The 104,047-nt window shown below is 54.8% G+C and carries 92 protein-coding genes and 1 tRNA gene (1 of these 93 running past the window's edge); 36 read left to right on the top strand and 57 right to left on the bottom strand.

What is annotated here, in order from left to right; all coding sequences use genetic code 11:
- The first annotated feature begins 112 nt into the window (after positions 1 to 112).
- Positions 113 to 1,183, top strand: a complete 1,071-nt coding sequence (locus LJE94_17960; GenBank protein ID MCG6911989.1) for a glycosyltransferase family 9 protein — start codon at positions 113 to 115, stop codon at positions 1,181 to 1,183.
- Here LJE94_17960 and LJE94_17955 read toward each other — a convergent pair.
- The 5 genes from LJE94_17955 to lptF all read right to left on the bottom strand — a co-directional run bounded on the left by LJE94_17955 (position 1,105) and on the right by lptF (position 7,393).
- Entirely contained in the window at positions 1,105 to 2,175 is a 1,071-nt protein-coding gene (locus LJE94_17955; GenBank protein MCG6911988.1) for a glycosyltransferase family 9 protein, read from the bottom strand. The genes LJE94_17960 and LJE94_17955 overlap by 79 nt on opposite strands.
- An 80-nt stretch (positions 2,176 to 2,255) precedes the next feature.
- Positions 2,256 to 3,500: an O-antigen ligase family protein gene (locus LJE94_17950; protein MCG6911987.1), complete on the bottom strand. Its 1,245-nt coding sequence runs from the start codon at positions 3,498 to 3,500 to the stop codon at positions 2,256 to 2,258.
- A 413-nt stretch (positions 3,501 to 3,913) separates the two neighbouring features.
- A complete protein-coding gene (gene lpxK, locus LJE94_17945) occupies positions 3,914 to 5,038 on the bottom strand; it encodes a tetraacyldisaccharide 4'-kinase (GenBank protein ID MCG6911986.1) in 1,125 nt (374 codons plus the stop codon).
- A 76-nt stretch (positions 5,039 to 5,114) separates the two neighbouring features.
- Positions 5,115 to 6,206 (bottom strand): LPS export ABC transporter permease LptG, encoded by a 1,092-nt coding sequence (lptG, locus tag LJE94_17940; GenBank protein ID MCG6911985.1) that lies wholly within the window; start codon positions 6,204 to 6,206, stop codon positions 5,115 to 5,117.
- Positions 6,203 to 7,393: an LPS export ABC transporter permease LptF gene (lptF, locus tag LJE94_17935; GenBank protein ID MCG6911984.1), complete on the bottom strand. Its 1,191-nt coding sequence runs from the start codon at positions 7,391 to 7,393 to the stop codon at positions 6,203 to 6,205. Before lptF ends, lptG begins: the two co-directional genes overlap by 4 nt.
- A gap of 227 nt (positions 7,394 to 7,620) precedes the next feature.
- On the opposite strand from lptF, the gene LJE94_17930 reads away from it, so the two are divergent.
- The 3 genes from LJE94_17930 (at position 7,621) to LJE94_17920 (ending at position 11,516) form a co-directional block, all read left to right on the top strand.
- Positions 7,621 to 8,862: a DUF2029 domain-containing protein gene (locus tag LJE94_17930; GenBank protein MCG6911983.1), complete on the top strand. Its 1,242-nt coding sequence runs from the start codon at positions 7,621 to 7,623 to the stop codon at positions 8,860 to 8,862.
- Positions 8,862 to 10,574: a glycosyltransferase family 39 protein gene (locus LJE94_17925; protein ID MCG6911982.1), complete on the top strand. Its 1,713-nt coding sequence runs from the start codon at positions 8,862 to 8,864 to the stop codon at positions 10,572 to 10,574. Before LJE94_17930 ends, LJE94_17925 begins: the two co-directional genes overlap by 1 nt.
- A gap of 228 nt (positions 10,575 to 10,802) precedes the next feature.
- Positions 10,803 to 11,516, top strand: a complete 714-nt coding sequence (locus LJE94_17920) for a polyprenol monophosphomannose synthase (protein MCG6911981.1) — start codon at positions 10,803 to 10,805, stop codon at positions 11,514 to 11,516.
- Between the two features lie 82 nt (positions 11,517 to 11,598).
- Here LJE94_17920 and LJE94_17915 read toward each other — a convergent pair whose 3' ends face one another.
- The 14 genes from LJE94_17915 to LJE94_17850 form a co-directional block, all read right to left on the bottom strand.
- Positions 11,599 to 13,380 carry an ABC transporter ATP-binding protein/permease gene (locus LJE94_17915; protein ID MCG6911980.1) on the bottom strand — a complete coding sequence of 594 codons (1,782 nt, stop codon included), beginning with the start codon at positions 13,378 to 13,380 and terminating at the stop codon, positions 11,599 to 11,601.
- Positions 13,381 to 13,392: 12 nt separating this feature from the next.
- Positions 13,393 to 14,547 carry a lipid-A-disaccharide synthase gene (lpxB, locus tag LJE94_17910; protein ID MCG6911979.1) on the bottom strand — a complete coding sequence of 385 codons (1,155 nt, stop codon included), beginning with the start codon at positions 14,545 to 14,547 and terminating at the stop codon, positions 13,393 to 13,395.
- A 4-nt stretch (positions 14,548 to 14,551) separates the two neighbouring features.
- A complete protein-coding gene (locus tag LJE94_17905) occupies positions 14,552 to 15,523 on the bottom strand; it encodes a Gfo/Idh/MocA family oxidoreductase (GenBank protein ID MCG6911978.1) in 972 nt (323 codons plus the stop codon).
- Positions 15,524 to 15,545: 22 nt separating this feature from the next.
- A complete protein-coding gene (lpxI, locus tag LJE94_17900) occupies positions 15,546 to 16,352 on the bottom strand; it encodes a UDP-2,3-diacylglucosamine diphosphatase LpxI (GenBank protein ID MCG6911977.1) in 807 nt (268 codons plus the stop codon).
- 5 nt (positions 16,353 to 16,357) lie between these two features.
- Positions 16,358 to 17,128, bottom strand: a complete 771-nt coding sequence (gene lpxA, locus LJE94_17895) for an acyl-ACP--UDP-N-acetylglucosamine O-acyltransferase (protein ID MCG6911976.1) — start codon at positions 17,126 to 17,128, stop codon at positions 16,358 to 16,360.
- Positions 17,125 to 17,571 carry a 3-hydroxyacyl-ACP dehydratase FabZ gene (gene fabZ / locus LJE94_17890; GenBank protein MCG6911975.1) on the bottom strand — a complete coding sequence of 149 codons (447 nt, stop codon included), beginning with the start codon at positions 17,569 to 17,571 and terminating at the stop codon, positions 17,125 to 17,127. The genes lpxA and fabZ overlap by 4 nt, the downstream gene beginning before the upstream one ends.
- Before the next feature lie 30 nt (positions 17,572 to 17,601).
- Positions 17,602 to 18,642: a UDP-3-O-(3-hydroxymyristoyl)glucosamine N-acyltransferase gene (lpxD, locus tag LJE94_17885; protein MCG6911974.1), complete on the bottom strand. Its 1,041-nt coding sequence runs from the start codon at positions 18,640 to 18,642 to the stop codon at positions 17,602 to 17,604.
- Positions 18,643 to 18,664: 22 nt separating this feature from the next.
- Positions 18,665 to 19,222 (bottom strand): OmpH family outer membrane protein, encoded by a 558-nt coding sequence (locus LJE94_17880; protein ID MCG6911973.1) that lies wholly within the window; start codon positions 19,220 to 19,222, stop codon positions 18,665 to 18,667.
- Between the two features lie 114 nt (positions 19,223 to 19,336).
- Positions 19,337 to 21,970 (bottom strand): outer membrane protein assembly factor BamA, encoded by a 2,634-nt coding sequence (bamA, locus tag LJE94_17875; protein MCG6911972.1) that lies wholly within the window; start codon positions 21,968 to 21,970, stop codon positions 19,337 to 19,339.
- A gap of 8 nt (positions 21,971 to 21,978) precedes the next feature.
- On the bottom strand, positions 21,979 to 22,704 hold the full coding sequence (locus tag LJE94_17870) for an ABC transporter ATP-binding protein (protein ID MCG6911971.1): 726 nt from the start codon (positions 22,702 to 22,704) through the stop codon (positions 21,979 to 21,981).
- 13 nt (positions 22,705 to 22,717) lie between these two features.
- A complete protein-coding gene (locus LJE94_17865; GenBank protein ID MCG6911970.1) occupies positions 22,718 to 23,950 on the bottom strand; it encodes a lipoprotein-releasing ABC transporter permease subunit in 1,233 nt (410 codons plus the stop codon).
- 57 nt (positions 23,951 to 24,007) lie between these two features.
- On the bottom strand, positions 24,008 to 25,513 hold the full coding sequence (lysS, locus tag LJE94_17860; protein ID MCG6911969.1) for a lysine--tRNA ligase: 1,506 nt from the start codon (positions 25,511 to 25,513) through the stop codon (positions 24,008 to 24,010).
- A gap of 458 nt (positions 25,514 to 25,971) precedes the next feature.
- A complete protein-coding gene (locus tag LJE94_17855; protein ID MCG6911968.1) occupies positions 25,972 to 27,258 on the bottom strand; it encodes a two-component sensor histidine kinase in 1,287 nt (428 codons plus the stop codon).
- 182 nt (positions 27,259 to 27,440) lie between these two features.
- Positions 27,441 to 28,646 carry a type II secretion system F family protein gene (locus tag LJE94_17850; protein ID MCG6911967.1) on the bottom strand — a complete coding sequence of 402 codons (1,206 nt, stop codon included), beginning with the start codon at positions 28,644 to 28,646 and terminating at the stop codon, positions 27,441 to 27,443.
- Between the two features lie 259 nt (positions 28,647 to 28,905).
- Between LJE94_17850 and LJE94_17845 the strand changes: the two genes are divergently transcribed.
- The 6 genes from LJE94_17845 (at position 28,906) to LJE94_17820 (ending at position 34,648) form a co-directional block, all read left to right on the top strand.
- Positions 28,906 to 31,566: a CBS domain-containing protein gene (locus LJE94_17845; protein MCG6911966.1), complete on the top strand. Its 2,661-nt coding sequence runs from the start codon at positions 28,906 to 28,908 to the stop codon at positions 31,564 to 31,566.
- Between the two features lie 42 nt (positions 31,567 to 31,608).
- Complete coding sequence (gene trpS / locus LJE94_17840) at positions 31,609 to 32,595, top strand: tryptophan--tRNA ligase (GenBank protein MCG6911965.1); 987 nt, start codon at positions 31,609 to 31,611, stop codon at positions 32,593 to 32,595.
- 3 nt (positions 32,596 to 32,598) lie between these two features.
- Positions 32,599 to 33,312 carry a segregation/condensation protein A gene (locus LJE94_17835; GenBank protein MCG6911964.1) on the top strand — a complete coding sequence of 238 codons (714 nt, stop codon included), beginning with the start codon at positions 32,599 to 32,601 and terminating at the stop codon, positions 33,310 to 33,312.
- On the top strand, positions 33,312 to 34,070 hold the full coding sequence (gene scpB, locus LJE94_17830) for an SMC-Scp complex subunit ScpB (protein ID MCG6911963.1): 759 nt from the start codon (positions 33,312 to 33,314) through the stop codon (positions 34,068 to 34,070). The genes LJE94_17835 and scpB overlap by 1 nt, the downstream gene beginning before the upstream one ends.
- 129 nt (positions 34,071 to 34,199) lie before the next feature.
- On the top strand, positions 34,200 to 34,475 hold the full coding sequence (locus tag LJE94_17825; protein ID MCG6911962.1) for an integration host factor subunit beta: 276 nt from the start codon (positions 34,200 to 34,202) through the stop codon (positions 34,473 to 34,475).
- Positions 34,476 to 34,573: 98 nt separating this feature from the next.
- Positions 34,574 to 34,648 (top strand) — tRNA-Val (locus tag LJE94_17820).
- An 86-nt stretch (positions 34,649 to 34,734) separates the two neighbouring features.
- Here the strand turns inward: LJE94_17820 and LJE94_17815 are convergent.
- A complete protein-coding gene (locus tag LJE94_17815) occupies positions 34,735 to 35,817 on the bottom strand; it encodes a sulfotransferase (GenBank protein MCG6911961.1) in 1,083 nt (360 codons plus the stop codon).
- A gap of 81 nt (positions 35,818 to 35,898) precedes the next feature.
- Here LJE94_17815 and LJE94_17810 point away from each other — a divergent pair, with 81 nt between their 5' ends.
- The gene (locus tag LJE94_17810) at positions 35,899 to 36,954 is read left to right on the top strand and encodes a hypothetical protein (protein ID MCG6911960.1); all 1,056 of its coding nucleotides are present in this window, start codon (positions 35,899 to 35,901) and stop codon (positions 36,952 to 36,954) included.
- Between the two features lie 164 nt (positions 36,955 to 37,118).
- Positions 37,119 to 38,024, top strand: a complete 906-nt coding sequence (locus LJE94_17805) for a hypothetical protein (protein MCG6911959.1) — start codon at positions 37,119 to 37,121, stop codon at positions 38,022 to 38,024.
- Positions 38,025 to 38,075: 51 nt separating this feature from the next.
- Here the strand turns inward: LJE94_17805 and LJE94_17800 are convergent, their stop codons facing one another.
- Positions 38,076 to 38,690, bottom strand: a complete 615-nt coding sequence (locus LJE94_17800) for a class I SAM-dependent methyltransferase (protein MCG6911958.1) — start codon at positions 38,688 to 38,690, stop codon at positions 38,076 to 38,078.
- Positions 38,687 to 39,874, bottom strand: a complete 1,188-nt coding sequence (locus LJE94_17795) for an MFS transporter (protein ID MCG6911957.1) — start codon at positions 39,872 to 39,874, stop codon at positions 38,687 to 38,689. Before LJE94_17795 ends, LJE94_17800 begins: the two co-directional genes overlap by 4 nt.
- A gap of 259 nt (positions 39,875 to 40,133) precedes the next feature.
- Here LJE94_17795 and LJE94_17790 point away from each other — a divergent pair, with 259 nt between their 5' ends.
- Positions 40,134 to 40,322 (top strand): hypothetical protein, encoded by a 189-nt coding sequence (locus LJE94_17790; GenBank protein ID MCG6911956.1) that lies wholly within the window; start codon positions 40,134 to 40,136, stop codon positions 40,320 to 40,322.
- Positions 40,323 to 40,821: 499 nt separating this feature from the next.
- A complete protein-coding gene (locus LJE94_17785) occupies positions 40,822 to 41,118 on the top strand; it encodes a hypothetical protein (protein ID MCG6911955.1) in 297 nt (98 codons plus the stop codon).
- Positions 41,119 to 41,259: 141 nt separating this feature from the next.
- Here the strand turns inward: LJE94_17785 and LJE94_17780 are convergent, their stop codons facing one another.
- The 5 genes from LJE94_17780 to LJE94_17760 all read right to left on the bottom strand — a co-directional run bounded on the left by LJE94_17780 (position 41,260) and on the right by LJE94_17760 (position 47,586).
- Positions 41,260 to 41,718 (bottom strand): universal stress protein, encoded by a 459-nt coding sequence (locus tag LJE94_17780; GenBank protein MCG6911954.1) that lies wholly within the window; start codon positions 41,716 to 41,718, stop codon positions 41,260 to 41,262.
- 240 nt (positions 41,719 to 41,958) lie between these two features.
- Positions 41,959 to 43,035: a dipeptide epimerase gene (locus LJE94_17775; protein MCG6911953.1), complete on the bottom strand. Its 1,077-nt coding sequence runs from the start codon at positions 43,033 to 43,035 to the stop codon at positions 41,959 to 41,961.
- 3 nt (positions 43,036 to 43,038) lie between these two features.
- Positions 43,039 to 45,402, bottom strand: a complete 2,364-nt coding sequence (locus LJE94_17770) for a creatininase family protein (protein ID MCG6911952.1) — start codon at positions 45,400 to 45,402, stop codon at positions 43,039 to 43,041.
- On the bottom strand, positions 45,395 to 46,495 hold the full coding sequence (locus tag LJE94_17765) for a DUF1611 domain-containing protein (GenBank protein MCG6911951.1): 1,101 nt from the start codon (positions 46,493 to 46,495) through the stop codon (positions 45,395 to 45,397). The genes LJE94_17770 and LJE94_17765 overlap by 8 nt, the downstream gene beginning before the upstream one ends.
- Positions 46,492 to 47,586: a pyridoxal-phosphate dependent enzyme gene (locus LJE94_17760; GenBank protein MCG6911950.1), complete on the bottom strand. Its 1,095-nt coding sequence runs from the start codon at positions 47,584 to 47,586 to the stop codon at positions 46,492 to 46,494. The genes LJE94_17765 and LJE94_17760 overlap by 4 nt, the downstream gene beginning before the upstream one ends.
- A gap of 326 nt (positions 47,587 to 47,912) precedes the next feature.
- Between LJE94_17760 and LJE94_17755 the strand changes: the two genes are divergently transcribed.
- The 4 genes from LJE94_17755 (at position 47,913) to LJE94_17740 (ending at position 51,463) form a co-directional block, all read left to right on the top strand.
- Positions 47,913 to 48,212, top strand: coding sequence for a hypothetical protein (locus tag LJE94_17755; GenBank protein ID MCG6911949.1), 300 nt, complete (start codon positions 47,913 to 47,915; stop codon positions 48,210 to 48,212).
- Positions 48,213 to 48,407: 195 nt separating this feature from the next.
- Positions 48,408 to 49,079 carry a DUF1847 domain-containing protein gene (locus tag LJE94_17750; GenBank protein ID MCG6911948.1) on the top strand — a complete coding sequence of 224 codons (672 nt, stop codon included), beginning with the start codon at positions 48,408 to 48,410 and terminating at the stop codon, positions 49,077 to 49,079.
- A gap of 303 nt (positions 49,080 to 49,382) precedes the next feature.
- A complete protein-coding gene (locus LJE94_17745) occupies positions 49,383 to 50,801 on the top strand; it encodes a TrkH family potassium uptake protein (protein MCG6911947.1) in 1,419 nt (472 codons plus the stop codon).
- 5 nt (positions 50,802 to 50,806) lie between these two features.
- The gene (locus tag LJE94_17740; GenBank protein MCG6911946.1) at positions 50,807 to 51,463 is read left to right on the top strand and encodes a TrkA family potassium uptake protein; all 657 of its coding nucleotides are present in this window, start codon (positions 50,807 to 50,809) and stop codon (positions 51,461 to 51,463) included.
- Between the two features lie 28 nt (positions 51,464 to 51,491).
- On the opposite strand, the gene LJE94_17735 is transcribed toward LJE94_17740, so the two are convergent.
- The 8 genes from LJE94_17735 to LJE94_17700 all read right to left on the bottom strand — a co-directional run bounded on the left by LJE94_17735 (position 51,492) and on the right by LJE94_17700 (position 60,683).
- Positions 51,492 to 53,210, bottom strand: coding sequence for an APC family permease (locus tag LJE94_17735; GenBank protein MCG6911945.1), 1,719 nt, complete (start codon positions 53,208 to 53,210; stop codon positions 51,492 to 51,494).
- A 236-nt stretch (positions 53,211 to 53,446) separates the two neighbouring features.
- Positions 53,447 to 54,811, bottom strand: coding sequence for a sigma-54 dependent transcriptional regulator (locus LJE94_17730; GenBank protein ID MCG6911944.1), 1,365 nt, complete (start codon positions 54,809 to 54,811; stop codon positions 53,447 to 53,449).
- The gene (locus LJE94_17725) at positions 54,795 to 56,297 is read right to left on the bottom strand and encodes a HAMP domain-containing protein (GenBank protein MCG6911943.1); all 1,503 of its coding nucleotides are present in this window, start codon (positions 56,295 to 56,297) and stop codon (positions 54,795 to 54,797) included. Before LJE94_17725 ends, LJE94_17730 begins: the two co-directional genes overlap by 17 nt.
- Positions 56,298 to 56,328: 31 nt before the next feature.
- The gene (locus tag LJE94_17720; GenBank protein ID MCG6911942.1) at positions 56,329 to 57,186 is read right to left on the bottom strand and encodes a cytidylate kinase-like family protein; all 858 of its coding nucleotides are present in this window, start codon (positions 57,184 to 57,186) and stop codon (positions 56,329 to 56,331) included.
- A 62-nt stretch (positions 57,187 to 57,248) separates the two neighbouring features.
- Positions 57,249 to 59,063, bottom strand: a complete 1,815-nt coding sequence (locus LJE94_17715) for an anion permease (protein ID MCG6911941.1) — start codon at positions 59,061 to 59,063, stop codon at positions 57,249 to 57,251.
- 313 nt (positions 59,064 to 59,376) lie between these two features.
- Positions 59,377 to 59,931: a hypothetical protein gene (locus tag LJE94_17710; protein ID MCG6911940.1), complete on the bottom strand. Its 555-nt coding sequence runs from the start codon at positions 59,929 to 59,931 to the stop codon at positions 59,377 to 59,379.
- On the bottom strand, positions 59,912 to 60,469 hold the full coding sequence (locus tag LJE94_17705) for a hypothetical protein (protein MCG6911939.1): 558 nt from the start codon (positions 60,467 to 60,469) through the stop codon (positions 59,912 to 59,914). Before LJE94_17705 ends, LJE94_17710 begins: the two co-directional genes overlap by 20 nt.
- A gap of 31 nt (positions 60,470 to 60,500) precedes the next feature.
- Positions 60,501 to 60,683, bottom strand: a complete 183-nt coding sequence (locus LJE94_17700; GenBank protein ID MCG6911938.1) for a hypothetical protein — start codon at positions 60,681 to 60,683, stop codon at positions 60,501 to 60,503.
- A gap of 480 nt (positions 60,684 to 61,163) precedes the next feature.
- Between LJE94_17700 and lon the strand changes: the two genes are divergently transcribed.
- The 10 genes from lon to argF all read left to right on the top strand — a co-directional run bounded on the left by lon (position 61,164) and on the right by argF (position 71,238).
- Positions 61,164 to 63,203 carry an endopeptidase La gene (gene lon / locus LJE94_17695; GenBank protein MCG6911937.1) on the top strand — a complete coding sequence of 680 codons (2,040 nt, stop codon included), beginning with the start codon at positions 61,164 to 61,166 and terminating at the stop codon, positions 63,201 to 63,203.
- A gap of 530 nt (positions 63,204 to 63,733) precedes the next feature.
- On the top strand, positions 63,734 to 64,012 hold the full coding sequence (locus LJE94_17690) for a hypothetical protein (protein ID MCG6911936.1): 279 nt from the start codon (positions 63,734 to 63,736) through the stop codon (positions 64,010 to 64,012).
- Positions 64,013 to 64,071: 59 nt separating this feature from the next.
- Positions 64,072 to 64,236 (top strand): hypothetical protein, encoded by a 165-nt coding sequence (locus tag LJE94_17685; protein MCG6911935.1) that lies wholly within the window; start codon positions 64,072 to 64,074, stop codon positions 64,234 to 64,236.
- A gap of 228 nt (positions 64,237 to 64,464) precedes the next feature.
- Positions 64,465 to 64,941, top strand: coding sequence for an NUDIX hydrolase (locus LJE94_17680; GenBank protein MCG6911934.1), 477 nt, complete (start codon positions 64,465 to 64,467; stop codon positions 64,939 to 64,941).
- A gap of 258 nt (positions 64,942 to 65,199) precedes the next feature.
- Positions 65,200 to 66,636, top strand: coding sequence for a sigma 54-interacting transcriptional regulator (locus LJE94_17675; protein ID MCG6911933.1), 1,437 nt, complete (start codon positions 65,200 to 65,202; stop codon positions 66,634 to 66,636).
- Between the two features lie 345 nt (positions 66,637 to 66,981).
- Complete coding sequence (locus tag LJE94_17670; GenBank protein ID MCG6911932.1) at positions 66,982 to 67,722, top strand: sulfotransferase family protein; 741 nt, start codon at positions 66,982 to 66,984, stop codon at positions 67,720 to 67,722.
- A 77-nt stretch (positions 67,723 to 67,799) separates the two neighbouring features.
- Positions 67,800 to 68,918: a phosphotransferase gene (locus LJE94_17665; protein ID MCG6911931.1), complete on the top strand. Its 1,119-nt coding sequence runs from the start codon at positions 67,800 to 67,802 to the stop codon at positions 68,916 to 68,918.
- A 306-nt stretch (positions 68,919 to 69,224) separates the two neighbouring features.
- Positions 69,225 to 69,644, top strand: coding sequence for a DUF3783 domain-containing protein (locus LJE94_17660; GenBank protein ID MCG6911930.1), 420 nt, complete (start codon positions 69,225 to 69,227; stop codon positions 69,642 to 69,644).
- A gap of 76 nt (positions 69,645 to 69,720) precedes the next feature.
- A complete protein-coding gene (locus tag LJE94_17655; protein MCG6911929.1) occupies positions 69,721 to 70,209 on the top strand; it encodes a hypothetical protein in 489 nt (162 codons plus the stop codon).
- Positions 70,210 to 70,320: 111 nt separating this feature from the next.
- Positions 70,321 to 71,238, top strand: a complete 918-nt coding sequence (gene argF, locus LJE94_17650) for an ornithine carbamoyltransferase (GenBank protein ID MCG6911928.1) — start codon at positions 70,321 to 70,323, stop codon at positions 71,236 to 71,238.
- Positions 71,239 to 71,300: 62 nt separating this feature from the next.
- Here argF and LJE94_17645 read toward each other — a convergent pair whose 3' ends face one another.
- The 12 genes from LJE94_17645 to LJE94_17590 all read right to left on the bottom strand — a co-directional run bounded on the left by LJE94_17645 (position 71,301) and on the right by LJE94_17590 (position 82,290).
- Positions 71,301 to 72,101: a DnaJ domain-containing protein gene (locus LJE94_17645; GenBank protein MCG6911927.1), complete on the bottom strand. Its 801-nt coding sequence runs from the start codon at positions 72,099 to 72,101 to the stop codon at positions 71,301 to 71,303.
- Positions 72,102 to 72,216: 115 nt separating this feature from the next.
- A complete protein-coding gene (locus LJE94_17640; GenBank protein MCG6911926.1) occupies positions 72,217 to 73,341 on the bottom strand; it encodes a 3-hydroxyacyl-CoA dehydrogenase family protein in 1,125 nt (374 codons plus the stop codon).
- Between the two features lie 81 nt (positions 73,342 to 73,422).
- Positions 73,423 to 73,845: an HIT family protein gene (locus tag LJE94_17635; protein MCG6911925.1), complete on the bottom strand. Its 423-nt coding sequence runs from the start codon at positions 73,843 to 73,845 to the stop codon at positions 73,423 to 73,425.
- 16 nt (positions 73,846 to 73,861) lie between these two features.
- Positions 73,862 to 74,332: a YcgN family cysteine cluster protein gene (locus tag LJE94_17630; protein MCG6911924.1), complete on the bottom strand. Its 471-nt coding sequence runs from the start codon at positions 74,330 to 74,332 to the stop codon at positions 73,862 to 73,864.
- Positions 74,333 to 74,470: 138 nt separating this feature from the next.
- Complete coding sequence (locus LJE94_17625; GenBank protein ID MCG6911923.1) at positions 74,471 to 75,463, bottom strand: ABC transporter substrate-binding protein; 993 nt, start codon at positions 75,461 to 75,463, stop codon at positions 74,471 to 74,473.
- A 148-nt stretch (positions 75,464 to 75,611) separates the two neighbouring features.
- Complete coding sequence (locus LJE94_17620) at positions 75,612 to 76,364, bottom strand: ABC transporter permease subunit (GenBank protein MCG6911922.1); 753 nt, start codon at positions 76,362 to 76,364, stop codon at positions 75,612 to 75,614.
- Entirely contained in the window at positions 76,354 to 77,046 is a 693-nt protein-coding gene (locus LJE94_17615) for an ATP-binding cassette domain-containing protein (protein MCG6911921.1), read from the bottom strand. The genes LJE94_17620 and LJE94_17615 overlap by 11 nt, the downstream gene beginning before the upstream one ends.
- Before the next feature lies 1 nt (position 77,047).
- Entirely contained in the window at positions 77,048 to 77,704 is a 657-nt protein-coding gene (locus LJE94_17610; GenBank protein ID MCG6911920.1) for a hypothetical protein, read from the bottom strand.
- A 2-nt stretch (positions 77,705 to 77,706) separates the two neighbouring features.
- Positions 77,707 to 78,657, bottom strand: a complete 951-nt coding sequence (locus LJE94_17605) for a thiamine pyrophosphate-dependent enzyme (protein MCG6911919.1) — start codon at positions 78,655 to 78,657, stop codon at positions 77,707 to 77,709.
- Positions 78,658 to 78,734: 77 nt separating this feature from the next.
- A complete protein-coding gene (gene porA / locus LJE94_17600; GenBank protein ID MCG6911918.1) occupies positions 78,735 to 79,886 on the bottom strand; it encodes a pyruvate ferredoxin oxidoreductase in 1,152 nt (383 codons plus the stop codon).
- The gene (locus LJE94_17595) at positions 79,883 to 81,622 is read right to left on the bottom strand and encodes an FAD-dependent oxidoreductase (protein MCG6911917.1); all 1,740 of its coding nucleotides are present in this window, start codon (positions 81,620 to 81,622) and stop codon (positions 79,883 to 79,885) included. Before LJE94_17595 ends, porA begins: the two co-directional genes overlap by 4 nt.
- Before the next feature lie 113 nt (positions 81,623 to 81,735).
- Entirely contained in the window at positions 81,736 to 82,290 is a 555-nt protein-coding gene (locus LJE94_17590) for a 2-oxoacid:acceptor oxidoreductase family protein (protein MCG6911916.1), read from the bottom strand.
- A gap of 430 nt (positions 82,291 to 82,720) precedes the next feature.
- Here LJE94_17590 and LJE94_17585 point away from each other — a divergent pair, with 430 nt between their 5' ends.
- Together LJE94_17585 and LJE94_17580 are read left to right on the top strand one after the other, a co-directional pair.
- A complete protein-coding gene (locus LJE94_17585; GenBank protein ID MCG6911915.1) occupies positions 82,721 to 83,971 on the top strand; it encodes a glycosyltransferase family 4 protein in 1,251 nt (416 codons plus the stop codon).
- Positions 83,952 to 84,668, top strand: a complete 717-nt coding sequence (locus tag LJE94_17580; GenBank protein MCG6911914.1) for a class I SAM-dependent methyltransferase — start codon at positions 83,952 to 83,954, stop codon at positions 84,666 to 84,668. The genes LJE94_17585 and LJE94_17580 overlap by 20 nt, the downstream gene beginning before the upstream one ends.
- A gap of 54 nt (positions 84,669 to 84,722) precedes the next feature.
- On the opposite strand, the gene LJE94_17575 is transcribed toward LJE94_17580, so the two are convergent.
- From LJE94_17575 to LJE94_17555, 5 genes are all read right to left on the bottom strand, one after another.
- Entirely contained in the window at positions 84,723 to 85,349 is a 627-nt protein-coding gene (locus LJE94_17575) for a class I SAM-dependent methyltransferase (protein MCG6911913.1), read from the bottom strand.
- Positions 85,350 to 85,522: 173 nt separating this feature from the next.
- Positions 85,523 to 87,667, bottom strand: coding sequence for a DNA translocase FtsK (locus LJE94_17570; GenBank protein ID MCG6911912.1), 2,145 nt, complete (start codon positions 87,665 to 87,667; stop codon positions 85,523 to 85,525).
- A gap of 93 nt (positions 87,668 to 87,760) precedes the next feature.
- Positions 87,761 to 89,413 carry a ribonuclease J gene (locus tag LJE94_17565; GenBank protein MCG6911911.1) on the bottom strand — a complete coding sequence of 551 codons (1,653 nt, stop codon included), beginning with the start codon at positions 89,411 to 89,413 and terminating at the stop codon, positions 87,761 to 87,763.
- Entirely contained in the window at positions 89,410 to 90,147 is a 738-nt protein-coding gene (locus tag LJE94_17560) for a 1-acyl-sn-glycerol-3-phosphate acyltransferase (GenBank protein MCG6911910.1), read from the bottom strand. The genes LJE94_17565 and LJE94_17560 overlap by 4 nt, the downstream gene beginning before the upstream one ends.
- Positions 90,147 to 90,497 carry a hypothetical protein gene (locus tag LJE94_17555; GenBank protein MCG6911909.1) on the bottom strand — a complete coding sequence of 117 codons (351 nt, stop codon included), beginning with the start codon at positions 90,495 to 90,497 and terminating at the stop codon, positions 90,147 to 90,149. Before LJE94_17555 ends, LJE94_17560 begins: the two co-directional genes overlap by 1 nt.
- Positions 90,498 to 90,619: 122 nt before the next feature.
- Between LJE94_17555 and LJE94_17550 the strand changes: the two genes are divergently transcribed.
- Both LJE94_17550 and LJE94_17545 read left to right on the top strand, forming a co-directional pair.
- The gene (locus LJE94_17550; protein MCG6911908.1) at positions 90,620 to 93,286 is read left to right on the top strand and encodes a response regulator; all 2,667 of its coding nucleotides are present in this window, start codon (positions 90,620 to 90,622) and stop codon (positions 93,284 to 93,286) included.
- A complete protein-coding gene (locus LJE94_17545; GenBank protein ID MCG6911907.1) occupies positions 93,283 to 94,314 on the top strand; it encodes a response regulator in 1,032 nt (343 codons plus the stop codon). Before LJE94_17550 ends, LJE94_17545 begins: the two co-directional genes overlap by 4 nt.
- Before the next feature lie 64 nt (positions 94,315 to 94,378).
- On the opposite strand, the gene LJE94_17540 is transcribed toward LJE94_17545, so the two are convergent.
- The 5 genes from LJE94_17540 to surE all read right to left on the bottom strand — a co-directional run bounded on the left by LJE94_17540 (position 94,379) and on the right by surE (position 99,568).
- Positions 94,379 to 94,666 carry a ferredoxin family protein gene (locus LJE94_17540; GenBank protein ID MCG6911906.1) on the bottom strand — a complete coding sequence of 96 codons (288 nt, stop codon included), beginning with the start codon at positions 94,664 to 94,666 and terminating at the stop codon, positions 94,379 to 94,381.
- A gap of 16 nt (positions 94,667 to 94,682) precedes the next feature.
- Positions 94,683 to 95,714: a hypothetical protein gene (locus LJE94_17535; GenBank protein MCG6911905.1), complete on the bottom strand. Its 1,032-nt coding sequence runs from the start codon at positions 95,712 to 95,714 to the stop codon at positions 94,683 to 94,685.
- Positions 95,715 to 95,723: 9 nt separating this feature from the next.
- Positions 95,724 to 98,009, bottom strand: coding sequence for a cysteine--tRNA ligase (gene cysS / locus LJE94_17530; protein ID MCG6911904.1), 2,286 nt, complete (start codon positions 98,007 to 98,009; stop codon positions 95,724 to 95,726).
- An 88-nt stretch (positions 98,010 to 98,097) separates the two neighbouring features.
- A complete protein-coding gene (tmk, locus tag LJE94_17525; GenBank protein ID MCG6911903.1) occupies positions 98,098 to 98,733 on the bottom strand; it encodes a dTMP kinase in 636 nt (211 codons plus the stop codon).
- Positions 98,734 to 98,809: 76 nt separating this feature from the next.
- Positions 98,810 to 99,568 carry a 5'/3'-nucleotidase SurE gene (gene surE / locus LJE94_17520; protein MCG6911902.1) on the bottom strand — a complete coding sequence of 253 codons (759 nt, stop codon included), beginning with the start codon at positions 99,566 to 99,568 and terminating at the stop codon, positions 98,810 to 98,812.
- A gap of 90 nt (positions 99,569 to 99,658) precedes the next feature.
- On the opposite strand from surE, the gene lptD reads away from it, so the two are divergent.
- The 4 genes from lptD to holB form a co-directional block, all read left to right on the top strand.
- Entirely contained in the window at positions 99,659 to 102,052 is a 2,394-nt protein-coding gene (lptD, locus tag LJE94_17515) for an LPS assembly protein LptD (GenBank protein ID MCG6911901.1), read from the top strand.
- Between the two features lie 37 nt (positions 102,053 to 102,089).
- A complete protein-coding gene (locus tag LJE94_17510) occupies positions 102,090 to 102,617 on the top strand; it encodes a UpxY family transcription antiterminator (GenBank protein MCG6911900.1) in 528 nt (175 codons plus the stop codon).
- A 285-nt stretch (positions 102,618 to 102,902) separates the two neighbouring features.
- Positions 102,903 to 103,178 (top strand): integration host factor subunit beta, encoded by a 276-nt coding sequence (locus LJE94_17505; GenBank protein ID MCG6911899.1) that lies wholly within the window; start codon positions 102,903 to 102,905, stop codon positions 103,176 to 103,178.
- Positions 103,168 to 104,047, top strand: the 5' portion of a protein-coding gene (gene holB / locus LJE94_17500; GenBank protein MCG6911898.1) for a DNA polymerase III subunit delta'. The gene runs 164 nt beyond the window's last position; only the first 880 of its 1,044 coding nucleotides appear in the window; it begins with the start codon at positions 103,168 to 103,170; its stop codon lies beyond the right edge, outside the window. The genes LJE94_17505 and holB overlap by 11 nt, the downstream gene beginning before the upstream one ends.

The raw sequence follows: 104,047 nt of genomic DNA, 5'->3' as shown, positions 1-104,047 counted from the left end.
GTCTGAAATCGAACGGTTCGAACGCAAGCGGCTCACGCGCCGCCTGGCCGATATCTTCGACAGTTTGGTCGCGTAGCAGCGCGGTTCTAGCCGCGACAAGGCAGGGTAACCCATGTTCCGTACATTCGACAGACTGGAAGAAAGCCAGTTAAGAGAGATCAAAAAAATTCTCATCATCCAGCAAAAGCCCTTTGGGGATATTCTGCTGAACACGGGATACCTGCCCGAACTCAGGCGGCATTTTCCCGATGCACGCATCGATTATCTGATCCAGCGGCCCTATCTGACGGTTATGGAGGACAACCCCCACCTGGACAATCTGGTGATCATGGAAGCGCCGCGCGGCCGGGGGCTCGGGTACATCCTGCCACAGATAGCGGCAGCCGCAAGGGTCAGAAAAAACCGGTACGATCTCATTATCGATCAGTTGAGAGGCACCAGCTCGGCCCGGATCATCATTTTCAGCGGTGCCAGATACCGGCTGGGATATATTAAAAAAGGATGGAATTTTCTGTACAACGTCCAGATACCGCAAGCACGGGTGTGCTACCGTTCGATCTACAAATTCTATCTGCTGGCACCGCTTGGCATCGACCTCAGGGAACACAATTTAGAGTACAAGATCAGGCCCGCCTCTTTCGACTACATTCAGAAATGGCTCCAGGATGTCGGTCTCAACGGTGCGGATATCATCGCCATCAGTGCCGGATCGCCCGTCAAGGCCAAACGATGGAATCCGGGCAGCTTTGCCGCCCTGGGTGACATGATCCAGCGGCAGACGGACTTCAAAATCGTCCTGCCCTGGGCGCCGGGTGAAAAATCGTATGCCGAGGAGGTCGCCGGCCGCATGCAGACAAAAGCCCTCCTCTCGCCCCCCACATCCTTCAACGAAGCGGGCGCCCTGCTGAATTTCACCAAACTTTTGATATGCAACGACGGTGGACTGAATCACCTGGCCTTTTCTCAGAAAACCCCATCCGTATCCATTTTCGGGCCCAAATCGAACCCCCTGAAATGGTGCCCCTGGCACCGGCGGGAATATGTGTATTTGAAGGACATGGACAACAGGGACCTGGAGGACGACACCTTCAACATCACGCCGGATCAGGTTTTCGAGAAAGTGCAGGCGCTGTTGAAGGTGTTGGACGGCGGCAATTCATCCAGAATCGACAGCACCCGTTGACAGGCTTCTTCGGGCGTGATGCCGAAATGGTTTCCCGATCGCGCCCCTCTGTCCGCGTGGTGCAGGTGGTAATGGTATGGGAACCAGCCCTGCGGGGACCATTTCTCGGGCGGCGTGTTCCCGAAAATAGCCAGGGAGGGCACTCCCAAGGCAACCGACAGATGGTTGAGGCCGCCGTCGTTGCAGATCAGCAGACGGCAATGTTTTAAAAAGGCGGCCGCATGGTTGAAATCGACGGAGAGTGCCAGGTGGCGGGTGTGGCGGGATAGCGCCAGGACGGCCCTGGCATCGCCGTACTCTTTAGGCCCGCACAACAAGACCACCTGCATTTTCGTTGCCGTCACGAGCTTATCGGCGAGCGTGGAAAAGTTTTCAGCGAGCCATTTCTTCTTTTCTCTGGGACTGCCGGGCGAAATGACAATGAACCGATCCAAGCTTATCCCACGATGCTCCAGCCATGCTTTTGCATGCGCCATGGATTCCGGTTCGACGTGGTAGTAGAGCCGGTGGGGGCTTTCGCCGATGCCCAGCGGCTGAAGCATGTCGAAGTTCTGCGCCGAGCGGTATCTCACCGGACCCTGTTTTGCCTTCAGATTGTACAACCAGCGCCATTTGCTGTCCGCCCAGCCGAGCCGATAGGCGGCTTTGCTGAACAGCACCACCTGTCCGGATCCGGTGCCGTTCTGCTGGTCGACGATCAGGTCGTAGCACTGTTTTCGAATGTCACGAAACAGCCCGAGCCTGTCGATCAGATAACGCATTCCCGATGAGGGCTCGATCGCAATGACCTTGGAAATAAAAGGATTCCGGTGCAAGATCTCGTGAAAGGGCTTTTTGACCAAAAATTCGATGGCCGCCCCGGGAAACCTTTTTTTAAGCGCCTCCAGATACCCCGTGGCCAGTAACACGTCCCCAAATGGTCTGAATTGGATGACCAGTATTTTTTTTATCTTTCGATCATCGATAATGTCCGCCATTCCAGGCATATTCATGGCAACCCGTCTCGAAAGCTTCGTTTGTCTGCGTCCTTTCGGTTAGAGGGTGTCGGATGGGCTTTTGACAACAATTGACCTCATGCTTCCGGACCCTCTTTCCGGTTGTCCGCACCCACCGGCCGGGCAACCGTCCCGCTTTGGCGGTAGCGCTCGAAAGACAGATACAACCCCACTATCAAAAAAGCCAGGTCCGTGCGGGCAGTCGAGTGCACAAAATTGCCGAACTGCATGGTGACGTAGATAAAACCTATCGTCACCCCCAGAATAAAAAGCGATTTGTCACGATGCCGATATCGATAAAACCGCCAGGCATTGAAAAAAACGGCATTGAGCGCCAAAAACCCCAGAAAACCGGTTTCCGCCAGGGCATTCAGGCTCAGGTTGTGCGCGATGCTGTAATATTGAAATTTCTTGAATCTCAATTTGTCCCCGTTCTCCTCGTTATAGCGTCTGCAGGCCTCCTTGAAGGACGGGTATCCATGTCCGAACACAGGTTTTTCCCTGAAGAGCCCGATGGCGGTCTCCCAGGCATTGAACCTCCCCAGCATGCCGACGTTGAGGGCCATTTGCCTGGGGTGGTATCTTTCCGGGATGGGTATCACCGACAAAACGAGTGCCAGGGCAAGGGCCCCTACGATAACCACTTTGTATCGTCTGTACACCAGCAATAGAATCGTAACGATTGCCATGACCGTCAGGATCGTCTTTCTCTCCTTGATCAGAAAGAGCGAAGCAAAAATCGTCATCCAGCAGAAAACGGCCAGGAGGTACTTGACGTCGAAGGAGATTTTCCGCCGGACAAAAAAATAGGTACCCAGCACCAGAGAAATCCCCAGGTAGAACCCGGCCCGGTTCGTTCCACTGATGGTGAACCGGTACCGCCCCGCATCGAAAAGCGGCCGGCCGAAGATGGTGTCCCACCCCATCAGGTACCCCGCTATTCCAATGACGGAAAAAGCCGTCGCACAGATCAGGAGACAGGACAAAATGTTCTCCAGCTCGATCTCCGGGCATCTCATGATAACGTACTTCCCGAGGTAGAAGGGGAACAGCCAGTTGGCGATTTTTACGATCTCGTCCAGCGGAATACCGTTGATGGTATTGCTGACGGCTGCTGTCAGAACAAATGAAAAAATAGCGACGGAGACCGGGTCGATCAAAAATTTCGGCGACAGCTTTTTTTTGAACATCTGCCAGATGATGAGAAGAAAAAAAGGGATCCGCACAAGATCGATGTTTTTGTGCCTGAAAAAAAGGATGAAAAAAAACATGAAAAAATAGGCCTGAACGCCGTATACCCGCAGCCTGCCCACTATCTCCATGCGACACTCCCCTGTCTATGATTATCGTGTTTGTCAGAATACCGTTCCGCATGCCCTAAGCGGGTGGCGGGTTATTTTTTCAAATCACCCTATCAATCCAAGGCATAGCCTGTGTCCGCCGGATTGTTGATGAAAAAGTGCAGATTTTTAACAACATCGGACAGTGGAAACACCATCAATCCGGCAGGGCACTGCGACAGCCGTGCAGAATATTGACGATACGGTGCTTTGAAAAATAAACTTGCCACCTTCCAATCCAATGTTGAAACGGAACATATATATGGCAAATGCTCTAGAATTAACCCTGCCCTGCCAAGCGTCGACAGCTACATATTTTCTTTAACGGAAAAATACAAGTCAGAACTCGTGCCTGCCCGGCCGGGAATCCAAGGTTCCGATCCGGACCGACGATGTCAACCCAGAGGCTCCAGTCGCTGCCGGATGTACCGGTCAAAAGTGTCGTCCGGAAAATGGATTTCGACACCCACGGCCACCAGGTCCACGGGCCATTCCACACCGGGTGGAATTCTTGAAAGATCCTTTTCAGTCGTCACGATCAGCCCGGCACGGCTTTCGATGGCCGACTCGATAATCGTCTCGAGCTCCCTGGGAGCGTAGCGATGATGATCCTCAAAAAAAGAGGCTCCGCAAACCCGGTTGCCGGCCGCTTCCACCGTCCTGTAAAAGCGCGTGTTGTCGGCGATACCGGAAAAGAGATACCCGGATCGGCCCCTGAGAATCTGCAGGCTGCCGGATTCCTCTGCGGGCCGGATAGCCGACCCGGCATCCCTTTTTCCCGGAATGACATGGGCAATGAACGGTTGGTGACGACTCTGGAACACGGGCTTTCCCGGTGCGATACGCCCAACGGCATCGGCTTGCCGCGCCGTGTCCCCATCGGCCCTTGTCAACACGACCGCACTGCTGCGGTTCAACGCGGCCGTCTCTTCCCTGAGCGTGCCTCGCGGAAAAAGCCTTCCGTTTCCAAACGGTTTTTCAGCGTCCAGCAAAACAAGATCCAGATCCCGGTAGAGCCGGACATGCTGAAAAGCATCATCCAGCAGAATGACCTGAGGATTGAATAGCTCGATCGCCTTTTTGCCGACAGCGTGGCGGTCGCGACCCACCAGCACGGGGACGTTTTTCAAGCTCCCGGCCATCATAAAGGCTTCGTCGCCACATGCGGAAGCCTGCATCGACACGACCTTCCCGTCGCTCACCACCCCGCCCCGTTCCTGGGCCGTGCCCTTGTACCCCCTGTTGATGACGACGACCCGGTGTCCGTACGACCGCAATAGCCGGGCCAGATAGATGGTCATCGGTGTCTTGCCCGTCCCCCCCAGGGTGAGGTTACCGACGGAGATGACCATGCAGTCGAGGCGGCGTGTTTTGAGCCATGACTTTGCATAGGCCGACTTGCGCAGCTTAACCCCCGCCGCGTAAAGAAAAGCTACTGCCGACAGGGCGGATGGTATCCACGCAGGCCCCGCATCGGTTTCGCCCCGCATGATCGCTTCGATGTGTCTTTTTACGTTCATTCTCTTTTGCGGTTTCTTTCTAAAACTGCTTGTTTTACGCGTCCTGCCTGCGGCACCCTCCTACCCGGCACGAATCCTATTCGGCATACACTAAGATGAGAAAGCCGAGGATCATAAAAATGAAGTTGGCCACCCACGCCGCCACGAGGGGGGGCAGCATTTCGCCGTATCCCAGGGAGAGGCAGAAACTGTGCGCTACCCAGTAAAAAAATGCCAGGGCGATACCATACGTGACGTTGAAGAAAATGCCCTTTCCCGCCCCCTGGCGCACGGACAGCCCCATGCCGATCAGACACATGATGACACACACGAACGCGTACGACACTTTTGCATGCAGGTTCACCCGGTGCACGGTGGCATCGTAGCCCTCATCTTCCACCTTGCTTATATAGGCCGACAGCTCCTTATAACTCATTTCCTCCGGCTTCCTGACCACTTTGGCAAGGTCCTCGGGGGTAAAATCGAGCTGTCTGTTCATTTTTTCAACATAGGATATCTGGAACGTATCGGAGGGTTCACTCCCTGCCGGCCCGACCCGGATCTGTTCGATAAGCTTGTGAAGATGCCAACTGCCGTTTTCAAAGACGCCCTTTTCCGCATCGATCTTGCGTATCAGCCGGAAGCGGTCGTCAAAATAGTTCACGGACAGGCCGTAAGCACGCCTTTTAGCGGGATCGTAATAGGCGATATGGGTAATCCGGCGGCGGCCTTTGATCCAGATGTTTTTCTCCCTGGAGGAGATGAGGTTTTTTTTCTTCACTTCCTTGGTCCAGATGGTGTTGGCTTTGACCGTCGTGACCGGAACCACCTGGTCCGAGAAAAAAAACAATCCCGCGGTTGCGACCAGGCCTAAAACCAGCATGGGCTTCAATAAGCTGTAGAGACTCACGCCGCCGCTCCTCAAGGCCATCAACTCATTGTTTCTGTTCATCATGCTGAAAACAATGATAACGGAAAGCAACAAGCCCACGGGGACGATTTGCGCAGCGACAAAAGGTATGTTGAGGGCAAAAAAGGTGAGCGTCCGCAGGGCGGGCAGCCCGGCTTTCACGAAATTGTCCGATTTTTCGAAAAAATCGACAATCACGTAAATGCCGATGACCGCAACCAGCACGATGACAAACTGCTTGAGGACTTCACGGGTAAGATATCGTTGAATGATGGTCATGAACGCCGGCGCCTGCTTCTGAACAGTCTCTGGTAAATTTGGTGAATCCTTTCGGGCAATGCTTCGAACAACAGCGGACGGTCCCTGCCAGCCCTGTAGGTAAAAATCACGGCCAAAAATCCCATGATCACGTTGGGCGCCCACATCCCGATAAGGGGGGGGTATTTTCCCGATTCACCGAAGCCCCACCCGGCCGTCAGCAAAACGTAATAGATCAGAAAAAAGAACAAACCGACGATCAGCCCTGAAGAACGCTTGCGCACGGTGGCATGAAACCCCAGGGGAACCGCCAGAAGTCCCAGCACGACGCTGGCCAGGGGAACGGAAAATTTCTTGTGATAATCCATGAGGGTTTTATAATAGCCGCTGTCCCTCTTCGTTGACTGCTCGATGTAATTCTGCATTTCGGCAAGGCTCATCTCCGTCCTGCTCTTGCGCCTCTTTTTATTGCTCTCGAAGATCTCCTTGGCGTCCAGGCGGACATCATACGTGTCGAACCGAATGGTATTGACCTGCCTGCTCTCGATGTTCACCTGGTTGATGGTGCCGTCCCAGAGCCGCATCCTGAAAAACATATTTTCCGGGTCGCTGAACAATTTCCCGCGCGGCGCCACGATCGTGCTGACAACGTTCTCACTGCGTTTGTCCTCGATGAAAATATCGATGAGTTCCTTGCTGCCGGTATCGATTTTATTGACATACAGCATCACGTCGTTGAAGGTGTCGTTGAACGTTCTTTCCTTCAGGCCGATTTCGAAGCTCGAGGCGGCCACCCTGGCCGTCAGCGCCTTCAGGGAGCTGCTGCCCCATGGGATGCCGAAAATCGTCAAATACATGGTTACAAGCGCGCCGGTTGTGCAAAACAAGACGACCGGCGGAAAAAACTGGTAAATGCTCACACCGCTGGCCTTCAGGGCGACGATCTCGTTGTCGCCCGACATGCGCATAAGCGTTAAAAGCACGGCGATCATCACGGACATGGGAATGACGAACTGCAGAAAAAACGGCATGGAGAAAAACAGCATGCTCAGCACCGCGAGCATGCTAATCTCGTAGTTGACGATGTAATTGGTGATCTCGAGGATCCTGGTCATTAGAAAGATGAACAAGAGAAAACCGACGTTGATCAAAAAAGGCGGCAGCATCTCCTTGAGCAGGTAGCGGTTGATGATGGTGTTGATCCGCATAACGATTTGATATATATTTTTTTGAATTGAGGACTTTTTTGTCGAACCCACATTGATGGCGACATCCTATTGACCTTTCGGCATCAAGTCAATAGAACAGGTCGCATCGACGCTTCCAGAATCTTGGCTCCCGTGATACGAAACGGCCTGTCACTTGACCCGGCCGATATCGGGCTTCGATCTCTCTGTCGGTAGGATCGACATGTTGTGCCCGGAGGAGAAGAGATATGCCCGCTGCCCATGACAGCCTTAAAACCAGATTGCTGCTGACTTTTAACGCGAACAGATTTGCCTGGATCATGGCGATCGTTTTTATCTGCTTCGGAGTGATGGAAATCATCAACGGGCGCTTCTGGTTAAGCGACCTCGAGGTCGATTATAGGGCCGCAGCCAATCTGCTAAACGGACAAGCCGTGTACGGGCGGACCGGTGGGGCCGGTTCCGGACTTTTCAAATACTCTCCATTTACACTTTTATGCATTGCGCCTTACGCGCTCATGCCCTTTGGGGCAGTCAAAATTATCCATTTTTGTTTTGTCGGCGCGATGATCATCTGTTCCATGATCTACATGGAAAGGTTCATCTCTGAAACTTTCTTCGGCAACCAGAAATCCGCCGGCACCAAAATACTGTTTCTTTCGGTGTTGGTTGCCGGCATCCATTTGAACCGGGAACTCCACATTGGAAACTGGAATGTACACTTGCTGTTTCTCGCCGTTTTTGCACTGCATCTGATCACCGGGAAAAAAGAGTGGGCGGGCGGGGCCGTCCTGGCATGGGTCGTCCTGATGAAACCCCATTTTGTCATCCTGATACCGCTCCTCTTGATGAGAAAAAAAGGCAAGGCCCTGGCGGGGTTTTTTGTCGGTATTTTCGCCGGCCTCATCTTGCCATCCCTTTTTCTGGGAATCAGGCGAAACATCGAATTTCACGCGGCATGGGTCAACACGATGCTTACCCACAACACCTCTTTTTTTCGAGATGAAGGCTGCATTTATTCTCTCGGTTACAAATTCGGCTTAAAATATCTGTTTCCAGAGGCCGGCATCCTCTATGCGTCCGCCATGGTTGCTTGCGTGGCTTTCCTCGTTTTTATTCTGGTGACGAATGATCTGCGACGTGAACATTCCCGACAAGGGACGCAGGATGAGACCAAAAGCAATTTTGTATTTGAATACTTTTTGCTGCTGGCCATTCTGCCAAGCATCACCGTCACGGACACGGAACATTATCTGTGGTCGCTGCCGATCATTATTTTTATCATGACCTATTGGGTGTATGGAGCCAAAAAGCGAAACTGGCTCTTCTTTGCTACGATCGTGTCGTTTCTTTTATATGGTGGAAATATCTACGATCTGTTGGGTCGTGATTTGTCGAGGTATCTGGAGGAAGCCGGCATTTACGGCATGGGAAACATTCTGATCATACTGAGCTCCCTGGTTATTTTTAACAGGAGGCGAATATCTTGATGACAATGGCTGCAGCGTCGGAGCATCGCTATGTAAAAATGGCCTGGACGGTCGTCCTCGCCGGCCTTTTCCTGAGAGTGCTCTATTCCGGCACCTTTCTTCTGGTGCCGGACGAGGCCTATTATTGGCAGTGGAGCAGATACCTGGCCCTCGGCTACTATGATCACCCGCCCATGATCGCCTGGACCATCAAGCTGGCGACCATTTTTCTGGGGCAGACCGAAACGGCCGTCAGGCTCCCGACCAATCTCGCTTTAGCCGTCACATCGGCATACCTGGTGCTGACCGCCCGAAGGTGGTGCGGGGCCAAAGCCGCATGGTACACCGCGCTTATCTCCCAGTCATTACTCGGTTTCAATGCTGCCGGACTGCTGGCCACGCCTGACGGCCTGCAGATTTGCGGGTGGGCCGGCGCCTGCTACCATGTGGCGGCGGCTTATGAGACCGACAGGCCGCCACAGTGGCTGCTGGGAGGCGCCTGGTTCGGCTTTGGAATGCTCAGCAAATACACCATGGCCATGTTCCCCCCCCTGGCCTTTCTCTTTGGCATGCTGAACCCGTCGTTCCGCAAGCGCTTGACCGGGCCCTGGCCCTATGCCGGCATCGTGCTGGGACTCGTCCTTTTTCTCCCCGTTGTCTATTGGAATATCGAACATGGATGGAGCACCTTTCGACATGTCGCCCACAAGGGAGGCGCCGACAGCCAAGTCCTTTTCCAGTTGCGCTATCTGGGCGACTACATCGGATCGCAGGTGGGCCTCCTGACTCCCCTGGTCTTTTTGCTGTTGTTGACGACCTGGTTTACACCCCTGAAAAAAAGCACTGCCGGCGGGCACTGGCTGTTGACCTATCTGTTCTTCACATCTTTTCCCGTAGTGGCCGGCTTCGCTTTTTTAAGTCTGCACACCCGCGTGGAGGGCAACTGGCCCGCCTCAGGCTATTTAGGCGCCGCTGTCATCATGGCCCATGCGGTTACCGCCGGACGATCCAACGCGGCGCATTTCAGCAGGAAATTGTGGCCATGGGCCGTCACCAGCTCCTACGTGCTGACCTTCCTGGTGCTGCTGCACCTCCTGTGGCCCGTTTTGCCCATACCAATGCGTGTCGATCGGTTGTCTCAGGAAACCAGGGGGTGGGACATCCTTGGTGAAAAAGTATTCGACCTGCGGCAATCCATGCCGGACCCGGAGGAAACCTTCATCTTCGGCCTGAACTATCAGGATGCCAGCACGCTGGCTTTCTACACGCCCGGCAAACCGCGAACCGTCTCCATCAACCGGTGGAAACGTCCCAATGCCTATGATTTCTGGTGGAGCGACCGGGAGCTTATCGGCCGGGACGCAGTGGGTATCAGTGGCACTTCTCCCAAATATCTGAGACGACTCAAGCAGGTCTTCAACGTCGTGGCACCGCCCCAGAGGGTCTTGATCTATCGATCCGGGCATCCCCCCTCCATGGGAAGCGATGAACAGCCCCTGGCCGAATTCCTGGTTTACCGCGCCTTCGGCTTCAAAGGCGGCCAGCGCTGGGTGCCGCAAAACAGGGGAGATGTGCGCGCAGCGAAAAGCACCGTCCCCCTGACGGCCGGCGCCTCAAAAGATACATGCTATCCGGGAAGCGGCAGAATGAACCAACCACCTTCGGCTAAAGCCGAAGGCCTGGAGGGCCAGGGGCCAAGGGAAAAAACGCGCACAGCTGATAGCGTGATATGAGCTATGACCTGTCAGCTATGAACGCATTACGGTTGCTGTATGGATATCCCACCGGATCGGTAGAACCTTTTGAAGATTCCCCGCAGCAAGCTTAAGGGGAATCTTCACCGTAAGGAATTCTATTAATTATGATTCGCTCGCTTACCCTGCAGCAAGCTGCAGGGAATGCGCTCGCTATCTCGGTTCAATTCTTACCGGCTGAGCCGGTGGAAAATAAAGGACGTTATGATGAAAGCGTTGATTGTCATCCCCACTTACAACGAATTTCCAAACGTTGAAAAGGTCATCCGTAAAACGTTTTCCGAAACCACCGGCTTCAACCGGGTGCACATCCTCGTGGTGGACGACAATTCCCCGGATGGTACGGCCGGCAAGGTGCAGGATATGCAGACAACCGACTACGGTGCTGCCCTGTTTCTTCTCCGACGTACGGCCAAGTCGGGGCTGGGAACCGCCTACATCGACGGCTTCAACTGGGGGTTGGCAAGAGGATACGATATTTTTGTGGAGATGGACGCCGACCTGTCCCACCACCCGCGTTATCTTGCGGCGATGATAGAAAAGACAAAAAATGCCGATTTCATTGTCGGCTCGCGTTATGTGAAGGGCGGCGGTGTCACGGGATGGGGACCCAAGCGAAAACTCATCTCCTCCTTCGGATCCCTTTACGCCCGCACCATCCTCAACCTGCCCATCCGTGATCTCACCGGGGGGTTCAACGTTTGGAAGCGGGAGGTTCTCGAAAGCATCGGCCTAAAAAACATCCGCTCGGAAGGTTACGCCTTCCAGATAGAGCTCAAATATCGTGCCTTTGCCCATGGGTTCAGCTTGCTCGAGTATCCTATCATTTTTGAAGACCGGCGACAGGGGAAGTCCAAGATGTCCCGTAAAATCGTGCTGGAAGCCATTTTCAGGGTGTGGCAGCTGCGCTTCATGCGTTAACCGGCTAAAGCCGTTGGCTATTTTTTCCTCTCGCCCGCTTCGCTCGAGCTCACAGAGATCACTGAAATTTTATCAATACTTCTTAATTCCCTAACTTCTCAAGTCCAGCATCAGCGCCGTTGCCGCTGTACTGCATCTGGTAAAGCTTGTAAAAGGCCCCTTTCTGCGCCATAAGCTCGTCGTGGGTGCCCTGCTCCACGATCTCACCGCCCACCAGGACGATGATCCTGTTGGCAAAGGCAACGGTCGAAAGGCGGTGGGCGATCACGAAGGTGGTGCGCCCTTTCATCAGATTCTCGAGCGCTTTCTGCACTAGCGTTTCCGATTCCGCATCCAGCGCGGAGGTGGCCTCATCCAAAATCAGAATCGGCGCATCTTTTAAAAGCGCCCTGGCAATGCAGATCCTCTGTTTCTCTCCGCCTGATAACCGGCTGCCCAGTTCCCCGATCATGGTTTCAAATTTTTGGGGAAAACCCTGGATAAAATCATAGGCATAGGCGGCCCTGGCGACATTTTCGATCGCTTCCGCCGAGGCATCTCTACGGCCATAAGCGATATTGTTCCGCACCGTATCGTTGAAAAGGATGGGCTCCTGGGTCACGATGGCGATCCTTTGTCGCAGGTGCGCAAGGCTTAGGTCCCGGATATCCGTACCATCGATGCGTACGGCTCCCCGGGTAACGTCGTAGAAACGAGGTATCAGGTTGACCAGGGATGTTTTTCCCCCGCCGCTCATGCCGACCAAAGCCAGGATTTCGCCGGCGGCCACATTCAAATCGATGCCCTTGAGTACCGGATCCTCCTCATATTTGAACTGCACGTTTTCAAAGGTCACACGATGGGTGGCCGCCTTCAGTTCCTTGGGATGCACCGGTTCCTCGATGTCCGGCTCGAGCTCGATAATGTCGAACACCCGGTCGGCCGCCGCCATCCCTTCCTGAATAGTGGTGTTCACCTTGGCCAGTTTCTTTACAGGCCCGTACAGCAGGAGCACCGCCGTAAGAAATGAGAAGAACGTGCCGGGCGTGGAAGATCCGCTGATGACCTTGTATCCGCCGTACCAGATGACGCCCGCCCCTCCCAGGCCGCCGAAAAACTCCATGACCGGAGACGTCAGGGAGCGGTACTTAACGGACTTCATCTCTAATTTGAACAACTCCTTTGACTTATCGTGCAGGCGTTTCTTTTCGTAGGATTCCGCACCAAAAGCCTTTATGATCTTATTGCCGGCAAAGGTTTCGTGCAGGAACGACGTCATCTGCGCCATGGCCTCCTGCCGGCCGGTACTGACCCGCCGGATGCGACGCCCGAACTCCACGACGGGATAAAAGGCGACGGGCAGCACCACCATGGCCAGCAGGGCCAGCTTCCAATCCCGGTAAAAAATAACGCCGGTCAAACCAATCAGGGTAAATACGTCCCGCAGGGAACCGGTCACGGCAGTGGAAACCATGGTTTTAATGATGTTGACGTCGTTGGTGATCCTGGACATGAGCGTACCGGTTCTCTCCCGGTAGAAAAAAGCCAGGGACAGGTCCTGGATACGGTCGTACAGCTGGTTCCGCAGTTTGCGGATGATGTCATGCCCCACATAATTCATCAGGTACTCCTGTCCGTACATGACCATCGCCCTGATGATATAGAGCAGTATGACGACAAACGGAATCAGCTTCAGCATGCTTAAATCTTTTTTAATGAAGATATCGTCTATGACCGGCTTCATCAAAAAGGGAATCGCCGCTTCGGTTCCCGCCATGACAAGCATGCAGAGAACGGCCAGGGCCATTTTGATCCACCTGGCCTTCACCAGCGCTATCAGACGGTAGTGACGTTCCCGTAACCTTGGACGTTTTAGCGTAAACATAAATAATTTTCTCTAATACGACCCTTTATTTAGCATCCCCATGGCAATATCCGCCACCCTGGCGGAAGCCCCGGTCCCGCCGAGGCGTTCCCTGACCTCTTTCAAGCCGTCATGAATGGCGGTCATGGCTTCCGCATCCCCCAAAAGCCCCGTAACCACCCGGGCGATGTTTTCAGGGGATGCATCCCGCTGGATGAGCTCGGGAAGAACTTCCCGCCCCGCAATCAGGTTCGCCAGGCCGATGTACTTGACCTTGATGAGCGCCCGCCCCAGCCAATAACTGACCGGAGAGACCCGGTAGACAATGACGGCCGGTGTCCCCCAAATGGCCGCTTCCAGGGTGACCGTTCCCGACACGGCAATCACGAGGCGGCACGCCTTGAAGACTTCCCGCACGTGGTCTGAGCTTATGCGATAATCGACACCTTTGCCGTGCTCAGCAACGATGCCGTCCATGAGCGCTTTTTCCACCGAAGGCGCCCGGGAGATAACAAAACGCACCCCGCCGGTTGTGCGCTGGATATCCTTTGCCGCAGCCAGCATGGCCGGCAGGTTGCGCACGATTTCCTTGTCCCTGGAACCCGGCAAAATGCCGACGGCTTGATCCTTTACCGGTAGCGATTCAGGGGGTATTGCCGAAAATGGCGTGCCGTCGTCCAGAAGGGGATGCCCCACATAGGTAGCCGGCACGTCGTGCATTCGATAAAAATCCACCTCAAATGGCAGGATAACGGCCATGTGGTCGACCAAGCGCTTGATTTTCCTCACCCGGCCCTCCCGCCAGGCCCACAGCTGAGGACTGATGTAGTACAAAACGGGAACACCCAGTTTTTTGGCCCTGGCGGCAATATGCAGGTTGAAGTCCGGAAAGTCGATGAGGATCAATAGATCGGGCTCGAGAGAGTTGAGCAGTTGCTTGGCCCGGGAAATCCCTCGCAGCAGCGAACGGCCTTTGGAGAACACCTCGGTGATACCCACTACCGACAGCCGGGAGGCATCCACGATGATCCGGGCGCCGGCAGCCCTCATCGCCCGCCCGCCGATCCCGCAGAAAAAGGTGCCCGGCGCCTGGTTCTTCAACGCCTTGATCAGGTTGGCACCGTGAAGATCCCCCGATGCTTCTCCGGCAATGATCATGACGCATTTTCTATCTTGTTTCGATTCCATGGGATCAGAGGAAGGCAAGTTTGGAGCGCGTTTGTCGTATTTGAGACATGACATCCAGGGCTGTCTTAAGTGCATCCCGCCCCATTTGCCCCGTCACATACGGCTCCGTGCGGCTTCTCACCGAATTCACAAAAGATTTCAGTTCGTCGTCCAGCGCGTCACCCTTGGGGAAGGACCGGGTTTCGATTTCCATGCCGGGAATAAGCCCGTCGGTCTTGCCTGCATTTTTATGAACGATGGTGGCCTCATGATTTGCAAAATCGATGGAAATATAGGCATCCCGCTGGAAAATACGGAGCTTGCGCTCATCTTTCATGGAAACTCGGCTGGCCGTCACGTTGGCCACACAGCCGCTTTTGAACTCCAGCCGTGCGTTGGCAATATCCACATTCTCGGTTATTACCGGCATGCCGGCGGCACGGATGCCCTCCATCTCCGCTTTTACGAAATTCAGTATAATATCGATATCGTGAATCATAAGATCCAGCACCACGCTCACGTCCGTGGCCCGGGGTTTGAATATCCCCAAGCGGTGGGATTCGATGAACAGGGGGTTTTTAATGATGTCCTGGAGAGCCACCACCGCAGGGTTGTAGCGTTCGAGATGGCCGACCTGCACCAAAAGCCCCCGGGACTCCGAAATACGAATCAGTTCATCCGCCTCTTGGAGGGTCGTTGTAAAAGGCTTTTCCACCAACAGGTCGACATTGTGCAGCAAAAAGTCTTTGCTGACTTCAAAATGCGCCGATGTCGGCACGACCACGCTGACGGCGTCCACTCTGCCGAAAAGATCGGTGTAGTCCGCATAGGCCCTGGTATCGAGAGATGCGGCCACCCTTTCCGCCGCCGCCATATCGGTGTCCGCCACCCCGATGAGGTCCACATTTTCCATGTTGGCGTATTTCTGGGCATGAAATTTACCCAGATAGCCTGCGCCAACGACGGCCGCACGAATTTTCCTTTGTATCGGGTTCATAATTTTCCACATTCCGGATCGGTCACGGCTCCGTCATGGCCAAAATAGCGATCCCCTGTTCGTCGGCCAAGGCTATCATGGCCTCACGGTCGAATACAACGGCTTTGCCCGCCTCGATCGCCAAAACCCTGGCCCGGGCCTCCACCATCGTTCGAATGGTCTCCACGCCGGTGGCAGGGATGTCGAACCGCTCATCCTGAATAGGTTTGCAGACTTTCACCACCACCGCGTTGCCCTCGCCGAGCCCGCCCCCCCTTCTGATGGTGGCATCGGTACCGTCCACAGCTTCCACGGCCAGGATGCTTCCCCCGCCCACGACCACGCACTGACCGACGTCCAGGCGCCCGATCTCCTTGGCAATCTTCCACCCCAGTTTTATCTCGGCAGCCTCTTCCCGCGTCGGTTTGCGCCGCGTCCAGCAGCCTTCGGGCGCCAAAAGATCGGGCAGAAGAAAGGTTGACGGCCTGACGGTTATCCCGTTTTTCTCCAGCAGGCCGGCAAACGCCCTCAGGATGCCGTCGTCATGAGTGTGTCGTAATCCGGCAAGCAGGGAAACCGCCTTGATGTCGGGCTTTAAATTTTTGAAAAGCTTGGTTTTCTTGATGCCGCCCATCATGACGGCTTGCGTGACCTGGTGCTTTTTGAAATATTTGATCAGCCGGTTGACCTGTCCCAGGTAAAACCACTCGATCTCGTTCACATGGTCGGCCAGCGCCGGATCCGCTTCATGATGGTAAGCGGCGGCGTAAATGTCGAATCCCGCTTTTCTGGCCTTTCTGCAGAAAATGATGGGAAACTGCCCGCTACCGGCAATGAGTCCGATGCGCATGGGTTTTATCTGGTAATCCCGCGTTGGGAGGATTTGATGAATTCGATGAGGTGGACAACTTCAGGGACCTGCTCCACTTCCGCCGCCACCCTTTCTATGGCCTCGTTCAGCGTAAGCCCGATGCGGAAAACCAGGCGATAGGCTTTTTTCAGCATGCTCAGGGTATTTCTCGAAAACCCATGGCGCTTCAAACCGACGACATTCAGGCCGTGGAGCCTCGCCCGGTCCCCGGCCGCTATCATGTAGGGGGGGATGTCCTTGACCACGGCAGATTTGCCTCCGATGAACGCATAGTTGCCCACCCGTACGAACTGATGAATGGCCACCAGGCCGCCCACGGTGGCGTAGTCTCCGATGGTGATGTGCCCGCCCAGTGTGGCGTTGTTGGACAGGACGATGTTCCTGCCCAGTTTGCAGTCATGGGCAATGTGCGAATAGGCCATGATAAAATTTTCCTCGCCGATTTCGGTCACGCCGCCGCCATCCGAAGTCCCCCTGTGGATGGTGACGAATTCTCGAACGATATTGCCCCGTCCGATTTTGACCCAGGTCTTCTCGCCGGCATATTTCAGCGACTGCGGCGGTGCCCCGATGGCCGCATATTGAAAGATTTTGCAGTCGCTGCCGATATCCACAAAAGGTTCTATCACCACATGCGGCCCGACCCACGTATCGGAACCGATGGTCACGTTCTCACGTATAACGGAAAACGCTCCGATTTCCACATTCGCGCCCAGTTCAGCCTTCGGATGGACGATTGCCGTCTCGTGTATCATCTGTTTTCTCCGTATGCAGCCATCAGCTCCGCCTCCGCCACTTTTACCCCGTCCACGGTGGCGATTCCGGCCATGCGCACAACCTTGGCCCTTTTTTTCAATAGTGTCAATTCAAACACAAGCTGATCACCGGGCACCACCGGCTTGCGAAATCGCGCCTTGTCGATGCCCGTGAAAAACACAATGCGGCCTTTTTTGTTCTCTCCGAGGGATTCGTAGGCCAGCACCCCGCCCGCCTGTCCCATTGCCTCTAAAATAATCACCCCCGGCATCACCGGAATGCCCGGGAAGTGCCCCTGAAAAAAGGGCTCGTTAATGGTGACGTTTTTCAGTGCCCTGACCCTCTCTCCCGGAACGACTTCCTCAACCCGGTCGATGAGCAGAAACGGGTAGCGATGGGGCAGAAACTTCATTATTTCGTGAATATCGTAGACACGCATGATCGACTCCAGGCGTTTAGCGGACAAGGGACGCTATTGTTCATCCCCATCCTTGGATAATTTAAGTGCACGCATTTTTTTGTCCAACTCGGCCAGTTTCTTTTTCATGTCCGGCAAACGGTTCAACAGGCTGCTCTGCCGCAAGAACATCTTTATCGGTACGGCCGGGGCGCCCATAACCGTCTCGCCGGGGGCCACCGGTTTGGCAATCCCGGCTTTCGGGCCGATCACGGCATAGTCGCCAATGGTCAGGTGGCCGCTGATACCGGCCTGACCCGCCAAGACAGCGTGCCTGCCGATGGTGACGCTGCCGGATATGCCCGTGAGAGCGGCGATGACCGTGTTTTCCCCGACTTCGACATTGTGGGCAATCTGTATGAGGTTGTCCGTCTTGACGCCCTTGCGGATCCAGGTCCTGCCGAAGGTTGCCCTGTCAATGGCATTGTTGGCGCCGATTTCCACATCATCTTCGATCACAACGGTGCCGACATGGGGCACTTTATGATACGTCTCACCATCGGGCGCGAAGCCGAATCCGTCGCTGCCGACAACCGTTCCCGCTTGGATGAGGACCCGACTGCCGATGGTGCAACGTTCCATGACAGTTACGTTGGGTTTGATTTCGACATCATCCCCGATAGTGACATCATCGCCAATGAAAACGTGCGGATGAATTCTGACCCGGCTGCCCATTCTGACCCGGTCGCCGATACTGACAAAGGGCGCCACGTCGACGGCATCGCCAAAAACGACCGCTTTCCCCACCACGGATTGTTCGCTGACACGCGCCGACGGTTCAGGCCGGGGGTGAAACAGCGCGATGGCTTTGGCAAAGGCCACCCGCGGGTTCCGCGTCAGAATCAAGTCGCTTGCGTCGCTCCGGCAGTCGTCCGGAACGATGATGCAGCCGGCATCCGTTTCGCCGAGACGCTTGATGAATTTGGCCTCGGCCGCCAGGGTAATGTCTGTTCCGGCAGCCTCTTCAAACGGCGCCACGCCTGAAACCGGTTTGTTCGCATCACCGCGAACCTTGCCGCTTATCCTCTCCGCCACCTCTCCTACAGTAAAACGCATGATGGGTCCGACCTCTAACCGGCTACGGGTTCAATTGAAAGTCGAAGGAACCGCCCTTTTCCTTATAAACAGCGTCGTATTTCTGGATCAGTTCATCCGTGATGTCGATGGAATTCGGCGAGTAGACCACGACCGGATTGGTAATGATGAGCAGATATCCCTGCTCCTTGCCCATCGCCTGGGCGATCGACTCGAACTCCTTTTGGATCCTTTTTATGACCTGGCCTTCCATGACCTTGAGGTCCTTCTCAAATTTTTCTTTGAGCGCCTTGATGTCGTTGACCTTGATGCGGATTTCGCGCTGTCTTTCATCGCGCTTTTCCTTGCTCATGACCAGCGATTCACGTTCGAGGTCGGCCTGCAGCTTTTCAATCTCGCCTTTTTTATCATTCAGCAAGCCTTCCATTTCGCGCGCCTTCTTGTTGATTTCCGCTTTGGCACTCTTTCCGGCAGCCGATGTGTGCAGCACCTTCTGAATGTCCACAACGCCGATTTTGGCGACATCCGCCGCCATGCAGGGCGCGGCAACAAGGCACAGTGCCACGGTTATTGTCACAAGTAGCGATACAGCTGTTTTCATGTTTTTCACCTCTTTATTGCCCGCTTTTCGTTAACCCTTTCACCTGTTAAATGTTCTCTATCCTCTTACGGTCCCGGCGGCCATCCCTTTTCAGCTGCGCATGCCGCATCCATATCAGAAAACCGTTCCCATGGAAAACTCCCAGCGGCCCCGGGTTTCGCCTGGCTTCGGATCGAGGATGTAGCCGTATTCGAAACGGATGGGGCCCACGGGTGAATACCATCTGAAACCGCCGCCGCAACTCTCGCGCGTCGGTCCCAGATTGTCGATCTGGTCTTCACGGTACACCTGGCCCACATCCACGAAAAGGACCCCCACCACACCGGCTTCCGGCACCAGCGGTATCTGGTATTCCGCGTTGAACTGTACCATGTAATTGCCGCCGATTTCGTCCCCATTGTCGTCCACGGCGTAAATGTCGCGCCACTTGAAGCCGCGCACCGTATTCATGCCGCCCAGGTAGAACTTTTCGTAGTCGGGCAGAAATCCACCGGGGTTCTCGTGCACGTAGCCCAGTTCTCCGTGCAGCATAGCCACCGTCCCCTTGAACATCGGGAAGTACCATCCGGATTCGCCCAAGTACTTGGTGTAGGCGACGTCGCCCCCGATACCGGCGTACTCCATGGAAACGCTGTTCAGAGCGCCTTCGGTGGTATTGAAAATTTTATCCCTGGAGTCGTACTTCATGGTCACCTTGGTGCTGCTGGTGATGTTGGTGCCCCGCATCTCCTGTATGGAATTGGCCGCGTCCTCATCGATATTATATACCGTACTGACATCATAGGCGTATTGCCAGTAAAAGCGGGTGTAGTCCCAAGTGGGAAAGCTAAAACGTATCTTGCCGCCGGTGCTGTCCTTGTCATATGAGCTGTAATCCCGGGTCTGGTTGTACAGGTCGAAACCGGTCGACAGGTGCGTGTCCAGAAAATAGGGCTCGGTGAAACTGAGCACGTAGGTCTGGGAAACACCGCTGACCTGCCCCCTCAACTGCAAATCCTGTCCCCGGCCGAACAGGTTGCGCTGCTGCACCGATGCGGTCGCGTAGGCATATTCAACACTGCTGTAGCCGCCCCCCACACTGAAACTCCCGGTGGATTTTTCGGCGACATCGATTTTCAGCACCATCTTGTCGTCGCTGCTGCCCTCAGCCATGTCGACCTTGACATCCTCGAAAAAATCCAGGCGGTAAAGGTTCCGCATGCTTCTTTTCAGGCGGCTTCCGCTGAACAGCTCCTGTTCGTAAATTTGCAGTTCCCGGCGAATGACCTTGTCCCGGGTTTTATTGTTCCCGCCGATGACGATGGCCTCGAAATAGACCTGCTTGCCCTTTTTGATAACGAACTCGATATCTACTTTTAAGTTATCTAAATCCTTGTCGACCCGCGGGAAAATATCGGCATGGGCATACCCCTCGTCGGAATAGATGTCGGTGATGGCCACAACGTCGTTGCGAATCGTTTCCCGGCTGTAAAAGGTTTTCTGAGTGATCTGCAGCCGTTCCCGCAACTGGTCCTCGGGCAGAATCAGGTCTCCGGTAATACCGACATAGCCCACCTTGAAACGGGGACCCTCCGTAATCTTGAACTTTATATATATCATATCGTCCCTGAATTCAACCAGGGGCGCCCCCACCTTTGCCTCTATGTATCCGTTGTTGTGGTAAAAATTCGCCAGCAGCGTAACGTCCTGGCGCAAATCGTCCCGATTCAGTTCGCCCGATCTCGTGAGGAAGGACCAAAAACCCTTTTCATCTGTCTTGATAATCTTTTTCAGCTGTTTGTCCGTATAGACCGTATTGCCTTCGAAGCTGATCTCTTTGATCTTGACTTTTTTGCCTTCTTCGATGGTGAACAGCAGGTCTCCCTGATTGTTCTCCAGCTCTTCAACCGAGTAGGTTACCTTGACATTGTGGTAATTCTTTTCCTTGTAAAGGTTTTCGATCCGGATGATATTGTTTTGGATTTTGAATATATTGAGTATCGATCCCGACTTGATGTTCATGCTGTCCAGAATCTCTTCATCGTCATAGGCTCTATTGCCTTTGAACTTGATGCGTCTGATGGTCGGCTTTTCCTTTACCTTGAAAATGATGATTTTCCCATCCTTCCCATCCTCGTATTCGATACGGATATCCTCGAAGTATCCCATGGAATAGACGGATTTGAGATCATCTGAAAGGTCTTTGGGGACATATATATCACCGGGTTTCGTCCGGATGTAGCGCATGATCGCATCCTTTTCGATGCGCCGGTTTCCCTCGATGCGTATGGCCTCTATTTTTTCACTGCCGAAGAGGCTTACGGATATATCGCCGGCCAGTTTGCTGATGGCGGCAAGCAGATGATCGATGCCCTTTCCTTCGGCATAAAAGCTTTTCAATGCGGTCCCGCCGTCGAGCGTCAGCAGTTTGGCGTCGAGGCTGAACTGCTGGCCGACCCGGGTCAGGCTCCCCCAGATGACATTTTCAGCACCTGCCTTTTTCCCGATGCGCGCGGCCACGTCGGGATTTTCCCCTGCTTTCCTCCAGTTGGAGAGATCTCCGGCGTCGGGATCGAGGATGCGTGCGTTCTCCTCGCGCAGCTGCTTCTTGATAAGTTCGGGAATTTCATCTTCGAGATATGCCAGGTCTTCCTGGGCGTTGATGGCAAAAGGGAGCACGACCGCTTTCCTCGCTTCCCGTGCTTGAACGGAAAGCGGCAGGGCGAAAGCCGCCACCATGCAAAGGATCGGGAAAATGCGTTTTATCATCAGGCGGCTCACCCCTTGTCCACGAGTTGCCCGTCCACGATGGTGACGCAGCGGGACATATAGGCGGCAAGCTGCATATTGTGAGTGACCACAACCATCGTCATGGCGAGTTCCCGATTCAGCTGAAAGAGAAGATCGTGAACCTGCTCACTGTTCTTCTGATCCAGATTCCCGGTGGGCTCATCGGCCAGCAGCACACTCGGCTTTAGAACCAGCGCCCTGGCCAGGGCCACACGCTGTTGTTCCCCTCCGGACAGTTTCCCCACCCGGTGGGCAAGCCTTTCCTTGAGGCCGACCCTCACCAGGATGGATTCGGCAGCTACCGCTGCCGCTTTTTTGCTGATCCCCTTGATCAGGAGCGGCATCATGGCATTTTCCAATGCGCTGAATTCGGGTAACAGGTGGTGGAATTGAAACATGAACCCGATGGTTTCGTTTCTGAATGCGGCCAGTTTTGCGCTGCTGTAGCTGAAAACGTCCTCACCCTTGAACAGCACCTTGCCGCTGTCGGGGCGGTCCAGGGTCCCGAGAATATGCAACAGTGTCGACTTGCCGATCCCCGATGCGCCCACGATCGCCAGCGTTTCTCCGGCCGGGATGTCGAAATCGACGCCCTTGAGGATATCGATGGACACGTCATTGCTGGAAAAGCTCTTGAACAAGCCCCGCATCTGGATGAGCAGCCGTGCATCCGCCGATACGCGGGTTGTCGACGCTTTACTCTTATCGGACATTGAATGCAATCCCCTACCCATAGCGTATCGCCTCGACCGGATCGAGTCTGGAAGCCTGGCGTGCCGGGTAAAGCGTCGCAAGAAAGCAGATGGCCAGAGCGGCCAGAGCGATGACGACAACATCCGACACGTCGAGTTTCACCGGCAGCGTGGTCAGGTAATACACATCGCCGGGAAGTTCGATAAATTTGTACTTTTCCAGCAGGGCGCACAGGACAAACCCGATCCCCCCCCCCAGAAACGTTCCGATGGCGCCGATAAGCATACCCTCAAAAACGAATATCTTGCGAATGGCACCGTCGGTGGCCCCCATGGCCTTGAGGATGGCGATATCCTTGGTTTTTTCCATTACCATCATAATAAGGCTGCTGGCAATGTTGAATGCCGCCACCAGGATGATCAATGCCAGTATGATGAACATGACGGTCTTTTCCAGTTTCAAGGCCGAAAAGAGGTTCCGGTTCATTTGCATCCAGTCCCGGACCCAGTAGGGATAGCCGAGCACTTCCACGAGGCGTTCGGCAACCTCCCGGGCCTTGTAAATATCGGTCACCCTGGCCTCGATGCCGCTGATCGCCCCCTTCATTCTCAGGAGCTTCTGGGCAGCCTTCAACGTCACGTAAGCCATGGCGCCGTCATATTCGTACATCCCGGTTTCGAAATAGCCCTTGACAACGAATCGCCGCATCGTGGGAACATGGCCGATGGGGGATATCATCCCCTTGGTGGTGATCACCTGCACCATGTCTCCTTTCAGCACATGCAGGCTTCTGGCAAGCTCCTTGCCCAAAACGATGCCGGGAACGTGCATCTCCTGAGCTTCCTGCGTCGAGCCGGCTGGCTGATCCGACAGCGCTCCGATATCCACGCCTTTGAGAACGGTTGGGGCGCTCTTGGGGTCGATGCCCCTGAGTACGGATCCAGATACGCCATGGGAGGAACGCAGCATGACCTGGGAGTAGATAAAAGGCGTTACCGCTTCGATGCCCGCCACCTTCTCCATCCTCTCGATAACCGGCTGATAGTCTGAAAAGGTGCCGTGGCGCATCAGCACGAGGTGTGACTCCACACCCAGAATGCGGGACTTCATGTCGTCTTCAAAGCCGGACATGACGGCGATGACGACAATAAGGGCCATGACCCCCACCGTCACCCCGGCCACGGACAGAACGGTGATCATGGATATAAAGGACTGCTTCTGTTTGGCTTTCAGATAGCGCGTGCCGATAAAGTATTCAAAAGACATAAATTTTCATACTCTCCTGATGTAAATTTACCCTCAACGTTGCAATCGTTCGGGGTATCAGGGATTGGGCTTCATATGCGGAAACAGGATAACTTCCCGAATGGAAGCGGCATCGGTCAACAGCATGGTCAGGCGATCGATGCCGATGCCTTCTCCGGCAGTGGGCGGCATGCCGTAGGACAACGCCTCGATGTAGTCGTTATCCATATAGTGGGCTTCATCGTCACCGGCCGCCCGGTCCTCGACCTGTTGAAGAAAACGCTCTTTCTGGTCATCGGGGTCGTTCAGTTCCGAGAATCCGTTGGCAATTTCCCTGCCGGCGATGAACAGTTCGAAACGCTCCGTCAGGGTCGGGTCGGTTTCGCTGCGGCGCGACAGGGGCGACACCTCCACCGGATATCCGGTAATAAAGGTCGGCTGAACCAGTTCGGGTTCGACCAGCACATCAAAAAGCTTGGTAATGATCTTTCCCGTCCGCCCCTTCTTAGATATCTTGATCCCCTTTTCCGCAGCGAAATTCAGCAGGCCCTGGCGATCTCCCAACAGGCCAGGATCCATCCCCCCCACCTTTTCGAGCGCATGGGCCATCGTCATGCGTTTCCATTTGCCGCTCAAATCGATGGTATTTCCCTGGTAGCTGAAACGCTCTTCACCGATCACCTCTCGTGCCACGCAAGAAAGCATTTCTTCGGTCAGCTCCATCAAGTCTTCATAATCCGCGTAAGCCTGGTAAAACTCCAGCATGGTAAATTCCGGATTATGACGGGCCGACACGCCTTCGTTTCTGAAATTTCTGTTGATTTCAAAGACCCTTTCGAACCCGCCCACAACCAGGCGTTTGAGGTAAAGCTCGGGCGCTATGCGCAGAAAAAGGTCCATCCCCAGGGCGTTGTGGTGTGTTTTGAACGGTGAGGCTTCCGCTCCGCCCGGTATGGGGTGCATCATGGGCGTTTCCACCTCGAAAAAATCCTTTTCCAGCAAAAATGAACGGATGGCCTGGATGATGCCGCTGCGGCGGATGAACACCTCGCGAACCTCGGGATTCATGATCAGGTCCAGGTGGCGCTGCCGGTAGCGCTTCTCAGGATCCTTCAGGCCGTGAAACTTTTCCGGCAGTGGTTTCATGGCCTTGCAGACCAGGGTCAGTTCATTCGCCAGCAGGGTCCACTCACCGGTTCTGGTTTGGAACATGCTCCCTTTCAACCCCACATGATCACCGATATCAAACTGCTTAAAAAGGCTGTAGGCCTCGTCACCGATTCTGTCCTTGCGCACATAGGCCTGCATCTGCCCCGTCCGGTCCCGAAAGCGAATAAAGCTGGCCTTGCCGAAGCGGTTGATGGCCATCATGCGGCCGGCGACAACAAAGGTCTCGATCTCGAACCGCTCCTTGGCGGAGGCTGCTTCCGAAGCGCCGACATCGGCGAGCGCCAGGCCGTCTATCTTTTCCCGTATTTCCCGAACGGTGTTCTCCACCTTGAACTGATTGGGGAATAGATTTATTTTCTCTTTTAATTCAGATACTTTCTGCTGACGTTTCTCAAGAACTTCACTTTTCTCCATTTTTCCATCATTCCAATTCATTAAAGACGGCCGGCCACCGATAACGATACCGACGCATGTTTCTAATGTATATCCCAACGTGAGCGATTTTCGGTTTGGCCGCAGATGCGGTGAAGCCGGAAATCCCGGAGGGTTTCAAACTTTAAAACTCGAAACCCTCGACGCCGGTGTATGGTTGATCACAACAATACCGGACGGAATGTTTTATCGCCCGAACCCCGAAAATAAATGAGCTGTGTTTGGTAACGTATTTACCCTGGAGTGTCAACCCCACAGTTGCATAATCAACATGGCAGATAATATATAATAAACTGTTATTATAGAAAATATAATAACACCAGCACTATCTCTGCGATTTCTCCAATCGTGAATTCCAAGGATGGTGTCTATTTTGCCGCGTTGCTTCCCCTTCGGGCTTCGCTGCCAGCGACGCCCGACAAGCCGGGGCAGCTGAGCAATTACGTTTTAAGCCCGAACCTGAAGGTGGTGCCGTTTCCAGGCTCGCTCTCGACCTCGAGCCGGCTGGCATAGGATTCGAGGATGCGGTGTACGATTGAAAGGCCCAAGCCGGTTCCCCGTGTTTTTGTGGTGTAAAAGGGATCGAATATATGCGCCAGGCATGCCTCGGGGATCCCGATGCCGTCGTCGGTTACCACGACCTTGACACTGCGGGACCTGAGACGCTCCATAGATACCGATATCCTGCCGCGCTCCTCGATGGCTTCGGACGCATTCAGCAGGAGATTCCATAAAATCTGCCGCAGGTGAACCGGGTCCATTTCGACCCAGATGTCGGGCACCAACCGGCGCTCGATGACAATCCTTCCGCTGCAGGCGCCGTCCTTTTCGAACAGCACCAGAATTTCCTCCAGCGCTTTGTCCAGCTTTATTTTTTCCAGATTTCCCCTGGGCGGCCTGGCAAACATCAGGAAATCACTCACCAGCGAGTTCAAGCGGTCCGTCTCCCTCAAAACGATTTGCATCAACTTGTAATTTTCTGAATTGTAGGCCATCTCCTCCTGCAGCATCTGGATGGAACCCGCCAGAGACGCCAGCGGATTTTTTATCTCGTGGGCCAGACCGGCCGCCATCTCGCCCATGGAGGCCAGCTTCTCCACCCGTTTGACATGTTCCTCCATGTCTTTGAGCTCTCCCCTGGTGCGCCTCGTCTGCTCGGCCAAAAATCCACTCAAAAAGGCCACGGCAAAACAGGCCAGCACCGTGAAAATAATCTTGTACAGAATCCGGCTCCATTCATATTCCATCGCCAGCGGGTTGTTTTCCAGGCCGTAAGGGTTCAACACGCCGTAATATTCCAGCAAAATCATGGCGCAGTACTGCAAACCGCAAAAAAAAGCCATGAACATGCTGCCGCGCCGGTGAATCAGGACACTCGAATAGATGATCACCAGAAGGTACAGAAAACTGAAAAAACTCGAATAGCCGCCGGTGACGAAAACGATCATCGTCACCACAACCGTATCCACGGCGATCTGAACGATTGCAAACAGCAGCACGCGCTTGATTCTGGGCAATATGATCGCATAGATTAATGACAGAATGAGTGTGCAGGCGATCAGGACGTACAGGACCAGGAGTGACTGGGAAAAGGGGGAGGCATCCTCGCTGAGCTGCAGGATGACGGTTGATCCCAGAAGAATGGAGGTGAATAAAATTCGGAAAAGGATCAGCGGCTGCAGCTTCGGGCGAAGGTCCCCTTCCGGCTTAGTCTTCTTAAAATTCATACCCAACCCGGACAGTCCGGAATCGAATATCCAATGATTTCCTAATCTGCGCTTGTCGAGGTTTAGGAATTAATATCCAATTTCCAATGATCACGATTACCAAACACGGCAGGACATTGATTGTTGGATATTGGATATTCCGGCTTACCCCCAGCGACGGGGTTTCTTTTGTCAGCCGGTGATTAGACAGCGCCGGCCATCTTGAAAATCGGCAGATACATGGCCACCACCAGGGCACCGATGACGGTTCCCAAAAACACCATCATGAACGGTTCGATCATGGATGTCAGGTTCTCCACGGCCTGATCGACTTCGTCGTCATAAAAATCGGCGATCTTACCCAACATCGCATCGAGGGCTCCCGTAGCTTCTCCAACGGCAATCATCTGGCACACCATCGGCGGAAACACACCGGTAGCCTGCAGGGGATCAGCCATGGTCTGCCCTTCCGCAATGGCGGAACGAACATTGTAAATGGACCTTTCGATGGTCTTGTTCCCCGACGTTTTTGCCACAATGTCCAACGCTTCCAGAATGGCTACACCGCTGGAAAGCATGGTTCCCATGGTCCTGGTGAATTTTGCCACAGCCACTTTTCTCAGCAATATGCCGAAAATAGGCAGCTTGAGGAGCATGGCATCGACGGTGATGCGGCCCCGGTTCGTGCGGTAATACCTTCGGAAGGCAAAAATAAACAACACCAGTGCAATGATGAGATAAAGGATCTTGTCTTTTACAAATTCACTTATTGACACGACGATTTTTGTCGGCGTCGGGAGATCGCCGCCCAACCCCTCGAACATCTCCTCGAAGACCGGAATGACAAACACCAGAATGACGCCCACCACCAGTACGGCCACGATGATCGTAATGATCGGGTAGGTCATGGCGCCCTTCACCTGCCCCTTGAGCTTGGCCGCCTTCTCCATATAGGCGGACAGGCGGCGCAGAATCGTGTCCAGGATGCCGCCGGCTTCACCCGCAGCGACCATATTGACGAACAACTCATCGAAATGTTTGGGATATTTCCTCAAGGCTTCCGCCAGGGTCTGCCCTCCCTCCACCGATTCCTTTATCTTTTTGAGCATTATCTTGAATGTTTTGTTTTCCTGCTGAGCCTGGAGAATCTCCAGGCACTGGATAATGGGCAGGCCAGCGTCTATCATCGTGGAAAACTGCCGGCAGAAAACGATGATGTCCTTTTCCTTGACCGGAGGCTGCAAGAAGGCCACATTTTCGAAAAGGTCTTTCGGTTTTTTCTTTATTTTGGTGGGTGTAATCCGCAGTTTGTTCAAGTGGCTTCTGACAGCATCTTCATTGGGAAGATCGATTTCACCTTTCTGTACATCGTTGTTTCTGTTTTTCCCTACCCAAAGATAGACCGGCATAACATTCCCCCTGGTATAGATGTCTTAATAGGTGAGTCGGAAATTATTACCATAATATAACCCGAACGACAATAGTTTTCGGAATTTATTCTTTGCGTTGCTGCGCTTTTACGTATATGGGTATCCTTGTTTAATCTCTTGATCGGGCAATTAAAATATGATCTGCTTCGCTTTTCGCCGGCGTTGCAGACGCCTGCGGTACGGCAATATGAAAAGCATGCTGCCATCTCGATGGTAATGGAAAAGGGATCCCACCACCATGGGTAGAGACAAGGGGCTGACGGTCATCACCACCCACATCAATGCGGATTTTGATGCACTGGCCTCCATGCTGGCCGCGCAAAAGCTCTACCCCGACTCCCTGGTCGTCTTTCCCGGTTCCCAGGAAAAAAATCTGCGCAATTTTTTCATTCAATCCATGGTGTACCTGCTGAATATCGCCAATGTAAAAGATATTGATTTCAAAAAGATAGAAAGGCTGGTCCTGGTGGACACGCGGCAGCCCAACCGCATCGGAAAATTTTCCGGCATTCTCGACAGGGCCGGACTGGACATTCATATCTACGATCACCACCCGCATATGGAAAACGATATAGAAGGAACCCACATGGTTCTGGAACGGCTCGGAGCCACCGTGACCATTCTCGTGGAAATTCTCAAGAAAAAAGAGATCGACATATCTCCCGACGAAGCCACCATCATGTGCCTGGGCATCTATGAGGATACCGGATCGTTCACCTTCCCTTCCACCACCCAAAACGATTTTATCGCCGCCTCCTTTCTGTTGTCCAGGGGCGCCAACCTGAACATGATCGCCAACCTGATCGCCCGCGAAATCAGCCCTGAACAGATCGGCATTCTCAACGACATGATCCAGGCCTCCACCAGCCGCAACATCAATGGTGTCGACGTGGTGTTGACCACCGTATCCACCGACCGCTATGTTCCCGATTTCGCTTTCCTGGTCCACAAAATGGTCAAAATGGAAGACCTGGATGCCATTTTCGCCATCGCCCTCATGGAAAACAAGGTTTACGTCGTGGCCCGCAGCCGCATACCAGAAGTCGATGTGGGTGTCATCGTCACCGCCCTGGGAGGGGGGGGACATGCCTACGCCGCAGCAGCGACCATCAAGGATATGACCCTGGCACAGACCGAACAGCGACTTTTGGACATCCTCTACAGCAAGATTCAATCCAGGCGACTCGCCAAACACCTCATGTCCTCGCCGCCCATCACGGTTCGGGCGGATGTGTCCTGCCGGGAAGCCGGCGAGCTCATGACCCGCTACAATATCAACGCCCTGCTGGTCACGGAGAAAGAGGGAGGGCAACTGGTCGGGTTCATCTCCAGGCAGGTTATCGAAAAAGCCCTTTACCACAAGCTGAAGCAGGTTCCGGTACGCGAGTATATGACCACGGAGATGGTGTCCGTCGCACCCGAAGCGGACATGCTCGAAGTTCAGGAAAAAATCATCGAACACAAGCAGCGTATCCTTCCGGTCATAGAGGGCGATGCAATTATCGGTGTGGTGACCCGCACCGACCTGCTCAATATCCTCGTAAGGCGTAAAAACCGGCGTGCCATCGGCCCGAACGAGCTGCCCGAAAAGCTGGAACACGCCCGCACACGCAACATCTCCAACTTCATGCAAGAGCGTATCGGTCCGTTTCTTCTGGATTTGTTGCGGGAAATAGGGGAAACCGCCGACGAAATCGGATGCAACGCCTACGTCGTCGGCGGATTTGTACGCGACCTGTTTCTCTATCGCTCCAACGAAGACATCGATATCGTCATCGAAGGTGACGGCATCGCCTTTGCAAAAAAGTTTGCCGGGCAAAAGAACGCCCGGGTCCACGCCTATGCCAAATTCGGCACCGCAGTCATCACCTTCCCTGACGGCTTCAAAATCGATGTGGCATCCGCACGCCTCGAGTATTACAAATTTCCGGCCGCTCTGCCTGTGGTCGAGACAAGCTCCATCAAACTGGATCTTTTCCGCAGGGATTTTACCATGAACACGCTGGCCATACGGTTAAACGCCGGCAAATTCAGCACATTGATCGACTTTTTCTCCGCTCACAAGGACATCAAGGAAAAGGTTATCCGCGTCCTGCACAACCTCAGTTTCGTGGAGGACCCCACCCGGGTGTTTCGCGCGCTGCGCTTCGAACAGCGCTTTGGTTTCACCATCGGTAAACTGACCACCGGCCTCATCGAAAATGCGGTGAAAATGGATTTCTTCAAACGGCTGAGCGGCCGCCGGGTATTTACGGAGTTGCGACTGATCCTGGAGGAGGACAACCCCACGCCGACCATTGAGCGGCTGCAGGACTACAACCTGCTCAAGGTGATCCACCCCTCGATAAAAGCGGACAATGAATTGTTTTCACTGCTCAATTCAACCAGGAAGGTCATTGCATGGCACGATTTGCTTTTTCTGAAGGAATCCTATATAAAATGGGCCGTTTATTTTATGGCCCTGATCCGGAACTGTGACAGAAAAACCTCGCAAGATATCTGCCAGCGCCTCGAACTGGCACCGCGGTACCGAAAAATCTTCACCAGGGAACGGTTCCAGGCCGAAAGAATACTCTACTCGCTGGAAAAAAATACCAGGCTCGACAACAGCACCCTCTACGACAGCCTATCGGTCTTGAAAATAGAACTGATTCTCTACCTCATGGCCTGTACGCGGTTCCAGAGGGTCAAGCGGGCAATATCGAACTATGTGACCAATTTGAGGGATGTACGCATTACCGTCACGGGCAAGGACCTGATGAAATTGGGACTGAAACCGGGACCCGTTTACAGGGAGATCATGTCGGCCGTCATGACGGCCCGCTTGAACGGCAAGCTCGAAACCCGCCAGGACGAACTGCGGTTTGCAAAGGAGTTTCTGGCCGCCAAAAAATCTTGAAATCGTAAGAGATTGACAATAAATTTAAATTTGGAGAATGGAATGGCAACGAAAAAAAGAGTACTCAGCGGCATGCGTTCAACCGGGCCGCTGCATCTGGGAAACCTTCACGGGGCATTGCTGAACTGGGTCAACATGCAGGACGAATACGAATGTTTTTTCTTCATCGCCGACTGGCATGCCCTGACCAGCGACTACGAAGACCCGAAACATCTTCCCGGCTATGTCAAGGCCATCATGGTGGACTGGTTGAGTGCCGGTCTTTCACCTGAAAAAAGCACCCTCTTTGTGCAGTCCCGGGTCAAGGAGCATGCCGAATTGTTTCTGATTCTCTCCATGATCACCCCGGTGCCCTGGCTGGAGCGCAACCCGACCTACAAGGACCAGATCGTACAGATCAACAACAAAGACCTGTCTACTTTCGGCTTTCTGGGATATCCCGTACTGCAGGCCGCAGATATCATCATGTACAAGGCCAACGGCGTTCCTGTGGGGGTCGACCAGGTTCCCCACGTTGAAATCACGCGGGAAATCGCCAGGCGCTTCAACTATTTCTATGGCAACGTTTTTCCCGAACCCGACGCCATTCTGACCCGGACCCCAAAAATTCTGGGCCTGGACCGGCGCAAAATGAGCAAGAGCTACGACAACGCCATCTATCTTTCCGATACGCCCGACGAAATCAGGGCCAAGGTATTGCAGATGATCACGGACCCCCAGCGCGCCAGAAAAAGCGATCCCGGGGATCCGGATGTCTGCAATGTATACGAATTCCACAAGCTTTACTCGGATGAAGAAACCGTCAAAACCACCGAAAAAGCATGCAGAAAGGCGGAAATAGGTTGTGTGGAATGTAAGAAGGTGATGGCGGAATTTCTGATAAAAGGAATGGCCCCCATTCATGAAAAAAGGGCCTACTACCTTGAGCGCCCGGATCTGGTGGACGAAATTTTCACGAACGGCAGTGAGAAAGCGTCCAAGGTCGCCAGGGCAACCATGGAAGAAACCAGGGCCGCGATTTCCTTTTAAACAATGGGAACTCCTTATCAGATAAAGCTCGAAGATGTCTTCGAAGGCCCCATGGACCTGTTGTTGCACCTCATCAGGAAAAACGAGGTGGACATCTACGACATTCCCATCGCCCTCATCACCCGCCAGTACATCGAGTATCTCGACTGGATGAAGATGATGAATATTGACTTTGCCGGCGATTTTTTGGTAATGGCCGCAACATTGGCCCAGATTAAATCGCGCACGCTCCTGCCCACCCACGGGAACGAGGAAGAGGAAGAGGACCCGCGCATGGAGCTCACCGGGCCCCTGATCGAATACCTCCAGATGAAGTCGGTTGCCGATCAGCTGGCCGAAAGGAATCTCCTGGGGGAAAAAACCTTTGCCAGGGCCTATGCCGAAGGGGAGTTCAGGGAGTTCGAAGAAAGCGAGCAGGTGATCCAGGTCGGACTGTTTGAACTGATAGACGCGTTCCAGAAGATCCTGAAGAACATCCCCGACAACCACAGAATCGACATGGAGGCCGACCGGGTGTCCGTCAAGGAGCGCATTACGGAAATCGTGGACCTCCTGGAGGAAAAAGGCACCATGACCTTCACCGAGCTTTTCGCCGGAGAAGCCACCAGAAGCGAAATCATCGTGACCTTTCTGGCGCTGCTTGAAATGGTCAAACTGAACCTGATCAAAATCGCCCAGCACCTGTCTTCGGGTATCATCAGGGTATTTTACGTGTAATGGAAGATTTGAAGAACATCATCGAAAGCCTGATTTTCGTTTCGGAGGAACCCCTGGCCCTGGACAGGATCAAGGAGGTCGTCGAACTTGCCGACCGCAAGGAGATCAGGGAGGCCGTTCAGGAACTGCAGGCCGAATACGAGTCCCGCACCGGCGCCTTCGTGCTGCGCGAGGTCGCCGGCGGATACCAGTTCCGCTCCCGGCCGGAGTACATCCAGTGGATAAAAAAGTTCATCCAGCCCAGGCCCGCGCGCCTCAGCAAACCCGCCCTGGAAACCCTGGCCATCATCGCCTACAAACAACCGGTAATCCGCAGCGACATCGAACATTTGAGAGGGGTGGACTGCGGCGGCGTTTTGCGGATGCTCATGGAGCGCAAACTGATTCGTGTCCTGGGACGCAAGGAGATACCGGGCAGGCCGATCATCTACGCGACCACCAAGCAGTTTCTGGAATTGTTCGAACTGAAAAACCTGAAGGACCTTCCCACGCCCAAGGAGATCGAGGAACTGAACAAGGCGCCCCTGGACGGGGACTTGGACGAAGAGTCAGCCGAGGAACCAGGGGAAGAACCGGCAAAGGAACCGGGGGAAGAACCGCCACCTGAATCTTCCAGGGAAGCGTTGGCGGAACAGTTGTCGGAAACAGAAATAACGCTAGAAAAAAAGGATGAACCGGACACCCCGATCTCAACAACCGCCCCCCGGGGGGATGATGCCGGGGAGCCGGATACGGAAAAGGACACGCCTCCCGCATGACCTAACCCCCCCTCGTTGCATAAACAACTGTAATAAGGGGGTAAATTCAGCCCAGCGTTGAAATTTATTCTTGACTTGAAACTCATCAACCCATTATAATTGTTGCATTATGGACAGCGAGGGGCTTCAATGAACAAATCGGGCCTGATCAATGTGCTAAGAGAGAGGGCGGGTTTAAACGCAAGGGAGGCTGAAAAGGTCGTACGCACTTTCTTCAACGAGATCTCCGCCTCGATCACCCGGGGAGACCGGGTGGAAATACGCGGGTTCGGCAGTTTCACGGCAAAAAACTATAAGTCCTACACGGGCCGCAACCCGAAAACAGGCGCGCCCATTGCCGTCCCCTCGAAAACGCTCCCCTTTTTCAAGGTCGGTAAAGAACTGAAGAAAAAAGTGGACAGTTGATGTCCCGGCTGAAAAATATGTAAGAAAACGTATAGTAAATCCTTGATCTACCGTAAAACGGGGTATATAAGAAAAGCCACGATTCGACAAAGTTACACGGGCGGTTAACTCAGCGGGAGAGTGCTACCTTCACACGGTAGAAGTCACTGGTTCAAATCCAGTACCGCCTACCAGTAAAATCAAGGGGTTACAGATTATAAATTCTGGAACCCCTTTTTTATGAAGGTTAGAGGGAAGATATTGGGATCGCATTTCACCTTCAGCTCAACCCGAGAGCGTCCATCAGCGAACCGTAGGTTCTGTCAAAGTACTCAATATCCGGCTTATCAATCTCCTTCTTCCAGCGCTCCAGCGATTCCGTCTGAGGTAAGAGTGTCTTGTCCGGATTTTTTCTCAAAGCGTCGAAGTTTGGTGCCGGCAGATCGAAGAAAGAGTGGATGCTGGAGAGGTTCTCCTCGAAATTTTGCACCAGCTGGCTGTAGCCAAGAACCAGAACCTGGCCCGGCGGCGTCCGATCAAGGGCTTCCACTGTCATTCTGGTGAACTCGCCCCAGCGATCCATGCAGGCACGCACCGAGCCCATCCAGCGGCGTTTGTACATCGACAGGGCGGTTGCCCGTCCATCCCGCGCGAGTATGACGAGCCTGGCATGGGGCACCATCCGCAGGAGCTCATCGGCATGTCGCCCGTAGGGCGGTTCCTTGTTCACCCAGCTCGAGGCCGATCCGTGAATGATCGCCGCATGACAGTTCAGAAGGTGCAGATAGAAATCACCAAAACGCTTCGTGATTCCCGGCAGATCGCTTAGCAAGGGGAGGTCCGCCTTGAGGGCCTTACCAGCTTCAACGATGGAACGACGTGGGACGTAGTCTATCAGCCCGCGCATGCCTGATCCGTACATATTGCGTCGCTTGAAGGCATACCGGTGAACCTGCTTCAGGAAGTAGTCGAGGTAGTAGGCCCGTTTTTCCACCGAGTCGTCGGTTCCCAGTTGGTAGTACTCATAGGGTGCTTCACGAATCAACGACAGCACAAAGATCCCCACCTCGTCCACGACAACGGGTTGACTGTGATACTGCGCCTTCAGGAGGCGCACCAGCCATCTTGTCCCCGATCGACCCGTCGTGCCCCCGATAAAACGCGGCAGCACGACCGGTCTCACAAACTCGTCGGCCGCCAGGGGTCTCTCGCGATTGTAGGCGATTAACATTCGTGCACGACGACCGGTATTCTCGAGGCCGACGCCTCCGGTCATACGCTGGGCGTTGCGTTTTGCTCGACGGAGAGACACATCAAAGAGGGAGTGATTGATGTGTTCGATACGTCGAAGCAACGGCTTCATTTGCGTTCCTCACTGGAATAGCGGCAGAACAAAGATAACGCCGCAAAGAGGGGTAAAAACTTGCATTCCGGAGGCCATCATATGGCAAAAGAGAACTTGTTTGTCAAGGGAATACATGCCACAATATGTGGTATGGGCCGAAAAGGGAATTTCACAGCTGTCATAGGAAAGATACAATCTATTGTCATTCTATTTTCGTATTTCATTGCCGTTCATTCCGTTTTCTTAATAGGGGATGAACAAACCTTTGCCATGGCTCTTTCAACCGAAGATAATATCCATCTAAAGCTAAAAGCGGAAGAGTGGGAAGACGTTGACAGGGTCAATCAAGATGAATTTTCCATTGATCATTCATATCAGACCCAGGAAATCACTCCTGACAGCTTATCGAGCCAAGCCGTCAATTTTTTAATGTCCCCATGGCAGGATTTTACTGTCAGGATGGTGCCGCGGGACTTGGATACCGACTTTTTTTCAAAAATTGCGTTTGGTGAAAAGCACGAGATTGAAGGGACGGCACTGCCACAATTCATAGTTACGGTAAATTCTATTGCGGATGGCCTTGTCGGCACTACTTTGATTTTAACAATCGGGATCATTTTTATCGATTTAAAGACATTTCGAATTACCTTAAAAAACTGCATGAGAGCTGATAAAAGCATTAGCTACAAAAGAACTAAAAATGAAGCAAAAAGACTGCTTAAACACATGATAAAGATTTTCATTTTAGTCATTTTCTTCATATCGATTCATTTGATTTTAATTTACCCTATAGACAAATACATCCTACCGATCGACACGGCAGCAAAGGTAATTTCTGTTTTCGATATAGATCCTGGAACATGGAAAAACAATATCAAATTTATAATTTACGGCAGCATGAACGAAGATCGTGAAGCGTGGCACATGGCTCGGGGCTATAGCCACGCCAGCGAAGAATTTTTACAGTTTATATTTTGGAACTTTTGGTACATCGCTGCTGCTCTCATGCTTTACCTCAGTCTCACATTTTATTTTTTCGTAATCAAACCATCGCGTAGGTTGCACAGAAATTTCAAGCTTCGGGTGCATCGAAGAAGTATTTTTTATCATAAAGTAGATTCGGTTAGACGCCGAAAACGTTATCAAAGGCATTGAAATATTGTCGAATAAGGGCATGGAGGTATGTTGCTTAGCCCTGAGTTGAGCGTTTCAAATTTTAAAAAATGGCCAAAATAAAAACATCTTCAAGGGTAAGTGATTACAATTACATAGCCGCCATCCTTAAAACGATTCAGTTAATGTGAAAGGAGAAATTAATAATGCGATTTAGTATTTGTATTTTCTCCGTGTTACTGTTGCTAGTGCCGGCGCATGCCGCAGAAAAGGGGAATATTTACCGCCATCCGGCCGGCCTTTCATTCTGGTATCCCCAGCAATGGACACTCAGGGAACTGGATGAAGCTCTACAGCTTATCCCTGATGATGTCGTGACGACGCAAGAAGGCTCGTCAGAGTTCTACTTTGTAACTGGCGAGAGTGTCAGTGGGACGGGTATTTCTCGAGCCGATGACCCACAAGTAATCAGCTACGCTGACCAACAGGTACGTTCAATCCTGCCCGCCCTGCAATTACAAAAAAGCCGCACACGTGTTGATCTTTTGGGAACACAAGGACTGGTGTTGATTTGGAAAGGAAATAATAACGCAGGCAAACCCATCGAAGGGAGAGCTTACATTGTCATCACCAAAGGGTTTGCTTTGACTCTCTCCGGCATTTCCCTCAAAGGGCTTATAGACAAACGTGAAGGGTATTTAGACAAAATATTTACCTCGTTCGTGATCGGCCAGGGGCAACTCGATCCTGCTTTGATAGGAACATGGCACAAGTACGCCACTGCGGCACTTGCCAACCCTGACAGAATCTATGAAACAGCCTGGAGTGCAGCCCAATCGGTTTCAGAGGATAAAAGTAAGCTGACGTTTTACCCGAACGGAGAGTGGCATAGAATAAACACCTCTCAAACCATCGTTGGTGCAGGAGGCGTATGGCTCGAAGACAACAGTAAGAATGAGCATCGGGGTCGATGGAACGCAGATGGGAAAAAGCTTTTTATGCTTTACGAAGATAATACATGGGAAGAATTTTCTTATATAATTGTGAGAACCGCTGATGGCCGTGAGCTGAGGACATCGGTGGAGAAACGAGCTGTGATTTGGCGGCAATAGGTTTTTCGGTTTAAGCGATTTTTCCTTTTTGCGTTTTTGTAGGGAATCGGCTCACTCACCATCCTTTATCGCATTGAGGGAAAAGAATTTTACCATTTTGAATGGATTTGATTTTTTGTAATTTTTGACAGTAAAACCGATCTCCTTTAAGAATCCTGTAAATTGTTCCGCCGTGTACATCGATTGATAGGGATGATCGGACAAAATTCGCCATAATTTTCCAATGCCTCCTGTAAACGCTTCGATGGACATATCTTCGAGAATCAATTCACCCTTTGGCTTTAAAACGCGTTTTATTTCTTTAAGGGCGCCTCTATAATCAGGTATGTGGTGAATAATTCCAAAATCAAAAACCGCGTCGAAATATGTATCCGGAAAATCAAGATTCGAGGCATCCATGACTTTGAAGGAAATCGACGCATCCGGATTCCGTTTCGAGGCGAGCTTTATCATCCTGTCATCAAGATCGATTCCAACAATATGCTCCGGCGAGAAATATTTTTTAATCAATTTAATTCCGTTGCCGTTGCCACAACCAATTTCCAACACCCTCCGAGCGTCTTTGATCGAAGTCATGGATCGTAGAATTTTGAGCTCATACTTTTCCTGAACAAGGGCCCTCATGGGATTGTTCATTGCCAGAAACTCTATTTTATTCAATTTCATTTTGTTTCACCGGATCTTTTTCGACTGCTTCTGGCCATTACAACCGAAAGTGACACCAACCAAGCCGCACCTATCCCGGCACCGGTTACAAAAACACCGTCGAATCCCAGCTGCATGAAAACGGGTGCAAATACAATGGGCGACAGGAATTGGCCGATAAACCCGAATGTCCCCAGGTATGAGCTGAACCGTCCCCGGAAGGATGGGGGTACCACAGCCCCGATCCACACCATGACGGTGGGCATCATCAGCCCCTGACTGACACCGAACAGGGCCACGCTGGCGGCAATGACCCAGCTTGCGGATGCCTGGGACAGGAAGGAAAATGCCACTGTCCACAGAGCGGCAACCATGACGATGATGCGCTCATAGCTGAAACGTGACCGTATCTTTCCATAGACAAAAGCGGTCACGCCTCCCGCAGCTGTCATAGCGGTGATGAACAGCCCGATACGGATGGTGCTGGAGATGCCAAAGCCCTCTAGCAATTGGGGTAGAAAAACGACGATGGAATATAGAAGCAGACTGCCAAAAAAGGTTACACCGTATATGATGAAAAGGACCGGCTTTTCTCGAAAGATGGTCAATACCGATGCATTGCCCTGGGGACTCGGTCCACTCTGGCGGCGGACCCTCGGTTCAGGAACACCCGCCATGGCCAGCAGGCCGATGGGAATGGCCACCAGGTAGACGGCAAAAGGAAAACGCCATGAAACGGCGCCCAGGGCGCCGCCGAGCAACGGCCAGATGACCCCGCCGAAACTCTGGGCACTGCCCCGCCATCCCATGACCCGATCGCGCTCGATCCCATCGTACATATTCAGGATTAGCACGTTGATACCGGCGAAAACACCGGCCAAGCCGATTCCCAGACAGGCCCTGCTGATCAGGAAAGCCCAGAAGGAATCGATCAGCAAGCCGGCCCCGCCGGCAAGCCCGTAGAGAAATAACGCAGCGATATACGGCCCTTTGACCCCCCGACGGTCGATGATGCTTCCCATCAATGGGCTGAACAGCGCCATGAACAACCCGTGGGTGGTGATGATCAACCCCACATAGGAAGGCGCAACCCCGAGACCGTCTCGCATGAGATTTAAAACCGGCGCTATGATGCTCCCGGCCATAATGGTCAGAGTTGCAGAGGCGAAAATGATACCCAGGGATAATTTTTTCGTAACAGCCATGGTTGACTACCGACCTATTTTAAAAGCGCACCGCCCGTTCCACACAATCGCGTCGAACTTGCGGCATCGATTATAAAAAATCGAGCCTATAACCCAAAATAAGGAACAACGATTGCATAGGAATAATGACGCCCCGGCCGGCAGGCTTTTACCTTGTTATTGGTTATAGGTCCGTAAAAAATTTATACCGGTGTGACCGTATCTGTCAATCCTGTGTGGTAATCATCTCCTATAAACGCTAAAAAAGGAGAATATACGAATGAAAACACAGGAATTGCACACCGACTATTACGACCATTTTGAATATTTCGGGAATACAGAGATCGAACGCACCCGCATGCAGGATGAAAAGGTCATCAAGCACGACTGGATCCTCTTCGATTCCGTCGAGGAGGCGATGGAATTTTTCAACGATCGTTGCGAGGGATTCGTGGGCGGCAATGCCTGAAGTCTGGCCGGTCTTTCGACTGTTTCAAATCGGCGCCGACGGCAGCGCAGGCCCCAGACCTTAAGGCGCTGCCGGAGGTCCCTGATTTTTTTTTTCGGAACGGTCCGTCTTCTCGACAACAACGATCACTCTACTGCCAACAGAGAATTACCGAAACAAACACAGGCCTCGTTTGAAAACCCCGCGATTGCATGAACGACGAACGGATTTCCCCGTCCGTTTCGGGAAAAAGCACAGTACAAGCGGATTGAAGAGGCAGATGTCGGAACTTCCAGTTCCTAAAACAGTCGCGCCGGAACTCCGGCGTCTTGTTTGTTGCCATCCCCTTTCCCTCTTCGAGCATAGGGATGACGTTAAAACACCCCGATGGCTCAAGTAGATAGAATCCATTGAAAACAATACCGTTGGCATGGTTCTTGTTAAGCGATAATGGAAGCTGAAAATTTGAAACGCTTGATTTAGGCGACTTCCTAATTTTCCTGATAATAAGCGAGGAGCTATGAAATCATTACTTGCCAAAAAGCGTCTTATCACCCTCACCATCTTTATCGGTTTTATTTTTGCGGCACTGAGTTTATCCCATGCGGCATCGGAGACGGTCACCCTGGTTGGTGAAATAAACGACACAGGCCAACTCGTGGCCGAAGGTGATATTTTTGATATCGAACCGAACGAGATAGGTGAAGATCTAATCGAGAATTACATCAGTGTGAAAGTGAAAGTGGAAGGCTCGATTCGGGAAGGGGAAGAGATGAAAATTATTACGGTCAAATCGTTTCAGGTTGTGGATGAGTAGGCATCGCGCTTCGCGACAGGCATCGCCTGCCTGTATCCGAAGATAAATATATACATACCGAAAAAGTTGTCCTTGTCCTGTCTACAGGGTCTCAGCATTCCTAATCATCACGCCATGGGCGAACGAGAGCGTTTATTGCAATCACCGGTTACGAATGCTCAGCAGCGGTATGGGGCTGTGCCGGAACATCTTCTGGGCGCAAGAGCCAAGGATCATGTCAATTACATTGGATCTTCCCTTGGCGCCCATCACCAGCAGATCGGGCTTTCCCTCGTCTATCTCCCGCAAAAGGGCTTCATAAGGCACACCGATGCGCAAGTGAGTTTCCACGCTGAGTCCTCCGTCGTGGCTTAGTTCTTCGGAAAGCTCGCGAAGGCGTTCTTTTTTCTCATCGGTGCACTCACCCACGTACTTTTTTACCGAAAAGTCCGGCACCTGCATGGCGACCATGTTCAGCATGTCCACGTCCCGCTGGTTGTAAACATGGGTCAACAGGAGGGTTGCCTTCACATCTCTTGCCAGTTTGGCGGCATACCTGGCCGCGGCCACGGAAAAATCTGAAAAGTCAACAGCAACCATTATTTTATTGATAACGGTCATGTCAAACCTCCTATGTTACCTTCAGATCAATTTTTTGGAGTCACGCTAAAACGTAAGTATCCGGATAGAGCTCTTCGTTGTCGACACGGATCAAGACACTGAAAAAGGCTTCCCTTTAACATGGTGAGGATCCCAACGCCTGCCAGAACAATAAAAATCGTTTTCATTTGAGTAGTTACCTGATGCCTGAAGCCTACATGCACCGAACCCGGACAAACCGGAAATTCCCATATGGATTGACTACCCTGAAGATAGCGGCAGATCGAATCCCAGCCCGGGCCCGGAACGCGGATAAAGATAGCCCTTCTTCAATGTGACCGCGCCCGTGCTGGGGTCTCCAACCAGGTCTAAGTGCCCATCCAGATCGGCATACGCGACGTTGGGCCGGGCCAGCGCAAAGTGCAGCCCGGCTGCAATGGCCAGAGCGGCCTCATCCATACAGCCCACCATGGTCTCCAGCTTAGCCGCCTTGGCGACGGAATCGATGCGCATGGCCTCGGTCACCCCCCCCACCTTCATCAGTTTGATATTGACCATGTCGACCAGATCGCGTTTGGCCAGCCGGAAGACATCCCGCAGACTCATCATGCTCTCGTCGGCCATGACCGGCAACGGCGCTTCATCGGTAATACGGCCCAACAGTTTCAAGTCACTTCTGTCGGTCGGCTGTTCGATGAGCGCCAAGCCGGCTTGGCGGGTCTTTTGGATAAAATGCAGCGCTTCGGCTTCGCCATAGCCCTGATTGGCATCAAAGCGGAGTTCGACAAGCGTCCCGACGGCTTTTCTGACCGCAAGCACGCGTTCGATATCGGTCTCTACATCGACACCCCCTTTTAATTTCAAGGACCGGAACCCATTGCCGGCATGCTCCCTGGCCCTGGCCACCGTATCCGCCACCGGCATGATTCCGATGGTGACACTGGTCATGATTCGCGTTCGGTATCCCCCCAGCAGCACATATACCGGAAGCCCGGCCGCCTTCCCCAGAATGTCATACAGGGCCATGTCCGTCATTGCCATGGCCGATGGATTCCCGGGCAGAATCGATTTCAGGTTTTCGGTCAACCTCGCCAGCCGCAAAGGATTCTCGCCGTAAATTGCCGGTTCGACGACACCATTGCCGACCTCGATCACCGATTCCGGTGTTTCACCGGTGACGGAGGCATCCGGTGCGGCGCAGCCATAGCCAGTCAGGCCATTGTCCGTGTCTACTCGTAAGAAGACATTGGTCGCCGAAGCGACCGCTTCATAGGCGATACTGTAAGGCTCCGCCAACGGCATGGTGACCGGCCACATTTCCAAATGGGTAATTTTCATTATTTACAACTTCCGGTGATGAATCTCTTCCAGCGTCATGGATTTCAAATCTTCAACCAGCGCAACCAGGTGGGCAATCATGATTTCCCAGATTTTTTTCCCCTTTTCCGCACTGGCCTTTGTCGGATCCCCCATCACACCGCTGTTGGATATTTTTTGCGTGTAAGCATACCAGGAAACGCCGCGGATGGAGGTAAAATCGAGATAGCGGCTGGAAAATTCCGGAATTTCGGTACGGGCCCGGCTCATATTGACCAGATGCGGTCTTACCGCCAGGCTTGTGCTGGTCTCCATCTCACCGGCGTGAACGTCATTGGGCGTGTCGATCAAGGCATAGATATCCACGTCGCTGGTTTCACCGGTATCCACACAAACAAACACATGGGCATCGCGGTTGATCATCTGGGCGGCATAATTCAGTGCCGGGCTGTTGCCACCGTGGGCGTTGATGATAACAAGCTTGTTTATCCCGTTATGGGAAGCACTCATGCCGATATCATAAACCAGCTTGGCAAGGACATCGTTGCTGATGCTCACCGTTCCTTTGAACCCGTGATGATGATAGGCAACACCGTAGGGAATATATGGCAGCACCAGGGGTTTGGGATCGCTGCACGCTTCGGCCACGCGCAAAGCCAGGTAATTGGCATCATAGGCATCGGTGTCCAGGGGCAGGTGGGGACCGTGCTGTTCAATGGAACCCACCGGCAACAAGGCGGTATCGACTTTCTCGAGTCGGTCCCGGGCCTCAGGCCAGGAGAGTTCCCCCCACAGAAACTGCCTTTTGGACTTAGCCGTCTCTCCCTCCTCGGCCTCAGGGCTTTGGGCATCGATATTCAGCTCAAACACAAACGGCTGAGACAAATCGGCGCTGTTGAAAGGATTGAAGGACGTCCATTTTTTACCGACACGCTGCATGACACCATCGGCATGCTGCACGTAAATCTGCAGCAGGGAAATTCTCAAGTTCACGGGTATGGCATTCAGCGGCGACACGCTGGGATCGAACCTGAGATGCAGCACCTCCGGCCTGGGTCTGAAAAAATCCCGTCGATCCGGGGGCACCTCTATCAGTTTTTTTTGCATCAGCATCGCTCCCAGTTGACGAACACCGGGGAGCTCCTGGGCCACGCCCTTGGCAACGAACGCCTTCAAGGCATCCGCCACCTGACGCTCCCGGTACCCGCAGGCGGTGACGTCAACATCCAAGGCAGACAGCATGCTGACAATCCGGCGGCACTTTTCACATTTGCCGCAGGGTATGATGCGGTCGCCCTCCTTGTGGGCTGCATGGCACGAGGTCTGATGGCGTTGGAGCTCGGGATAACGCCGCGCTAAAATTTTCTGGATGAGCAGTTCCGACAGGGGCCGTAAAATGGAAAACTGGCTGATCGCCCATCCCTTGCGCATAAAATAGCGCGAAAGGGTCTGGTCGAAAAAAATGCTCTGATCGTACAGCCCATTATAGTGGGTTATCCCCTGATGTACCTTGCGGACGGACGTGTCGAATTCGTCTCCGATCAGTAACCTGCCGATGCCCCGTTTGCGCATGAGCGGCAACGCGCCGAAAAGGAACACCGCCACGGTCCAGAGACGGACAGGATATTCATCGGAGCGGACCCGGGTAAAATCCTTGCGAATAAACGGCATCCGCTGAAGCATCCAGGAAAAAAGCCTGTCCGAGTTCACCCACACCCTGGCGGTGTTCGGGATATTCTCTTGAAAGTGGCGGAATGCGTTCAGGGCCGTAAACCAGTGGCGGCCCGATTCGTTTACAAAAACGGGGTGGCATTCCAGCCCTATTTCGTTGATCAACCCGTAGCTGAGCAGACTGTCCTTGCCGCCGCTGGAAAGAATGCAGTGACGGTTTTGGTCCGTGGACCATTGCTGCCAGCGCGTGTCCGCATCCCTTTTAATAGACCCCTTGAACTCCAAGCGGGCGGCCGCGTACTTGTCCTTTTTTGTCGCCGTCATCCCGGTCACGGATCCCTGAAGAAACGGATTGGGTTCCAGAAATTTTTTGACATATATTTCCCTGGCCGTATTCTCGGCCATATCGCGCAAAAAAGACCGGTCGATTTGATCGTAACATCCGTGAAAGACAATCCTTTCGCAGAAAAGGCCGTAATTGAGGGCCACCTGGGCCGCCATCATGTCCGCCAGGTTTTTCGATTCTGTCTCTCCTACTCTGAACACCGGCTCCTCGAAGCTGTAGATCAGGTCGAAAACATCTTCTTTATCGTTAACAAACAACCGGTAAGGAGCCGTAAGACGGTTGCGCTCCAATTTTACCGGGCCGACTTCGAGGCGGTCGAACACTTTTAGCGCTGCAAATTGCGCCTGAGATTGTGAGGATAGGTTACCCATCCGCCGACTCCGGTACCGCTCTGTTCAGATAGCGTTTCAATTGCTTGACGAGTTTTTCAGGGCCGTCCCTGAGCACATCGAACGCCGGCCTGCCGACAGCCATGGCAACCGCGTCACATACAAAAGGTATCTGTGGATCGGAAAGCCCTTCGTGGTTTATGCACACGGCCGCGACCGGCTTGCCGCAGAGCAATTCTATCACTTGTATTTGTTGTGCCAGCGGCTGGATTGGATATCCGGGGAAGCCGTCATATTCCAATCTGGCCGGCGCATGCTGCAGCACGATCACATCCGGCCGCCCGGCGGCAAGAATCTCGAATCCTCCGGGATAAGCCGGGTTCATCAAGCTTCCCTGCCCTTCGATGACGATGACGTCCGGCTTTTCATCTTCCCAGGCCGACCAGACGGCATGTTCTATTTCACCGGATACGAAATCGTTTACCAACGAATCCATGATGACACTGTATCGGGCACCCTGCATCCAGGCAGTCTGACCGGTGCCGACAAGTACGGCATTGAGCCCGATCTTCTGAAATCCATGGACAATCTTCCAGGCAGTCGTACGCTTACCCACTGCCGAATCGGTTCCCAGAACGGCAATCTTCAGGGATGTTACCGCTTCTATTTTGCCCGAAAAAAAATGCAGTTGCGACCGCGGCGGCGGCTTGCGAATGTCCCGGATAACCGCATCTTTTTCTCTGGCGATCGCGGCCATTTCCGGGTCATCGGACAGAAAGTCGTGTAATCCGCAATCCACGTTCAAGCCCATTTTCAGAGCCGTTTGAATATCCTGGCGCTCTCCTGCCCCCAAACGCCCGCCGTCCGGTGCCAGCCCCACCACGAGATGAGTGGCCGGGGCCGAAGCGCGGGAGGCATGCGCGTGTGCTTCCCCGATCGATGCAAACACCGGGATGTCCCGCCGTTTCCCATCCAGTACGTCACCGGCATCTCGACCTTCATAGCGGGCGTCCACCACGGAAACAACCCGATACCGCTCGGTGAAACGCACCAGTCCATGGGCCGTCTTTCCGTTAAGCGTGTTGAACATCCCTTGGCAATACACAATGGCGTGGGCATCATTATTTTTCGTCATAATTTTCTTCCCGTCAAAACAACAACATATCGATCATTTGGTAAGGCTTCACTGTGGTGTTGATCCAACAGGGCGATCATTCCGGCCGAGGAGGCCGGGAGAGCCTGAATGCCCTCCTTTTCGCTAATCAGCCGGCTGCAGTTTCGCATGGCCCGGTCCGAAGCATCGGCGGCCCACCCATTGGTTTCACGGATGGCACCCAAGGCGTGATTGCCATCGATGGAATGCCAGTTAATCAGCGGTTCATTCACGCTGGTTTCATGTATCTTGACCGGATTCAGATCTTCACAGGATCGCTTCTTGTTTCTAAAGGCCTGTACAATGGGGTTCTTTCGGAACGATGACCCAGCGACAATGCGCGGCATGCGCGATGTTTTCCCTCTTCGGTACAGGCTTAAGAATCCTTTATATATCCCCGCCAGCGTCGTGCCGTTGGAGACGGGCACCGCTACAGCTGCAGGGGCGTCGCGCAGTTCGTCATAAATCTCATAGGCAATTTGTCCATACGCCTGCATCTGGCTGAGCATGTTTTCTCCGCCGGGGTTGGCGTCGTAGTATTCATGCTGCCGGGCTTGCTCTGAAGACACGTCCACCGCGCATTCGTAATCACCCTCGACGCGAACGATTTCGGCGTCGAGGTCCTGCATTTCCCGGATCCTGCGGGTGTGGTATTTTTCAGGGATGTATATGCGGCTGTGCAGCCCGGAAAACTTGGCCGCCAGCGCCATGGCAACGCCGTAGTTACCGCAGGTGGCCACGGTAATGGTGTCGTATCCGCGCCTCAAGGCGTCCATGGCCTGGGCAAAAGCGATACGGTCCTTTTGCGTTCCTGTCGGGTTGCCGCCCTCAAACTTCAAATATATCTGGCGCAATCCGACCTCGCGCTCGACGTTTCGCGCCCTCACCAGTGAGGTGTCGCCCACTTCAGACTCGAAAATATCTTCAAAGGCCTCCAGCCGTTTGTCCAGCGGCAACGTAGAATCCGCGGCAATCCTCAGTTTACTGTCCGTCTCCGCAACGACTTCCGCAACTTCACCTGAAGCACCGTCCAACAGATTGTACGGCCCATTGTGATCCTCAGCTACCGTCACCTGCGTCCCCCACATTTTTTCTCATATTCGTTGGTTGGTTCGAGCGCATATTTCCGTATCGTGACAACCTGCTTTTTCAGAGTGATCTCGCGCCGGCAATTGCTTCGTGGAAATGTAGAAACATGTGATTTCACACTGTCTGCAGGCCACCATAGCATTACTCGTGCCAAATTTTCAACATATTAATTTTATTTATATTTAAATGAATTAAGCGGACTCATTGCGAACATTTTCCGCCTAAACCCGAACTGATAATTCGGGTTCCGAAGACCAGGATTTCAATAATTTGAGTCCCATGCCGGGCATGTCCGATTGGTAATGACCCGATGGTTCGGGAGTCTGACGGTCATCACCGGCCGCAGCATGCTTCAACCCAGGTGCGGCCGGATGCACCCATCGAACTGCCGGAGCACTTTGCGCTCCACACCGGCGACACATCGGGGCCGAACTGGTGGTGGGAAGCCTTTGGCAGCGATGAACCCAACCGCCTGGTTGAGGAGGCGCTCGCCGGCAACTTCGATCTGCGCATGGCCTGGGCGTGTCTAGAGCAGGTCGATGCCGTCGCCCGCCAGGCCGGTGCCAACCGCATGCCTACCCTGACCTACAGAGGCGGTAGGGAATTTTAAGGGATATGCTGCCTGCCTGGCCCCGTTGCTGCGGAAACGCCGGGGGGATATCTGTTTGACAATGAGCCGATGCCGGGGTAATTCTATCCTAAATTCAATTTAGGTCTATGATGCCGAAACGTATCGGCCATAATTCCATCGAGTCCGTTAGGCCTTATCTCCATAATGCATATACAATCTCAGAAGGAGCATTCCATGAACGAATTGACGCCCGGTTGCGCCCAATGCCCCTATCAATGGCCGGAGAGGCTGTGCAACATCGAAAACGGTAAAGGTTTGGGATCCTGCCCCACGGTGAATGAAAAGAAGCTTCTCGACGAAAGCATGGCACTGTACGAAGATCCGCAGGCATCGAGGTTTGCCCGCAATGCATCTATCCAGGAAGCCGAATGCTACGAACACGTGGCGGGCGGCGGCGTCAAACCGCTGAAACCACGCATCCTGGAAATCGCCGAGTTCGCCGAAAAAATGGACTATCGGCGCTTGGGCCTGCTGTTTTGCGTGGGGTTGGCCGGGGAAGCCAGGATGGTGGACAAGTTCTACAGGGGCCGGGGGTTTGAGATGGTCTCCGTGGCCTGCAAGGCCGGCAGGACGCCCAAGGAGGCACTCGGATTAAAAGAGGAGCAGAAAATACACCCCAACACGTTCGAGTCCATGTGCAACCCGATCTACCAGGCTAAAATTGTCAACGACCAACGCGTGGATTTCAACATCCTGCTGGGACTGTGTGTCGGCCACGATTCCCTGGCTATCAAGCACCTGGACGCACCGGTGACGGTATTGGCGGTAAAAGACCGGCTGATGGGTCACAATCCGCTGGCGGCGGTCTACAACATGGGCAGCTACTACGCCTTTCTGAAAAAGTAGCATTGTGTCCCCGAGGCATCCCTCGAGAGCCGGGAGCAGCAGGACAAGAAGTGGGAAACCGTTTTGACATCTGATCGCCTTGACGGCAAAACTATTGTTACATTGATCGCCCCCCTGCAAAATAGGTGGCCAAGCAATCCGAAGCTCCGCCAATCCCGGGCCAGCCCTTCCTTCTACAGGCCTGCCTTGATTTATGGCAAATGTTTATATTATAGTCCTGTCCGAACCTCGGCGCTGCAAAAGCCTGGATCGAGATAAAACAGATACCGTCGATAGAGATTCCTTAGAGTACATCAGATGCAGATGCTGCAACAACAACCGGATCCGTCTTGGACGGCCGAAACGTTCAAAAGGTTCGCCGCTTATCTGTCGCGATCGGTGTTGAAATCCCCGGCCCGTATCGCCATTTTCGGTTTTGGCGCCGTTATCCTGACGGGGGCGTTGCTGCTGATGCTTCCGGCGGCATCCACGGCGACACCCATCGGGTTTGTCAATGCCCTTTTTACGGCCACCTCGGCGACCTGCGTCACCGGGCTTGTCGTGCTCGACACGGGCCGCGAACTGACCCGCTTCGGTCAGGTGGTGATTCTTGCCATGATCCAGGTGGGCGGGCTCGGGATCATGACCATTTCCACCCTGCTTTTGATGGTCGCGGGGAAGCGCCCCAGCATGATCGGCCGCGTCGTCATTTCCGATACCCTGACCCACAGCGGTGATCGCAGTGTCGGCAGTCTCTTGAAGGACGTCGCCCTTTTCACCCTGGTCATCGAAAGCCTCGGCGCCCTGGTGATGTTTATCCAGTTCCTCCCGGGAAGAACCAAGGGGGAAGCCGTTTATCTCTCCATTTTTCATTCCATCAGTGCCTTCTGCAACGCGGGTTTTTCGACCTTCTCCGACAGTTTCACGTCTTTCCAGGAAAACGTACCGATAAACCTGGCCGTCTGTTTTCTTATCATCAGCGGGGGAATCGGGTTCCTGGTCCTTTCGGAAATCCGCCACCGGCTCTCCGTCAAACACCGCCCCCTGTCCCGCCTGAGCCTGCATTCGAAACTGGTCCTGTCCTCCACGGCGATTCTGCTTTTCGTCAGCACCGTGCTTATCGTGCTCATGGAGTGGGACAATACCCTGACCCCCTTTCATCCGCTACAACGGTGTCTGGTCGGTTTTTTCCACGCGGTGAGCGCCAGAACCGCCGGATTCAACTCCATCTCCATTTCCGATATGTCCAACGAGGCCCTCTTTCTGATCATCCTCCTGATGATCATCGGCGCCTCGCCCGGTTCATGCGGGGGCGGCATAAAAACCACGACCTTCTCGTGTTTGATCATCCTGGGAATATCCCGGCTTTTCGGTCACGAAAAACCACAGCTCTTTCATCGGACCATTTCCCAGGAAAGCATCGGCAAGGCCGTCAGCATTGTAATGATAAGCATTTTCGTTATATTCTCGGCAACGATGTTAATGCTCATGACCGAGTTGGGGGAAGTCTCCCACCCCATGAGCAGGGGGAAATTCCTCGAGCTGCTTTTCGAGGTGGTCAGCGCCTTCGGCACGGTAGGGCTGTCCACGGGGGTGACCTCGGGCCTTTCCACCGCCGGGAAATTGATTATCGCAGGCGTCATGTTCGTCGGACGCCTGGGGCCGTTGATGATCGCCCTGGCAGTCAGCCGCCAGGGTATGCAACGCCACTATTTCGCTGAAGAAAACATTATGATCGGGTGAAGAAAATGAAGCAATATGCCGTTTTGGGATTGGGTAATTTCGGCTTCTATCTGGCCAGCCGCCTTTATGAGAAAGGCCATGAAGTGCTGGCCGTCGACAAGGACCAAACCCGCGTTCAGGATATTCGCGACAAGGTCAGCCAGGCCGTGGTGGCCGATACAACCGACCGCCGGGTAATGGAGAACCTGGGCGTCAGGGACCTCGATGCCGCCGTGGTGTGCATCGGTTCGGTGCTCAGCGATTCCATTCTGACCGTGCTCAATCTCAAGGAGATCGGGGTGAAGCAGGTGATCGCCAAAGCCATCAGCGAGCCCCACGGCAGAATTTTACGAAAAATCGGGGCGTCTGAAATCCTGTTTCCCGAAAAGGACATGGCAATTTCCCTGGCCGAACGCCTGCACAACCCAAACCTGATCGAGTACCTGCCGGTTTTGGAGGGCTTCAGCATCATCCAGCTCGCCCCTCCCAACGAATTTATCGGGAAAAGCCTGCGAGAGTTGAACCTGATCAACCGCTACGGGGTCCAGGTGGTTGCCATCAAAGAACTCGTCCCGGAGCGTCTGAACATGATTCCCACCGCCAAGTTCATCTTGAAGGACAGCGATATCATGATCCTGCTGGGGCCGAACAAAGCCCTGGAAAAGCTGCGCAGCCACGGTTGATCCTTCTGTTCGCGCGATTGACACGATATCAGATAATCAGGCGGACTCCCCCCAGTTCGGCAAGGCCGTACAGGAAATGGGTGCCCGGGGAACCGATGAACATCAGGTTCGTCGGAATGTTCCATTGTTTTGAAAGCGTCTCGATCATTTCCGGCCCGAATTTGCCTACCTGAACGACCAGTTCGATATCGATGCCGGGGTACGTTTCGTCGAGCATGTCGAGATCCCTTCTCAGGTTAGGCGCGATCTCACCCTTCTCCGGAATCACCGTAACCACCTTGAGGCGGTTGGTATGTTCATTTTGCTGGACGTACAAAATAGCCTTGTTGAGATTGGCCAGATTGTCTCCCCGGGTGAAGAAGACCACCTGCTGTGAATTGATCTCATCGATCTTGTCGCGCAGCATTCTGGAAATGAAGGTCATGCGGCCGATGAAATATTTGAGAATGCCTCTTACGATAAACAGACAGGCCTGAAGAATGATGATGCGGCCCAGCATAACGGATACGACCAGAAGGGCAAAGGCGAAGTACTCCAGAAATACCGCCAAATAGGGTGGATTCATCACGGCATTGCCGACCAGACCGGCGATGACGGCTGCCACGGCGACCAGGACGGACATCAGGGGCGCCACCGTGGGCCGGGGAAGGCCTGCACGTTTCGTTTTCAGAAATATGTTGCCGAGGCCGAACAGGGCCATGACCGCCAGAAAGGAGATGGTATAGACGCCGGCCAGCGCTTTCAACTGACCTTCGGTGATCAGAAAAATCGATACGCAAAGCATAAAAAAGGCAATGATGATCCGGTGGGTGGTCCCCCGGCGACCGGTCTTCAGTAAAAATTGCGGCAGGCACCTGTCAAGCGCCATGCGCCGCACGAGCCCGTTGACACCGATGAAACTCGTCAGCACTGCGCCGCTCAGCACAAGGGCGGCATCGACGGAAATAAGATCGGCCAGCCACATGCCGCTGGAAATCTGGGCCATGTGGGCCAGCAGGGCCTCCTGGTGCCCCCCGACATGGCCGATGGGTACCAGGGCCAGGGCCAACAAGGCCATCATGGGGTTGAAAAGGGTGACCGCCCCCCACATGTTTCTCAAGGTTTTGGGGAAGACCCCCTCGGCTTGTTCCTCCACGAAGTTGGCCGAGCTTTCGAAGCCCGAAATACCCAGCAGGGAAGCTGCAAAGCCGAAATAAAGGGCGGTGAACAATCCATCCGGAGCTCTTGTGCCCAGATTGCTCAGCAACGTCTCGACACCGGCACCGCTGATGTAAACGATGCTGGCACCAATCAGCAGCGTCAACGTCGTCAGGTGGAATATAAAAATAAAGATGGCCACGCGGGACGATTCGGTGATGCCGATGATCGTCAGTACCATAAAAAACGCCAGAACGCTGATCGTCGCCGCGGTAACCGGAAAGCCGTTCCACATGACGTGCACATAGTGCATGGCCTCACTGGCCGATATGACGGCTGTGGCCATGTAGGAAAGAAGCGTGAGGCAGGCGGCGATGGATGCCCGGTACTTGCTGGTGGTGTTCAACAGCGCATTATAAGCGCCGCCATTGAGCGGCAGCGCCCCTACCACCTCCGCATAGATGGATCGAAACAAGAAAAGTACGCCGGCCACCATCAGCAGCACCAGCGGTGCCCACCGGCCGGCATAGATGATGGCCAGGGCGGACACATACAGGCAGGATGAGGTTATGTCGTTACCGCAGATCGCCGTGGCGGCTAACTGCCCCATGCCCCCTTTTTTGTGTGCCGTAATTCCTTCGGGCACAGCCGGCACCGAGGACGCGGGTCCCGTTTCCTCATTCAGGACCAGGGCCGGCCCCTCTTCCGCCGCTTTTTCAGGTTTCCCGCTGGTGTTGCTCTTCATGTTTCTTGAACTCTCCACCCGATTCCACTCACACCCGTCGGAACGGTCCCATCGCTGGATGCCCTGAAAAACGGATTTCGTCCGCTGAATTTTTTGCTGGCCTAATCCTCGATACCATAACGCTTGATCTTGCGCCACAGGGATACCCGATCTATTCCCATGGCAGCGGATGCCTTGGTCTTATTCCCTTTGTGCTTCTCCAGCACCCACAGGATATAGCGCTTTTCCATTTCTTCCAGAGTGGGGATTTCACCAGACGCATGGCGATAGGTCTCTATGGTCAGCTGGTTGATATGGGGCGGCAGATCGGCCACCCGCACCACATCACCTTCGGCCATGGCCACGGCACGCTCGATGGTGTTTTCCAGTTCGCGCACATTGCCCGGCCAGCTGTAGCGGCTCAATAGCTCCATGGCATCCGGCTCGATGGATTTGATCTCCTTTTGCATGGCGACGCGCTTTCGGGCCAGGAAGAAATTGGCCAGCAGGGGGACGTCGCCTTCGCGTTCGGCCAGCGGAGGCAGTCGGATGGCGATGACATTCAGCCGGAAAAAAAGGTCCTGGCGGAAATGGCCGCCTTCCACGTCCTGCTGCAGGTCACGATGCGTCGCGGCGATGAAGCGGACATCCACCGGCACCGGAGCCGTTCCGCCCACCCTCAGCATCTCCCGCTCCTGTATGACGCGCAGGAGTTGAATCTGCATGGTGGGGGGCATGTCGCCGATCTCGTCGAGAAAAACCGTTCCCCCGGAAGCCGTTTCCAGCAGTCCTGCCTTGGATTGATTGGCCCCGGTGAAGGCCCCCTTTTCATGCCCGAACAACTCGTTGGCCATCAACGCCTCGCTGAAAGAACCGCAGTTGAAGGCCACGAAGCGCTTCGAGGCCCGGTCGCTCAAGTCGTGAATCGTCTGTGCAATGATCTCCTTGCCAGTTCCGCTTTCGCCGAGAAGGAGGACGTTGGCGCCCGATGGGGCGATGCGCTGGACGGTTTTCAGCACGGTTTGCATGGGGGGGCTTTGGCCGACGACCATCGGTTTGGCCCGGCCCGTTTTCAAACTCTCCTTGAGCTGCAGGTTTTCGAGCTGGAGGCGGCGTTTGATGAGGGCTTCGCTGACGATTTTGCGAATGGCCTCTATCTTGTACGGTTTGGCGACATAGTGGTATGCACCGGCTTTCAGGGCATTGACGGCCGAGTCCACCGTGGCATAGCCGGTGAGGATGATCACTTCTGTCAGCGGGTGCCGGCGGCGGCTTTCGGCCAGCACCTCCATGCCGTCCACTTTTTCCATTTTCAGGTCTGTGAGGACCAGGTCGAAGGTTTCGGCCGCCAAAAGGGACAGGGCTTTCGACCCGCTCTCTGCCGGCGTCACCGTATAGCCCTGCTTATTTAAAATGTGAACCAGGTTTTTGCGGGCGATGGCTTCGTCTTCCACCACCAGAATGGACCCTTCATTTTGAGTCGTCATGATTCGTTCCCATCGGCAGACAAACCGTAAAGGTGGTTCCCTTCCCGACCTCGCTCTCTACCGAAATCCGTCCGCCGTGTTTCTGAACGATGCCGTGGCAGATGGCCAGGCCCAGGCCCGTGCCCTGCTGGTCCAGGATGCCGTCATAGGGGCGCATGTCGCTGTCGGATTTTCGCAGGCCCTCCTTGGTGGAAAAAAAGGGGTCGAAAATTTTCGAAAAATTTTCGCCTGGAATGCCGCAACCCGTGTCGCTGATTTCGATGCAAAAATCATGGCCGCTGCGCTCAAAAGCGCTGATCGTGAGCGTCCCCCCCTGGTCCATGGCCTGGATGCCGTTGAGCATCAGGTTGATCAGCACCTGCTGCATGCGGCGAAAATCCAGGGCGGCCTGGATGTCGTTTTCGATGTTGAGATCGACCGACACATTCGCCGGCAGTTCTCCCTTGATCAACTTGAGGGTGTCGTCCACCAGAGATTTTATCGCCACCGGCTTGATGGAAAAAGCGCTCTGGCGGGAGAATTCAAGCAGGGCCCTGACGATGTCCCGCGCACGCACTACCTCCTTTTCCGCCCCTTCCAGCAACTCGCGCTTGAAGTCGAGATCCTCGTCCTCCAGCTCTTCGAGCACAATCTGAAGAGAGGTGGAGATGTTGTTGAGCGGATTGTTGAGTTCGTGGGCCACGCCGGAAGTGAGCGTTCCCAAGGAGGCCATTTTCTTGGCCTGGATCAACTCCTGGTTGCGGCGGTTCAGCCGGTTGATCATGTGGTTCAGGCTGTCGACCAGGGATTCGAATTCCTGGCCGGCCCCAATGGCCGGGATGTTCTCGTAGTGCCCCGAGGCAATGTCCCCGATAGCGCTTTCCAGGGCTTTGAGAGGACGGTTGACATTGAGGCGGAAAAAAACAAACACGAAAATGGACAGGATCAGCAGACCGCCCAGGGCCATGAAGTGGTAGAATCTGGCGTCCCGAATCAACCGGCTGATCTGCTGGCGCTCGACCTGCACCATGGTTTCGATCTCTTCGGTTATTTCGCGGCCCAGGACCCGGATGGCTTCCTGCTCGGGCACGGGCCCTGAAACGAAACCCTGTATTCCTGCCTGCGAGCTGGCCAGAGCGCCCATGGAGGCGCCGTAATCCTTGAGGTGGACCAGACGTTGATCCAGATCCGGGGTGGCGGCATACTCGCCGTGGTGGGCGATGATATCCTGCAATTTATCTTCGGCCTTGAAGATAAAGACCACCGCTTCTCCCAGATGGGAGGCATTGCCGGTCAAAAAATAGTTTTTCTCATAGCGCCGGGCTTCCAGGATGGTGTTGAGCAGGTCTTCCTTTTTTTCGATGATGCGTAATTTTTCGTTGAGGGTCAGGCCGTTGTGGAAATTAAGCAGCCACAGAATTCCCGCGACCAGAATATAGGCCACGATGGTCAGCTCGACCTTTTTGCGGATGCTGGTCTGCATGAGCGCTTTTTTAACGGCGGTCACAACCCCCTTATGTTTGTCATATGTCTCTGCATCACGCATAATACGGCAATTCGATTTCGCAGATCAGATCCTTGACACCGGGTATTTTGGAGACCCGGGCCATGATGTCCTGCTGCAGGTCTTCCCGTATGCGGGTCTGCACGCGCTGCTGCATCCCCGGCCTTGTAAAATCGGTTCCCCGCAGTTTCTTCCCCTTGACCTTGACCGTGACGATACCGCCGGAAACGGCCACATCGGCCTCGCAAAGGTCGGCCAGCGCGGTTCTGACATGACCGACCATGGCCAGGTCGTCGACGTATCCCTTCGACTGGGCGGTGGTCTGGAAGCTCTCCCTGGCCGATGCGGCGCAAATCAATTCGCTGGCATCCTCTATGGTCAAACGGCCGATGCTCAGAACCATATCATAAAGACGGGGATCGCTCATGTCTTTTTTGTAAACCGAACGATACCATTCCTCACGTTGCTGGTCTTCCGAATCTATCAAGGCAACCGCTTCGTCGCGGGAGATATCGCGTGTTTTGCAAACCAGGGCCACGCGATCCTCCATTTCGGCGATCACGCGAACCTTGAGGACGTGTCGGATGCCTGAGAGGAAAAGGTGGCCGGCCATGCCGTGGTAGACCACATTGTCATTCCTGACGTGGTCCAGCAGGGCCGCCCGGATGCAGTCCAGATAATGCTGCCGTTCATGCGAGCGGGTGACCCTTTCCAGAATTCCGGGAGCGTCGTGAATCGATGACGACAGCCGTTTTTCCGGAATGTCGCAGGCCTCGGATGCTTCCAGCAGTATTTCCTTGCTGATGACTTCATAGCCCAGGGCGGCCCCTACGCGCTCGGCGATTTCCTTGCCGTGGCTGTAGCATCCCCTGGATATCGTGATAATTGACATGAGAATATTCCCTTCGATCGATATTGAGTGCCGGTTATCGTCTGCTTTTGCAACCGGCAGGTTTATTGGATTCCATAGAAAAAGTACAGTATCGTGAGCTCCACCGCCAGAAAGAGCAGGGTCATGACCGAACCGGCCTTGGCATAGTCGGTGGTGCGGTAACCGCCGGGACGCATGATCAGGGCGTTAACCTGGTGCGTGGGCAGCACGAAGGTGTTCGACGCCGAAAGCCCCACAACCAGGGCAGCCATGCGCGGGTCGCCCCCGGCCATCACCGCCATGTTCATGCACAGCGGCACCAGCAGCACCGTGGCACCCACATTGGAGATAACCAGGGTGAAAAAGGAGGTCAAAACGCCTACGGCCCCCAGGAGCACGATGGGTGACGGCGAGCCGAGAATACCCAGGAGATTTTTGGCGATGAACGCGGCGGTGCCGGTCTTCTCGAAAGCCATGCCCAGCGGTATCAGCCCCGCCAGGAGAAACACCGTCATCCAGTCCACAGAGCGGTAGGCTTCGTCGATGGTCAGGACACGCGTGATGATCATGCCCAGTGCGCCGGACATCAGGGCCACGGCCAGGGGCACCTTGAGGAAAATGATCTGCGCCAGGGCCAACGCCAGCCACATGACCGCCAGCTTGGCCTTTTCCGGCCGCAGGATTTCTCCCTCCAGGGGCGTGGCAAAGGTGAGGCTGCGGGGCTGGGGCTGATTTTTCAGAATATGAAAGCGGTCCCAGGGGCCGAACAGCAGCAAGGTGTCGCCCATGCTCAAGGGAATCTTGGTCAGTCCACTGTAGAAAACACGCCTCCCCCTGATCAGCCCCAGGGGATTCAGGTTGTAGAGGTCCTTGAAGTTCACCTCGCTCATGGTTTTGCCTATCAGCTCCGACCGGGGCGAAACCACCGTTTCCGCCATGCCGGCACTGGTGCGGGCCAGGATTTCTGCGAATGCTTCCAGTCCCGGCCTGATTTCCCATCCCATGTCGGTAGCCAGGCGGCGAACGTTGTCCTCCCGGCCCACCACAGCGATGTCGTCTCCGCCCATGATGTTGTCGAAACTGTGCGGCACCAGGTTTTTGTCCCGCTTGCGGGCGTGGTTGATCGCCACCACCGTCACCAGATATTTGCCGCGAATGTCCAGTTCGGCCAGGGTTTTCGGTCCGTCGAAATTATTCGGCAGGTGGATCTCGAAGGCGCTTTCCAGGGCGTTGTACACCCCCATCAGGGAAGCGGTGACCCCGCGATCGGCTTCTCCCTTGGCCGCGGGCAGTACCAGCCGGCCGAAAACCAAAAAGTAAATAATGGCCGTGGCCAAAAGACAAAGCCCTATGGGTGTCTGGGTGAAGAGGCCGAACGGCTCCAGTTTTTTGCCGCCCAGTACCATCAGGTCATTGAGCAGAATGGTCGGGCTGGCCCCCACCAGACTGACCGTGCCGCCGATGATGGCACAAAAGCCCATGGGCATGAGAATGCGCGAAACGGGTATATCCATGCGCTTGGCGATCCGTTGAGCCGCCGGCATGAACAAGGCTGCCGCGCCGATATTCTGCATCATGCTGGAGATGACACCCACCGTGCCCGATATCAGGCTGATGACACGGTTTTCGCTGTTACCGGCGAATTTGACAATCGGCCCGGCCACCTGGTTCATGACACCGGTCTTGTCCAGACCTGCGCCGATGATGATGACCGCGATAATGGACACGACCGCGTTGCTGCTCAAGCCGACAAATGCTTCCTTGGCCGAAATCAGACCGGTCAGGGGCAGCAAAACCATCATGATAATGCCGACCACGTCGACTCGGACCCATTCGAAAATAAACAGAATCACCGCAAATGCCAGAATCACGAGAGTGAGTACCATTTCAGGCGTCATTAACAAAAGTCCTTTCCCAAAAGCCGGTGCCGGGGCATCGCCCGCACCGGAAACAACGTCAGGAAGCGGTTTGACATTTCCAAACCGCTTCCGATAAGTCCGGTTTATTTACTTTCTTTGCGAAAATAGAAGCAAAGGCCCATCAGCAGCAGAACGAGTCCGATGCCTAAATAGAATTGAAAATGCATTTTTCCCTCCTTTTGGCACATCCGTGCACACGTCCGCTTTTTGTGAAACGGACGCTCCCCTCCGTCAAACGCTGCGGTCCGACGTTCCCTGACCTGAGCATTTCGAGGGGGGTGCCGATTGCGTGTCAAATCATGGAATAGACGTAAACCTGCTGGCTCGGGCGCTGTGCGTCGGAGACGCGTTCTTCGGAAGCTGCCGGTTGTTCGTCGCTGATGACGAAATCGATATGGTCGTATTCCCGCTGGATCATTTCGAGGGCTTTTTCCGGCTCGCTGAATTTGACCACATGGCAGAAAGGAATGCCCACCCGTTCGGCGTCCTGTTTGAAACTTTTTACGTTTTCCGCCGACAGCTGCTGGAATTCATCGCACAATTTTTTCTGGGAGGCGGCAAAAGGCTTGAATGCGTTGCAGGATAATGGCGCTGCATTGAGGGCGACGATTTCGTAGGACATGCGCCGGGCCATATCCAGGGCGTAATCGATCACCTTCTGTGAAAACATCGTCTCGTGGCCGACAACCAGCAGTTTCCCGGAAACGGCGGGCTCGGCCGCTTTGAATTGCTTTTCTTCCACCAGGGGGTGGCCTGCCTGGGCAAAGGTGATGTCCTCCTGGGTTTTCTCCACTTTGCCCACGATTGTTTTGGTGCGTGATTTAATTCTATCTAGAAAGGTTCCCACGTTGGCCTCCTTCTTCTTTTGGTCTCGGTACCAAGTCTTTGACATACACAAGGGGTATGGCCAGTCTGCTCAACAAGCCGGAAACGAGCTCCGCCGCCGGTGCGGGCGCCGATGCGGTTTTACGTCCGAATCTCAGCGAATCGTAGATGGCCAGGATGATGTTGTGGTGTTCTTCAACATAGCGTTCGAGTACGGCATCGGGGTCTTCACCGGTGACGACGCAATTATAGCCCACGGTTGTGTCTATGTTGTCCGGAATCAGCTCTTTTACCCGTCGTTCAGCCGTGGCACGCAGGGCATCGGCAAGTTCAGGCGTTCCGGCCTGGGCATAGGTGGCCGTGACCATAGCGTCCTCCACCAGATCGCGGGCGCGGTAAATGCCCCTTTTTATTTTGCTCAGGCCTGCGGAATACCGCCGCGGACGAACGATCTGGAGGATGTCCAGTCCGGCTCGCACGGGTTCGCACAGGTCCAGGGCGTAATCCAGAGCGTTTTTATGGGCCGCCATCCCCTCGACAGCCAACAAGATTGTTTTCATCGACCACTCCTTCGGTAAAAAATGCGTCTGTTCACATGCGCAGGGTAGGACGCTGATTGGTCGAGACGGAGGCCTGGACCCGGGAGTGATGCCGGGCATAACGCTTTTCCTCGTCCATAAACCAGCGGGCCGTGTCCCAACAGCCGGCCTCCGCAAAAGTGGCCGCCACCATCCAACGTTCCAGACGTGCCATGAATTTCATCAAAGTCTGCATTTCATTCACCTCCATTGGTTTTGAAGCGGGCATGAATGGCCGCTCCGTGCACTATACCTAATCAATTTCTGTGCCAAGCCGCGAAATATATTTTAACCGCTTGAAATTAATTGATAAAAATACAATATGCCCCGAATGGCGATTTTCGGCGGCCGTTGCTTTTTGCAACGGGCATACCCATATCTTATATAAATCAAACTATTTCAATTAGTTGTAACTGTTACACAATGTTCGGATGACCGTTGCAATGTGCAACGATAACGATTGGCCATTTAATACCCTAGCGCATCACTTGAAAATCCTGAATGGGGTTGGTGAGCGCATACTTGTGTGATATGCTTCCACTCCAATTGACGGCAAAGGCTCTAGCCCGGTCAAACCGGAAATTCCAATCTCGAATATCTAAATGCTAAACATGATGGGATTTGAACAAATTAGGTACGAAAACAACGCCCGCCGCCGGAAGACGAAGAGAAAAACATGAGGCTGTTCAAAAAGGACGAAAACGACGTTACTCCTGGTTTTACGGAAATCGATGAAATGCACCAGGCGATTCAGACCGCCGGCATGCCGCCGGATGTCCTCAAATCCGTTTCCAAGGAGATCGACCGCATCGCGAAAATGGGCCCCGGTAGCGCGGAATACACCATCGGTATCAATTACGTCGATTTTTTGACCAGCCTGCCCTGGGACCGGTCAAGCGAAGACCGCCTGGACCTGGAGGCAGCCAAATCCATTCTGGATTCCGAGCATTACGGGCTGGAGGACCTGAAGCTCCGCATCCTGGAACATCTGGCCGTGCGGATCCTGCACGCCACGCGGCGCCCCAGGATGCTGGTGGTCGACGATGAGAAAATGACGCGCATGAACCTGGAGCACGTGCTGGAAAAGGAGGGCTACGAGGTCCTTACGGCCCGAAACGGGGCCGAAGCGCTCGATTTACTCGTCCAAAACAGGTTCGACGTGATCCTCACCGACCTGAAGATGGACAAGGTGGACGGCATGACGTTGCTGGCGCAGGCCAAACAGGACCACCCGGATACCGAAGTCATCATCATCACCGGCTACGCCACCGTACCCACCGCCGTGGAAGCCATGAAAAAAGGTTCCTATCAATTCCTGGCCAAGCCGCTCAAGCTGGACGACATACGCCGCACGGTAAAAAAGGCGCTGGCACCCAACCGGGACAAGTTGAAAGCGGCCGGGCCGGTCCTGTGTTTCGTGGGCCCGCCGGGAACCGGCAAGACCTCCCTGGGCATGTCTATCGCCCGCAGCCTGCAGCGCAAATTTGTGCGCATCTCATTGGCCGGCATGAAGGACGAGGCCCAGTTGCGCGGTCACCGGCGCAGTTACGTGGGCGCCCTGCCGGGCAGGATTATCCAGGAACTGCGCCGCTGCGAAACCAACAACCCGGTTTTCATGCTGGACGAACTGGACAAGATCGGCCAGGATTTCAAGGGGGACCCGGCGGACGCCCTGCTGGAAATCCTGGACCCCCAGCAGAACCCCCACTTCATGGACCACTATCTGGATGTGCCCTTCGACCTGTCCATGATCATGTTCATCGCCACCGCCAACCACCTCGACAATATTCCGCCCCCCTTGCTGGACCGGTTGGAGATATTGTGGCTGTCCAGTTACACCGAGGACGAAAAGGTCCGCATCGCCTTCAATCATCTGATCCCCAGGGAACTCAAGGCCGCCGGACTGCGCGACGATCCGGTCCGTTTTGACGAGGGCGCCGTGCGTAAGATCATCCGCGACTATACGCGCGAACCCGGCCTGCGCAACCTGCAGCGCAAACTGGCCGCCATGTGCCGTAGAATCGCCCTGAACCGGCTCGACGGCAACCTGCACCAGTCGACCGACGTGATCGCGGAGGGAGACGTGGAAAATTACCTGGGACCGGCGCAGTTTTTCTTCGAGGTTGCCCAGGCAAAGGATCGCGTGGGCGTAGCCACGGCCCTGGCCTGGACCGATGCGGGCGGAGAAATCGTCTTCATCGAAGCCACCAAGATGCGGGGCAGCGGCAACCTGATCCTGACCGGCTCCCTGGGTTCGGTCATGAAAGAATCGGCCCAGGCCGCCCTGAGCTACATCCGCAGCAACAGCCGGCGTTACGGCATCGCCGACGATTTTTTCGAGCAGCACGACCTCCACATCCACGTGCCGGCCGGCGCCACCCCCAAGGACGGGACCTCGGCCGGGCTGCCCATCGCCATGGCGCTGATATCGTTGATCACCAACCGCTGCTGCCGCCGCGAAACCGCCACGACCGGTGAGCTGACCCTGACCGGCCGCATCCTGCCCGTGGGTGGGATCAAGGAAAAGCTGCTGGCCGCCCACCGCGCCGGCGTGCGCACCGTGGTGCTGCCCTCTAAAAACAGCGTCAGCCTCAGCGACGTCCCGCAGGAGGTCCGCCAGGCCCTCGACGTCCTGACCATCGACGAACTCGACGCCGCCATCGATTCCGTCCTGCACAAAGAAAGGCAGGCGGCAGAAAAATCGGGCAAGAACTAACGTCGCCTCCAAACGCCCTCCCCCCCGCGGCGAGTCGCTTGGTATCGTCCGATCGAAGAGCCTCATTCAATCCGAAATCGCTATCGAAACGACCCAATCCCGATTTCGATAGCGATTGAACACTCCCCGCAGCAAACCGGCAATGCGCCCGCCGTCGCAATTCAGCGCATTGATGAAACATCCCCCGGTCGATCCGCCAACAGAAACAACACAATATATAGTAGAAAGCGTGACAAATTGATTTTAAAAAAAGAAAATGTCGTCCACTTTTATGTAATATTTTTTACATATGAAACAAACCTCAGCAAAATTGAGTAATTTATATCCCAATCATCTGTTCTTGTTATAGCTCGACAATCTCAACTGCCTGTCATTTTTAACTTTATTATTTATAGCATTCGGCACGCCTGTTGCATTACAAGCATATAATCCATATTTTTTCATGTTTTCACACCCATGAGAAACCTATTTCCGCGCGGATGACCGCCGCTCCCGGCGGTTGGAATCAGGAACCCGAATGGAGGTGTGCCATGGCAAACAATTTCAAAATATTCAAGCACCGCACCGGCGAAAGCCTGCACCTGAAACTGTCAGGCGACTTCGATGGCAGTTCCGCATCCGAGCTACTCAATCTTTTGAAAAAAGACGGTGACCAATGCTTCAACGTCTTCATCAACACCTCGGACCTGAACCACGTCCATTTTTTCGGTAAAAACGTCATCAGGAGCCATGCCGGCATTTTCAGCAAAGCGGATATCAGGATCCATTTCATCGGCAAAAGCATCGGTCTTGGCGCCGCTCTGAACTAGGCCCTGGGGTCGTGAATTTTATTGACAGCCTTTTAAGACCCCGCTAATATCCCCGCACCATGAACAAAAGAACGTCAACGAACGATAAACAACGACGGTCGGGTTCCGAAAGGCGCCTGAAGTTCATCACCCCCTATGTGGAACAGATCTACCAGGGTGAGGAACAGCGCAAAAACAGCGACCGCCGCAGCGGTGAGGAGCGGCGTAAAAAGCCGCGCAACTAGACCGCAGTCGATACTTTTGCCTAAGCGCTGCAAAAGCCTGAGGGCTTCAGAGCCAGACGCCTGAAGGTGAAGTCCTACTATTTTACCCCGTCCCGGCGAAGCCCGCAGAGCGAAGTCGGATTCGAATCCTCAGCAACCACGCCGAGGCGTGGCAGCGCTGGATATAACGTCCTCAGGCTTGTCGGGCGTAGCTGAAAGCGAAGCCTGAAGGTCAACCACCTGTTCGAAATGAAAAAAATCCCCGATACGCTGTTTCACAGGGCATATAAGCTCGCCCATGCGGGCCTGACCGTGTTTGCGTTCCTATTCAGGCCCGCCGTCAGGGGGGTGAATGTCGTTATCCGGGGAGAGGGCGGGCTGCTGTTGGTCAAAAACAGCTATCGCCGGGGATACACCTTCCCGGGCGGATACGTCAGAGGCGGGGAAAAACCGCGAGCGGCCGCGGTTCGGGAACTGAAAGAAGAGGTGGGGATCACCGCATACCCCAACCAGCTGAGGCACGCCCGGCAGTACCGTTTTACGGTCTGCTACAGGCGGGAGACCGTCGACATTTTCGAAATGACCCTGGAAAAGGACACACCCATTTCCATCGACAACCGGGAGGTGGTGTGGGCCGGTTTCGTGCCGTCGGAAAGCATCCTGCTGCAGGGGCTCTGTTTACCGGCAGAGGCCTACCTTCGGGATGTGGCCCGCACGAACAGATGATAGCGGGCGGGGAATGCACATCCGACAGCGTTTATTTTCGTCTTAATGACCTCCTTCATTATTGAACCCTGCCCGGTGCTTTATGAAGGGATCTAAAAGCATAACTATCAATTATAATTCATAAAATCAAATGGATGCCATTTTTTCAAAAGCTTGACACAAAAAACAGCATCGTTTAAGTATGGATGACCAATCGTTGGGCAGCTGCCGTCAGGCCAACGGCTTTAACCGTCTCCTCCAACTCGTTCAGAAGGCAAGATGAAAAGGGTCGCAGACCTTCAGCGCAATACGTTGTTCAAAATACTCGAGAGCTCCTACGACGAAATATTCGTCACCGACGCCGGGGGCGTCGTCATCTATGTAAACCCGATCTGCGAACGCCATTACGGGTTGAAATCCGCCGATGTCCTGGGCCGCAGGGCCGAATCCCTGGTCGACGAGGGGTACTACTCCCCCCCCATCATTCACCGTGTCATGCGGGAAAGGCGGCAGGTCAACATCGTCCAGAAAACCAACATCGGCAAAACCCTGCTGGTGACGGCGACACCGGTATTTAGTGAAAACGGCAAGCTTGAAATGGTGGTTCAGAACGCGCGGGACATCACCCAGCTGGAAATCATCAAGCAGGAGTTGGAAAAGGCCAACCGGCTGGTGTCGGAATTTCGGGATGAAATCAACCCAAAACTGAATTCCGACGTGGGCACCTTCGGCCTGATCGGGCAGAGCCCCCGGTTCAAGGAGCTGATTGCCTACGCCTCTCAGATCGCACCGATCGACGCCAGTGTCATCCTCCTGGGCGAATCCGGCACCGGAAAAGGGGTCCTCGCCAGATACATTCATGAAGTCAGCCATCGATCGCAGCATCCCTTTGTAAGCATCAACTGTGCCGCTATTCCCAACGAACTGATCGAAACCGAACTGTTCGGTTATGCCGGCGGCGCCTTCACCGGCGCCCACCCCAAAGGCCGCATCGGCAGGATCGAGCTGGCCGGCGGAGGGACGCTGCTGCTCGATGAAATCGCCGAACTTCCCCTGCACCTGCAGGCAAAACTGCTCGAAGTCGTTCAGGAGAGACAGCTCACGCCCGTTGGGGGAAACCGGACCAAATCGCTGGACATCCGCATCATCTGCGCCACCAATCGGGACCTGCATGCCATGGTGGCCAACCAGACCTTCAGGAGTGATCTCTACCACCGCCTCAAGGTGATCGAAATCGAAATCCCCCCTTTGAAAGAGCGCTCCCAGGATATCCTGCCGCTGGCCAACTACTACCTCGGTCAATTCGACAAGCAGTTCGGAAAAATTCACACCCTGTCTTCCGAGACAGCCGATGCCCTGCTGGCATACCATTGGCCCGGCAATATCAGGGAACTCATGCACACCACTGAACTGGTCGCCGCCACGGTCGACAACGGTGAAGTCAAGCCGGGAAATCTGCCACCGGCGTTCTCCAGGCAAACCGTCACTACATTTCAATTGGACGGCGCCCCCCAGGGCCTCGACGCGGCTCTGGAAAGCCTTACCCGCAAATTGGTCGTCGAAGCCTACCACATGCTGAAAAGCTCCTATAAGGTGGCCGCTTATTTAAACATCAGCCAGAGCAAGGCCCACCGCCTGATCCGGAAATATGTCGGTGCTTCGCGCAAAGAATCACGGATCAACCGCAAAGGATCGACCCTATATCGACTTGATTAATTCATTTTTAAATTAAGAAAAATATTTTTATTACTATACCCTATAATAACGAATGGTTAAAATTAGGGCTATTTTCTATATAATAATTCAATTATGATTCATACGGCATCATAAAAAAAACATCGAGCCGCTCAGAGCACCACCGGGCACGCCCCGGAAGCACTTACTGACTGATTTTAATAGATTTTTTATGCCGGGTGTTCGACACCGCCACCTGTGCCGTGTGGCACAGAAATTGCTGAGCTGAGAAGGATTGAATGTGACGGGTCGGCGCGATGATGTCACGACCGGCTCGCAAAAACACCCTGCTGTATTTACCTGATCACCAGTGAAAAGGAGGTACCGATGAACCAGATTATCGCTTTCTGGGTACACCCCAGATCCATCTCAACCGGGTTCGAGCGCATTTTCATCGAGAGAAACGATTTCAAGGTCCTGCACGAACCTTTCAGTGCCCTTTACTATGTGTATGAAAAACGGGTCGACTGCCCCGGCCAGCACATCGACCCCAGCGCCCCCATGAGCTATCCGGACATCAAAAGCTGGATCCTGCGCGAAGCCGAGCAGACGCCGGTTTTTTTCAAGGACATGTGCTACCACCCCTACGATCATGTCGTCCAAGACCCGGACTTTCTCAAACAGATGACCAACACCTTTTTGATCAGAGATCCCGAGAAAACCGTTTTGTCCAACTATGTCATGAACCCGGATGTCACCAGCGAGGAAATCGGCATTGAACTGGAGTACAACCTGTTCATGAAAGTCAGGGAAATAACCGGTAAAACGCCCGTTATCATCGACGCGGATGCGCTCGAAGACGACCCGGACGGCGTTACCCGGGCCTATTGCGAGGCCGTCGGCATTCCTTTCATACCCGAAGCCATGCAATGGGAAGCCGGGCGCCATATCCAGGCGTGGGACTCGTGGAAAGAGTGGCACGTGGACGCCACGGAAAGTTCAGGCATCCAGAAAAACATGGAAACCTTCGATTTCGGATTGGACGACAGGCCACGCTTGCGCGAGTACTATGAACATCATCTGCCGTTCTATGAAAAAATGCGTTCACACTGTCTGTCGGCCTCCTGACAGGGGTCGTTTTTCTCTCGTCGAGCTAACCGAGTCCCAGAGATTTCGTTCTCTTTTCTTGAGAGGATCGATACGCCATGAACCTTCATTCGGAATTGAACAACGACGCTCTCACGCAAACCATCCGCCGGTTGATGGAGAGCCATTACGATTTCGGCAAACTGACCCGCGTCGAGGGAATCACGGGCGGATATTGCAACAAAAGTTATGCGGTCTGGATGGCGGATGCCCCGCGAAATCGGCGTTTATTCCTGAGGCTGTACAACCCTCATGTCGCCGAAAAAGAGATCCGCTTCGAACACGCCCTGGTCGATCACCTGCGTTCCAATGGCTTTACCAAGGCGGCCGCCGTCGTTCCCGGCAGCAGCGGCGAAACCCTTGTGCGTACGCCCCCGCCCGAAAACCACAACGGCGCCCGGGCGCTATGGGCGCTGTTCGAATTTCTTGACGGAGAAGACAAATATTCATGGACCCATACCGATCTCACCGACAGGGAATTCGCCAGTGCCGCCCGGGTTCTCGCCCATCTCCACCACTGCGGGCATGGCTTCACACCGCCCCCCGGAGCCAAGCGGGTGCAGCCCAAAATCATGACCTTCCTGCCCACGTTCGAAACAAGCTGGTCCACCTTTTATCGCCGGCGCGAGGAACGTCGCTGCGATCGGCTGTTCGAACAAAATTTCGAAACCATCTTGACGACCGTGAGGCATCTGGTTGAACTGGAATCAGCCTTCCAGGGCATGGTCGAACTGCCGGTCCACTGTGACTACCACCCGGGAAATTTGAAATATCACGATGAAAAAGTCATCGGCATTTTCGATTTTGATTGGTCGAAAATCGACTACCGGCTGTTCGATATCGCCCTGGGCCTGGTCTATTTCACCAGTATCTGGGATCAGCAAGTGGTTGCGCTGCGGCAGGACAAATTCAGCCTGTTTTTGCAGACCTACAACCAGGCATGCCGGCAGTTCAGCCATGTCAACCCCTTGACCGCCCAGGAAAAAAAATACCTGACGGCCATGCTGGCGATCGCCAATCTTTATGTTCTCAATTGGGACCTGGTCGACTTTTACAATGCAGCAGAGCCGGACGATGACGAGTATTACGCCTTCATCTACCACAACATCGGGCTAATGCACTGGTTGACAGGTAATCAACGGGAGATAGACCGGTCGATCGTCCGAACGTTGGGGTAAGCCAAGCTTGAATCAACGACAAGAATTAAGAGCAGATCTCTACCGATTGCCATAAGTCTATTCCGCAATAGAGACACGCCATTCGGAGCGTTTTTTTCTGGCAACCACTCTAATAGCTTGTTTTTTGTATTCAGACGCCTTGACGCTGAAGCCCTCAGGCTTTTGCAAGGATGGCGTAAATAGCGTCTTGAAACCAATTCGCTCTTGGTGTAATCTGAGTCGAATCTTTCTAATGCAGGTGACAACGGAACAGCCGGTTCCAATGGGAGAAGGCCCCTTACCCACACGCAAGTCGAGTATATGAGCATGGCAGATGCGAAATTTGAAAAAGTGACTCGAACCGACCGGGCCCTGTACGGCCCAGAAAAACTAGTCCTATGCGGGTTTCCGTCGGAGGCGCAATCAAAATTCAAAGCCGTGCTCGCCATGGCCGGTCTGCAAAACATCCCGGTCGTCTGGGCGACGCAACAGCAGGCAGACAGCCGTCTGGGCGATCTTTTTACCCTGCCGCCGGAAGCCGGCCGGGGGATCTCATCGACCTTGCCGCGTGCGATCATCGTTGCCGGCATTACGGAAAAAAAACTGCACGTCCTCATGGCCGTATGCCGGAAAACCGGAATGAAACCGGCACTGTGGGCCACCCTGACATCCACCTCGGAAAACTGGCAGCTGAAGGAGCTTCTCGCGGAATTGTCGGCCGAGCGCAAGGCCCTGGGAAAGCGATGACCCCATCCGGTCGGTCCCTGCAGTCCCTGAATGCCTAATGGATTGAAATCAGCAGAATCGTGATTATGTTGGCGATATGAAAAATCAAAAAGTGATATTCACGGCCATGGAAGTGCTGATCCTCCTGGTCGCCGTGACCGCATGCGCAGGATACGGGAAACTCTCGGCGACCTCCAATGAGGAGCAGAATGCCCTGTTGAAGGATCTCGTCTCTCATTCCGGGGACTACGACGTCTATTATTACGGGAATAGCGAACGACTCGTTTCCGGCATCCTCTTCGATCCGAAATCTGACGACAAACATATCCGGCCGGAAGGGAAACTTTGGAAGAAAATCGACGACCCCGAAACGATCGCCGGGGTAATCGACAGCATCGACCGGAGCCTCTTCCCGGGTTATTTTCAGCAACTCTACGCCATCGACAGCCCATCCGGCGAATTATACGGGTACCTGTACACGGGTTGGAACTACCTGGTCATAAAGCCTGTCGATGAACGGACGGTGCGGGTATATGGCCTCAGTGGCCCCCCCGAATATGAGGATGCATTCCCCGGCATGAATTGATCCCGGTGTCGGAAACGATCGGCGCCCGGACGGGGGCCGCACCTTTGATTACCGCGCTACCGTCATGCCCGGAAAAAACCAAGACCGGTTTTCGATACCATAGGAGGAGTTGTGAAACGCGACTTTCTGCACATAACCGATCTTGACGCCCTCGAAATCCAAGAAATCCTGGAACTCGCCCAGGAAGTCAAGACCAAGCTGAAATCGGGTGAAGCCTACGCTCCCTTCGAGGGGAAAAGCATGGCCATGATCTTTACCAAACCGTCGACCAGAACCCGCCTCTCCTTTGAAACCGGATTCTACAGGCTGGGCGGTCACGCCATTTACCTGGGACCGTCCGACATCGAGATCGGCAAACGGGAAGCGGTCAAAGACGTCGCGCGTGTTGTCAGCCGTTACAACGATGTCATCATGGCCAGGTTGTTCGACCACGACCACATTCTGGAACTGGCCGCATACGCGTCCGTACCGGTCATCAACGCCCTGACCGACTACAATCACCCCTGCCAGATCATGGCCGACATTTTGACGGTTCTCGAACATCGTGGGAATCTGGACGATCTTAAGGTGGTTTACGTCGGCGACGGCAACAACATCGTGAACTCGTGGCTGCGTCTGGCCCAGAGGATCCCTTTGCATTTTGTCTGCGCCTGCCCGGAAAATTACATGCCCGACAAGGCCACCGTTGAGGCTTCCCGCAAGGCCGGCATCTCGCGAATCGACATATCCCATGATCCTCTGGATGCCGTCGAAGGCGCCCATGTCGTCTACACCGATGTGTGGGCGTCCATGGGGCAAAAGCATGAAAAAGAAAAACGGCTGCAATACTTCCGGAACTTCCAGGTGAATGAGGCCGTCATGGCGGCTGCCGGAAAAGATGCCCTCTTTCTGCACTGCCTTCCGGCCGAAAGGGGTCTGGAAGTCACCGACGCGGTTATCGAGGGAAAACAGTCGGTCGTTTTCGATGAGGCTGAAAACAGAATGCACGTTCAGAATGCACTGCTTCTCAAAATGATGGGGAAAGCCTGACGTTAAAAACAATCACGAAAATACGAAAGCGAAAAAACACGAAAAAGTTCCATTTTTTCGTGTTATCGATCTGAGATCATCTTCTTAAGCCGCTGCAGAAGGGGGCGTCTTATTTTAACCTTGAGGTAAAGGTCGCCGGCCGGACTGTCGCCCCTGCCGGGACGCCCCCGGCCGGCAAGGCGTATCTTCTGCCCGTCACGCACCTTCGGCGGAATTTTAATGATCAGCTTCTTCTTGTCGGTCTTCTGAAAAAAGGCGTATGGGCCGCCGTTTTGGGCTGTTTCGCCATCCAAAACGATGGTCTCGAACAGATCGCCCCCCTTCTCGGGTGAAGCGTTTTGGGAAAGCTTCCTGAGCAGCTGACCGGCCAGCATGGCCAGCGGCCCACCACCGGATGGCAACCGCCCCTTTCTCATACCGCCTTTTCCGGGAGTCCCGAAGAAGAAAAAACCGGCGCCGAAAAGACCGGGCCTGCGAACCTCGAAGGAACGGAATCCTTTCCCATAGAACTCCTTGAACACCTCGTCGGAACTGCGGAACCCGAAGGACCGGGCCATTTCCTCGAAAATATGATGAATGTCCGAATTGCTGAAGATGTCCTTCTCGGTGTAAGCCTTTCTGAAACGGGTCCGGGCCGCATCCCCGTACTGCTGTCTTAATCCGTCGTAGGCCTTGCGCTTTTCGGGGTCCGACAGCACGGCATAGGCCTCGTTGATCCGTTTCATCCTGTCGGCAGCTTCCGGATTTCCCTTGTTGCGGTCCGGATGGTATTGAAAGGCCAGATCCCGGTATGCGGTCCGAATTTTTTTAGGATCGCTGCCGGGATCTACACCCAGCACGTTATAGTAGTCCGTCTGCTTCATGACAAGTCGTCAGCTATAGCGAAGGCACGAAAATTTTCATGGTTTTTCGTGTTTTTGGACTTTCGTGTTTTCGTGATAAATGATCTTTATCTTTTCCGGTTTAACCGGGTTGGGATTATACATTCCAGGGATCCGGCACCCCCCCGGCAAAGGTCTGCGGCATCTTATAATATCCTTTTTCCACCGCCAGGTTCACCAGCCGCGCGCTTTCCTCCATCCCCAGGTCATTCATCATGCTGAAGGGCCCCTTGGGCCACGCCAGGGCCGTGCATATTCCCAGCTCCAGATCCTTTATGGAAACCACGTCTCTTTCGATCAGGTGCGCGGAAATGGTGAAAATATTCCCCAGCAGGCTGTCTCTGACCGCCTTGCGGGCCGCCTCATCCGCCAGCACCTCCCCGTCCTCGAGGTTCCACGGTTTCCCGCTTTCAAACTGCGCCTCCAATGCATCCGGCATCAGGGGGTAGCCGACATCGCTGTCATGGAGATAAGCGACCATGGAAGCGCCTGCGTGATAGCAGGTGCCGATGCCGGAGCCGTTCTGCACCCACATGATGCCGAACCGCACGTTGAGCGCCTCCTGGGAAATACTTTCCAGGGTGGCGATGTTGTAGGTGTCGCCCAGAAACGAATCCAGCACCATGTAGCTGGAAATGAATACCGGGTTAATGGCGAACCCGGGGAAATCCTTGACCGAGATGGCCACCTTGCGGCATTTTTCGGCAAAGTGCATGAGGCTTTCGTAAGTGGCGTCGCTGGTCTGCTTTTGGCGGATCACCTCCACCAGACGGTTGACATTGGCCGGAAAAAAGTAGTGCACCCCGGCCGTGCGTTCCGGGTTTTCCACCCTTTCCATCAGCTTTTCGATCAGAAACGTGGACGTGTTGCTGACGATAATGGCATCCTTGCGGCAGGCTGCGGAAAGCTCCCCGAAAATCTGGATCTTGAGATCCATCTTTTCGATGGCCGCCTCGATAATCAGGTCGCAGTCGGCCAGCTCATCGTAGCTGCTGGTACCGGTAATCATGGACGTCAGCCCGTCCATGTCCGCCTGGGTCATTTTTCCCTTGGCCACCCTTTTTTCCAGGGCTTTGACCACCCACTTGTCATACATGGATGCCACCAGTTCGTCATTCAACTCTTTGAACACGACCCGGTATCCGGACGACGCGGCACTCAGACCGATGGCGGCCCCCATGACACCAAACCCGACGATGCCCACCTTGCTGATCTCTTTCATGATCTCTCCTTTCTAAGTTTCGAATTTATGGCTTCAGGATGCTCAACCCACAGCGTCGAAGCCCTGAACTGCAACCACTGACTACGCCTGCAACGCCGCCGCCAGTTTCTCACTCTCGGTCTTGATGGCCTCCATATCCCCGGGTATCATCTCCCAATTGGTGACTTCCAGGTTCGGCTCGCTGTTCTTCCTCGGAATCAGGTGCAGATGGTAGTGCATCACGACCTGGTTGACAGCCCGCCCGTTGGCCTGGACCAGGGCGACGGCATCGGCCCCCAGGGCGGTCTGCATGGCGGCGTATATCTTCTTCGAGGTTAGATGGATGGCCGTAAGATCCGCTTCCGATACCTGCCCGAGATTCTCCGCATGCGCCTTGGGGATGATCAGGGTGTGGCCATCCGACAGGGGGTTGATGTCCGCGAAGGCATAGACCCGTTCATCTTCATAGATTTTAAAGCTGGGAATTTCCCCCCTTACTATTTTGCAGAAAATACAGTCATCCATTTTTCCCTCCTCTGTATTAAAAAGGTTCCGCTATGGTGTAGTACTCGACATCGTCCGGGTGCACATTGACTTCGGGAATGGCGCGCCCCTTCACCGATATGCCGGCTGCATGCACGGAATCCTTGTCCCCGGTCAGCAGCGGGTGCCAGGGGGGCAGCGGCTTGCCGCCGGCCAACAGGCGATAGGCGCATGTCCGGGGAAGCCATCGATAGGCTTTGACCCGGGAGGGCGTCAGGGTAGTACACCCTTTTACCAGTCGGCTTCTGTTCTCGTAAGCTGTACAGCGGCACCGTTGGGTATCGAAAAGATAGCAGGAAACCCATGTATAACGAACCTTGCCGGTTTTCCGGTCTTCCAGCTTCTGGAGACAGCATCGGCCACAGCCGTCGCACAGCATCTCCCACTCTTCGGGCGACATCTGCCCCAGCGTCTTCCTTTCCCAGAAAGGGGCATGATCTCCGGAAACCGTTTTCTGTTTAGCTACCACTTCGAACGCTCCACGCCGTTTGTGTCAGACACGGAAATTCACCGCGAAAAAATGACCCTTCGAAAACAGGCAATCAGCATGCGACGCGTCATGTTTTCGATATCCGCATCGTTTCCCCCAGTGTTGCAACTGCGGAAATTACAGTCGTATCAGAACCTTTTCCACGTTCACCGCTGTTTTGATCAGCTTCTGTTCGAGCATGATGCGTTCCGTTTGTCGCCAGGCCTCCACATCGATAGTGCCGATCTTCACCTCTTCTTCCGGTTTGATCAATTTCCGCGTTATAGTCAACTGCTCCTCGAGTATCGGGAGGGGGGTGTTCTTGTCAAATCCCGACAGCATTTTGAGGGTGGCTTCCGCGTGTTGGGGGTTGAAAGCCCCCTCCCACCCATCTAAAAGCGCTTTGATGAACCGCCTCGCCGTATCCGGGCGTTCCTGAACCATGTGTGCCGATGTCACCACCGAATTGGCCACGAATTTCACACCGTGAAGCGACGGGTTGAAAAAAGCGGTCTTTTCGCCGGCCTGCGTCAACTTCTGACTGATAATGGGACCCTGGCTGTTGATATATACCGGCCACAAATCCACTTTATGTCGATAGAACGGGGTGTAGTCGTACCGAACACTGTAGATCTGCACATCTTTTTCGGACAGGCCGCCACCGGCCAGAAGGGTCCGCATGATGGTCTCGTCGTTGCCGCCAAAGGTCACCCCGATGATTTTTCCCTTGAGGTCCGCCACCCCCGATATCTGAACCGCATCCGGCCGATAGATCCATTGCAGAGGGTTGACCTGAAAAAGCTGGGCCAGGACCACCACGGGCGACCCCTTCGCCAGTGCCCTGATTACCTGATCGGCTGAAGCAACGCCGAAATCGGCGTATCCGAGTTCCAGCTCGCGAATGGCATCGCGCTCCGGCCCGCCCTCCTTAACGGTTACGTCCAACCCAGCCGCTTTGAAATAGCCCATCGCATCGGCGTTCAGATCCCCGACCACGCTGGCATTGAAGAGCCATTTCAAACGATAGGTCAACCTGGCGCTCCCATTTTCGGCAGCGAAAAGCCCGCCGGACGAAAGCTGAACGATTACCAGAAAAAAACCGAACAAACAAACCATCCATCGTGTTTTCATGCCACCACCTCTTTTTTTTTCTACCTTTCGACGTCACCCTCAGACGCCTTGATTCTGAGGCCCCCGGGCTTTTGCAACGCTGAGGTATACGTCCGAAAAACCGGCAGCCTGTCGTTCGTGGACATGGCAACTGACCGCCGGCCACCGGCTACCGTCCCCCGGCCCACCCCTTCCGGATTACCGCACCCATGGCTTCCAGCAGTCCCTGATAGAGAGCCAGGGTGATGCCGATCAGAAACAGGGCCACCAGGATCTTGGCGAGATCGCTCTGGTACAGCGCGACCCGTATGCTGTAACCGATCCCCTCGTTGGCCGCAATGAATTCAGCCACGATGGTCCCCGCCATGGCCAGCGTAGCGCTCCCGGATATCACCGTGGTCAGCTTGCCGAGATTTTCGAAGGCCCTTATCTTTACCTCCAGTTGCCACCGCATCCTGCCGGTAACGCGGTAGAAATGTTCTATCTCCCTGACCGGCTCGGACATGATGCCCAGCACGGAAAGCAAAATGGGAAAGTAGCATATCATCGCCGCAATCAACAACCTGGAAAAAAAGCCGTCGCCGAACAGGATGAATATGATGGGGGCGATGGCAACGATGGGATAGGCCTGAACGTTGTAGGCCGCCACCTTGATGAAAGATCCAAACCAGGTCGTGCGCCGGCCCAGGACCCCCACCAGCAGCGCCAGAAAAATGGAGACCACCTGCCCGATGATCGCCACCGACAGGGTGTTGGCGACATCCAGGCCGAAATTCGCGTACACGGCCACAAGCGTATCCTTGATATTCGAGGGGCTGGGGATGACGTAGTCGGACAGTCCGAAAAGATACTTGACCGCAAAAAGCAATACGATTCCCAGCACGAATATGATCAGAAATTGGTAGATGCGCCTATGAAGCATTCATGATCTCCAGCATGGTCTTTTCGAGCCTGTCCCTGTCCAGATCTTCGGGATTCCGCATATCGATGCCTTTCAAGCCAACGGTTTGCGGCTGTTTCCCGGGGCCTCGCAGCACGATGATGTCACGGCAGAACTTGGAAACCTCCACGACATTGTGCGATATGTAGAGAAAATACCTTTCCGGGTACATGGCCTTGATCTTCAAGATGATGCTCTCACGCGTTTTTTCATCTACGTTGGCGAGGCTTTCGTCCATGATGAGCAGTTCGAAGTCCTGCAGCAGGTAGCGCATCAAATTGATGCGGTTTTGCTGCCCCAGGGAAAGTTGAGAAAAACGCAGTCCCATGACGCTGGCCATCCCGAAAGCGTCCACCAGCGCTTCCTTTCGATCGCTTTTCGATGCCGGCGTTATCTTTTCCAAATGTCGGCCGACGCTCGACCAGTCGGGCAGGCGTTCCATGTTGTAGGAATAAAAGAGGCGGGACATGCCTTCCACACGGATATCGCCGTGATAGCCGTCGAGCTCCCCCACGATTATTCTTGCCAGGCTCGTCTTCCCCACGCCCGACGGGCCGAACAGGGCATCGAATCCCGGTCTCTCCAACCGGAAGGAAAGCCCTTGAAATACGTTCGCAGAGGTGCCCGGGTATTGAAAAGCGATGTTGCTGCAGTTAAGTGTCATCTCAAGACCCGCCCATGTTCGACCAGATAATCTCCTTGCCGGCCAAGGGTACCCTGCAGCGGCTTACGATGTTCTGCCGGTGGTCTATGACCGTCATGTGAATGTCGGTAATCTCCACAAGTTCCCGATCCAGATCTTCCGGATACGCCTTGCTTCTGAACCCCTTGTGCCGGAAAAGGAGATCGTAGGGCATCATGGTCAGAAAGCCCCTCAGATACGTGGCCAGGAACTCCACGTGCGACCGAACCGCGGCCATGCGCTGCGGTGTTTTTTTCACCTGAGCATTCAGGGTCAGCTTGATAAATATTTGAATCCGGTTGTCATCCCAGTCATACGTCACCCGCATCGACGGTTCCGGCTCGAACAGATTGCCGTCACTTTTTACCAGGATGCCGCGATTGCGGTACAACTGTTCGTCCAGCCGCGACAATCCCAAATCCAGCATGGATGCAGGCTCCTGCATCAGGCTCCTGACGGATGCAGAGGGTTCCGCCCCCAGAGAAGCCGCCCACACGAGAAACAGGCACGCGAGCAGACCCATCGCCTTTGCGAACACGGGTGCCAAGATGCCGCAGCCCGATCTGTCCCTCGAGACGGCATGATGATACCGGTTACCGCAACGTTCAGGTTTAATCACTACGGAACAAGTTTCATCCATGCTCAGTGTTCCCGGTATCGGTCATAGCTTCTCATTTCAGCCGGCTGCTTCAGCAGTTTTACGCTATCGATTCGCTTGAGCAGCACCTCCCAGTCTTCATCCACACGCTTTTGTATCGCATCCATATCCTGTGATGAAAGATGTTTGAAGCGGCCCTGGGGACCGAGATAGTCGCCCACGGGCGCATCCCCTTTGAAGTTGAGCGTGTAGTGCAAACCGTTCTCGACTTCGTACAGCGGGAAGCTGTTCGTCTGGACGGCCAGCCTGGCAACCCTGACGGACACCTCCGACGGAATGCCCCAACCCGTGGGACAGGGCGCATACAGGTGGATAAAGCGTGAGCCACCCTTCAGTCGGGCCGCCTTTTTGAATTTACGGATGAGGTCATGGGGATAGGCGATGCTGGCGGTTGCCGCATAGGGTATGCGATGGGCCGCCATGATTTCGATGATGTTTTTTTTACCCGATCGTTTCCACTGCTCTCCCGGCGTCGTTGTCGTTCGCGTACCGTACGGCGTGGCCGAACTCCGCTGCACACCGGTATTCATGTAAGCTTCGTTGTCATAACAGACATAGATGAAATCTTCATTGCGTTCCACGGCCCCACTCAAGGACTGCAGACCAATGTCGAAAGTTCCCCCGTCACCCGCCCACGCCATCACGAAGGTTTCATCTTCTCCTCTGGCATCCAGCGCCGCCCTCAGGCCGCTGGCCGCCGCTCCTGCCGCGGCAAAAGCCATCTGCAAAAGCGGCACCCCCAGAGAGCTCTGGGGATAGGCGCCGGCAATAATGCCCCAGCAGCAGGCGGGGATAACCACCATGGTTTGGGGGCCGAGGGCCTTCAGCGCCAGTTTCATGGCAATCGCCGCGCCGCATCCAGGGCAGGCCACATGCCCCGGGTGCATCAGCTCCGTTTCACCGCCGCCCTTTTTCAGCGTTGATTCCATTTCCATCGGTCACCTATCTCCCCGAGTGCCGCGCTTACCTTCTTATCCCATTTCTCCGGCCACCTGCTACCGGCCAGAGACGACTACCCGCAGTCCACCCACACGCTCTCCACGGGCGGCATGTCCGTGTTCATCGTTTCCCTTAAAATTCGGGACAGTGTGTCCAGGGTCACGTCCCGGCCGCCAAGGCCTGCAATGTAGCTGTAGACCAGGGGCTTCACGGTCAGATTGCAGAGCTCCGCACGAATCTCCCGGGCAAAGATGCCTCCAGCCCCTGATGAAAAGTTGCGGTCGACAACGGCCAGCTTAGGCACTCCCGCCAATACCTCGCGGATGGCAACGCCCGGAAATGGCCTGAACGCCTTGACCTTCAGCATGCCGGCTTTGATGCCTTCCGATCGCAGCTGAGCGATGAGTTGCCGGCACGTTGCCGCCATGGTGCCACTCACGGCCAGCACGACATCGGCGTCCCCGCAGGCCACCGCCTCCACCGCCGGATACCGCCGGCCGAAAACTTTTTCGAAATCGGCCTCTATGACAGCCATGGTGCCGGGTACGCAGGCCATGGCCTCCTGGATGTTGTGGCGCATTTCCATGTAAGCCGCGGGCGCCACCATCTGTCCGAGTGCGTAGGGATCGGCGGTGTCCAGCTTGATGTTGGGCTCGAACGGCGGCAGAAACCGGTCCACCGTGTTTTCATCCGGTATGTCCACGGGTTCGAATGTGTGGGAAAGCAGAAAGGCGTCCAGCACGACCATCACCGGCAGGTTTACCTTCTCGGCCAGTCTGAAGGCCATGAGAATCGTGTCAAACGCCTCCTGGCCGTCTTCACAATAGAGTTGAATCCAGCCGGTGTCCCTTTGTGAAAGGCTGTCGGTTTGGTCTGCCCAGATGTTCCACCCGGGAGCCAGTGCGCGATTGACTTCGGCCATCACGATGGGCAGGCGTGCGCCAGATGCCCAGTGCAGGAGTTCGTGCATATAGGCCAACCCCTGTCCCGATGTTGCCGTAAAGGCCCGCACGCCTCCGCTGGAAGCCCCGATGACAGCGGCCAGGGCGGAGTGTTCGCTCTCGACACAGAGGAAGCGCGCATCCAGGCTGCCCGATGCGCAGTGGTTTGACAGGGCTTCCACGATATGGGTCTGCGGTGTTATCGGGTATGCGGAAACCACCTGGACCCTGGCCAGCCTGACGGCTTCCGAAACGGCATGACTGCCTTCCAGCACCTGTTTCATAAGCCCCCCGCCTCCAGAGTCATGGCATTGCGCGGGCATTCTTCCACGCAGATGCCGCACCCCTTGCAGTAATCCAGATCGATGGTATTGGGTTCGCTCAGCTCGACCGCCATCTCCGGGCAGAAGATGCTGCAGTAGCCGCATCCGTTGCATGTGCCGCAGTTGAAGCACCGCCCGGCTTCCTGCATGGCAGCCTCTTTTGACAGGCCGGCCTCGACAGGGTCGAAGCTGTGCACACGCCGCTCCGGAGCAAGCGTTGCCGGCAAATTGCGTTCCGTCCTGTCGTAGTAATGCGTCTTGATCTCGGCAAGGGGTACGCAGTGAGAGCTGACGTCACGCGCATTCCCCCGCCTGTATTTTTCCATTGAGACCCCGCGCCCCTCTCCGAGGGAGCATTCGTCGAGCCGCGGTATGACATTTTCAATGCCGTCCTTCAAACAAACGTCGATGGCCATCGCTGCCTGTTTGCCCGACATGATCGCGTGGGTGACGCTCAACACCGGACTGGCCAGGTCGCCACTGTAGACCGTCGGAATCGCGCCCCCCTCCACCAGGCAGTGACTCAACGGCAGTCGCCCCGTTCTCTTTCCCGGGCCAGGCAGGCAGGCGATGTCGGGTTCGGCTCCCGTAGCCGCAAACACGCCTTGAACGTCCATGGTTTCCGTGGCCCCGGCGACAGGTTCCACACGCGCCCTCCCGTCTTCGGACATCCCTCCCGTCAACTGCATGGCCTGTACGTCGAGCGCAAAGCCGCCGTCGACTTTCCGTAAGGCGACCGGGGCCGAAAGTTCCTTCAGGGCCACCCCCTCAGCGAGGGCCTGCTCTCTTTCCTCACCGAATGCCGGCATGTCCTCAATTCTCCTGCGGTAGACAATAACCGGTCTGGCACCGCAGCGCACGAGCGTCCGGGCGACATCGACGGCGGTGTTGCCTCCGCCGATCACCGCCACATCGCCCTTGAATTCCTCCGCCGCCCCGCTCCGAACCCGCCGCAGATAATCGAGCCCGTCGATGAAAAGCTCCCGTCCGGGTATGGCCGGTGTCACCGGTCGCGTGTGGCCGCAGCTCACGACCAGCGCCTGGTAATCGCCGGTGCCGGCAACGTCCGGCGATGCGGGTGTGCGGCAGAGAATCCGCACTCCCAGCCGTTCCAGGCGCGACACCTCGCCCTGCAGGAGTGGAAGCGGAAGACGGTAGGCGGGGATTCCCCAGCGCAGCAGGCCGCCGGCTTCTTCACGGGACTCGTAAACGTGGCATGCATGTCCCAGGCTGTTCAGGAAATACGCCGCCGACAGGCCCGCGGGTCCCGCCCCGACAACGGCGATGCGCGCGCCGCCGGCCGGTTGCGGCCAGGCCGAGGGCAACCACCCCGCCTTCAGGGCATGCGCGCCCAGCAACCCTTCGATGTGATGAATGGCCACGGGCTGGTCGAACCCCGCCCGGTTGCAGGCGTCTTCACAGGGATGGAAACAAACCCGGCCGCACACCGCGGGAAGCGGGTTCTCCAGCATGATGTCGTCCCAGGCCTGTGCCAAATTTCCTGTAGCCGCCAGCATTTCGATCCGGGGAATGTTCAGCCCGGCAGGGCAGGCCGCAGCGCAGGGGGCGGTTTTGTTTTCATATCTGGGAACGGCAAAGCGCCAGTCGCCTGTCTTGTTCGCGCGGGTCGACCGGTCCGATCTGGACAGCAACAACCGCGGCACCTTACAAGCGTTACGGTTCTCAATTTCGGTCATGGTATCCTAATCCGTTGTGGACAGTGTGCGTTGCGTTTGTTGGGTTACACCCGCTAACCCGATAAACCCAAGTAATCCGCTAACCGGGGAGGGTATGACCCTTCGCCGACAGATCAGTGGTCAAACTGCACGGTTTCATACGCCTGAATGGCTGCGGCCCTGTTCCTTTCCGGCTCGACCTCGATATGCTCGAGGATCGCCGACTCCAGGCACGCCAGAGGCGGCGTTTCCAATATCCGGATCAGGGCGCCCACCATGGCCGTGTTGACGATGGGATGCGTCCGCGTCCCCAGACCGTTTTCGACGCCGATACGCGTTGCATCGACAAATGCAGAACAAAATCCGGCATAGATATCGGGCCCATCCTGCGGATCCCGCGTGTTGACCAGAACCCACCCACCCGCTTTCAGGCCCTTGACGACATTCACGGTCTTTAACAGCTGCCGGTCCTGAACCAGGACCACATCGGGCGTGGCGATGTTTGTGCGCAGCAGTATCTTTTCATGATCGACCCTCAGATAGGCCTCCACGGGAGCGCCCCGCCTTTCGACACCGAAAGCCGGAAAAGACTGGACATGGTAGCCGGCTTTGAAAAACGCCTTTGCCAGCAAAATCGAAGCCACCACGGTGCCTTGACCGCCACGACCGTGAAAACGCATTTCCCGCATCAAATTACCGCCCTCTTCCTGCCTCTGAAACGCCCAACGTAGGTGGAAAGATCTTGCATGCCCGTCTGTGCTCCATCAATGCCCGGACAGCAGGTCCGCCTGTAACGCCCCTTTTTTGCGGCAAGCCGGATGACATCGCATTGCTTCTCCGGAGCGGCCCCGCCCATGGCTATAGGTCGATCTGTATCAGAAAATGATGAAAACCGATACAAGAACCGTCATTTCCCACAGCCGATTTAGGATATGTAAGCCCCGCTGGAGGGTCAAGCCCTAATTTGAGCGATTGAACCCCTGCATCCTTATATCCTTTGTATCCTTTGTGCCTTTGTGGTTCATGATTTTTCTCTGCGGGCAATGTCAGGGGGAGCCACGATCCCGGCGAGAAATGACTTGACGGGGACAATCCCCCCCTGTAATGCAATGCCAATTTATGAAAACACATGAAAAACAATTGAATATCTGCCTGGTCAGCTACAGGAGCAACCCCCACAGCGGCGGGCAGGGAGTTTACCTGAAAAACCTTTCCCGGGCCTTGACCGACCTGGGCCACAACGTCCTTGTGGCAAGCGGCCCGCCGGACCCGCAACTTCACGGCGATATCCCGGTTCATCATATCCGCGGACTGGACCTGTACAACCCCAAGGATCCGTTCCGCATTCCCACGCTGCACGAACTTTCCGAGCCCATCAATCTGCTCGAATGGATCGGCGTCGCCACCATGGGATTTCCCGAACCGTTCACCTTCGGGTTGCGGGCCTATCAATTTCTGCGCCGCCGCCGCGGCCGTTTCGATATCATTCACGACAATCAGAGCCTTTCCTACGGGATATGGGCGATCGGACGCTTAATGCCCACCATCGCCACCATCCATCACCCCATCACCGTGGACCGCGACCTCGCGGTGAAAAGCGTGTCCGCCTTTTGGAAAAAGATCAAACACCTGCGGTGGCACTCCTTTTTGAGGATGCAGAAGCTGGTATCGCGAAACCTTCCCGGCATCATTACCGTATCCGAATGCGCCAAACGAGATATCGGGAACGATTTCCGCATCCCCCCGGACAGGTTCCGGGTGGTGCCCAACGGAATCAACACGGACCTGTTTTACCCGATACCGGAAATCGCGAGGGAAAAAAACAGGGTAATCGTGACCAACAGCGCGGACATTCCCCTGAAGGGGCTTTACCATCTGCTGCACGCCGTTTCCCGCATCGCCAAAACGCACCCTGTCAAGCTGGTGGTCGTCGGTTCGCCCAAGAAAAACGGCGGCATCGAAAAACTGGTCCGCGACCTTGACATCGGACACCTGGTGCACTTCACGGGGCGAATCGACCATGACGTTTTCGTGCGGCAGTATGCCAGGGCATCGCTGGCCGTCGTCCCTTCCCTCTATGAGGGCTTCGGGATTCCCGCCGGTGAAGCCATGGCCTGTGGTGTGCCGGTGGTGAGCACGACCGGGGGCGCCCTGCCCGAGGTGGTGGGGGATGCCGGCGTCCTGGTCCCGCCGGGTGACCACCGGGCGCTCGCAGCGGCGATGTTGGACCTGCTCAAGAACACCGACAGGGCAACCAGACTGGGCCGGGAGGGTTACAACCGCATTCAGAGGCATTTCACCTGGAAAAAGGCTGCCGAACAGACGGTAGAGGCCTATCGGGAGGTTATTCGTGATCACCGTGGACTTTGAGAGAACCCGTATCAGACCCGGGAGTCGCGTGCTGGACGTGGGCTGCGGTTCAGGCAGGCATGTCGGAGCCGCCTATCAGCAACCCGCCACAACCGCCATTGGTACGGATTTATGTTTTCACGATTTAACCCAGGCGAGGGAACGGCTTCGGTTGCATGACCGTCTGGGGGAACACGGCGGCGGGGCATGGGGACTCAACGTCGCCGATATAACGGCGATGCCTTTTGCGCGGCACACCTTCGATCTGGTGATCTGCTCGGAAGTTATGGAGCATATTCACGACGAAAAAACCGCTGCGAAAGAGCTTTGCCGGGTATTGAGACCGGGATGCCCCCTGGTCGTCTCCGTCCCCCGTTTTTTCCCGGAATGGGTTTGCTGGAAGCTGTCCGCTGAATACCACCTGGCCAATCAGGGCCACATTCGCATATACCGCAAGAAAAAGATCGTCGCCCTCTTCGAAAGCTGTGGACTGCGATTGACCTCCAGCCACTATGCCCACAGCCTGCACACCCCCTACTGGTGGCTGAAATGCCTGGTCGGCCCCATCCGGGAAGATTCAGGCTCCGTGAACCTCTACCACCGCTTTCTCACCTGGGACATCATGCAGAAACCAAGGGTGACGCGACTTCTGGACCGGTTGTGCAATCCCCTGTTCGGCAAAAGCCTGGTGCTCTACTTCACAAAATATCTTTATTAATCCAAGCGATTGTAATGCATGTATTCTTCGGCGTCCAAATAATCCTTTTATCTGCTACTGCTTTGTTATTTTTTTTAAAATACCTAACGTCTTTACCCGGAGCTCCTCTTTGTAGCCACCCGAGTCCAGCGCCATCCGGTACACCTGGTAGGGCGCCTGTCCGCCTTCGGTGGGATTTTCGAAAATGTCGTGAATCAGGAGATAGCCGCCCTCGATTAGGTGCGGCGACCAGGCACGGTAGTCGGCGATTACGGTGTCAAACGCGTGCCCCCCGTCGATGAACACCAGAGAGAGGGCTGTCGACCACTTTCTGGCCGCCGTGGCGGAACGGCACACAAGCGGGATGACGGTGTCCTCCAGCTCTGCTTTCGAAACCGTCTGTCTGAACGCGCCCAGGGTGTCCACGGCAAAAACGTTGTAGTCGTACAGAGCGGGATCGAAATATTCTTCGCCCGGTTGCTGCTCCTCCGAACCGCGGTGGTGGTCTACGGAAAATAGAACACCGCCCTTCCGGCGGCAGGCAAGGCCGAGATAGACGGCGGACTTGCCGCAATAACTGCCGATTTCCAGGCAGGGTCCGTTCAGGCTGGCCTTTAGAGCGGTGTCATAAAGGGCCCGGCCCTCGGCCTCATCCAGGAAGCCTTTGACGCTGTCCAGCATTTTGAACATATGTTCTTCCATACATCTATCCCCTTTTCATATAAAAAATCACGAAAGCACGAAATCTGAAAAACACGGAACAAATTCCTAAAATTTCGTGTTTTCGTACTTTCGTGATTTCGTGATGAATGTCTTGTCCGTTTTGGTTCTATTCTCTACTGGCTACGGTTGATTCTCTTTTCCACGAGCCGCACTCACATATCGTCATACCCCCTGACCAGCACCTCCCTCGGTTTTGCGCCGTCGGAAGGTCCGACGATGCCCTCCTGTTCCATGGTTTCGATGATGCGGGCGGCACGATTGTACCCGATTCTCAAGTGACGCTGAACCATGGATATGGACGCCTGTCCGCTCTTGGTTACCAGCGCGACGGCGTCGTCATACCGTTCGTCGAATTCCAGTTCGCCGTCTTCCGCCTTTTCCTCCGTGGGGGCCTGGGTCACTTCATCGTCATACTCGGGCGCACGTTGCGTCCTCAAAAAGTCGGTGATCCTGCCCACTTCGGTTTCGGATATGTACGCGCCGTGGATGCGTTGCAACTTGCCCGCTCCGGGCGGCAGGAACAGCATGTCCCCGTTTCCCAGAAGGGTTTCCGCACCGTTGGTGTCGATAATGGTCCTGGAGTCGGTTTTGGATGAAACCTGGAATGTCAGACGCGTGGGGAAGTTGGCTTTGATGATCCCGGTCAAAACGTCCACCGAAGGACGCTGGGTGGCGATGACCAGGTGGATGCCGGCGGCTCGGGCCATCTGCGCCAGGCGCGTCAAGGCCACTTCCACATCCCGCGACGCCACCATCATCAGGTCGGCCAGCTCATCGATGATGACGACGATGTAGGGAAGCGGTTTCGGGGGCTCCTGGCCCTCTTCGGGCTGGGCTTTTTCCACCTTCTTGTTGTATTGCGAGATGTTGCGGGCCTTCATGGAAGAGAGGAGTTCGTAGCGGTTTTCCATCTCCTTGACGGCCCAGAAAAGCGCATTGGTCGCTTTCTTGGCCTGGGTCACCACCGGTGTTATCAGGTGCGGGATGCCGTCGTACATGGACAGCTCAATGCGTTTCGGGTCGACCATGATCATTTTTACCTGATCGGGGGTGGACTTGTAGAGAAAACTGCTGATCATGGTGTTGAGGGCCACGCTTTTGCCCGCACCGGTGGCGCCGGCAATCAACAGGTGGGGCATCTTGTCCATGGTGCTCACCACCGGCTCCCCCACGATGTCCTTGCCCAGGCAAAGCGTCAGGGGAGACTTCGATTTCTGGAAAACGTCCGACGTGACGATCTCTTTGAAGCGAACCGTCTCGCGCTCGGCGTTGGGGATTTCGATACCGATCACGGCCTTGCCCGGTATGGGGGCCACAATTCTGATGCTGGTCGCCCGCAGCGTCAGGGAAAGGTCATCGGCCAGATTGACGATCTTGTTGATTTTCACCCCCGGCGCCGGCTCGTATTCGAAGGTGGTGATGACCGGCCCGGGGCTCACCGTCACCACTTTTCCGTTCACACCGAAATCGCCGAGCTTCTTCTCCAAAAGTTGCGACTGCATCTTGAGGTTTTCCCGGTCTGCGACCACGGTTCCCTCATCGGGTTCGTCCAGCAGGTTGACGGGAGGCAGCTTGAATCCCGTCTTGTCCTGCATGAAGGCGAACTCTTCCTGCTTCGGGGGCGGCGGTTTCTTGATGGGTTTGGGTTTGACGGCCTTGATGGTGATCTCCTGCCGCCGGCTGATCTTTTTAGCCTTGATGGCTTTTTGGCGTTTACGGTTCTTTTCCCTGCGCTCCTTGTACTTGAGATAAGCGGTTGTCAGCTTGTCGCCGACACGGGAACCGACCAGCACCGAACGACGGTAAAACCGCACCAGGGAGAATCCGGTGGTGAGAATGAAGCCGATGAGCCACAGCAGCGCCAGGATAATCACACCGCCGCTGGCATTGGTGTACGCTTCCAGGAAGGACTTCAGGGGAATGCCCACGATGCCGCCCGATGAGAAGCGGCTGCCGAATAGCGACAGGTGGTTGCTGTAAAAGGCGATCAGGCTTCCGGAAGTAACGATCAGCAGTACACCGCCGACGATGCGCTGGTAAATCACCACCTCGGAATTTTTACCGAAAAACTGGACGCTCAGCAGCAAAAGCAGTATCGGCGTCCAGAAAGCGCCGACCCCGAAAAGAGCGATAAGGGCGCCGGCCACGTGCGCCCCGAACCAGCCGAAAAGGTTGTGGATCTCTCCCGTTGCCCCGGCGTTGTTGATGGAGGGGTCCTGCGGGCTGTAGGAAAGCAGGCTGATCAGAGTAAAAATGACCAGGAAAAACAGAATGATGCCGATTATTTCTTTCCTCATAAAAGCATTTACTTTCAAATTAGAACAGACTTTTTAGCCAGGTTTAATTTCCTTCCCGATATCCCGACCGTTTATAACACATTAAAAATTCTGTTATACTTCCAGAAGAAAAGGCAGTATCAGCGGTCTGCGCCCGATCGTGAAGTAAAAGTATTGCCGCAGGGCGGTCCGAACCTTGCGGCGGAGCTTATCCACCCGGTCTTCGGTCTCCGGCGGCAGCTCCTCCACAACTTCCAAAATGACACACTCGGCGTCCTTCAAAAGGTGCCCCGTTTCCGTCTCGAAAACGAACCCCCTGGAAACGATTTCCGGCCCGTAAACGATGATGCCGGTTTCTTCATCAAAAGCCATGTTGACCACGACGAGGCCATCCTCCGACAAAAGGCGACGCTCCTTCAACACACTTCTGCCCACATCGCCGATGCCTTTGCCGTCGACCAGGAGCCGGCCGGTTTCCACGTCTGCATGCACGCCGGCGCCTGTTTTGTCAAACCGGATGATCTGGCCGTTCTGGGCGATAATGATGTTTTCCTCCGGAATGCCGGTCTTGCCGGCCAGCCTGCCGTGCAGCGTGAGATGCCGGAACTCTCCGTGAATCGGGATGAAGTACTTCGGCTTGGTGAGGTTGATCATCAGTTTCAGTTCTTCCTGAAAGGCATGTCCGGAGACGTGAATGGCGGATATCTTTTCGTAGATAACATCCGCCCCGCGCCGATACAGGTTGTTGATAATATTGGCGATGGCTTTTTCATTGCCGGGAATGAATTTCGAAGATAAAATGACCGTGTCGTCTCGCTTGATTTTGATCAGCTTGTGGTTTCCCACCGCCATGCGGCTCAGGGCGGACATGGGCTCCCCCTGACTCCCGGTCATGACCATGAGGATCTCGTCGTCCTCGTATTCTTCCAGCGAAGCAACGTCGATTTCCATCCCCTCCTTTATTCTAAGAAACCCGAGTTCCTTGGCAATCCTGACACTCAATTCAATGCTGCGACCGTTGAACACGACCTTGCGCCCCTGTTCCGCGGCAATATCGATAATTTTCTGGATGCGGGTGATGTTGGACGCAAAAAGGGCGACGATAACGCGGCCTTTGCGCCCGGTAATCACTCTCGACAGGGTCTCGCCGATGTCATTGCTTGAAATCGTGTACCCCTCTTTTTCCACATTGGTGGAATCGGACAACAGGGCTAAAACCCCCTTCTCGCCGCACCTGGCGAATCCGTTGACGTCGGTCATCATCTCCCGGCTGGCCGTATGGTCGATTTTGAAATCCCCGGTATGGACGATCAAACCGGCAGGCGTGCGAATGGCCAAGCCGACACCGTCAACCACACTGTGGCACACCCGGATGAACTCCAACTCGAACGGTCCGATTCTCAACCGGTCCTGCGGAAAGATCTGATGGAGAACGGCCGTCTCGAGCAGGTCGTGTTCCTCGAGCTTGTGGCGCACAAGTTCCAGGGTGAAGGCGGTCGAATAAACCGGCACGTTGACTTCCCTCAGCAGAAAAGGCAGGGCTCCGATGTGATCCTCGTGCCCGTGCGTGAGAACGATGGCCGCCACCCGGGAAGAGTTTTGGCGAATATAGGACATGTCCGGGATGACATAGTCCACTCCCAGCATGTAGTCTTCCGGAAACATCAACCCGGCATCCACGACGAACATGGTGTCGCCATATTCGTAGACCATCATGTTGAGGCCTATTTCCCCCAAACCGCCCAAAGGTATGATTTTCAATGTCATGGCGAGGATTCTCTAACGCGATCAAAGGCGGTGCAGATAATGGACCGGACTTCCTCGATCAACAGGTCCTTGGTCTTGCGGGTGTATCCGGAGGTTTCCACGGGCGGCAATATTTCCATGTAAGCCTCGGCACGCTGCATGATAAGACGTCCCTTGGGCATAATGGTGCGGGTCCCGTAGATGATGATGGGGACGATGGGAACGCCGGCATCGACCGTCAGAACGAACCCCCCTTTTTTGAAAGGTCCGATGTCGCCGTCCCGGCTGCGGGTACCCTCCGGGAAGATAAGAACCGAAGCCCCGTCCCGTATCTTCCGGGCAGCTTCGGCCAGGCTTTTGAACGCGGATTTGCGGTTGGTGCGATCTATGCTGATGTAGCCGCAGCCCCGCATTCCTCTTCCGAAGATGGGAATCTTGAACAGCTCCGCCTTGGCCAGCCACCTGAACTGGATCGGCAGCCGGCCCAAAAGCACGGGAATATCGAAATTGCTCTGATGGTTCGGCATGAGGATGCAGGGGGTATCCCCGGGCAGATTGTCCAGCCCTTTCAGATTCACTTTTACCCGGCTCACCCATAGGATCGATTTGGCCCATGTCCTGGCGACCAGGTGCGGACCGTTTCCCTTTCTACTGAAAAAGGCCGTCGTGATGGCGAGAAGGCCCATCACAATGGTGACCAAAATGACCCAAACGACAACGACCAGGGTGTATATCAGACGACGCAGCGTTCGCATCAGGTGTAGATCTCCAATCTCTCAAACATGGCATCCACCACGCTGATGATCCAGTCCCTTTGAGATTCGGTTGCATACCCCATACAATCGCACCGGATACGGTTTCTGGTTCTGACAAGCAGTTCACAGGACAAGCGTTCCGGCAGGAGATCCAGGGCGAAGCAGTATGGCTGGCATGCCTTATGTGCATGCTGAACCTCGCTCATGAGTTCTTCCGGAATGGTGATCCAATAAATGCCGCCCATTTCAGGAGAGCCGAATTCCGTATCCAGATAGGTCTTTATTCTCTCGTATTCAGGCGCTCTGATCTCGTCGACAACGTACTGTTTCATACGATCGTTGACTATCACAATTCCCCGCCTTGCGCAATATATATGTTGCCTGCGGGTCAATGACAACAACAGGTAGGGGTGCCGGCACAAATTATATGGTTGTGGTTTTACCTGTTTTGTCATATAGCGGATATTGCATAATGAAAAACCAATCCAAAAAGCAATTCAACCTGATGGACCACATGGCCCTTTTCGGGCTTGGTCTGGCTGTGCTCTACTGGATGCTGGAGGCCCTGGTGCATGTCATGCTGGCGAATGACGTCTCCTTTACCCAGCGCCTCTATGGGCCAACAGTGAACGACCTTCTCATTCGCCTGCTCGTGTTGAGTTTTTTTGCAATTTTCGGTTCCCACGCCCAGTATACGATCAATCGGCGCAGGGCTGCGGAAGCCGCCATGCGCGAAAGTGAAACCAAATACCGCACGATCATCGAAAGCATCGAGGACGGCTATTACGAAGTCGACACCGAGGGCCGGTTGACTTTCTGCAACGACGCATTGTCCAGAATCATCGGGCGCCCTAAGGGCGGCATCATCGGCAGGCCCGTCGAGACGTTTTTGGGAGGGGAAATCGCCGACGAACTCATCGAGAAGTTCAGGACTCTGAGCGACGGTGCATCCCGGCCCAACGAATTGGAATGGTCGACCGTCACAGATGACGGCACCCGACGTTTTTTCGAAACCGCCATCTCTCTCATCACCGGCAACAGTGAACAGCCCGCGGGTTTTCGCGGATTGTTGCGCGATATCACCAGGCGCAAGCGGGCCGAAGCCCTTTACCGGGAAAAAATGACGGCAGAGGCTGCCAGCCGATCCAAGAGTGAATTTCTGGCCAACATGAGCCATGAGATCCGCACGCCGCTGAATTCGATCATCGGACTGACCGAGTTGATGCTGGAAACGGAGCTCAAGCCCGAACAGCGCGAAGACCTGGATGTCGTCGTTGCCGCTGCCTACTCGCTGCTTTCGCTCATCAACGACATTCTGGACTTTTCGAAAATCGAAGCCGGTAAGCTGGAGCTGGAGGAGATCCCTTTCAACATGCGAGACTTTTTGGGGGAATCCCTTAGAATCGTCGCCGCCAAGGCGCACGAAAAAGAGCTCGAACTGGCCTACCGGGTAGCTCGGGACGTCCCCGAAAACGTGGTGGGCGACCCCGCCAGACTGAGACAGGTAATCCTGAACCTGGTCGGCAACGCTATCAAATTCACGGAAGAAGGCGAAATCATTCTCTCGGTTGAACCCGAGAAGATCGACCGCGACAGCTGCAAACTGCTGATCTCCGTCACCGACACCGGCATCGGAATACCGCCTGAGAAACATGAGAGCATATTCGGCGCCTTTGCCCAGGCAGACGGCAGCACGACGCGCCGCTTCGGCGGTACCGGCCTCGGTCTGGCCGTTTCCAGCCAGCTGGTGGGACTGATGGGCGGACGGTTGTGGGTTGAAAGCCCGGTTGCGAATCCGCCGTCGAAGCAGCCCGGTCCTCCGCAGCAGGGCAGTGCATTCCGCTTCCTCTCCAGATTTTCGCAGCCATCGTCGCAGGGACAGGAAACCGCACCCTTTCAGCAGGATATTGAACTGGGCACCCTGAAAACACTTATCGTCGATGACAACGAAAGCAGCCTGAGCATACTGATGGAGATGCTCGAGGGGTGGAAGATGCGCCCCCGGGGAACGACCTCCATGGCCCACGCCCAGGAAATACTACTGCAGGCCGTCTCTTCCGGGAATCCTTTCGACCTGCTTCTCGTGGATTCGGACATGCCGGTAGCCGACGGCTTTTCTCTGGTAAGGTGGCTGAAAACCCGGAAAGAGATGCACTGCAAGATTCTGATGATGCTGACCTCGCTCAGGAATAGAAGCCAGGTGGACCTCAACGATCTGAACGTGAAGGCCATCGTCACCAAACCGGTGCGGCCCTCGGACCTTTTGGATGCCGTCATTACCGCCGCCGGCGCAGAAAATGCGCACCAAGGCGCTTCGGGGGAGATCCGCCGCCATGCAAGCGCGGTAAGCCCCGCCACACTGAACATCCTGGTGGCGGAGGACACACTCTTCAACCAGAAATTTATCCGCCGCCTGCTGGATCGCTGGGGACACAAGGCCACCATCGTGGAAAACGGAAAAGAGGCCTGTGCCGCCGTTTCCCGGCATCGTTTCGACATTGTGCTGATGGATGTGCAAATGCCGGAAATGGACGGGTTTGAAGCGACCGAGACGATCAGGGCCATGGAAAAGGAAAAAGGGACCCATGTGCCCATTATCGCCATGACGGCCCATGCCATGAAGGGTGACCGTGAGCGCTGCCTGGAAGCGGGCATGGATGACTACGTTCCCAAACCGATCTCTTCGGAAACGCTGCTGAACGCCATCAACGCCCTCGTGGGCCGCAGCAGCGACAAGGTGGTTGCCGGAGACAACGCCACAGACCTCGAAAAAGCGCAAAGCCTTGATAAACGCCCGTTCTTCGACAGGGAAGCGCTTCTGCAGGCTTTCGACAATGACTGGGAATTTTTCCTGGAAGTGGTCGATATGTTCGTGGCCGATTATCCGCAGATGATGCAGGATATCCGCGACGCCATCACTGACGGCGATTTTTCGGGGCTCGAAAGAAAGGCCCATGCGCTCAAAGGCATGCTGGGAAATTTTCAAGTGGAGGCATCCGTCCAGAAAGCCTTCGCCCTGGAAAAGATGGGCCGCGAAAACAGTCTCGAGCACGCGGAAAGCACTTTTGGGCTTCTAGCGGACGATCTTGTCAGATTGGAAGAGATGTTTGTGGATATGACTCAGGAGAAAACAGCTTGAACATTCTCATCGCCGAAGATGAAGCCATCAGCCTTCGCAGGCTGCAGCACTTCCTCGAGAAATGGGGCCACCACGTCATTGCCGCCGGCAACGGACGGGAGGCGCTGGAAAAATTTCTTTCGCTGGAGATGGATCTGGTCATCACCGATTGGATGATGCCGGAGATGGACGGCATGGAACTGGTCGGTCACATTCGGAACCGCGGCAGCGACAAACCCTACGTCTACACCATCCTGTTGACCTCGAGAGGAGAAAAGGAGGATGTGGTCAGAGGGCTGTCGGAGATCGGCGTCGACGATTATGTGGTCAAACCTTTCGAGCCCGACGAACTGAGGGCGCGCCTTTCCGTAGGGGAACGCACGGTAAGGCTGGAAAGGGCCTTGAGGGAATACGGAAAGGGATTGGAAAATATCGTCCGCATGCAAACCCGCCTGATCCGACGGACTCAGGAGGAAACCATCATCAGGTTGCTTACCGCATTGGAATCAAGGGATGAAGAAACCGGCGGGCATGTGCGGCGCATAGGCCTTTTCAGTGCCCACCTGGCCAATGCCGCGGGGTGGACCCACGAACAGGTCGAGGACATCCGCCTGGCGGCCCCCATGCACGATATCGGGAAAATAGGGGTGCCGGATGCCATCCTGCAAAAGGAGGGACCCCTCACTGAAGATGAGTTCGAAGTCATCAAATCGCATACCCTCATCGGTGGACAGATTCTAAAGGATTCGGAATTCCCCATGCTGCAGATGGCCCATGAAATCGCCCTTTACCACCATGAACGCTGGGAAGGAGGCGGCTACCCGGAAAATCGCAAGGGGGAGGATATCCCTGTGGCGGCCCGTATCGTTTCCCTGGTGGACGTATACGACGCCCTCAGCCAGGACCGCGTCTATCGCAAGGCTTCACCCGAAGAGGAAGTGATCAGAACGATGCAAAAAGAGCGCCGCAGCCATTTCGACCCCGGGTTTTTCGATCTGTTCCTGGAGTCGATCCCCGCATTCAGACGCATTGCCGCCAAAAATCCATAAATAAAAAGCCGAGTCCACACGCGTGGACCCGGCCCTTTCTATTCGGCACGTGTATGCCATCGGTTTAGGTTTCCTCGACGGTAACCGCGCCTTCCTCGCATACTTCAACGCAGCTTTCGCAGCCGAGGCACTCGTCAGCGTTGACCGGAACTGATTTTTCGTTTTGCATTTCGAATACTTCAACAGGGCAAACGTCTACACATTCCTCACAGCCTACGCATTTTTCTTCATCAACTGTAGGTACGAACGCCATTTTGCTCATCTCCTTTCGTATAAATAAAGTTTCGGCATCCTTTGCCGCCATGTCTCTGACATGGGAATTGCCATTATACCAATTAAAATTTCGAGTCAAGCATTCTTGTCAATTTTTAATGCCCGGCAACGCCCACCAGGGTGTTGCCGAAAACGGCGGGGGAAGGTTGTCCGCCGGGAGCGTCGATGACACCACCATTGTAAAAGCCACCCAGCAATTCGTATGGGTTAACCCCTGGAAATATATACAAAGACAGTCCTACTGCCCCGGCCGCAGGTTCAGCACCACAGGCAAATGGGGGCGGTTTGTTTTCGGCATTCCATGGGTGCGTAGAAAGCGCCTCAAGGTATTCCATCAAATCGTTTTGAAACGACGCCGACGATCCCCCTTCATCAGACGGCGCCGTAACGGTCTGCAGAAACGACATCTCTTTGTTCACCACAGACGCCCGTTCCGCCAGTTCCTCCAAAACACCGCTCTGCGAGGTGATCAGCAGCGGTGACCAAAGCCCGTCCGCGGAAACGAGGCGGGTCCAGGCCGCCAGCCTTTGGGGCAGCATATATACGGAACTGTCTTCGGGCGCAACCACCGTTCCCGGACCGTAAAGCGTCTCCGCCCCTTCATATCCCTTGAGCGCGTGCATCAACGCATGCTCATTTTGTGCCTGGGATTCCAGATCGCCGACAATCTCCCTGTTTTTCTCGTCCAATTCCTGCGCCATCTGGAGAAACAGGGCCGGATAGAGTTCGCCGGCATCGTCACCCTCCCCGGCAGTCCCCCCTTCACTCTTCACCCGGATATCCTTGCGGATCTGCGCCACCGACGTGCCGCTGTAAAAAGGAACGCCCCCCCCCTGTGCTTTGAAAAAGGTCAGGTCGCCCCCAAGATGATCGCCGGCCCACGTTCGAAAATCCCTTAGGACGGCGGTGAGTTTCTTTTCAAGATGCTGCATGGGCAGTCGAATGTCGAGCCGTCCCTCTTCCCGCCATCGCTTCATCCTTTCGGGTATGCCCGGCTCCATCATCTGGTAAACGACCACCTTGCTGAAAATACGGCCCAAGGCCCGCATCAGACGCTCGTCTATGCTTGTAAACGGAAAATATACCGGCAGCATCCCCCTCCTCCCGTTCAACTTTTTTGCAGACATGACATCCGGCTATTCGATGTCTATCTTTCTATCCTGAACCATGACGCCGCGGGCCGTCAGGGCCAGGCGAATGGCGTCGGCCCGCTCCCAGTCGCCTTTCTGCCTGGCCGCTTCCCTTTCCCTGATCAGGCTGGCAATTTCTGCGTCCGGGCTGATTGCCCTGATATCGAAAATATTCAACACGTCATCAATGCGTTTGAAGGCCTCCAGCACTTGTGCTGCCCCGGAGGCATCTATCTCCCCCGCCCCGATCAACTTGTTGATTCTTTTTATCTGGCTGAAAATGCTGGCGACGGCAGCCGAAATGTTGAGGTCGTCATCCATCGCGCCCACGAAGCCCTGCTTGATGTCATAGATCAGTTGATCCAGATCGGCATAGGGCCGTCCACCGGTCACCCCCTGAAGCCTTTTGACACAGGCGTCGATCCTTTTCAACGCCCGCCTGGCATTTTCCAGTTTAGACAGGGAGTACTGCACCGGTCGGCGGTAATGCGCCGTAATCAGCCAGTAGCGTATCTCGCGTCCCTTGTAGCCGGCCGCCATCAAGTCCTCTATGGACAGGTCGCCGCCATCACCCTGCATTTTTTTCCCGTCCGCAAGCACCCTGTCGCAATGGAGCCAATATTTCGCCAGTGGTTTGCCCGTAACGGAACTGGCGATGGCGATCTCGTTTTCGTGATGAGGAAAGATCAGTTCCCGGCTGGCCGTATGAATGTCGTAGCTTTCACCGAGGTGTTTCATGGACATGGCCGCACACTGAATATGCCAGGACGGCCTTACGTTGCCCCAGTCGGTCTGAACGAAAATGCCCCGTTTCAGTTCGGACAACTTGGATCTTTTCAAGAGCGTGAAATCCCTCGGATTTTCTTTTTCATATTCATCCAGGTCAACCGTAGCGCCCAATCTGATTTTATCCAAATCGACACCCGAAAGCTTTCCGTAATCCGTAAATCGTGAAATGTCGTAGTAGATCGAGCGCAACTTTTCATAGGCAAAGCCCTTGGCTACCAGCCTGCGTACCAGCGACACCATCTCTTCCGTGTGTTCGCTGGCCCTGGGATAATTGTCCGCCGGCCGGATCCCCAGATATGCCAGATCGGCCTTGAAGCGGTCGATGTGTTTGCCGGTGAATTCAGACAGATCCATGCCCGCCTTTTCCGATCCCTCGATGGTCTTGTCGTCGAAATCGGTGATGTTCATAACATGCTTGACGGCGTATCCCCTGTAGGTAAGATAGCGGCTCAACAGATCGGAAAAAACGAACCGCCGGCATTCCCCCAAATGCATCCTGGCATAGGCCGTGGGTCCGCACGAATATATGGACACCTTTCCCGAAACCAGCGGTTCGAAAGGCTCCTTGGTGCGGCTCAAGGTGTTGAAAAGCTTCAGGTGAACGTTTTCCCTGACCGTAAAAAGGGGTGTGCTGAGGTATCTCTCACCGCCGTCCGGCAGCACCACCACAATGGTGCCGAAATGCATGGTGGCGGCTTCATCGAGGGCCGCCACCATGGCGGCACCGCTGCTCATGCCCACAAAGATCCCTTCCTCCGTAGCCAGCCGCCTGGCCATCTCGAAAGCGGGCTCATCCTCGACGTTCGTTTTTTGATCCAAAAGGCTTTTATCAAAAATTTCAGGATGATAAGATTCTTTCATGTTCTTAAGGCCCTGGAGCTTATGCCCCAGGTAAGGTTCCACACCGATCACGGTAACCTTTTTGTCGTAGGTCCGCATGCGGCGGGAAATACCCATGAGCGTCCCGCTGGTTCCCAGGGTGGCGACGATTTTGTCCACCTTGCCCTTGGTCTGGGCCCAGATTTCAGGTGCGGTGCCGTGGTAATGGGCCTGCCAGTTGGCCTCATTGTTGAACTGATCGGTCATGAAATAGTCGCCCGGATTTTCGCGCACCAGGCGATAGACCTCTTCGATGGCGCCGTCGGTTCCCAGGTGCCCGGGCGTCAACAAAATTTCTGCGCCCCTGGCCCGCAGAATCTGCTGCCGTTCCGCACTGGCCGATTCCGACATGGCCAACAGCAGGCGGTACCCCTTGACCGCGCACACCATGGCCAGTCCAATACCCGTATTGCCGCTGGTGGCTTCTATTACGGTTTTATTTGGGGTCAGTTCTCCCGATGTCTCCCCGGCCGCGATCATGTAGAGCGCCGCCCGGTCCTTGATGGAACCCCCCGGATTCATATATTCAAGTTTGGCCAGCACGGTCACGTCCGGGTTCGGGTTGATGCGCTTGATCTCAACCAGGGGGGTGTTGCCTATTTTATCCAGAATGCCGTTGCTCATGATCTACGCGGTGTGCCCCCACGCCGACAGGTAAGCGCAATGCCCCGAGCCCTTGCGCCTGAAATTTGATACCGTTACACCGTTCACCCTATACCCCCAACTTTTCAGTCAGGACCGAACAAATCGCGTCTCCCACCCTGTCTACATCCATGGCGGCGTCAACCACTGCGAAACGGGCAGGTTCGGCCTCGGCGAGCGTAAGGTAACCCTCGCGCACTTTTTGATGGAAAGCCACTTTTTCTTCCTCGAAACGCGTCTCGCCGGCCGCCCTGTCTCCGCCATCGATCTGCCGCCATGCCCTGGCAAGCCCCTCCTCGGGGGACAGATCCAGCAGAAAGGTCAGATCCGGCTTTACATTCCCGAGTGCCTGCCGGTGGAGCCGGGTGATCATCTCCATGTCCAGCCCCCTGGCATACCCCTGATAAGCGAGGGTGGCGTCAAAATACCGGTCGCACAAAACGGTTTTGCCCGCTTCCAGGTTGACCTGCACGACCTGTCTCAGGTGCTGCGCCCGGTCGGCCATATACAACAACAGTTCCGCCAGGGGATGGAGTTCTTCACTGCGGGGATCCAACAGGATGGCCCGAATGCGCCGCCCGATCTCCGTACCCCCCGGTTCCCGCGTCGTGACGCAGCTGACACCCTTTCGGCCCAAAAAATCCCTCACCCGGCTTATCTGGGTCGTTTTTCCCGAACCCTCTATGCCTTCGAATGAAATGAACATGGTTTGGCCGGCGCTCCTCAATAATATTCTAAGTTGAGGGTTTCAAATTTTAAGAATGATCAACTTAGGAAATATCCTATAAACGGATATCCCATGTCTCCAGCGTATCCAAATAGTCATAATTGGTGGCATCGCACTGAAGAGGGGTAATACTGATATGCTCCTCGGCCAGGGCCATGGCGTCCGCATCGGCCTGCCCGGTGGGCTCCTGGGCATACGCCCCGTACCAGTAATAAGGGCGATTCCGGGGATCGAAGCGTTTTTCCATGCCCTCCTTGAAATGCTCACTGCCCTGCCGGCTGAAGCGTATGCCCTTCAAGCGGTCCCAGGGCAGGTCGGGAATGTTTACATTCAACAGTGTCCCCTGCGGCAGACCATGCCGGCCGACCCTGCGCGCCAATCCCTCGACAAAGACGGCCGCTTCGTCGTAATAGGCCGGCGACCTCCCTTGTATGGAAACCGCAATGGCCGGAATGCCGTACAGCGTCGCCTCCCTCGCCGCGGCCAGCGTTCCCGAGTAATTTACATTTACGCCAACATTCGCACCGGGATTGATGCCGGCTATGACCAGGTCCGGCTTTTTCCCCACCAATTCGGTAACCGCCAGTTTGATGCAATCCGCGGGGGTCCCGTTGACGGCATAGGCGTTTTTTTCACCGTTCATGGAGACCGCTTCGGCCCGAATGGGCGCATGCAGGGTGATGGCATGCCCGATGGCGCTCCTTTCACGGTCCGGAGCGACGACGATCAAATGATGTGAAGGCGCAAAACACCTGTACAGGGCCCAAAGCCCCTCCGCCTGAATGCCGTCGTCGTTTGATAGCAGAATATCCATAACTTGATTTTTAAGCTGTTTTGGCCTTATATGGAATATTTAAAATGATGGCAACCGGTTTTTAACCATTCTCTGATCGATCGGACATCGATGCCCCCGAACATCCATACAGAATCCTCAACGACCCGTGCCGGAAACGCCTTTCAGGAGATCTGTTCCCAAGCCGCCAAGGGCACCCTGCTCCTTGGAATCGCCATTGTTTTTTTCGCTCTGATGACCCTGTCCGCTGCCGGGGCAGCGGCGGAAGACCTGGACCGCCAGTTGAACGAGCCGAACCGCCCCTGGCACATCGTGGCCGACGAGCTGAGTTATGACGATACCGCCAAGGTATACAATGCCCGGGGCAACGTTCAAATCACCCAGGGGGACAAGAAGATCAGCGCCGATCAGGTCCGGTTCGACCATGAAAACATGACGGTGGAGGCCAGCGGTCACATCGTGGTTTCCTCCGGCGAAGATGTGATCTCGGCCGACAGCCTGACCTTCGACCTGGAAAGGGAAGAGGGGCAGGTGTCCAACGGCAGACTCTATTTTGAAAAAAACCATTTCATCGTTCGATCCGACAACCTCCAAAAAACCGGTAAAGACACCTACCGGGCCGACAGAGCCAGCGTCACCACGTGTGACGGTGAAAAACCCGACTGGAAAATCACGGGGCGTAATCTCAATGTGACCATCGAGGGCTATGGGACCGCCTACCATGCCGCCTTGTGGGTTAAGAATGTGCCGATCCTTTACACACCCTGGATTGGATTCCCCGTCAAGACCAAGCGGCAGACCGGTCTGCTGACGCCCCAGATCGGTTATTCCAGCCGCAAGGGCTATGAATACGACCAACCGCTTTTCTGGGCCATCAACAAAAGCTCGGATGCCACTTTCTACTCGCATTACATGTCCGACAGGGGTAACAAATTCGGCACTGAATACCGCTACGCGTCAAGTCCCCTTTCAAAGGGAACGACCATGTTCGACTACCTGGACGACCGGCGGGTCGACAGCGTCACCGGGGACGACCCGGGCTCCCCGGAAAGGGACTGGGGCTATGTGGAGAATACCGGCGACGATTTTCTGCGGACCAACAGGGACCGTTACTGGTTCAGAACCAAAAACGACCAGGAACTTCCTGGAAACTTCAAGGCCCTGTTCGACCTGGACATTGTCAGCGATCAGGATTACCTGACGGATTTCAAGCGGGGATACACGGGTTTCATCACAACCCGCGATTACTACAACAATGAATTCGGACGAGACCTGGACGATTACAACGATCCGGTAAGGCTTAATCGTTTCAACGTCAACCGGTACTGGTCGCGCTTCAACCTGAATGCGGAGGCGAGATGGTATGACGATGTCATCGCCCGCACCCAGGATCTGCCCGACACCACCGCCCAGAGGCTGCCTTTCATCCAGTTCAACGGTTCGAAACAGGCTGTCGCCAATACCCCCCTTTTTTTTGATCTGAGTTCCTCCTACACCCATTTTTACAGGGACACGACGACCACCGACAACGGGGTCACCCGGGACCACCGGATCGACCTGTATCCCCGGGGTTACCTGCCCCTGGACGTCGGCCGTTATTTTACTCTGGAACCATCTGTGGGGCTGCGTGAAACCGCCTGGTATATCGCAGACGACGTCGATCCCACATCGGATGATGCCGGAGAAGACTACCAGCACCGTGAATTCTGGGATATCGGCCTGGACCTGTCGACGGAAATCTACAGGATTTTCAACGGCGGTGAAGGTCAACAGCCTCTCAAGCACACCCTCAATCCACGCATTACCTATAACTATGTGCCCGACTATGCACAGTCGTCCCACCCCGACTTCGACGCCATCGACAGGATTGAAGCGTCGAATCAGGTCACCTATTCCCTGTCCAACCTGTTCATCCAGCGCCGGGCGGTCCAGCAGAAACCCGAGCTTTCCGATGAGGCCCCCGGCTACCGGTATCATCAGATGGCGCGGTTCGACATCGGGCAGACCTATGATTTTAACGAAGCTTTCGAGGACGACCCCGACAAATGGAAGAACGGTGAAAGCCGGGAACCCTTCAGACCGGTTTTTGCAAGGCTGCAGATCACGCCCGGGCGTCATTTCAGGCTGTCGGCGGATGCGGACTGGTCCGTTTATGACAACGAACCCGTGAGCCACAGTCTTTTGTCGCGGATTTCCGACAACCGCGACGACGTTCTGACAATCGAACACCGCTATACCAGAGAGACAGACGAAGATGCCGGGGATGGCGTCAATTCGCTGGTCGTGGATGGTTTGCTGCGTCTAACCCGCCCCCTGTCGCTGATCGCCCGCTATGAATACGACTTTTATGCGGATGAGGATCTTGAAACCACGCTTGGGATCCTGTACGATGCCCAGTGCTGGTCCCTGGACCTGCGCTATACCAGGGACGTGGATGAAATTATGTACGCGTTTGAAATACGGCTCAAGGGCATCGGCGGCTTCGAAAGCGGCATCGCCCCCTGAAATATCGTGGAAAGCCCGTAAGGACGGAACGAACCCTATGGACCATGGCGGACTTGAAAAAAAGTGGTATGTGCTTCACACCCGCAGCCGATTCGAAAACGTCGTCAACGACGGCCTGCTTAAAAAATCATTCGAAGTCTTCCTGCCCAAGGTGCAGGTAAAGAGCCGTCGCCAGGACCGAAAACTGATGATTCGGGTGCCTGTTTTTCCCGGATACCTCTTCGTGAAAAGCGACCTCGAAGCCCGTGAACATATCGAAATCGTCAAAACCACCGGCGCGGTGCGCATCGTCGGAACCAAGGACGGCCCCGTACCCGTTCCCGGCGAAACCATCGACTCCCTCAAAATCCTGGTTGCCTCCGGCACCCCCATTCAGACGGGAAACAGGCTTGTCAAAGGTGACAGGGTGCTGGTTGTATACGGCATTTTTGCAGGCGTGGTGGGTACCTTCAAGCGTTACCGGGGCAAGGGCCGTGTCATCATCAATGTCGACACGCTGGGTCAGACGGCCGGGGTCGAGGTTGACGAGGCGGATGTCGAACCCGTTCCCGGAATTTTAGCCTGAGACTCACCCATCGACACCCTCGTGGAAGCATTTCGGAACGCCGACCACGTTTCTCCCGCCGGGCCGGTAGGGACGACGGCCGGCAAAGCCCGGGCACCGGCACCGGCACCGATCTACTTGACTTTTTTTCAATTTATCATTAATAGAGACTTGAATCGGCCCACCGGCCGGGAAGCCGGCTTTGTGCTGAAATAAATTATTGAGGTATTCGGATAATACCTGATATCAGGTTTGATCCCGATCGGGGTTGACAGCGAGGGTGCCCTGCCGCGGGAAGGAGGATATATGAACAAACTGGAGCTCATCTCTGCATTGAAAGACGAGGCCGACATCTCAAAAGCCGAAGCCGCAAAGGTGGTGCAGATATTCTTCGAAAACATGGCGGAGGCCATGGCCCGGGGGGAGCGCGTAGAAATAAGAGGGTTGTGCAGTTTTTATGTAAAAGATTACAAGAGTTATGTCGGCAGAAACCCCAAGACAGGAGAAAAGGTCGCTATCCATCCGAAGAAACTGCCTTTTTTTAAACCGGGAAAAGAGCTGAAGGAGCGGGTTGACTATTAAGTCTGCAGCCGGCTTTTCGGCTATTCACCACCAGGAAAAGGCTGTTCACCGACTGACCGGTTGGCTGCAGGGGGGTAATCTTCCCCATGCGTTGCTGTTTACCGGCATCGACGGGATCGGGAAAAAAAAGACCGCATTAACTTTTGCCGGGGCTCTCAACTGCCGCATGGCCGCCGATCGGCGGACCGCTGTAAACAGCCGGATCGTACCGTGCGGGGAATGCAGGCCGTGCCGAAAAATCGAAGCGGGTCAGCATCCGGACGTCATCGTTATAACGCCTGAAAAATCAAGGATAAAGATCTTGACGATCCGGAATCTTGGCCATACGTTGGCCGTGAAACCGTATGAGGCTTCGCAGCGAGTGGTGGTCATCGACCAGGCTCAGACCATGAACCCGGAAGCCGGTAATTCACTGCTGAAGCTGCTCGAAGAACCACCGGAAAACACTGTCCTGATCCTCATTGCCGACAACAAACACAACCTCCTGCCCACTATCGTATCGCGCTGTCAACAGGTAGCCTTCAAACCGATTCCCGGGCATGCCATTGCGGAGTACCTTGAAAAGCAGGGCGTTCGAGGCGACAAAGCCGCCATTTTAGCCAAGTTGGCCAACGGGAGCTACGGCAAAGCGGACAGCCTCGTGGATGCCGGTTGGGTAGGGCGGCGCGAGTGGATTATACAGCTTGTCGACCCTCATGACGGGGGTGGCGATCGTTCCGTACAAATCCGATCCTTCCTGGCATTTTCGGAGTTGATGTCCCTCAACCGGGAAGCGATTCCGGACGCCCTGGAAATCCTGATATCCTGGTTCAGGGATTTGGCGGTTGTCAAGGCGGGGTCGAACAGGGTTGCCAACACGGACCTCATGG

The sequence above is a fragment of the Deltaproteobacteria bacterium genome (assembly GCA_022340465.1).
Taxonomy (GTDB): domain Bacteria; phylum Desulfobacterota; class Desulfobacteria; order Desulfobacterales; family B30-G6; genus JAJDNW01.
The sequence above is the reverse complement of the archived record's forward strand: the minus strand, read 5'-3'. Positions and strand labels throughout refer to the sequence as shown.

Bases quoted from the DNA above. Each gene is read 5' to 3' on its own strand.
- lptF (MCG6911984.1), bottom strand. From the start codon at position 7,393: ATGCGGATCAACACCATCATCAACCGCTACCTGCTCAAGGAGATGCTG.
- LJE94_17635 (MCG6911925.1), bottom strand. From the start codon at position 73,845: ATGGATGACTGTATTTTCTGCAAAATAGTAAGGGGGGAAATTCCCAGC.
- LJE94_17845 (MCG6911966.1), top strand. From the start codon at position 28,906: ATGGGTAGAGACAAGGGGCTGACGGTCATCACCACCCACATCAATGCG.
- LJE94_17720 (MCG6911942.1), bottom strand. From the start codon at position 57,186: ATGTCAATTATCACGATATCCAGGGGATGCTACAGCCACGGCAAGGAA.
- cysS (MCG6911904.1), bottom strand. From the start codon at position 98,009: ATGAGCAACGGCATTCTGGATAAAATAGGCAACACCCCCCTGGTTGAG.
- LJE94_17905 (MCG6911978.1), bottom strand. From the start codon at position 15,523: ATGAACCCGATACAAAGGAAAATTCGTGCGGCCGTCGTTGGCGCAGGC.
- LJE94_17510 (MCG6911900.1), top strand. From the start codon at position 102,090: ATGGACCATGGCGGACTTGAAAAAAAGTGGTATGTGCTTCACACCCGC.
- LJE94_17955 (MCG6911988.1), bottom strand. From the start codon at position 2,175: ATGAATATGCCTGGAATGGCGGACATTATCGATGATCGAAAGATAAAA.
- LJE94_17675 (MCG6911933.1), top strand. From the start codon at position 65,200: ATGAAAAGGGTCGCAGACCTTCAGCGCAATACGTTGTTCAAAATACTC.
- LJE94_17795 (MCG6911957.1), bottom strand. From the start codon at position 39,874: ATGGCTGTTACGAAAAAATTATCCCTGGGTATCATTTTCGCCTCTGCA.
- LJE94_17505 (MCG6911899.1), top strand. From the start codon at position 102,903: ATGAACAAACTGGAGCTCATCTCTGCATTGAAAGACGAGGCCGACATC.
- LJE94_17560 (MCG6911910.1), bottom strand. From the start codon at position 90,147: ATGCGAACGCTGCGTCGTCTGATATACACCCTGGTCGTTGTCGTTTGG.
- LJE94_17835 (MCG6911964.1), top strand. From the start codon at position 32,599: ATGGGAACTCCTTATCAGATAAAGCTCGAAGATGTCTTCGAAGGCCCC.
- lpxA (MCG6911976.1), bottom strand. From the start codon at position 17,128: ATGATACACGAGACGGCAATCGTCCATCCGAAGGCTGAACTGGGCGCG.
- trpS (MCG6911965.1), top strand. From the start codon at position 31,609: ATGGCAACGAAAAAAAGAGTACTCAGCGGCATGCGTTCAACCGGGCCG.
- lon (MCG6911937.1), top strand. From the start codon at position 61,164: ATGAGGCTGTTCAAAAAGGACGAAAACGACGTTACTCCTGGTTTTACG.
- LJE94_17615 (MCG6911921.1), bottom strand. From the start codon at position 77,046: ATGACACTTAACTGCAGCAACATCGCTTTTCAATACCCGGGCACCTCT.
- LJE94_17705 (MCG6911939.1), bottom strand. From the start codon at position 60,469: ATGAAAACAATCTTGTTGGCTGTCGAGGGGATGGCGGCCCATAAAAAC.
- LJE94_17680 (MCG6911934.1), top strand. From the start codon at position 64,465: ATGAAAAAAATCCCCGATACGCTGTTTCACAGGGCATATAAGCTCGCC.
- porA (MCG6911918.1), bottom strand. From the start codon at position 79,886: ATGAAACAGGTGCTGGAAGGCAGTCATGCCGTTTCGGAAGCCGTCAGG.
- LJE94_17565 (MCG6911911.1), bottom strand. From the start codon at position 89,413: ATGACATTGAAAATCATACCTTTGGGCGGTTTGGGGGAAATAGGCCTC.
- LJE94_17775 (MCG6911953.1), bottom strand. From the start codon at position 43,035: ATGAAAATTACCCATTTGGAAATGTGGCCGGTCACCATGCCGTTGGCG.
- LJE94_17930 (MCG6911983.1), top strand. From the start codon at position 7,621: ATGCCCGCTGCCCATGACAGCCTTAAAACCAGATTGCTGCTGACTTTT.
- LJE94_17660 (MCG6911930.1), top strand. From the start codon at position 69,225: ATGGCAGATGCGAAATTTGAAAAAGTGACTCGAACCGACCGGGCCCTG.
- LJE94_17700 (MCG6911938.1), bottom strand. From the start codon at position 60,683: ATGCAGACTTTGATGAAATTCATGGCACGTCTGGAACGTTGGATGGTG.
- LJE94_17610 (MCG6911920.1), bottom strand. From the start codon at position 77,704: ATGGATGAAACTTGTTCCGTAGTGATTAAACCTGAACGTTGCGGTAAC.
- LJE94_17595 (MCG6911917.1), bottom strand. From the start codon at position 81,622: ATGACCGAAATTGAGAACCGTAACGCTTGTAAGGTGCCGCGGTTGTTG.
- bamA (MCG6911972.1), bottom strand. From the start codon at position 21,970: ATGATAAAACGCATTTTCCCGATCCTTTGCATGGTGGCGGCTTTCGCC.
- LJE94_17925 (MCG6911982.1), top strand. From the start codon at position 8,862: ATGACAATGGCTGCAGCGTCGGAGCATCGCTATGTAAAAATGGCCTGG.
- LJE94_17805 (MCG6911959.1), top strand. From the start codon at position 37,119: ATGCGATTTAGTATTTGTATTTTCTCCGTGTTACTGTTGCTAGTGCCG.
- LJE94_17950 (MCG6911987.1), bottom strand. From the start codon at position 3,500: ATGGAGATAGTGGGCAGGCTGCGGGTATACGGCGTTCAGGCCTATTTT.
- LJE94_17800 (MCG6911958.1), bottom strand. From the start codon at position 38,690: ATGAAATTGAATAAAATAGAGTTTCTGGCAATGAACAATCCCATGAGG.
- LJE94_17865 (MCG6911970.1), bottom strand. From the start codon at position 23,950: ATGTCTTTTGAATACTTTATCGGCACGCGCTATCTGAAAGCCAAACAG.
- LJE94_17780 (MCG6911954.1), bottom strand. From the start codon at position 41,718: ATGACCGTTATCAATAAAATAATGGTTGCTGTTGACTTTTCAGATTTT.
- LJE94_17670 (MCG6911932.1), top strand. From the start codon at position 66,982: ATGAACCAGATTATCGCTTTCTGGGTACACCCCAGATCCATCTCAACC.
- tmk (MCG6911903.1), bottom strand. From the start codon at position 98,733: ATGTTCATTTCATTCGAAGGCATAGAGGGTTCGGGAAAAACGACCCAG.
- LJE94_17740 (MCG6911946.1), top strand. From the start codon at position 50,807: ATGAAGCAATATGCCGTTTTGGGATTGGGTAATTTCGGCTTCTATCTG.
- lpxI (MCG6911977.1), bottom strand. From the start codon at position 16,352: ATGCGCATCGGACTCATTGCCGGTAGCGGGCAGTTTCCCATCATTTTC.
- LJE94_17960 (MCG6911989.1), top strand. From the start codon at position 113: ATGTTCCGTACATTCGACAGACTGGAAGAAAGCCAGTTAAGAGAGATC.
- lptG (MCG6911985.1), bottom strand. From the start codon at position 6,206: ATGACCATCATTCAACGATATCTTACCCGTGAAGTCCTCAAGCAGTTT.
- LJE94_17855 (MCG6911968.1), bottom strand. From the start codon at position 27,258: ATGAATTTTAAGAAGACTAAGCCGGAAGGGGACCTTCGCCCGAAGCTG.
- LJE94_17570 (MCG6911912.1), bottom strand. From the start codon at position 87,667: ATGAGGAAAGAAATAATCGGCATCATTCTGTTTTTCCTGGTCATTTTT.
- lysS (MCG6911969.1), bottom strand. From the start codon at position 25,513: ATGGAGAAAAGTGAAGTTCTTGAGAAACGTCAGCAGAAAGTATCTGAA.
- lptD (MCG6911901.1), top strand. From the start codon at position 99,659: ATGCCCCCGAACATCCATACAGAATCCTCAACGACCCGTGCCGGAAAC.
- LJE94_17645 (MCG6911927.1), bottom strand. From the start codon at position 72,101: ATGAAGCAGACGGACTACTATAACGTGCTGGGTGTAGATCCCGGCAGC.
- scpB (MCG6911963.1), top strand. From the start codon at position 33,312: ATGGAAGATTTGAAGAACATCATCGAAAGCCTGATTTTCGTTTCGGAG.
- lpxB (MCG6911979.1), bottom strand. From the start codon at position 14,547: ATGGAATCGAAACAAGATAGAAAATGCGTCATGATCATTGCCGGAGAA.
- LJE94_17605 (MCG6911919.1), bottom strand. From the start codon at position 78,657: ATGGAAATGGAATCAACGCTGAAAAAGGGCGGCGGTGAAACGGAGCTG.
- LJE94_17585 (MCG6911915.1), top strand. From the start codon at position 82,721: ATGAAAACACATGAAAAACAATTGAATATCTGCCTGGTCAGCTACAGG.
- LJE94_17590 (MCG6911916.1), bottom strand. From the start codon at position 82,290: ATGCGGGAAATGCGTTTTCACGGTCGTGGCGGTCAAGGCACCGTGGTG.
- LJE94_17815 (MCG6911961.1), bottom strand. From the start codon at position 35,817: ATGAAGCCGTTGCTTCGACGTATCGAACACATCAATCACTCCCTCTTT.
- LJE94_17920 (MCG6911981.1), top strand. From the start codon at position 10,803: ATGAAAGCGTTGATTGTCATCCCCACTTACAACGAATTTCCAAACGTT.
- LJE94_17715 (MCG6911941.1), bottom strand. From the start codon at position 59,063: ATGACGCCTGAAATGGTACTCACTCTCGTGATTCTGGCATTTGCGGTG.
- lpxD (MCG6911974.1), bottom strand. From the start codon at position 18,642: ATGCGTTTTACTGTAGGAGAGGTGGCGGAGAGGATAAGCGGCAAGGTT.
- LJE94_17730 (MCG6911944.1), bottom strand. From the start codon at position 54,811: ATGACGACTCAAAATGAAGGGTCCATTCTGGTGGTGGAAGACGAAGCC.
- LJE94_17535 (MCG6911905.1), bottom strand. From the start codon at position 95,714: ATGTCTGCAAAAAAGTTGAACGGGAGGAGGGGGATGCTGCCGGTATAT.
- LJE94_17755 (MCG6911949.1), top strand. From the start codon at position 47,913: ATGGTTCGGGAGTCTGACGGTCATCACCGGCCGCAGCATGCTTCAACC.
- LJE94_17690 (MCG6911936.1), top strand. From the start codon at position 63,734: ATGGCAAACAATTTCAAAATATTCAAGCACCGCACCGGCGAAAGCCTG.
- surE (MCG6911902.1), bottom strand. From the start codon at position 99,568: ATGGATATTCTGCTATCAAACGACGACGGCATTCAGGCGGAGGGGCTT.
- LJE94_17810 (MCG6911960.1), top strand. From the start codon at position 35,899: ATGGCAAAAGAGAACTTGTTTGTCAAGGGAATACATGCCACAATATGT.
- LJE94_17870 (MCG6911971.1), bottom strand. From the start codon at position 22,704: ATGTCCGATAAGAGTAAAGCGTCGACAACCCGCGTATCGGCGGATGCA.
- LJE94_17665 (MCG6911931.1), top strand. From the start codon at position 67,800: ATGAACCTTCATTCGGAATTGAACAACGACGCTCTCACGCAAACCATC.
- LJE94_17880 (MCG6911973.1), bottom strand. From the start codon at position 19,222: ATGAAAACAGCTGTATCGCTACTTGTGACAATAACCGTGGCACTGTGC.
- LJE94_17750 (MCG6911948.1), top strand. From the start codon at position 48,408: ATGAACGAATTGACGCCCGGTTGCGCCCAATGCCCCTATCAATGGCCG.
- LJE94_17550 (MCG6911908.1), top strand. From the start codon at position 90,620: ATGAAAAACCAATCCAAAAAGCAATTCAACCTGATGGACCACATGGCC.
- LJE94_17850 (MCG6911967.1), bottom strand. From the start codon at position 28,646: ATGCCGGTCTATCTTTGGGTAGGGAAAAACAGAAACAACGATGTACAG.
- LJE94_17685 (MCG6911935.1), top strand. From the start codon at position 64,072: ATGAACAAAAGAACGTCAACGAACGATAAACAACGACGGTCGGGTTCC.
- LJE94_17770 (MCG6911952.1), bottom strand. From the start codon at position 45,402: ATGGGTAACCTATCCTCACAATCTCAGGCGCAATTTGCAGCGCTAAAA.
- LJE94_17825 (MCG6911962.1), top strand. From the start codon at position 34,200: ATGAACAAATCGGGCCTGATCAATGTGCTAAGAGAGAGGGCGGGTTTA.
- LJE94_17765 (MCG6911951.1), bottom strand. From the start codon at position 46,495: ATGACGAAAAATAATGATGCCCACGCCATTGTGTATTGCCAAGGGATG.
- LJE94_17785 (MCG6911955.1), top strand. From the start codon at position 40,822: ATGAAATCATTACTTGCCAAAAAGCGTCTTATCACCCTCACCATCTTT.
- LJE94_17625 (MCG6911923.1), bottom strand. From the start codon at position 75,463: ATGAAAACACGATGGATGGTTTGTTTGTTCGGTTTTTTTCTGGTAATC.
- LJE94_17735 (MCG6911945.1), bottom strand. From the start codon at position 53,210: ATGGGGCAGTTAGCCGCCACGGCGATCTGCGGTAACGACATAACCTCA.
- LJE94_17745 (MCG6911947.1), top strand. From the start codon at position 49,383: ATGCTGCAACAACAACCGGATCCGTCTTGGACGGCCGAAACGTTCAAA.
- lpxK (MCG6911986.1), bottom strand. From the start codon at position 5,038: ATGAACGTAAAAAGACACATCGAAGCGATCATGCGGGGCGAAACCGAT.
- LJE94_17915 (MCG6911980.1), bottom strand. From the start codon at position 13,380: ATGTTTACGCTAAAACGTCCAAGGTTACGGGAACGTCACTACCGTCTG.
- LJE94_17575 (MCG6911913.1), bottom strand. From the start codon at position 85,349: ATGGAAGAACATATGTTCAAAATGCTGGACAGCGTCAAAGGCTTCCTG.
- LJE94_17640 (MCG6911926.1), bottom strand. From the start codon at position 73,341: ATGAAAGAGATCAGCAAGGTGGGCATCGTCGGGTTTGGTGTCATGGGG.
- LJE94_17790 (MCG6911956.1), top strand. From the start codon at position 40,134: ATGAAAACACAGGAATTGCACACCGACTATTACGACCATTTTGAATAT.
- LJE94_17655 (MCG6911929.1), top strand. From the start codon at position 69,721: ATGAAAAATCAAAAAGTGATATTCACGGCCATGGAAGTGCTGATCCTC.
- LJE94_17620 (MCG6911922.1), bottom strand. From the start codon at position 76,364: ATGCTTCATAGGCGCATCTACCAATTTCTGATCATATTCGTGCTGGGA.